The following is a 108,045-nucleotide window of genomic DNA, read 5'->3' as shown; positions in this document are numbered from 1 at the left end:
TGCGCGCGGTTGCAGCACTTTTGCTCGTTACCGCCTTCGCCTTCTCCTTCGGGCCGACAGGCGGCAGGGTCGGCGACGGGTTCACTGCGCATGGCACGCGCGATGTCGTGCCGCCGCGCATCGACGCCTGGGTCACGCCACCAGCCTACACCGGCAAGCCGCCGATTTTCATGACCGCCGACGCCAATCAGGCGACGCCGACCTTCACCGTCCCCGAAGGCAGCGATGTCTCGCTGCGCGTGACCGGCGGCTCGGGCGAGGAAACCCTTGCCTTTGCCGACAAGAATGGCAATTCCCGCGCCATCGACCCGGCCGGGCCGCAGGCTGCCGCCACGGCCAAGCCGGTGGCAAGCGCGGCGCCGCCGTCCAAGGTGCGCCAGTTCACAGGCAAGCTGACCGGTGACGGCACGCTGACGCTGACATCGGGCGAGGGCCAGCTCGGCCGCTGGGCCTTTGCGGTCATATCGGACAAGCCGCCGCAGATCCGCTTCGTCGGCGAGCCGAAGCGCGCCGCCAATGGCGCTTTCGAGCTCAATTACCAGATCGACGACGATTACGGCGCCGCCACCGCCAAGGCGGTGTTCGCGCTCGCCGATCCGCAGGCGCCCAATGCACATCCGCTGTACGGTGCACCTGAAATGCCGCTGACGCTGCCACGCCGCGGCGGCAAGTCGAACGCAGCCAGGACCTCTAAGGACCTGACCGAGCATGTCTGGGCCGGCAGCAGCATCAAGCTGACGCTGGTTGCCACCGACGATGCCGGGCACACGGCATCGAGCGAGACCAAGACGCTGCTGATGCCGGAACGTCCGTTCGCCAATCCGCTGGCGCGCGCCGTGATCGAGCAGCGCCGCCTGCTGGCGCTCGACGCCAAGGCAAAGCCGCGGGTGCTTGACCTGATGGATGCCATCACGCTGCGTCCGGAAGACACGTTCGACAACATGTCCCACTACCTCGCCATCATGAGCGCCCGCAGCCGGCTGAAAATAGCCGACAGCGACGATCAATTGCGCAACGAGGTCTCCTATCTCTGGGAAATCGCGCTCGGCATCGAGGAAGGCAATCTCTCGGCCGCCGAAAAGCGGCTGCGCCAGGCGCAGCAGGCGCTGCAGGACGCCATCAAGAATGGCGCCAGCGACGCCGAAATCGAAAAGGCGATGAAGGAACTGCGCGAGGCGATGAACCAGTTCCTGCAGGAATTCGCGGAGCGCGCCAAGCAGAATCCCAACGCCCCGCAGATGCAGCAGAATGGCCAGGAACTGCGCCAGAGCGACATCGACCGCATGATGGACCAGATCGAGAACCTGGCGAAGTCGGGCGATCGCGACAAGGCCCAGCAATTGCTGTCGCAACTGCAGGACATGATGAACAATCTGCAGGCCGGGCGTCAGCAGCAGGGCGGCCAGCAGGACAGCGAGATGCGCCAGCAGATGGACAAGCTCGGCGAGATCCTGCGGCGCCAGCAGGAGATGATGAACGACACCTTCCGCATGGACCAGATGCAGCGCGGCGAGCGCCAGCGCGGACAGAACCGCGACGAACAGCTAGGCGAAGGCGGCGGCCAGGATGAGGACGAGCCGGGTGTCGGCGAGGACCGCGATCCGCTTGCCCGGCAAAAACCGATGACGCCGCAGGAATTCGCCGACGCGCTGAAGCAGCTGCAGCAGGGCCAGGGCCAGCTGAAAAGCGACCTCGACCAGCTGAAGAAGGGGCTCGAAGGCATGGGCATGGAGCCCAATGAAGGATTTGGCGAGGCCGGCAAGTCCATGGGCAATGCAGAACAGGCGCTCGGTGAGGGCGAAGGCGATGAGGCCGTCGGCCATCAGGGCCGTGCGCTGGAAGCGCTTCGCAAGGGCGCCAAGGACATGATGAAGCAGATGCAGGCCATGCAGGGCGACCAGGGCGGCAGCGAGGAAGGCGGCCGCCAGCAGAATGCCGATCGTGACCCGCTCGGCCGGCCGCGCGCCAGCCAGGGTCCCGATTTCGGCGATTCGGTGAAGGTGCCCGACGAGATCGACGTGCAGCGTGCCCGCCAGATTCTGGAAGCGATTCGCAAGCGGCTCGGCAATGCGCTCAGTCCCGACATCGAGCGCAGCTATCTCGAACGGCTGCTCGAGCTGAAATAGGAACTGCCGACCCGCCTCCATCCCACCCGATAACCCTCTCGGACGGTTGCACCACCATGCCCAGACTTGGCGCTGTCATACCCGTTCTGCGCATTTTCGACATTGCCAAGGCGCGTGAATTCTATGTCGGCTTCCTCGGCTTCGAGGTGCAGTGGGAGCACCGCTTCGACGACAACGCGCCGCTTTACATGGCGGTCGTCCGCGACGGCTGCGTCCTGCATCTTAGCGAGCATCACGGCGACGGTGCGCCCGGCATTGCCGTGCGCATCAAGGTCGAGGACATCGCGACACTGCATCGCGAGTTGATCGGCAAAAAATACCACTTCGCCAGGCCGGGCCTGGAAGAAACGCCGTGGAAGACCCGCGAGGTATCGGTCGCCGATCCATTCGGCAACCGCCTGACCTTCTATGAGGAGGTGAGAGACTGACTGAGCCTGTTGACGAACGCATCGCGGATTGCCTCCTGCATGCCGTCGATCGCCTCGCCTGACGCATTCGGGCTGCGGTGCATCACCACATTTGAGGAATCGATGGCGCCGAACCCGTCCGCGGTCGTCAGTTCACGGCAGCCGTCGGGAATGTTGCTGCGCGAAATCGGCGCGATCGCCAGTCCGGAGGTGACGGCGAGCTTGAGGCCGCCGGTGGTGTCGCTGGTATAGGCGACACGATAGGCAAGATTGCGCTGCTCCAGCGACTTGATGGCGAAGTCCTTGCACCAGCCGGCCCGGTTGTAGAGCGCGATCGGCACCGGCTGTTCCTCATGCATGTGATGCAGGGTCGACGTCACCCACACTGTAGGATCGTGCATCAGTACTTCGCCGCCGGCGGGATCCTGCCATTCGAACACCACGCACAGATCGAGTTCGCCGGCTGCGAGCGCGGCTATCTGTGCCCCCGAATGCGCATAGCGCACGGTGACCTCAACCTGCGTGTGACGCTTCGAAAAGGCGCCGAGCGCGCGCGACAGGATGGCGTGGCCATACTCCTCGGGAATGCCGATGCGCACCGGCCCGCCAAGCGGCGCCGCCGCCATCGACGCCGCCGTCTCGTCGAGCAGCGAGACGATGCGGCGGGCATTGACGATCAGTTCGCCGCCACGCCGCGTCAGCGCGACGCCGCGCGAACCGCGCTCGAACAGGCTGTCGCCGATCAGCTCTTCGAGCTTCTTCATCTGCATCGACACCGCCGACTGGGTGCGACCGGCCTGCTCCGCCGCCCTGGTGAAATTACCTGCCTCGGCAATCGCCACGAAGGTGCGCAGGAGATCGCTGTCGAGGGTCGGCCGCATGAAAGTCCGCCATAAGGAAATTTGATTGCTGGTATCATTCCAATTCGTTTGCAACATGTCAAACGGCGGATGATAGTCGCTTTCCCCATTGGATATGCGGCTGCGAAATCAGCCGCGGACCAATTCGAAGAGTCCTCACTCATGCCCGCTGCCCGAAACGGTGGCGGGTTCTTTTTTCACTTGCAGCAAGCGTGCTTGCGGTCGCGGTACTGGAGCCTGGAATCCTATGCAGAATCGGATGGTACGCGGCATCCTGAGCCTGTGCCTCGGCGTGCTGGTCTTCTCGCTGCAGGATCCGCTCGTCAAAGCGGTGTCGAGCGGTTATCCGGTGACCGAGGTGATGGCGATCCGTTCGATCGTTGCTCTGCCGATCCTGATTGTTCTGGTCAATGCCGATGTCGGATTGGCGGCGATCCTGTCGAAGCGATTCGGCATGCTGACGATGCGTGCCTTCATCCAGTTCACCTCCTATACGGTGTATTATCTGGCTATCGCCGCCTTGCCGCTGGCCGACGCGGTGGCGCTCTATTTTATGGCGCCGCTGTTCATCATGGTGCTGGCCGGGCCGTATCTTGGCGAGCGCGTCTCCTGGCGGACGCTGGCGACCGTGCTGATCGGGTTGTTGGGGGTCCTGGTAATGCTGCGCCCCGGCGCCGGGCTGTTCGACTGGGCGGCGTTGCTGTCGCTGGGCTCGGCGGCGCTTTATGGTTTTTCGCAGTTGATGGCCCGCAAGATCGGCGATACCGAATCGTCCACCGTCATGGCCTTCTATCAAAACGGCGCCTATCTGGTTGGCGCCGCCGCGGTGGCCGGCGCGCTTCACCTGGCTGGCATTACCCACGCCGTCCACCCCAGCCTGGAATTCCTGGTGCGGCCCTGGTTATGGCCGACGCTGCCGGATTTTCTCAAGATGGCGGCCTGCGGTTTCGTCGCCTCGGCCGGCATGATTCTGCTGTCGCAAGCCTACCGGATAGCGCCGGCCAACCGCGTTGCCACCTTCGAATACACCGGTATCCTGTGGTCGCCGCTGTGGGGTTTCCTGTTCTTCGCTGAAATACCACGGTCGACGACCGTGATCGGTGCAGCCCTGATCATCGGCGCCGGCCTGCTGGCGCTCAACGCCGAACGGCGCAAGACTGATGCACCCGCGCTCGCTGCTACCGATCCAGCCTGATCAAGCGAAGCAGATCAGCGCCCGTTCGACGCGTGAGCGGATTTCGGCGAGCGTGAAGGGCTTCTGCACGACATCGAGGATGATGCCGTTCAATTCCTCGGCACGCTCGCGCTGGTCGGCATAGCCGGTCATCAGCATGATTTTCATCGACGGGAAGAGCGTTGCCGCCGCAATCGCCATCTCGATGCCGTTCATCTCCGGCATGCGGATGTCGGAGACGACAAGATCATAGCCGCCACGCGCGGCCTGGATCAGCGAAAGCCCTTGCGCGCCGTCCGCCGCGATATCGATTGTGTGCCCGGCACGCTCAAGCGCGCGGGCGGCCAGGGTGCGGACGGACTCATCGTCCTCGACGATCAGAAGCTTTGCCATAGCCCGCATATTTGGCCGGGAAAAGTTGACTTTTCCTGAAAGTGGGGAGGGTCAACAAACCTTTTTGAAGTCGCTCACACGTCGCCCTTGACGACGCCGACGAAGGGCAATTCGCGAAAGGCGTGGGCAACGTCCATGCCGTAGCCGACGACAAAATAGTCTGGGCAGTCGAACCCGACATAGTCGGCATTGAGCGCGGTCTGGCGGCGCATGCGCTTGTCGAGCAGCACGGCGATGGAACAGCTTTTGGCGCCTCGCGAAAGCATCAGGTCGCGGGTAAAACTCAGCGTCTTGCCCGATTCGAGAATGTCGTCGATCAATAGCACGTCGCGGCCGGCGACCTCATTGTCGATGTCGCGCAGCACCCTCACCTCGCCGCTGGTGGTACCGGCGCCGTAGCTGGAAATGAAGATGAATTCGACCTCCGGCGACAGGCCGACATCGTGCATGGCGCGGATGAGATCGGCGGCGAAGATAAACGAGCCCTTCAGCACCGAGATCACCAGCAAATCGTGATAGTCGTGGCCGGCGATCTCCTTGGCGAGCTCAAGATTGCGTCGGGCGATCGCCGATGCCGAAAACAGGACTTCGATGTCCTTGCCGCGTACGATGGGCATGGTTCTTCCCCGGTGATCGCGCCTACTGCGCGAAAGTGACCGAAACGGTTCTTACGCCGTTTCTAGGCACATCGAGCCGGCTGGCAAAGCCGAATCTTTCGCCGGACGCCAGCGCGCGGCCGGATGTCCCCAGCGTATAGCGGATCGTGCGCCCGTCATTGCCGGTCACCCGGATTTCGAGCGGCGGCAGTTGCACCGGTTTCGTCCCGTCATTGGCGGCCTCGCCATCGACGAACAGCGCGGGGTTCGGCCCGGAAGCGTCGACGCGTGATTTGACGCCCGAAATGCTAAGCGCTGACGTCTGCGCACTGGACAGGAACGGAGCCTGGCGCACCAACGCATGCCCGCCGGAGACCCAGAAAGCGGCCAACGCGGCGCCGATGCCGGCGATCCAGAAGATCGGTCCGCCGCGCGACGCCGGCGGTCGTTCCGCTGGGGTCTCGGGCTTGCGTAGCATGTCCATGCCCTCGATAGACGGCGTGATGATGGCACGCGGCAGTGGCGACACGCTTTCCACGGCAGGAGCAACGCGCGGCATCACCACGTAGTCGGCATCGACGATGTCGGCGGCCGAACCACGCATGAACCGGTCCGCCGCGGCAATTGCCGCCGGATCGGTCATGATTTCGCCGGAAACCGGGCGCGCGGTTCGATCGTCAGCCATCATGGCCCCAGCATTGCAGCACGTGTTCGCTTTTCGTTTCTTTTGCGTAAACACAAATGGTTAACGCTTCCCCACCGGAGCCCTCGTGACGAGCCGAAACAGCCCAGGAATTAACCGCCGGTTAACCATGCCGGCCGATGGTCTTTACCCAGAACAGGCCGGTTCGCCGCCGTGCCGAATTTCAGGTCGCCGCAATTGATTCGCTTCGAAAATGTCGGCCTCCGCTATGGCATGGGTCCGGAAATCCTCCGCGACATCTCCCTGCACATTCCGGAGCGCTCCTTCCAATTCCTGAGCGGGCCTTCGGGCGCCGGCAAGACGACCTTGCTGCGCCTGCTGTTCATGTCGCTGAAGCCGACGCGCGGGCTGATCACCATCTTCGGCAAGGACCGCTCGCGCATCTCGCGCACCGAACTGCCGCATCTCAGACGCCGCATCGGCGTGGTGTTCCAGGATTTTCGCCTACTCGACCACATGACCACCTACGAGAATGTCGCGCTGCCGCTGCGCGTGCGCGGGCGCGAGGAGGCGAGCTACCGGACCGATGTAACCGAGCTGTTGAAGTGGGTCGGGCTGGGCGAACGCATGCACGTGCTGCCGCCGGTTCTGTCCGGCGGCGAGAAGCAGCGCGCGGCGATCGCGCGCGCGCTGATCGAGCAGCCGGAAATCCTGCTCGCCGACGAGCCGACCGGCAATGTCGATCCGCCGCTGGCGCGACGCCTGCTGCGGCTGTTCATCGAGCTCAACCGTCTCGGCACCGCCGTGGTTATCGCCACCCACGACCTCGGGCTGATGGAACAGGTCGACGCGCGCCGCATGATCCTAGCCGGCGGAAGGCTGGACATCTATGACTGAGTTGTCCGCCGAACATCTTGTAGAACAAGAGCAGGGCGCCGAGGCGACCGCGGCAAAGCCGCGCGCCCAGCGCCGGATGGCGCCGATCGTGCCGGCACAGAACATCGCCGGTCGAGCGCTAGTGCTGGTCATCGCCATCATGACCTTCCTGTCCTGCCTGACCTTCGGCGCGGTGACGCTGGTGCGCGACACGGCTTCCGTCTGGGAGAACCAGATTTCGCGCGAGGCGACGATCCAGATCAAGCCGGTCGACGGCCTCGACATGGAGGCGGCCCTTGCCCAGGCCTCTCAGATCGCCGGCGAATTCCCCGGTGTGAAGGCGACCCGGATTATCGATCGCGAAGCGACCGCGCGGCTCCTGGAGCCGTGGCTGGGCTCTGGCCTCAACATCGACGAGCTGCCGGTGCCGCGCCTCATCATCGTCACCATCGACGAGAGCAGCCCGCCCGATTTCGCCGCCATGCGCGCCGCGATCACGCCGAAACTGCCGAGCGCCTCGCTCGACGATCACCGCACCTGGGTCGACCGGCTGGTGGCCATGGCGCGCACCACGGTGACCATCGGCATCGCCGTGCTGGCGCTGATGCTGTCGGCGACGGTGCTGACCGTGGTGTTCGCCACGCGCGGCGCCATGGCCGGCAACGGCCACATCATCGAGGTGCTGCATTTCGTCGGCGCCGAGGCGCGCTTCATCGCACGCGAATTCCGCCGGCATTTCCTGGTCACCGGCATGAAGGGAGCGGCCGCCGGCGGTACCGCTGCAGTGTTCGTCTTCATCGTCTTTTCCTGGTGGTCGTCGCGCAACATGGCGACGCCGCAGGCCGACCAGGCGACCGCCCTGTTCGGCAATTTCGCCATCGGTTCGGCAGGCTATCTCGGTGTCGTGTTAATGGTGCTGGTGATCGGCGGGCTGACTGCGGCAACCTCGCACGCCACCGTCGTCGCCTATCTCAGCGACATCGACGTCCGCCAACCGGATGCAGGCTAATTCATGTCGCCCAAAAGTGGGAACCGGTTTTGGGACAACGACATGGATAAAACAGGGTGATCACGGATGGAGAATTCGCGTAACGCAAAGTGCGTCTTTTACCTACCCAAGGCCTCATTTGAGGGTTAACCATATGGCGATGGACGCGCGGGATTCGACCGATACGGCTGGACAGATGCCAGTGGTGGGTGCCCGTTCGCGTGACCGCCGCACGGTGAGTCGTCTGGGCGCCGCGTTGCGTATGTCCGCTCTCTTCGTGCTCGTCCTCGCAACTTTGTTTGCCGGCGGCTTCGGCTGGTTCGCCAACAAGGTCAGCCATCTGACGACGCCAGCCAATCCGGCCAGGGCAGACGCCATCATTGTACTTACAGGCGGTCAGTCCCGCCTTGATGCCGCGATGGATCTGCTGGCGTCCGGCAAGGGCGCGCGGCTGCTGATCAGCGGCGTGCATCCCTCCGCCAGCCGTCGCCAGCTGCAGGCGGCGACCGGTGGTGACGTCAGGCTGTTCTCCTGCTGCGTCGACATCGACCGCGCCGCGCTCGACACGATCGGCAATGCCGAGGAAAGCGCCAAATGGGTCGAGAGCCACGCCTACGGCACGGTGATCCTCGTCACAAACAATTACCATATGCCGCGCAGCCTGCTCGAAATGGGCCGGTTGCTGCATGGCGCCAAGCTTGAGCCCTATCCGGTGGTCAATTCCAACCTCGACAAGGGCGGCTGGCTGACCAAGCCGCGGGCGTTGCGCGTGCTGTTTACCGAATACAACAAATATTTGCTCGCGCTGGCGCGCGGCATCGTGCCGGTCAAGCCGACGCCCAGCGGCATCGCGCTGGCCGAAACCGCGTCCGGCGGCTGATCATTCCTCCGCGGTGTCTACCTCGGCGGCAGCACCTGCCCTGGCGGCAGTGACCGAATTCCCCTTGAGCCTTGCGATCTCCTGTTCAAGGCGCTCGATCCGCTTGTCCCGCTCTGCAAGAGCCGCAGCCACGTCGGCCGCCTCGAACCGTTGCGGGATATGCTGCGGGCAATTGGCGTCCCAGGCAGAGACCGTGAACAAGATGACCTGCTCAGGGCGGGCCTTGTAGTCCTGCGGCATCAGTTTTGCCATCAGCTCGGCGTCGTTCTCGACGACGCGCGCCGTACCCCAGATCTTGATGCGCTGGCGGTGCATATAGTCGATCAGGAACAGGAACGCCTTTGGATTGTCGGCCAAATTGCCCTGCGTGACGAACTGCCGGTTGCCGGAGAAATCCGCGAAGCCGATCGTGTGTTCATCCAGCACCTTGAGGAAGCCGGCCGGCCCGCCGCGATGCTGGATGTAGGGCTGGCCATCGCCATTGGCCGTCGACAGGAAGGCGCTGGTCTGCATCTCGATGAAGGCGGCAAGGTCAGGCGTGATGACGGCTTGCCAGCCGCCACGCTCCTCGACACGGGCATAGGACTGACGCGAGCCCTTGCGGGCCTGGATCGCCTTGACTGTCGGCGTGAAGGCCACGTCGCTGGTGAAAGCATGCGCGTTCATCGAAAGCCTCCTTGTCCGGGACGATCTCAAAGCCCGAGTTCAGACAGTGACGGATGATCATCCGGCCGCCGACCGAGCTGCCAGTGATATTTGCGATCGGCCGCACCGATCGGCAGGTCGTTGATGCTGGCGATGCGCAGGCGCATCAGCCCCTGCTCGTCGAATTCCCAGTTCTCGTTGCCATAGCTGCGGAACCATGAACCGCTGTCGTCATGCCATTCATAGGCGAAGCGTACCGCGATGCGATTGCCGTGGAAGGCCCAGACCTCCTTGATCAGCCGGTAGTCGAGTTCCCTGCTCCATTTGCGCGTCAGGAAGGCCTGGATGGCATCGCGCCCTTGCAGGAATTCGGCGCGGTTGCGCCAGCGGCTGTCCGTTGTGTAGGCGAGCGCAATGCGAGCCGGATCGCGCGAATTCCATGCATCCTCGGCCATGCGCGCCTTCCGCGCTGCGGTCTCGGCGGTGAAGGGCGGAAGCGGCGGGCGGCTTTCAGACATGGGGTTCCTCTGCGGCATGAAGGACGGGCCGGCGGACACCACCGGCCCTGTCCGCATTCATGCAGCTTCGCGGGTGGAAACAACCGGAAAATCGATCTCGGTCCGGGCAACCTCGTTGATATAGTTGGTCCAGACATTCAGCGCGACGTGCTGAACGATCTCGATGATCTGCCCGTCATCATAGCCCGCCAGCCTTACAGCGGCGAGGTCTTCATCGGCGACATGCCCGCGGCTTTGCGCAACCTTGGCGGCAAAACGCACCGCCGCGGCCGCCTTGGGATCCATGGAACCGCCATGGCGGTTGGCGATCATCTCGGCGTCGTCGAGCTTGGCGAGATTCTTGCCTAGGTAGCTGTGCGCGGAAAGACAATAACTGCAGCCATTGATCTCGGCGACCGCCAGCGCGATGCGCTCGCGCGTCGGCGCCGGCAGCCGGCCCTTGGCCAGCGCACCCGACATCCCGAGATAGCCTTCGAGCGCGGCTGGACTGTTGGCGACCATCCGAAACAGGTTCGGCACGACACCGAGCTGTTTTTCCACGGCCTGCAGCATGGGCTGCGCGGCTGCGGGAGCGGTGGCGACGGACGAAGGCGTGGCGATGCGGGGCATGAGAACTCCTTTGGATTTGCCCCGCTGATATGCATCCTTCCATCTTGCGGATGTAGATGCCATGATTGCAATCCATCCTTCCAATTTCTGGAAAAACCATGGATCGCCTCGAAGCCATGTCCCTTTTCGTCGCGGCAGCGGAGTCCGGCAGCCTTTCCGCTGCTGCGCGTCGTCTGAGCACTCCGCTTGCGACCGTCAGCCGCAAGGTCTCCGAGCTGGAACGGCATCTCAAGACACGCTTGTTGAACCGGTCGACACGGCGCCTGACGCTGACCGATGCGGGCCACGCCTACCTTGCCGCCTGCCGTCGCATCCTGGAGGACGTCGGAGAGGCCGAGCGGACCGCCGGCAGCGAGTACAGCGCACCGACAGGTGAGCTGATCATCACCGCGCCGATCGTTTTCGGCCGCCTTCACGTGCTGCCGGTCGTCACGGCCTTCCTCGCCGCGTACCCGCGGGTGGATATCCGCCTGACGCTCGGCGACAGGATAGTCCAATTGGCCGAGGACCATATCGACCTCGCCATCCGCATCGGCCGGTTGCCGGACTCGCGGATGGTCGCGACCAGGATCGGTTCGATCAAGCATGTCGTCTGCGCAAGTCCGGCGTATCTGGCCGAGCACGGGGCGCCGAAAACCCCGAAAGACCTTGAAACGCATAGCTGCATCACCTTTGAGGGCCTTGGCTCGCTCGCCACATGGACCTTCGCGGTGGACAAAGCTGACGTGCCTGTCCCTGTCCGTTCCAGGCTCCGGGTCAACACCGCCGAGGCAGCGATTGATGCAGCGACCGAAGGTGTCGGGATGACGCGCGTGCTCTCCTACCAGATCGTCGCCGCTGTACGCTCAGGGACATTGCAGCCCGTGCTCAGGGATTTCGAACCTGAACCTTGGCCGGTAAACCTGGTGCATGCCGGCCAGGGCCGGCTGCCAGTGAAACTGCGCGCCTTCCTGGACTTTGCCGGCCCGCGCCTCAGGGAACGTCTGGCGCAGGCGACCTGGTAGATGAGCCGCACTGTACCGTTTCCTTTTTGCGCCTGCTTGGTGTAACGAACGCTCACCTCCTCACCGGGCCTCCCCATGCTCTATTTCAGATCGCTGACGTTCAATTTCGTCTTCTACGTCAACCTGATCGTCCAGATGATCCTCTGGACCCCCTACTATTTCCTGTCGCCCCGGCACCGCGCCTGGTTCGTGCCGAAATTCTGGTCGCGCACCTCGATGTGGCTCTGTGACAAGATCGCCGGAACGAAGAACGAGATCACCGGCCAGGAAAACCTGCCCGAGGGCTCCTTCATCCTGGCGCCGAAGCACCAGTCGTTCTGGGACGCCATCGCCTTCTTCCCCTTCCTTCAGGATCCGCTCTACATCCTCAAGCGCGAGCTGACCTGGATCCCGTTCTTCGGCTGGTACATCATGAAGATGCGGATGATCCCGGTTCACCGCGGCAGCCGCTCGAAAGCGCTGAAGGCGGTGGTCGCCGCGACCAAGGAAGAGATGGCGCGCAATCCCCGCCAGCTCATCATCTACCCCGAAGGTACAAGACGCGCGCCGGGTGACGAGCCGGCCTACAAATACGGCATCGTCGAAATCTATGCGCAGCTTGGCGTTCCGGTGGTGCCGGTCGCTCATGTCGCCGGCCTCTATTGGCCGCGCCGGAAATTCCTGCGTTACCCTGGCACGATCAAGGCGCGGTTTCTGCCGCCGATCCCGCCTGGCCTAGGCAAGGATGAATTCATGGCGCGGCTGATCGGCGAGACGGAGGCTGCCTGCGATCAGTTGCTCATCGAGGCGTCCCGGGCGCCCAATCCGCCGGCCCTGCCGCCAACGGCGGTGAAGCGATTGCGGGAGCTCGGAGCGAAAGCCTGAGCGGAGGTTGTGGGGCAATTTTCAGCCGAACATGGCTAGCGCGGTGGTCAACACCAGCGTCGCGGCAAAGACCAGATTGATGATCCGCGAGGCCGCCGGCCGGCGCAGGAAGCGCGCGAACGCTGTCCCCGCGATAAGCCACACGGCATGGATGGCGACGATCATCAGCGCCAGAACCGTCAGCTTCAGCCATAAACCAAGCTCGACTGCACCCTGTTTTGACGAAGCACCGGCGAACACGGCGGCGATCGCCACATAGGCCTTTGGGTTGGCAACCGCCAGGAGAAACCCAGCCAGCCATGTTGGACGCGAAGCCTCGCCGGTGCGTGCCGCCAGGGGTGGCGCCGTGGCTATCTTGAAGGCGAGATAGAGGATGTAGGCCGCGGAAGCGACGGCCAGCAGCGGCGCCAGCTTCGGCATCGAGGCAAACACCGCCACCACCCCGGTTGCCACTACCAGCAGCACAGCGATAGTACCCATGACGATACCGTAGGTATAGCGCAGCGAGGGGCGCAGCCCAAAGGCCGCCCCGACGGCGGTAACGCTTATCGTCGTCGGCCCTGGGCTGCCCATGACGACCGTGGCGACAAGCACCAGCGCGAGCAGTTGGCGCCAAAGATCCGGCTGCGAAAGAAGCGGCTCAGTCATTGCACCCTCTGTCCTGCCCCCGTGCGTAGCGACGGTATGGCAGGACAAGATGGGCGTCTTGGACGTTCGTGCGAGGAGCGGCCGCCGCTCAGCCGCTCGCTTTGTCGAGTTCGGCCATGTCGGCGGCGGTCAGCTTCAGCGACGCCGCCCTGATCAGGCTGTCCATCTGCTCGGGCTTCGTGGCGCTGGCAATCGGCGCGGTGACGCCGGGCCGCGCAATCACCCAGGCAAGCGCCACCTCCGCCTGCTTGGCCGAATGCCTGGCCGACACCGCATCCAGTGCCGCAAGGATGTGCATGCCGCGCACATTGAGGTAGTCTTTCACCCCACCGCCGCGCGGGCTTTGGCCAAGATCGGCCTCGCTGCGGTATTTGCCGCTGAGAAAGCCCTTGGCCAGGCTGAAATAGGTGATGACGCCGATGTCCTCGGCCACGCACAGATCGCGCAGCGGGCCGTCAAAGGACGAGCGGTCATAGAGATTGTATTCCGGCTGCAGCACCTCGTAGCGCGGCAGGCTGCGCAGGCTCGCCACATCGAGTGCGGCACGCAACTGGGCGGCATCGAGGTTCGAGCAGCCGGCATAACGGATCTTGCCCTTGGCGAGCAGCTTCTGGTAGGCGCCGAGGGTTTCCTCATAGGGCGTCGTCGGGTCCGGCCAGTGCGACAGATAGAGGTCGATGGTGTCGGTCTGCAGCCGCCTCAGCGATGTGTCGACGGCCTTTTCGATGTAGGCCGCGGACAGATCCTTGTGCCCCTGCCCCATATCCGAACCAACCTTGGTGATCACCACGACCTTGTCACGATTGCCACGGTCTTTCATCCATTTGCCGATGATGGTTTCCGATTCACCGCCCTCGTGGCCGGAGACCCAGCGCGAATAGGAGTCCGCCGTATCGACTGCATTGAAGCCGGCGCCGACGAAGCGGTCGAGCAGGTCGAAGCAGGTTTTCTCGTCGGCGGTCCAGCCGAAGACATTGCCGCCCAGAACCAGCGGCGCGATGGACAGGTCGGTGCGACCGAGACGACGTTTCTGCAAGGCGGATCTCCGGGATGATTGGGGCGGGCAAATGGCGCCCGCAGGCTGAGGTTTGGAGCCTAACCTAGGTCTTGCCTGATCGAGGTCAAAGGCCTGGCCGCCTTTTTCCGCAGAGCCAGCTTCACAAAGGCGCGACCAACCTTGCCACATTCTCCAACCAGTGGTCGCGAATGCCCAGCGCCTCAAGATGCTCCAGCGTGCTCATCACATAATCCTCGTTGATGCCGGATTGACCGACCGCGCCGCGCACCACGGCCGCTGCCTCCGCCGCATCGAGCGCGCCGGCATATTGCTCGTGCTGGCGGTCGACGATGTAAGCCACCGCGTCGACCGTGCCGCCGCCGTCGAGGCGAATTTTGAGCATGCGTTCGAGATAGACATTGGTGACGAGTTCGCGCTCGCGCAGATAGGCGATGACCTCGTCGCGCAAGTCGCCGGGAACGCGGAACGCCAGGCCGACGCAGGAGCCGCCACGGTCGAGGCCGAGCACCAGTCCCGGTCGCTCGCGCGTGCCGCGATGCACGAAGGAATAGACGCAGAGCGACCGGCGGTAGCCATGCAGGCGGGCGCGCTGCGTCTCGATATGCGCGAAACCCGGTCGCCAGATCAGCGAACCATAGCCAAACACCCAAAAATCGCCCATATCGCCGCGCCTGATTGCAAAAGATGCCAACACCGCACCGGGGACCGGTGTTTTTTCCGCCCGTCCCGTCTAACTATTCGTCTCTGTCTACCTATCGTTGGCGGAATCGACTGTCCGTCCGCAACATCCATGCGTTAACGAGAGCCAAAGCATGACGTCAAGTGACGAACGCCAGCCGAGTAGCCGTCGCCGCCTGTTCTGGCTTGCCGCGTTCATCGTCGTGCTGTTTGCTATCTACAGCGGCGGCTGGTTCTATCTGGCTGACCGGGTCAGGAACGAAGCCGACAAGGCGGTCGCCACGCTCAACAAGAATGGCGTCGAGGCCAGCTGCGCCAATCTCCAGGTCAGCGGTTATCCCCTGAGCTTTACCGTCTCCTGCGACAACCTGGCCTATGAGGACGATGCCAGGAACATTGCAGCCTCGGCCGGCAGCTTCAACGCAGCCGCCCAGATCATCCAGCCCCTGTCACCGGTCGCCAATCTGCGCGGTCCGCTCAGAACCTCGGTTCCGGACATGATGCCGCTGTGGATCGATTGGGACAATCTGCAGGCCAATTTCAAATTGTGGTGGCCGCTGCCGCGGCAGATGTCGCTGCAGGCCGAGGGCCTGTCCGGCCAGACCGATCCGGCCGACGATACCGATCCGGTGCAACTCTTCAGCGCCGGCAAGGCCACCGGCAAGTTGCAGCCGAATGGGGCGGATATCGACTATGTCGGCAGTTTTGGCGATCTCGAGATCGACCCTGAGGCGATCGGCGGGCGCGTGCTGCCGGCGCTCGATGCCAGCGGCGACGTCACGCTGAAGAACGGCGTCGCGCTGATCGGCACGCAAGTGAAGAGCCTGCGCGGCCAGGCGATCGAAATCCGCAACCTCGACCTTTCGTCTGGGACCGCGCGTATCACGGTTTCGGGACCTCTGTCGGTCGATGCCGAAGGCCTGGTCAACGCGGATCTGATGATCAGGCTGCAGGACCCGAAGGCGGTGGCGGCCATCCTCGGCACCGCCATACCCGAGCAGAAAAACCAGATCGAGCAGGGTTTTTCTGCCCTGGCGGTGCTCGGCAACGAACCATCGATGCCGCTGAAGGTGGTCAAGGGCAAGGCCTCGCTCGGCTTCATTCCGCTGGGCAAGATCAAGCCGGTGGAATAGCTCCATTATGGCAAGACCCGTGAAGCTGCTGAGTGTTGGCGCACTGACGCTGGACACCATCCTGCGTGTCGAGACACTGCCCGTGCATCAGGGCAAATTCATCGCCTCCGACGGCGTCCAGATCGCCTCGGGGATGGCCACGAGTGCTGCCTGCGCCGCGCATCGCCTGGGCGCCGAGGTGTCGCTGTGGGCGAGCGCCGGCGACGATGCCGTCGCCGACCAGCTTATCGCCGGCATCGAGGCCGAAGGCGTCGATTGCAGCTTTGTGCGCCGCGTGAGAGGCGCCCGCTCGGCGCTGGCCTCGATCCTGGTCGACGCGCATGGCGAGCGCATCATCGTGCCGTTCTACGACAGGCTTGCCCAGGCCGATCCCGAAGCCTTGCCGGTCGCCGACCTCATCGCATTCGACGCCGTACTGGTCGATGTCCGTTGGCCAGGTGCGGCGGCACTCGCCCTCAATGCGGCCCGCGCCCTCGGCCGTCCGGCGATCCTCGATGCCGACACCGCGCCGCTGGAGGTCCTGGAACAGCTGTTGCCGCTCGCCACGCACATCGTCGCTTCGGAGCCGGCGGCGCGCATCGTCTGCGGCCAGGCGCTCGATCCGGAAACGGCTTGCGCGGATCTCGCCAGCCGCACCGACGCATTTGTCGCGGTGACCGGCGGCGCGGCGGGCAGTTGGTGGCACGACCGTCGCGCAGGCTGTGTGCGCCATGTCGAGGCGCCAAGGATCAAGGCAGTCGACACACTGGCCGCCGGCGACGTCTTTCATGGCGCCTTCGCTGTCGGGCTGGCGGAAGCCATGCCGGTCGAGCAGGCTTTGCGCTTTGCCAGTGCAGCCGCCGCGCTCAAATGCCTGCGCTTCGGCGGCAGGCTGGGCGCGCCGGACCGTGCCGAGACGCTGGCGATGATCGCGGCGACCTGGCCTGCCTGAAACAGTTTAGCTCTTCACCGGATGTTCGACAGCCTGGCGGCCGAAATCGGGCACGTCGATGTCCTGGCCGGCCTCGATGATCGAGCGGCGCACGGCCCGCGTCCGGGTGAACAGGTCGAAGAGTTTTTCGCCGTCGCCCCAGCGGATCGCGCGTTGCAACGACGCCAGATCTTCCGAGAACCGCGCCAGCATTTCGAGGATGGCATCCTTGTTGTGCAGGCACACGTCGCGCCACATGGTCGGGTCGGAGGCGGCAAGGCGGGTGAAGTCGCGAAAACCGGAAGCCGAATATTTGATCACTTCGGACTTGGTCACCGACTGCAGATCGTCGGCGGTGCCGACGATGTTGTAGGCGATAATGTGCGGCAGGTGCGAGACGATAGCCAGCGTCATATCGTGATGCTGCGGGTCCATGGTGTCGATGTTGGCGCCGCAGCGGCGCCAGAATTCCGAAAGCCTCTCCAGCGCCTCCGGGTCGGTGTCGGGCACCGGCGTGAATATGCACCAGCGATTGTCGAACAGGTCGGCAAAACCGGCATCCGGGCCGGATTTTTCCGTGCCGGCCAGTGGGTGGCCGGGAATGAAATGGACGCCGGCTGGCACATAAGGCTGCATCTGCGCGATCACAGACGCCTTGGTCGAGCCGACATCGGTGAGGATCGCGCCCGGCTTCAGCGCCGGCGAGACTTCCTCGGCCACCGCGCCGGACGAGCCGACCGGCACCGAGACGATGACCAGATCGGCATCGCGGACCGCTTCCCTCGCATCGGTGGTGTAGCTATCGCCCAGCCCCAGCTCCTCAGCCCGCGCCAGCGTCGCGGCACTGCGTGTCGAGATGGCAACGTGACGGGCCAGACCCTCGCGGCGGATGACGCGGGCCAGTGACGAGCCGATCAGGCCGATGCCGACCAGCGCGATCTTTTCAAACATCGGTGATGTCATGGTGTTCTAGCTTTTCAGGAATGTCGTGAGAGCGGCGACAACGCCGCGATTGGCCTCTTCAGTGCCGACGGTCATGCGCAGCGCGTTGGGAAAGCCGTAGCCGGAAACGCGCCGCAATATATAGCCGCGCGCCGTCAGATAGTCGTCCGCCGCCGCTGCGGAATGTTTCTGATCGTTGGGAAAGTGAATGAGGATGAAATTGCCGACGCTGGGCGTCACTCTCAGCCCAAGCTTTGTGAACTCCTCGCTCAGCCAGGCCAGCCAGGTCTCGTTGTGCGCCACGCTGCGCTCGACATGGGCGCGGTCGCGGATCGCGGCGATGCCGGCCTCGATCGCCGTTGCATTGACGTTGAAGGGACCACGCACACGGTTGATGGCGTCGACGATATGCATTGGCGCATACATCCAGCCGATCCGCGCCCCGCCGAGGCCGATCTTGGAGAAGGTACGAGTCATCACCACGTTCTCGGCGCTGCCGACCAGCTCGATGCCGGCTTCGTAGTCGTTGCGGCGAACATATTCGGCATAGGCCGCGTCGAGCACCAGAAGCACGTGCCTGGGCAGGGCGGCATGCAGCCGGCGCACCTCCTGGAACGGCACATAGGTGCCGGTCGGGTTGTTGGGATTGGCCAGGAACACAATCTTCGTGCGCGGCGTGACGGCGGCCAGGATTGCGTCGATATCGGCGCGCTCGTCTTTCTCCTTGATCGTCACCGGAACGGCACCCGCCGACTGGATGTAGATCTTGTAGACCATGAAGGCGTGTTCGGTGATGATAGCCTCGTCGCCGGGCGCCAGATAGGTCTGCGCCAGCAGGCCGAGGATCTCGTCGGAACCATTGGAACAGATAATGTTCTGCGGATTGAGGCCATGCACCTCGGCGATCGCTTCGCGCAGCCGCCTTGCAGTGCCGTCGGGATAGATGTCGAGCTTGCCGGCGATCTCGCGCGCGGCTTCGATCGCCTTCGGCGATGGACCAAGCGGATTCTCGTTCGAGGACAGCTTGTAGACCTTGGCGACGCCCGCAGGCGCCGTGCTCTTGCCCGGCACATAGGCGTCGATGTCCATGATGCCCGCGCGCGGGGTTGGACGTGCCTTGTCCGGTGTCTGGCTCATGTCGCAAAATCCGTCGAGAACGCTTCCTGAGGGAAGCCGCAGCGGAAATACAAGCCGTGGCCCGCAATGTCGAGAGGTGACAATCTCCGGACCAAGGCTGGCCGTTGACGCAGGCGCGCCACGGCCCTAGAAGAGGTGCGAACTTCCGTGGTGATTTGGCCGGTCGGCTTGCAGCCACGTTAAACAACTTGCTAAAGGGCCGTTTGCATCCTGTAACCGGCTTTGCGACTGCAATGCCGGTTTTTTTGTCCGCGCCGGCCGGGCACCCACATTGGCATCGATTTTCGAAAAGCACGGTGCGTGGATTCAAAGTGAGATGGATGTCATGGCCGTTCTGCGCGCCCGCAAACCCAACAACGAGGCCGACCAGCCGTCGAGCCCGGTTTTGCGTTTTGGCTCCGACAAGCCGCTCAAGCTGGACGCCGGCACACTGCTGTCGCCGTTCCAGATCGCCTACCAGACCTACGGCACGCTGAACGATGCCCGCTCCAACGCGATCCTGGTCTGCCACGCGCTGACGGGAGACCAGCACGTCGCCAGCACCAATCCTGTGACCGGCAAGCCCGGCTGGTGGGAAGTGCTGATCGGCCCCGGCAAAATCATCGACACCAGCCGCTTCTTCGTCATCTGCTCCAACGTCATCGGCGGTTGTCTCGGCTCCACCGGCCCCGCCTCGACCAATCCCGCCACCGGCAAGCCCTATGGGCTCGACCTGCCTATCATCACCATCCGCGACATGGTGCGGGCGCAGCAGATGCTGATCGACCATTTCGGCATCGAAAAGCTGTTCTGCGTGCTCGGCGGCTCGATGGGCGGCATGCAGGTGCTGGAATGGGCGTCGAGCTATCCGGAGCGCGTCTTCTCGGCGTTGCCGATCGCCACCGGCGCACGCCATTCCTCGCAGAACATTGCCTTCCACGAGGTCGGCCGGCAAGCCGTCATGGCCGATCCGGACTGGCATGGCGGCAAATATTTCGAGCACGGCAGACGCCCGGAAAAGGGCTTGGCGGTGGCGCGCATGGCCGCTCACATCACCTATCTGTCGGAAGCCGCCCTGCACCGGAAATTCGGCCGCAATCTGCAGGACCGCGAAGCGTTGACCTTCGGCTTCGACGCCGACTTTCAGATCGAAAGCTATCTGCGCCACCAGGGCATGACCTTCGTCGACCGCTTCGATGCCAATTCCTACCTCTACATGACGCGGTCGATGGACTATTTCGACCTCGCCGCCGACCATGGCGGCCGCTTGGCCGATGCCTTTGCCGGCACGAAAACCCGTTTCTGCCTGGTGTCCTTCACGTCGGATTGGCTGTTTCCGACCGAGGAGAGCCGCTCGATCGTGCATGCGCTGAACGCTGCCGGCGCGTCGGTGTCCTTCGTCGAAATCGAGACCGATCGCGGCCATGACGCCTTCCTGCTCGACGAGCCGGAATTGTTTGCCGCCATCAACGGCTTCATCGGCTCGGCCGCCCGGGCGAGAGGGCTGAGCGCATGACCCCAGAAAATTTCAGACTTGTCCGTCCGGGATCGTGCGCCACACAGGAGGCGACATCATGAGCGTCAACGGCAGCCAGCGCGTCGACCTCGAGGTAGTCGCCAACCTCATCCCGCCGCAGTCGCGCGTGCTCGATGTCGGTTCGGGCGACGGCTCACTGCTCGAGCTCTTGCAGGACACCAAGCAGGTCGACGGCCGTGGACTTGAGCTGTCGCAGCGCGGCGTCAACGAATGCGTGGCGCGCGGCCTCTCGGTCATCCAGGGCGATGCCGACAAGGACCTCGAATTCTACCCCGACAAGGGTTTTGATTTCGTCGTCCTGTCGCAGACGCTGCAGGCAACCCGCAACCCGAAGCTGGTGCTCGACGAACTGCTCAGGATCGGCAACCGCGCCATAGTCTCCTTCCCCAATTTCGGCCATTGGCGGGTGCGTCTGTCGCTGTTCCTCAACGGCCGCATGCCGGTGACCAAGGATCTGCCCTATTCCTGGTACGACACGCCCAACATCCACTTCTGCACCATCCGCGATTTCGTCAATCTGTGCGACGAGCTCGGCGCCACCGTCGAAAAGGCAACCGCGCTCGATGCCAATGGCCAGAGGATCGGGTTGTCGATGCCGTGGTGGTTCTGGAATTTTTTCGGCCAGCAGGCGGTTTTCTTATTGAAGCGGTGAGCCGCAAGCTATCCCAGAACATCCGTCGCCTTGTGCGGATGTTCGACGCCGTCGGCGAACACCACGTCGGCCTCCGAATTGTCCGTACGCAGCTCCAATATCGCCTGGTAGGCTGGTGAATTGTACCAGCCATGCACATGCTGCCTGTCGGGGAATTCGATTATGATCAGATGGCCCGGCCAGCTGTTCTCGATCACCTCCACATCGCCGCCATGAACCAGAAAACGGCCGCCGAAAGGTTTCAGCGTAGCATCGATCTTGTGCAGGTACTCGACGATCTGCGGACCCATCGTGGCTTGGCGCATATGGGCAACGGCGTAAGCGGTCATGATTGTACTCCCTTTGGATCGAAGCCGACCGGGCCTCCTAAGGGCAATCTGCCGAAACACTGATCTCAAAGCGATTACGTCTGAGGTAATGGGGTACATGTTACCCAGTAGGGCGGGCGCCTCCGCCTAGTACGCAAATCGGCCAAGCCTACCGGTCAAGTTCGGGAAAATAGGGATCCGATAGGAATCGCCTGTCCCGCTCGCCTTGCAGACAGTCTATCGGCATGGTCGCGTCGACGGGGATGATCCCGGCGTTTTGAATGCCGCTTACTTCAAGGATCAGCTTGCGCCGGATTGCCGTCGAGAATTCGGCGGCCTGATAGATCGGCAGCACGAAGGAACCGGGGCCTCCGGTCACGCACTGCGCATAATATTGATCGAGATGACTGAAGGTGGGCGACGGGCTGATCAAGATCGGCAGGCCATTGACGACGATGCCTTTTGCGGTCGCCGCATCACGCGTCGCGGTGACAGGCGGCCCGATATTGTTCGGACCGTCACCCGAAATATCGATGACGCTGCGTTCGCCCTCGAAGGAAGTGCGATCGAAAAGCTCGGTGCCAAACGCCAGCGCTCCGGAAATCGAGGTGCCGCGGAAGCTCCGGAACGGTCGGGCCGCGACCTTGTCGGCGAAGCTGTTGGCGCTCTCTGCACTGTCGATGATCTGCCAGCCGATGATCGCGTCGTCGCGCACCGTGCCGGCCCATTCGAAATAAGTGAGCGCGATGCGTCCCGTGGCGCCGGCACGGACAGCCTTGATAAAGTCCGGATGCCGCAACGCCTCGACATAACCGGCGCGCTGCAGGGCGAACTCCTTCTCATCCATCGACAGCGAAATGTCGACCGCCAGCACCAGCTCGACGTCGACGGCAAGCGCGTCCGGCGGCGAGGCGGCGGGAGCAGCCTGGGCACAGACAAGACAGGCAAGCAGGCGCACAGCATCAAGCATGGCCATCGCCAGGTTGTTTCTCCCGACGAGCTTCCCTCGCGATCACGGCAAAATAAAGCTTTGCACCGGCAATCCGAACAGCGGCCTATGTATTGTGGCGAGCTGCGACTGGCGGCGGTTCTATCGCGCCGGCCCTGACGCGGGCGGGCTTCAGAGCCGGCGCACCGGAATCCTTGACGATCGTCAACGCGCGCGGAAAGAAGTGACTGTTGTGCTGGCCGCGGCCGATGTTGAGGATCGCGGTCCCCGGCAAGCGCTTCCCGAGCATCGACAGCACCCGTCTTAGCGACGGGCCGTCGAACGCATCCAGGGCTTCGTCGATGATCACCCATTTCGGCTGCCGCAGGGCAAGCCTGGCGAAGGCCAGCGAACGTTGCTCGTCATCGCCCAGCTCGTGGTCCCAGCGCCGGGTGCGGTCGAGCGACGACGACAGCCGCTCCAGACCGACCTCGGCAAGCACCGCAGAAATGTCGGCATCGCTCGCCGGCGCAGGTCCGTCCGAGTGATCGAGGACCTCGCGCAATGTACCGGTCGGGAAATAAGGAACGCGCGGCACGAACATGGGGGTTTCTCCCGCCGGCAGTCCGATCCGTCCGCTTCCCCACGGCCACAGTCCGGCAAGAGCGCGGAAGAACAGCGTCTTGCCAGCGCCCGGATCACCGGTGATCATGACGCGCTCGCCGGGGCGGATTTCGACATGCTGGTCGGCAAGCCGGGCGCAACCCTCCGGCGAGGCGACTTCAAGCTTCTCGAAAGTCAGGTTGCCATTGGCGTTTTCGCCGAAGGCGATGCGCTTTTCCGTGTCGTGCAGCACGTCGGTTTCATTGAGCGCGATGCGGAAATCGGCGACGCGCATCAGCGTGGCGCGCCAATCGGCAATGCCGCCGATGTTGTTGATAAACCAGCGCAGGGACGAGTGGACCTGATTGAAGGCACCGACCGCCATCATCAGCCCGCCAAAGCTGATGTCGCCTGCGAAATAAACCGGCGAGGCGACCAGGATGGGTGCCACGACAGTGATCCAGCCATAGGTATCGGTCACCCAGGACAGGTTGATCTGGGCGCTGTAGATGCGCCGCATGGCGCCCAGCACCGTGCGGAGGTCGAGTTCAAGCCGTCGCCTGGCGTCGGCCTCGCCACGATACAACGCAATGGCATCGACATTCTCGTTGACGCGCACCATCGAGGAGCGCAACTCGGCCTCGCGCGTGTAGCGATCGCTGTTTAGGCGGATGAGCGGGCGCCCGACCAGCCAACTCAGCCATGAGGCAGTGCCGGCATAGAGGATGGCGGCCCAGACCATGTAGCCCGGTAGGGCCAGCGAGGTCCCGCCAATGTGGAACACGAAGCCGGAGGACAGCTCCCACAGCACGCCGACGAAGGACACGAGCAGGATGCACGACTGCAACAGGCCGACGCCGAGATCGGTCGACAGGTCGGAAAGATGTGCGGCGTCCTGCTGCATGCGCTGGTCCGGATTGACGCCGATGGCGCCTGCATTGGCCAGCCGAAAGGCGCGCGCCGGCCGCATCCACTGGTCGATCAGGTCCAGCGTCAGCGCCTCGCGCAGCTTGAGCCTGATCATCTGATTGAGCCAGGTCTGGCCAACATTGAGCACCAGAAGTCCACCGGCTATTGCCGCAAAGACGAGAAGCTGGTGCAGGAAGGCCGCCATGTCGCGGCGGGCGAGCGCATCGTAGAAAGGCTGATTCCATCGGTTGAGCAGAACCTGGCCGATCGACGTCGCGATGATCACGGCCATGATGCCGACCGATGTCCACAGCAACCACTTGCGAACCGGCGATCCCGCCAGCGCCCGCCGGATCGTCGCCACCTGATCGCTCAGGCTGCTTGCTTCGACCGCCACGGCAACCGGCTGAATAGCGGCGGCATTGTCCGGTTGATCAGCCATAGCCAAGGTCCTTGCGTTCAGTGCTGAAACCGGTTGGGGAGACTTGAAGGCGTCCGTCGTTCAAATGGACTGCCAGATGGGCTGTCAGTCCACCTACGACAGATAGGCGGGAAAAAGACCGCAGGCACTCGTGCCGTGATCACGAAGCCGTCACCTGCGCAACCGATGGCTTGGTGTCCCCGGCCTCCTTGCAACGGCCAAGCCGGGTGGCGCCATGCGGTGATAGCACCGGCACGAAGACGCGGCGCGAGGCGCGCTGGGCGACCGGCACGCCTTGATAGAGCCGCTTCTGCGCCTCGACGACGATGACCCCGGAAAAGATCGGCCACAGCCGCCGGCCGGCGCGTTCCAGCACATTGTGGAACCGCATCATGAAACGCCGCCGTGATGGTGGAAAGAACAGCGCATCGGACCAGGCGGCGGGCGTGAAATTCGCCTCGCGCAGCAATTCGGTGAGCTGCCCGCGCGAAAAGGGCCGGCCATTGCCGAATGGGGTGTGCTCGAAGCGTGCCCAGACGCCGCGCCGGTTGGGCACGACGATGACGACGCGGCCCGCCGGGGACAGCACGCGCCAGATCTCGTTCAGCGTTTCACGCGGGTTCTCGACATGTTCGAGCGAATGGACGAGCAGCATGCGGTCGATGCAGGAATCGACCAGAGGCAGTTCCTCGTCGAAGACCAGTGCCGTCGCCGTTGGCCCTACCGCCGGCCACACCACCGCACCTTGCGTTGCCGGCATGAAGGCAAAAACCCGCTCGGCGTCGGTGCCGAACCGTTCCAGCCAGGGCAAGGTATAGCCGAGGCCGACCAGCCGCTCGTTGGGCACGGCTGCCCATATCGACGACAACGCCATGGTGATCGAACGCTCGGCGAACCGGCCGAGCGTTGTCGAATAGAAGGAGCGAAGATCGACGATGTCGGAATGCATGGCAGGGATGTAGCCGTGATATCAGCGGGTTTCAACAACATGCTGGGATGACATCCGCGCATCAGCGCCCTATGTCTGCGGCGACAACGGAGAGATGCGATGCCGGTCGAAATCGAACAGTTCATGTGCCGCAGCGACAATTTCGGCGTGCTGGTGCATGACCCCAAAAGCGGTCAGACCGCGATCATCGACGCGCCCGAGGAAGCGCCGATCCTGGCCGCGCTCAAGCGCACCAGCTGGACGCCGACGATGATCCTGACCACGCATCACCATGGCGACCACGTCGAGGCCAACCTGGCGCTGAAGGAGCGCTTCAAGCTGCGCATCGTCGGCGCGGAAGCCGAAAAGGCGAAGATCCCCGGCATCGACGAGACCGTCGGAGACGGCTCGGTTCTCCATCTTGGCGATGAAAAGATCGAAGTGATCGCCACGCCCGGCCATACCGCCGGCCACGTCTCCTACTACTTGCCCGCGTCGAATGTGGCATTCACCGCCGACACGCTGTTTGCGCTGGGCTGCGGCCGGCTGTTCGAATGCAAGCCGCCGGTGATGTATGAATCGCTGAAGAAGCTGGCGGCACTTCCGGCTGAGACGGCCATCTATTGCGGCCACGAATACACGCTTTCCAACGCCCGTTTCGCACTGACCGTCGACCCGACCAATTCGGCATTGAAGGAGCGTGCTGCCAAGATCGAAAAGCTGCGCGCCGACAACAAGCCGACGCTGCCGACGACGATCGGCGAGGAGCTGTCGACCAATCCCTTCCTGCGCTGGCACGATCCGGCGATCCGCAGGCATCTTGGGCTGGAGAATGCCTCGGACGTCGAGGTCTTTGCCGAGATCCGCAAGCGTAAGGACAATTTCTAGAGCCCGAGGGTATCGTAGGCGCCATGACCAGTTCCGCCGAAATCATCGCGACGCTCGGCCTGAAACCGCATCCGGAAGGCGGCTGGTACGCAGAGACCTTTCGCGATAGCGCTGGCGGGCCGCGCGGTCATTCGACCGCGATTTACTTCCTGCTGGAGCAGCATCAGGTTTCGGCCTGGCATCGGGTCAAGGACGCCGCCGAGGTCTGGCATTTCCATGCCGGCGCACCGCTGGCGCTGTCGATGTGGGAAGAAGGCAGCGCCGTTGTGGAGCAGGTGCTCGGCATCGATCTCGCAGCCGGTGAGCGGCCTCAGATCATCGTGCCGGCAGGCTGGTGGCAATCGGCGCGCAGCCTGGGCGAATGGACGCTGGTCGGCTGCACCGTCGCGCCGGGCTTCGAGTTTGCCGCCTTTGAGCTGGCCGAACCCGGCTGGCAACCGAAACAACCCTAACTCAATAAGAACCCAAATTTAGCAGGAACCCGAGCGTGATCGCGAGTTGAGCGGCATAGTACAACGCCCAGACGGCGAAGCGCATCCAGGGACGGTGCGGCGAGATGGCGGCGACCAGGAATTTCTCCGTGGCGAGCAGCCCGTCGGATGCCATGAACAACAGGGCGCCGCCAATCACCGAGACGTTGCCGGTGGTGAGCGCCGAAACACCCATCGCCAGGATCGCGGCGACATAGACGGCGATCGGAACGCGCAGGCTTGGGCCGACGCGCCGCCATAGCGCCACCAGCATGACGAGCGCAAAGACGGCCATTGCGAGCGCGATCGCTCCGCGCCACGATTCGGCGCCAAGCAACTCCAACCCGCCACCGCTGCGCAGGAACAGCGCGACATAGATGACGTGAGCGAGGAGAAAACTGGCCAGCCCGCCGAGAAAGGCCTTTTCGCCGTCGCGTGACAGGAAGGCGTCGCCGACGGCGCTGAGCGCAAGGGCTGCGACCAGCAGCAGCGGGCCACCTTGCAGCCCCGCCAGTACGGCAAGCATCGTCACGGCAAGCGTCTTTGCCGCCGAGCGGGCGAGCGTCGGCGGCATGCTTGACGTGAACGCATGGATCACCGCCGCCACCAGCGAAAAGATCAGCGTCGCATTGGCATTGGCATCGATGCCGCCTGGAAACGGCATCGTCATGCCTGGGCTCCGCCTTCGGATGCCCGGGCTCCGTCTTCGGATGCCCCGGCTCCACTTTCGGTCGCGACCGGCTTGCGCAGGAACAGGGATTTTGCGGCGAGCGCCGCTCCGCCGGTGATCAACACGCAAGCGGCGAGGATGCGCAGCGACGGCTCGGCGACGCCGGCCGCGATCAGCACCAACGTCGACAACAGCGGCGCCGCGTAGCTTGCAGCACCCAGCACCTGGATGTTGCCGCGCTTGACGCCGATGTCCCAGGCATAGAAGGCTGCCCCGACAGGCATCAGGCCGAGGCCGAGCACGGCCAGCCACTGGCCGACGCCGTCAGGTAGCACGGTTTGTTCCAGCGCCAAATGGCAGACGAACGACAGCACCGCGGTTGCGGCACAGAACCAGGTGACAATGCTGGTCGGCACCGACGGGAAGCGCCGCGACAACAGCGAATAGGACGACCACAGCAAAGCGCAGACGGCGGCCATGGCATAGCCGAAGGCATAGCGGGCGTCGAAGGCCAGCCCGCCGCCCTTGGTGACGATCAGCACCGTGCCGGCAAGGCCGAGCAGCGCGCCGACGACATGGTTCCAGGCCAGCCGCTCACCCGGCATCAGCGCCGAACCGAGCACGATCAGCAGCGGCCACAGATAGGCGATCAGGCTCGCCTCCACCGCCGGCGCGTTGCGCAGCGCGGTGAAGTAGAAGAAGTGGTAGCCGAACAGACCGGCAATGCCGATCAGCCAAACTTGCGGCGGTATCTTCTGGCTCTTGTCGGGTGCCGGCATGAACAGCCGCGCGGCGAGCCCGACGCCGGTGCCGATCGAGAAGGTGATTGCCGACAAAAGGAACGGCGGCACCTGGCCCGATGCATCGGTGAGCAGCGCCAGCAGCGCCCACATGGCGACCGCCGAAAACCCGATCAGTGTTGCGCGCGCCATTCTGTCTCCAGTGGCGCGCGTGTGGCGCCTAGCCTATTGTACCGCTTCGAAACGCCCGGCACTGATGGTCAATGTGCCGATCTGCGTGCCTACCGTGGCACGGATCGGCGCATATACGCCGGTTTGGCCGAGTGGTGCAAACGTCACCATCATGCGGCTTTTGTTCTTGAGATAGTTGAGCGCCTTGCGCCCCTTTCGATAGCCCGCCACCGGCTCGAATCCCATCCGGCAGGTAACCGTATCGCCCTTGTAGCCCGGCACCGAGATCGTGCCTTTCGAAGCGTAGGTCAGCGTCAGGTCGGCACGCATCTCGCCGTCATAGAACTTCACGGTGCGGCCGCAGACCTGGTCGAGACTGTCGGCATGGATGACGGTGGCGGCCATCGGATCGAGCACCGAGGCCAGGTCGCCGGCACTGATTGGCACCCAGCTGTTGGGGTCCCTTTTACCCGGCGCCGGGATGACCTGCGTCGAGGCGACCCTGCCATTGGCAAAGCGGATATCGACCACCGATGCCTTCTTGCCGGAGGTGTAATCGGCACGGAATGCCTGCGGCACCATCTTCTTGCCCGCAATCGTGCCTTTGGACGAGACCGTGCCACGCGTATCGTCGAACAGCTTGGCCAGACCCGCCGCGGTGACGCTGCCTTCGATCGCATAGGCGCCGTTCTCATAGTGGCTTGAAAACGTTGATTTCGCTATCGAAAAACCAAGGAACGAGACCGTGTACTCGCCCCTGAACGACTGCGGCGAGGCAGCGGTGGCGGCGGACGGCAAGACAATGGCAAGCATGGCGAAAAGGGCATGAGACGAACGAAGCATGACGGGATCGGGTCCTTGATTTTCGGCCGGAGGCGGGCAACTCCGGTCTGGCATGTCCCTATGAGACCGCTTATAGAATGAATTCCGGCCTTAATATGAAATGCCGGGCGCATCCGTGGGCAAGCCGGAGCTTGACGCCTCGGCGAAATGCAACTATGGAACGCCAACTTTTTCCATAAGGCCGCCTGACCAGAACCGCGCGCCACCCGGCGTGGGCTTGAGTGTTTGGCAGACCCCGAGAACTGAAGGTTAGAACCATGTCCCGCACCTGCGAACTCACTGCCAAGGCAGTCATGTCCGGCAACAATGTGAGCCACGCCAACAACAAGACCAAGCGTCGCTTCCTGCCGAACCTCGTCAATGTGACGCTGATTTCGGAAGCGCTGAACCAGAATGTGCGCCTGCGCATCTCAGCCAACGCGCTGCGTTCGGTGGAACATCGCGGCGGCCTCGACGCCTTCCTGGCCAAGGCCGATGTCAAGGAATTGTCGCAGCGCGCGCGTCTGCTGAAGAAGCAGATCGCCAAGAAGGTCGCCGAGCAGGCTGCCGCTTAACCTCGTTCAAAGGCGGGGGACGACCGCCCTGGCCAACCTCTTGTTGGCCTGGGCATCGGATCGAAGCCGCAAGGTTTTGGCAATCCGGTGCTCAAATTACGAAGCTAGCGTAGTCCGCCTTCGGAATGCGCTCCGCTGGTTCCATTACCCAGGATAAAAAAATGACTTCCTTCTCGCGATATCTGCCATTTGTGGCCGCCATGGCGCTTGTCGTCGTGGCATCGAACATTCTCGTGCAGTTCCCGATGCAGGGCCAGATCGGTGGCCTGTCGCTGGCCGACCTATTGACCTGGGGCGCCTTCACCTACCCCTTCTCCTTTCTGGTCACCGACCTCGCCAACCGCCGCTACGGGCCTGCTGTGGCGCGCCGGATCGTCTTTGTCGGCTTCATGACGGCGGTGGTCTGCTCGATCCTCGTCCCGCCCTTCCTGTTCCGCCACGGCCTGATCGAATTCGAGACCGCCGCCGACCGGCTGGTCCGCATCGCGGCGGCGTCAGGCGCGGCGTTCCTTGCCGCGCAATTGCTGGATGTCACCGTCTTCAACCGGCTGCGCCGGCAGAGCTGGTGGCGCGCGCCGATCGTCGGCACGCTGGTCGGATCGGTATTCGACACCGCCGTGTTCTTCACCGTCGCTTTTTCGGCCGCCTTTGCCTTCGCCGGTCCCAACGACAGCTTTGCGCTCGAAGCCGCACCTTTGATGGGCATCTTCCATGTCGATGCGATGCGCTGGGTTTCCTGGGCGCTTGGTGATCTCTCGGTGAAACTGATCATTGCCGTGGTCGCGCTCATCCCCTACCGGCTGCTCGCCGCCCGCTGGAGTCAGCCGGCGGTTGCGGCTTAAACCATGATTCCCTGGGTCCAGCTCGATTCGGCAAAGACCCCGGATGGCGCTCAGGAGCTTCGCCTCAAGCGGCGCGGGTCAGAATTCTCGATCATGCTCGGCACAAACGAGCTGATGAACAGCCGTCTCAGCGGCTCCGAGGAAGCGCTGGCAAAACTGTCCTGTGATCGGATTGCCGGCCATCGGCAGCCGAGAATCCTGATCGGCGGGCTTGGCATGGGTTTTACGCTGCGCGCCGCACTCGCCGAACTCGGCAACGATGCACAAATTGTTGTTGCCGAGCTGGTGCCGGCCGTCGTCGCCTGGGCACGCGGCCCGATGGCCGAAATCTTTGGCGGCTCTCTCGATGATCCGCGCGTTACCATCCAGGAAACCGATGTCGGGCAACTGATCCGGTCGCAGCCCGCGGCCTGGGACGCCATTCTGCTCGATGTCGACAATGGCCCGGAAGGCATCGTCCACAAGTCCAACGATGCGCTTTACAGCCTGCAGGGCCTGGGAGCAGCGCGTAGCGCCCTCAAGCCGGGTGGCGTGCTGGCGGTGTGGTCACAAGGCCCCGACAGCGGCTTCACGCGACGTTTGAAGCAGGCAGGCTTCACGGTCGAAGAGGTCAACACGCGCGCCAACGGCAAGCGCGGCGCGCGCCATGTCATCTGGATCGCCGCCAACGGCTCACGATCCTGACTTCTGAAGATCCGCAGCAAGGGCTTCCAGCAGCCCACGGGTTCCCTCTTCTCGTCCCTTGGCGGAATCGACACCGTCGAAAAAGGCGCCCTGCTCGGTGTAGGTCAGCCTCGTGCCATCGCCTGAAGGCGTCAGTTCGACAGTGGTAAGGGATGCCGACATCGGCTGCGGCCCGATCGCCATCCGGTAGGAAAACACGATGCGCTGGTCGGGAACGATATCCTGAAACTGCGCGTCGAGCCTGACCTCCGGACCGCCGGCATAGCTGAATCGCGACACCTCGCCGCCACCGACGCGAAAATCGAAGCTGAATTCGGCGATGGCAAAACCATCGCCTTCGACCCGCCAGCGCCGCACCGTCGCCTTGTCAGCGAAGGCGTGGAAGACACGGGCCGGCGATTGTGGATAGCTCCGCTCGATGGTGAAGGTGGAGTGGATGACGGAATGCTCGTCTTTGACGGAGGCGATCTGGTTCATGGCTGTTCGTCCTTTTCCTGGTCCTGACTTTTCTTGGGGGATTGATCCGCCTCCGCCAGGATTTGGCCGAGACGGTCGAGGTGGCGTTCTGCAGGTATGCGACGTTCGGTGATCCAGTCGGCGAGCGGAGCAAGCCCGCCCGGTTCGATCCGGCAGGTGCGCACCCGCCCGATCTTTTCGCTACGGATCAGCCCGCAGGCTTCCAGCGTCTGCAGATGTTGCAGAACTGCCGCGAACGTCATGCCGAACGGCTCCGCCAGCTGGCTGACGGTGGCCGGTCCACGGCTCAACCTTTCCAGGATCTGCCGGCGTGTCGGCTCGACCAGAGCCCGCAAGATGCTGTCGATCTCGGAATAGTTAAGCATGGACTTGAGTATTGCGGGGTTGGCGTCAATTGTCAAGTGTGGACTAAAGTAATTTGACGAGCGGAAATTGAGCGATGAAAGGTCGACCCCCACTCCGTCGAGCTTCGCTCGCCACCTCTCCCCCGATCGACGGGGTAGAGGAAGGGCGTGAGTTTGCAAAGCTTGGCGCCCTTCCTCTCCCTCCGGAGGGGGGAGAGGTGGCGCCGCGTAGCGGCGACGGAGTGGGGGAAGGCGTTGGCGAAAATGCGCAGCCGCCGTTGAAAACCCTCAACTTCAGGTTCGCAGTTGGAGGCGTCGCTCAATCCTGGTGCAGAATAAATTCCAGATAGAGGTTGCGCTGCAGGATCGAGTGGTTGTCGTCGGAGATCAGCGACACCATCAGCGCGCCGTCATTGCGGGTCCAGACGTCGAGCCCTTCCATATTGTCGATCTGGTAGCCCATGTCGGCCTCCAGCAGCACCGGCCCGTCGGCGACGGCACCCTTTTCGACACTCTCGCCATAGATGCGCCGCAGCCGCATCTTGACGCCGCGGGCCATCGAAAAACTGCGCTCCAGAAGCAACAGGTCGCCATCCGGCAGGAAGGCACCGTCGGTGATGTCGAAATCGCCATTGCGCTTGACGGTGAAGACGCCCTTGTGCGACCCATCGATGATGGCGGCATAGATGTTGCCGGCCTTGTCGAGGCTCTTCTCGGAGACCACCACCAGCCCGCCCTCGTGCTGGCCGTTGGCATTGGCGTGGGTGACCGTCTCGAAACCGCGATTCTGTCGCAGTTCCCGGGCAGGCACCAGGAAATCCAGCTGCTTGAACGGTGCCTTCATGTCGGCAGGGTCGATTTTGAACTGGGCGACATGGTGATCGCGCTCGAAGCCGACGGTGGCGACGCCGTCCTTGACCGCTAGGCCTTCGGCGTCGACCTCCCACTTCTCGTCGATCGCCCGGCCCGCTTCGTCGACCATCTGCTGCATGCGGAAATTCTGGATGCCGGACGGCCGCTTGTCGGCGTCGCGGACCACTGTTCCGAAGAACCAGAAGCCGGTGTCGGCAACGCCGATGAAATCGCCGCCGGCTTTTAGAAAGCGGAAGGCCGACAGCGCGCCGAAATCGCGCGTCGGCGAGGTCATCTCCAGCCCGCCGACGAATTCGAGTGGTCCGAACTGCTTGTCGGCATGGCCAATGTGGAATTCGGCAATCGGGCGGGCCGAGACTTCGACCGGTTCAACCGAGATGGAATCAGCCGAACCGGCTGCCGCCGAGGCCACGCCGGAAAGCAGGGCGATTGCGGCGAAAAGCGTCTGCTGAAAGCCGCCGCGCTTGGAGATCATCCGGCGCGCCGCATGCCGCCGCGCCGCGTATCCTTCGCGCTTTCCTCGGCAAACAACGAAGCCAGTTGCTCCGTCATGGCGCCGGCCAGCTCCTCGGCATCGACGATGGTGACGGCGCGTCGGTAGTAGCGGGTGACGTCATGGCCGATGCCGATGGCCAGCAGTTCCACCGGCGAACGCGTCTCGATCAGCTCGATGACGGCGCGCAGATGGCGCTCGAGATAATTGCCCGGATTGACCGACAATGTCGAATCGTCGACCGGCGCGCCGTCCGAGATCATCATCAGGATCTTGCGCTGTTCCGGCCGGGCGATCAGCCGGTTGTGCGCCCACAGCAGCGCCTCGCCGTCGATATTTTCCTTGAGCAGGCCCTCGCGCATCATCAGGCCGAGATTGCGCCGTGCCCGCCGCCACGGATGGTCGGCGGATTTGTAGATGATGTGGCGCAGATCGTTGAGCCGGCCGGGGTTCGGCGGCTTGCCGTCCTTCAGCCACTTCTCGCGCGCCTGCCCGCCCTTCCAGGCTCGTGTCGTGAAGCCGAGGATCTCGACCGAGACGCCGCAACGCTCCAGCGTGCGCGCCAGGATATCGGCGCAGGTCGCGGCGACCGTGATCGGCCGGCCGCGCATGGAACCGGAATTGTCGAGCACCAGCGTCACCACCGTGTCACGGAATTTGGTGTCGCGCTCCTGCTTGAAGGACAGCGGCTGCATTGGGTCGATGACGACGCGCACCAGCCGTGCCGGGTCAAGGTAACCCTCTTCCAGGTCGAAATCCCAGGAGCGGTTCTGCTGCGCCATCAGCCGGCGCTGCAGCCGGTTGGCCAGCCGGCCGACGACGCCGGACAGATTGGCCAGCTGCTTGTCGAGGAAGGCGCGCAGCCGGTCGAGCTCTTCTTCTTCGCAAAGCTCCTCGGCGCCCACCGTCTCGTCGAAAGCTGTGGTGAAGACCTTGTAGTCAATTTCCTTTGGCAGATTGGTGAAGGGATTGTCGTTGCGGCGCGCCTCGCCGGGTGTCTCGGCGTCCGCATCGTCATCGTCGGAGAGGTCGTCGGCGGTCGCGTCGGAGGCTTCCGTCTCGGCTGATTGCTCATCGTCGGCCGAAGCCTCGGCATCCTCGGACTGCGACTGCTCGGAGCCGGAATCCTCTTCGCCGCCCTCCTCGCTCTGCTCCTCGCCTTGCGGCTGGTTGTCATCATTGTCCTCGGAGTCTTCCGTCTCCTGGTCGTCGCCGAGTTCCTCGGCCATCTCCATGGAGGCGAGCATCTCGCGCACGACGCGGGCGAAGGCCTGCTGGTCGCCGAGCTTTGCCGACAGTCCGTCGAGATCGGCCTTGGCCTTTTCCTCGACCCAAGGCCGCCAGAGTTCGACCAGCCGCTCGCCGCTCTTCGGGATCGGCCGGCCGGTCAGCTTCTCGCGCACCATCAGCGCGAGCGCTTCCTCGATCGGCGCGTCGGCCTTGTCCTTGACGTCGACGAGATTGGCCTTGGCGTATTTGTCCTCGAGCATCGAGCCGATATTGTCGGCGACGCCTTGCATGGCGCGCGAGCCTATCGCCTCGACGCGAGCCTGCTCGACCGCGTCATAGATGGCGCGGGCCGCCTTGCCTTCCGGCGCCAGCTTGGTGTGGATGCGCACATCGTGGCAGGCGCGCTTCAGCGCCATGGAATCGCCGAGGCCGCGGGTAATCGCGATATCAGTCTTCGACGCTTTCTTCGGCAGTTCTGGCAAACGCGCACGGCTACCGGCAAGTGCCGGCCGATCCTTGGCGAAACCGACTTCCAGTTCCTTGTCGCCGGCAATGGCACGCATGCAGACCGTGACGGCGCGCTTGAAGCTGTCGGCTTCAGACCCCGTCTTCGACTTGTTGCGCGTGTTGTCGCCCGGACCCGCCATCGAGACTCTGCTTAGCCCAGCACCACGTTGGCGGCGCTCTCGGGCAGATCCTCGCCGAAGGCGCGCTGATAGAACTCGGCCACCACTGAGCGCTCGAGCTCGTCGCACTTGTTGAGGAAGGTCAGCCGGAACGCCATGCCGATATTGCCGAAGATCTCGGCATTCTCGGCCCAGGTGATGACAGTACGCGGGCTCATCACGGTCGACAGATCGCCATTGATGAAGGCCGAGCGCGTCATGTCGGCGACGCGCACCATCTTGTTGACGATCTCCTTACCCTTGCTATCGCGATAGTGCTTGGCCTTGGCCAGCACGATGGCGACTTCATTGTCGTGCGGCAGGTAGTTCAGCGTGGTGACGATCGACCAGCGGTCCATCTGCGCCTGGTTGATCTGCTGGGTGCCGTGATAGAGGCCGGTGGTGTCGCCGAGACCGACCGTGTTGGCGGTCGAAAACAGCCGGAACGCCGGATGCGGCCGAATGACCCGGCTCTGGTCGAGCAGCGTCAGCCGGCCCGACGATTCCAGCACGCGCTGGATGACGAACATCACGTCCGGCCGGCCGGCGTCATACTCGTCGAAGCAAAGCGCGACATTGTGCTGGTAGGCCCAAGGCAGGATGCCGTCGCGGAATTCGGTGATCTGCAAGCCGTCCTTGACGACGATCGCGTCCTTGCCGACGAGATCGATACGGCTGACATGGCTGTCGAGGTTGACGCGCACGCAGGGCCAATTGAGGCGGGCGGCGACCTGTTCGATATGGGTCGACTTGCCGGTGCCGTGATAGCCCGACACCATGACGCGGCGGTTGTAGGCAAAGCCCGCGAGGATCGCCATCGTCGTGTTCTTGTCGAACAGATAGTCCGGATCAATGTCGGGCACATGCTCTGATGTCACCGAATAGGCCGGAACCACCATCTTGGACTCGAAGCCGAATTTCTCCTTCACCGACACCGTCGTGTCGGGCAGGTTGGCGATGTCACGATCGACCTTGTTCATATCTCTCAACATCTCCACGGGCGAAAAGCCTGATTTCGCCGGCAATCGATTTTGTCCGGGGGCGGTCTTAGAGCCTTTTCCAACCTTATGAAAGTTGGAAAACGACACGAACCGAATGGTCGCTCAGCACAGGCCCGCCTGTTTGAGCACGCGATAGGCCTGCAGCACATCGCGGAACCGGTCTTCCGAACCTCTGTCGCCACCATTCGCATCCGGATGGTGGAGTTTCACCAGTTCCTTATAGCGCGCCTTGATCTCCTTGCCAGTCGCCTTTGTATCAAGGCCAAGCGTTTCCAGCGCCTTGGCCTCAAGCGGCTTAGCCTTGCGCTCACGCGCCTCGCGCGGATCCTTCGGCCCCTTGAACAGGTCGAACGGGTCGCGCATGCGGTTGTAGTAGCCGGCGCGGCCGGAGCGCATCTGCGCCATATCGGGCGACGAACGCGTCGAGGGGCCGGTGGCGCCCATCTTCCAGGTCGGCCGGTGGCCGGTCATCGCTTCCTTCTGGAAGCGCGCGACCTCGGTGTCCGGCACGCCGGAGAAATAGTTGAATCCCTTGTTGTACTCGCGCACATGGTCGAAGCAGAAGCGGAAATACTCGCCCTCCTTCATGCGCCCGACCGGCGCGCGATGGGTGCCCGCCTCCTTGCAGCCGTCCCACTGGCAGATAGGCGAGTGGGACTTCAGCTCCGCGTCCTTGTCGGGACGGACGCGAATCTTCTCGAAATATTTGGGGTACGGCTTCATCTAACCCATTTATGGGGCGTTCGCAGATGCGAAACAAGAATTGACATTTTCGCGATCATCGCCCTAACCGCTGAATCGCGGCATAAAGCAGACGAATGGCTGATTTTGTTGCGCGGTAGTGGCTTTGCGAAGATCGATTTTCGGTTTCGAGGCCGGTGTGCCGGCCATATGTGGTGAAGGGAGACGGCGATGTCCATACAGACGACCATGGAAGACAAGCTCAACAAGGCGTTCTCGCCGGAGCGGCTGGTCATCATCAACGAGAGCCATCTCCATGCCGGCCATCACCACAACGGATCCGATCATCACGGCACCTATGACGGCACCGGCGAGACGCATTTTCGCGTCCGCGTCGTCGCTTCCGCCTTTGCCGGCATGAGCCGCATCGACCGTCACCGCGCCGTTAACGAACTGCTTGCCGACGAACTGAAGGCCGGCGTGCACGCGTTGGCGATCGAACCGGCGGCTCCCGGCGAAAAGACCCGCTGGTAGCTCGGTTCCGCCGCGCTCAGAGCACCGCTTCGATCAGGAACGGTCCGCGCCGCGACAAGGCGCTGTCCAGTAGTGCGTCGAAGCGTTCGCATGTATCGGCGCGAGCCGCCTCGACGCCCATTCCTTGGGCGAGCGAAACCCAGTCCAGCGACGGATGGTCGAGGTCGAGCATGCGCCGGGCATTTTTGCCGATGGCGCCGACACCGACATTCTTCATCTCGCCGTGCAGGATCGCGTAGGTCCGGTTGGAAAACACAATCGTCACCACGTCGAGATTTTCCCGCGCCTGCGTCCACAGCCCCTGCACCGTGTACATGCCGCTACCGTCAGCCTCGAGATTGATCACCTTGCGGTCCGGACAGGCGATCGCCGCCCCGGTTGCCAACGGGATGCCGCCGCCGATCGATCCGCCCGTGCCCATCATGTAGTCGTGCGGCGCGGCAAAGGCCGACAGCGCGAAGAAACGCCGCGCCGAGGTGACCGCCTCGTCGCAGATGATCGCATCGGCCGGCAGCTTGCGCGCAACCGACAGCGCAATCGCATCTTCCGTCAGCCTGCCGTTCGGCATTGTCTCGTCGGGAAAACCGGTTGCGAACACCTGTTGTTGCGACGGCTTGATGCCGAGTTCGTCGCGAAGCGCTTCCAGCGCCGCATGCAGATCCTCGCCATGCGCCGCCAGCGTCAGCACCCGGCAATCCTCACGGACGAGCCGTCCCGGTTTTCCCGGATAGGCGAAGAAGGCAACCGGTTCCTTCCCGCCGACTAGGATCAGGACGTCGACTTCGCTCAGCATAGCCGTCGCTGCGTCGACCGGATAAGGGATGCGGGTCGGCGCGACACGCCCGCGCCCGCGTTGCATCCGGGCGATCAGAACCTCGCTGAACAGGCGGACATCGCTGCCCGCCGAGATCTGCCCGGCGATGGCGAGCGCATCGGCTCGTGCGGCCTTCCCGCGAACGACCATGCCGACGCGGCCCGGAGCGGAACGGATCGCCCCGGCGATCTTTCTTACCGCGTCCATATCGACGGCCGGCATTGGCGACAGCTTCACCTTGCCGACCGAGACCGCGTCGACTTCGCCCCAGGCAGCATCCGCCGGCAGGATCAGCGTCGCCACCCCCGGTGGCGTCAATGAGGCGCGAAAAGCGGCCTCCGCGGCCGGCGCGACATCGGCCGGTCCGTTGACGCGGCCGACCCAGGTCGACATCGGCGCCGCAAGGCCTTCGATATCGCTGGTGAGCGGGGCATCGAGCGACAGATGGTAGGAGGCATGATCGCCGACGATGTTGATCATCGGACTGAAGGCACGTCGCGCATTGTGCATGTTGGCGAGGCCATTGGCCAGGCCTGGCCCAGTATGCATCAGCGTCGCAGCCGGCCGATCGGTCATGCGCGCGTAGCCATCGGCAGCACCCGTCACCACGCCTTCGAACAGGCCGAGCACGCAACGCATCTGCGGCTTGCGGTCAAGCGCTGCAACAAAATGCATTTCGGACGTGCCGGGATTGGCGAAGCAGACTGTCACATCGTTGGCCAGAAGCACGTCACACAGGACATCGGCGCCGTTCATGCAATTCTCTCCCGCTCAAGATCGCACAGCAATTGCACCCACGAGCATCCGCGCAGCAATATCCCGCCAGTGCTTTTGATCTGATCCAGTCGCCAACACACGCGCCTCAATCAGCCGACCGCCGATTTCAGGAATGCCAGCGCCGCAGCGGTCAGCGCGTCGCCGTCCTCGCCGAAATCGCGATTGATCGACATATGCGTATAGGCGCTGCCGTCGAACAGTGTAACCTTGGTGCCGGTCGCGCGCAGACGCTCGGCAAAGGCCTTCGAAACCTCGCCACGGCCCGACGCCCGCGAATAGGCGATGAAAGTCGGCGGATGCTTGCGGCCGTCGATGTAGCTGGCCGGCGAAAGTGCCGCCCATTGCGAAGGGTCGGAAAAGACGCGCGCATAGGCCCGCACCATGCCGCCATTTTTGGCCAGCGCGGCAAGATCATAGGCCCTTGTATCATCGAGGATGAGCGCCGCGACGCCGGACAGCCCGCCGCGCATGCCGGTCAGCGCAATCAGATGGCAGCCAGCCGAATGGCCCATGCCGACGATGCGGTTAGGGTCGCCGCCATGCCGGGCGATGTTGGCCCTGATATGGGTATAGGCCTTTTCGACGTCGCCGGCCTGGGTGGCGACGTTGGCCTCCGGCAACAGACGGTAGTCAATGGAGACGAAGCAGAAGCCGTTGGCGAGCAGGAAGGCTGGCTTGGCGTTGACCTGGCTGCGTTTGCCGAACTGCCAGGTGCCGCCATGGACGAAAAACACGACCGGCAGGCCGGTTGCACCATCGGGCGCATAGATGTCGAGCTTGGCCGGCCCGTAATCGAAGGTTTTTGGCGCGGGTTGGCGCGGGCGCCGCGCGGCCGATGCTCCCAATGGCAGCATCGCCGCCACGGAGGCCAGAATGAGGCTTCGTCGATCGATCATCATGGTCTCCCGGCCGTATTGGCCAACAGTGCCCGCAAGCGCCACGAGCGTCCAGTTAAGGATTGGCAATACCCAGGTAGAGGAGGCCGGATCAACCGGGCTTCGTCGAACTCGCATCGGGTCGCAACTCTCGCAGCATCAGGCCGCATCAAATGCACTGCGCTTGCAGTTCAGTTCACGAAATCAATATCTGCCCCTTGACGGTCTCATCTGGCCATCACCACCTAAGTATTTGGGCAAGCATTCCAGCCACATGAGTGGCGTCCCCGGGTTTCAAATGCCAGATGCACGCGCTCTCCTTCATGTGAAGGGAACCACAATGCTTTCCAGCAGTTGAATCTATGATGAGCCGTCAGGCACCCAGAACGGCTCCGAGGGCAAGAACATCATGCGAGAGAACCAGTCTGACGTCTTCGATCTGTTTTCGGAAATTTATACGGGCGCGGCGCAGGAGGAGATCAGCCTCCAGCAATATCTCCTTGCCTGCCGCGAGGACAGATCGATGTATGCCTCGGCGCCTGAACGGATGGTCGAGGCGATCGGCGAGCCGAACCTACTCGACACCAGCAAGGATGAGCGGCTTGGCCGCATTTTCTCCAACCGGACCGTCAAGGTGTACCCCTCCTTTGCAGATTTCTATGGCATGGAGGACACAATCGAGCGCATCGCCGGCTATTTTCGCTATGCGTCCCAAGGGCTCGAGGAGCGCAAGCAAATCCTCTACTTGCTCGGCCCGGTCGGCGGCGGCAAATCCTCCCTTGCCGAGCGGCTGAAGAAGTTGATGGAGCAGCGCCCAATCTACACGCTGAAGGTCGGCAACCAGGTCAGCCCGGTTTTCGAATCGCCACTTGGCCTTTTCCATCCCGATCGCATGGGCGACCTGCTGCAGGATAAATACGGCATTGCCCGGCGCCGGTTGAACGGGCTCATTTCGCCATGGGCGGCCAAGCGCCTCGACGAACTGTCCGGTGATATTTCCAAGTTCAGCGTGGTCAAGCTGATGCCTTCGCGACTACGCCAGATCGGCATCGCCAAGACCGAGCCCGGCGACGAGAACAATCAGGACGTCTCGGCCCTGGTCGGCAAGGTCGACATCCGGCAACTGGAAAACTTCAGCCAATCCGATCCGGACGCCTATTCCTATAGCGGTGGACTGAACCGGACCACCCAGGGCCTGCTCGAATTCGTCGAGATGTTCAAGGCGCCCATCAAGGTCCTGCATCCGTTGCTGACGGCGACCCAGGAAGGCAGCTACAACGGTACCGAGAATTTCGGCGCCTTTCCCTATCAGGGGATCATCGTGGCCCATTCCAACGAATCGGAATGGCAACAGTTCAAGAACAACAAGAACAACGAGGCCTTTCTCGACCGCATCCTCGTGGTCAAGGTGCCGTATTGCCTGCGCATAACCGAAGAGAGGCAGATTTACGAAAAGCTGCTGCGAGAGAGCGAATTGGCCGCCAGCCCCTGCGCCCCCGAGGTGCTGGACATTCTCAGCCGCTTCACCGTCTCAACCCGCCTTGCCGAGCATGACAATTCGCCGCTCTACACCAAGATGCGCGCCTATGACGGCGAGAACCTCAGGGAAGTCGACCCCAAGGCGAAGTCGGTCCAGGAATATCGCGACGCCGCCGGCGTCGCCGAAGGCATGACCGGCGTCAGCACACGCTTCGCCTTCAAGATCCTGTCGCAGACATTCAACTACGATACGAAGGAGGTGGCTGCCGATCCCGTGCATCTGATGTACATCCTGGAAGAGGCGATCAAGCGCGAGCAGTTTCCAAAGGAGATGGAAGCTGCCTATCTCGAGTTCATCAAGTCGGAACTGGCAACGCGCTATGCCGAGTTCATCGGCCACGAAATCCAGAAGGCCTATCTGGAATCGTACAGCGAGTATGGCCAGAACCTCTTCGACCGTTACATCGCCTATGCCGATGCCTGGATCGAGGATCAGGACTACAAGGATCCAGATACCGGCCAGGTGCTCAATCGCGAGGTATTGGACAAGGAATTGTCCCAGGTCGAAAAACCGGCCGGCATCGCCAATCCCAAGGACTTCCGCAACGAGGTTGTGAAGTTCACGCTGCGCGCTCGCGCAAGGAACGACGGCCGCAACCCGTCATGGACGAGTTATGAAAAGCTGCGCGAAGTCATCGAGAAGCGGATGTTCGGACAGGTCGAAGATCTCCTGCCGGTGATCAGCTTCGGTTCCAAGCAGGACAGCGTCACGGAAAAACGCCACAATGAATTCGTGCAGCGTATGGTTGAGCGCGGCTACACCCAGCGGCAGGTGCGTCGCCTTGTGGATTGGTATATGCGAGTGAACAAGGCGGGTTGAGAGAGCCCGGATGGGTCCATGCCGATCTTCATCGACCGTCGCCTGAATCCAAAGGACAAGAGCCTCGGCAATCGCCAGCGCTTTCTCAGGCGTGCGCGCGAGGAACTGAAGCGGAGCATACGCGATCAGATCCGCACCGGCAGAATCGCCGACGCGGATGCCGAGCACGCCGTGCGCATGCCCGAAAGAGGCACGGGCGAGCCGACCTTCAACAACGCCCGCGACAGCGGCAGGCGCCAGCACATCCTGCCGGGCAACAGGCATTTCTCCGCTGGAGATCTGATCCCCAAGCCCGGCGGAGGCGGGGGAGCATCGTCCCCGGGAAATACGGAGTCTGAAGACGACTTTCGTTTCGTGCTGTCACGCGAAGAGGTGCTCGATCTTTTTTTCGAGGATCTCGAACTCCCAGATATGGTCAAGCTCAACCTCAAGGAGATCCTTGCCTTCAAGCCGCGCCGGGCTGGCTTCGCCACCACCGGTTCACCGACCAACATCAATGTTGGGCGCACGATGCGCAACAGCCATGGCCGCCGCATTGCGTTGAGGCGTCCTAAGCAGGAGGAGTTGGACGCGATCCTCCGGGAAATCGCCACGTTTGAGGAGGTGCCACCCAGTGCAGCGGCGCGCCAGCGCATTGCGGCATTGCGCGAAGAGCTTGACCGGCTGGAGCGGCGGCGCAGGCGAATTGCCTATGTCGATCCGGTCGACATCCGCTTCAACCGCTTCGATCTCCGGCCGGTGCCGAATGCCAATGCCGTCATGTTCTGTCTGATGGATGTGTCCGGGTCCATGGGCGAGCGCGAGAAGGATCTGGCCAAGCGCTTCTTCGTGCTGCTGCACCTGTTCCTGAAACGGCGGTACGACCGCATCGAAATCGTCTTCATCCGCCACACGCATCTGGCTCAGGAGGTCGACGAGGAAACATTCTTCTACAACACCCAAAGCGGCGGCACTGTCGTTTCCACCGCGCTCGAGGAAATGCACCGCATTATTGACGAACGTTACCCCGTCCACGAATGGAACATCTACGCCGCCCAGGCCTCTGACGGCGACAATTTCGCCGGCGATTCAGAGCGATGCATAGCGTTGCTCAACGGTAAGCTCATGCGGCTGTGCCAGTATTTTGCCTATGTCGAGATCATCGACGAACGTGAAGCCCATATCTTCGGCACCACCGAAAATGGGACATCGCTGTGGCGTGCCTATAGCGCAATCGACGTGAAATGGCCGAACTTCCAGATGAGCCGCATCGCCACGCCCGCCGATATCTACCCGGTCTTTCGCCAGCTCTTCGGCAGACAGCCGCCTTCCCTCAAGAGAGCGTGAGGGGTTCTCGATGGCCAGACAAGCCAGTAAATCCAGCCTGCTTTTTTCAGGATCCGACTGGGATTTCAAGACATTGTCGCGGACCCATGACGCGATCGAGGCTATCGCGGTCGAAGAGCTTCATCTGGATACCTATCCCGTGCAAATGGAGATCATCTCCTCACAGCAGATGCTCGACGCCTATTCGTCTATCGGCATGCCACTAATGTACCGTCACTGGTCTTTCGGTAAACATTTCCTGCACCAGGATCTGCTCTATCGCAAAGGCGGGCGGGGGCTTGCCTATGAACTGGTCATCAATTCCAATCCCTGCATCGTCTATCTGATGGAGGAAAACACCATGGCCCTGCAGGCCTTGGTGACAGCCCATGCCGCGCTCGGGCACAACCATTTTTTCAAGAACAATCAGCTGTTCAAACAGTGGACGGACGCTGGGGCGATTCTCAGCTACCTGGACTTCGCCAAGGGCTACATTGTCCGTTGCGAGGAGCGGCACGGCCTCGCTGCCGTCGAGGCTGTTCTTGATTCCGCCCACGCACTGATGGATCAGGGCGTGTTTCGCTATCACCGGCCGCCGAAGCTGTCGTCGGAGCGGCAGCGCGAAGGGCTTCGCGAGCGCCTCGAATACGAAGAGCAGTCCTACAATGATTTATGGCGTACGCTGCCGCCTTCGCAGCAAGGGGCCAACAACAAGCGTCCTGACCCGGAGCGGAAGAAATCGCTCAACCTGCCCGAAGAAAACCTGCTTTATTTCCTGGAAAAGAACAGCTTGATCCTGGAGCCTTGGCAGCGTGAGATCATCAGGATCGTTCGTGTCATTGCGCAATATTTTTACCCGCAGCGGCAGACACAGGTGATGAACGAGGGCTGTGCCACTTTCGTGCACTATACGCTGATGAACATGCTGTTTGACCGCGGCCAGATCAGCGAAGGCGCCATGCTCGAAATCCTGCGCAATCATTCCAACGTGATTTTCCAGCCGGCGTTCGACGATCCGCGCTTTTCCGGCATCAACCCGTATGCGCTCGGCCTCGACATGATGCAGGACATTCAGCGCATCTCAACCAAACCGACGGCCGAGGACCGCGATTGGTTCCCCGACATCGCCGGCCACGGCAACTGGCGCGAGATCCTGCTCGACGCCTGGGCTGACCACCGCGACGAGTCCTTCATCCGCCAGTATCTCAGTCCGGCCTTGATCCGGAAATGGCGGTTTTTCGTGCTCGGCGACGCTGCCGACCAACCGCATTGCCAGGTCACCTCGATTCACAACGAGCGCGGCTACGACAAGATACGCGCCGCGCTCGCCAACAGTTACGATCTTGGCGCGAACCGGCCGGATATTCAGGTGGTGGATGTCGATCTGCTCGGCGACCGCCATTTGCGACTGCAGCACAAAGTCAATCACGGCATCCTTCTCGAGGATACCAGCCGCGATGCCACGCTTCGTCACATCCGCAGGCTTTGGGGCTATGACGTCAGCTTGGCGGCAGTGGACGCCGAGACCGGCGCGACTCTCAACGAACGCTCGACGAGCCAGATCGCGGAATGAGGTTGCCCCGGTTCTCGTGGCCCTCGACGCGTTCAGGCGTCGCCGGCCGGCCTGATCCGCAGCCTGGCGATCCGGTTCTTGTCGCGCTTCATGACGGTGAAGCGCTTGCCGTGGAACGTAAAAGCCTGCTTCTCCTCGGGGATCGACTGCGTCTCGTGGATGACGAGGCCGGCAATGGTGGTGGCCTCCTCATCCGGCAGGTTCCAGTCGAGCGCGCGGTTGAGGTCGCGGATAGACACAGTGCCATCGACGACGACGGAGCCGTCGGCCTCCTGCTTGACACCCTGGATGTCGACATCATGCTCGTCGGCGATCTCGCCGACGATCTCCTCGATGATGTCCTCCAGCGTCACCAGCCCTTCGACCTCGCCATATTCGTCGACGACGACGGCGAAATGCGCCTTGCGGCGCAGGAAGGCGTTGAGCTGTTCCTGCAAGGTCGTCGTATCGGGCACGAACCAGGGTTTCGAAGCGATCTTCATCACATCGATCCTGGAGAAATCATTGCCGACTTCGTTTAAGGCGCGTAGCAGATCCTTGGCGTGCAGCACGCCAACGATGTTGTCGAGTGAGCCCTTCCACAGCGGCATGCGGGTGTGCGGGCTCTGCAGGATCTCGCGCACCACCGCTTCCGGCGCATTGTCGGCATTGACCGAGCGCATGTTGGTGCGGTGGACCATGATGTCGGAGACTTCGAGTTCGGCGAGATCGAACAGGCCGCCGACGCGGTCGCGGTCCTCGCGCACCACCTGGCCGTCACGGCGGAAATCGTCGACCGCGCCGCGCAACTCGTCCTCACTCGAGCGCTGCGGCTCGATGCGCGACAGCTCGTATCCGAACATGGCAAGCAGGCGCGTGCGCACGGCAACGAGCAGCAGGATGAGGATGGCGAGGACGGCGACGACGATCCAGCCGGGCTCGCTCATCTCCGGTCGCTTTCCTTTGGGTGGTTCTCCCTCAGGAACGACAGCACTTCCGAGGCCGGCACATCCTTGGCTATGAAGGCTTGGCCGATGCCGCGCGTCAGGATGAAGGTCAGCGCGCCGCGCGACACCTTCTTGTCCTGCGTGATGAAGGCAAGCAGTGCCTCGGCGTCCGGCAAATCGCCAGGAATATCCGCCATCCGCCAGGGCAGACCGACGGCGCGCAGATGCGCCTCGACGCGCGCTGCGTCGTCGGGGCTTGCCAGGTTGAGCCGCGACGAGAACCGGTACGCCAGCGCCATGCCGATGGCGACGCCCTCGCCATGGACGAGGCGGCTTCCGTCGTACCGCGTGGCGGCCTCCAGCGCGTGGCCGAATGTGTGGCCGAGGTTGAGCAGCGCGCGGTCGCCGGTCTCGAACTCGTCGCGCGCAACCACGTCGGCCTTGGCGCGGCAGGCTTCGGCAATGGCCTGCGCCCTCTCCGGCCCGCCAGCAAACACCTTCGCCCAATTCTCTTCCAGCCAGGCAAAAAACTCCGGCCGGTCGATGAGCCCGTATTTGGCAAGCTCGGCATAGCCGGCGCGGAATTCGCGGATCGGCAGCGTATCGAGCACTCCGGTGTCGGCCAGCACCAGCTTCGGCTGATGGAAGACGCCGACAAGGTTCTTGCCGCGCGCACTGTTGATGCCGGTCTTGCCGCCGACCGAGGAATCGACCTGCGCCAGCAGCGAGGTCGGGATCTGCACGAAATTCATGCCGCGGCGCACGATGCCGGCGGCGAAACCGGCAAGGTCGCCGATGACGCCGCCGCCGAAAGCGATGACGATGTCGCCGCGCTCCAACCTGGCGGCCAGCACACCGTCGACCACCTCTTCCAGATGGACAAAGCTCTTGGTCTTCTCGCCAGGCGGAAGCGTGATGACGGCTGGCTGGATGCCACTCGTTTCGAGGACGGCCCTCAGCGCATCGAGATGCGCTGCCGCGACATTGGCGTCGGTGATGACCGCGGCGCGCGTGCCCGGCAGGCGTTGCGAAATCTCCGCACCCGCGCGTGACAACAATCCCGAGCCGATCAGGATGTCGTAAGTCCGCTCGCCAAGGCCGACTTCGACGATGACTGGCTCGTCCGCGCTCATGATCGTACCTCGCCTGTAGCGGCAGTCTCATCGATGCCGAAATGCCGGCACAGCGCCTCCACCACCTCGGTGGCGATGACCTCCTTGCGGTCGTCGCGGGTCGGCACGATGACGTCGGATGTCGCGTAGACCGGATAGCGCTCGCTCATCAGCCGCTCCAGCACGGCGCGGGGGTCGGTGCTTTTCAGGAGCGGCCGATTCTGTTTCTTGGAGACGCGGTCCATCAAAAGGTCGAGCTCGGCCTTCAGCCACACCGACACGCCGTGCGCTGCGATCGCCTCGCGCGTCTGCGCGTTCATGAAGGCGCCGCCGCCGGTCGACAGCACTTGCGGGCCGTTTTCCAGCACGCGCAGGATGACGCGCTGCTCCAGCGCCCTGAATTCCGTCTCGCCATAGCGCTCGAACAGCTCCGGAACGGTCATGCGCGAAACGCTTTCGATCTCCTGATCGCTATCGATGAAGGGCAGCGCCAGCATCGTCGCCACCTTGCGGCCGATCGCCGTCTTGCCGGCGCCCATCAGCCCGACAAAGACAACGGAACGGCTGCCCAGCCGGCCAAGCAGCGCGGCGTGGGTCTCGTCTGGAGGATTTGCTGGCAGCGCGTTCATGAGATGTTTCGAGGACCCTCTTTGCCGGCGTATCGACATGAAAAGCCGGTTTGCGTCAAGCACGGCAAGCGCCTTAAGCCCTATATGGACTGGCAAGGTCTACATCGGAAGTTGCTGACAGGCCTCAGCTTCTTTCTTGAATTGGCCGGATTGGCGTCCCATAAGGGGACAGGGTTTGGAAACGCAGAACAAGAAGACGGGCGAAAATTGATGCCGACACTGTTTCGCTTTGTCGTGATAACAGCGATTCTGGCTGGCATTGCCTATGGTACAATGTTCGCGCTGGTGATGTTCGTCGAGCCCAGGAAGGGGGAAATGAGCGTGCGCATCCCTCCGGAAAAGCTCAATCCCAAGAAAAGTTGAATGACAAGAAAAGCTGAATGAACAGCGCCGCCCGCATCGAAGCCTTTCTGGAAATGATGAGCGCCGAGCGGGGTGCTGCCGAAAACACGCTTTCCTCCTACCGCCGCGACCTCGAGGACGCTTCGGACGCGATCGATGGCGGGCTCGCCGGTGCAGCCGCAGCCGATATCCGCGCCTATCTCGACGACGTTGCCGCCCGCGGCTTCGCCGCCACCTCGCAGGCGCGCAAACTGTCGGCGATCCGCCAGTTCTTCAAGTTCCTCTACACCGAAGGCCTGCGCGGCGATGACCCGACCGGCACACTGGACAGCCCGAAAAAGGGCCGCCCGCTACCCAAGACGATGAGCGAGGCCGACACCGGCCGGCTGATCGATCGTGCGGCACAAGAGGCGGTGGATACCTCGCGTGGCGATGGCGACAGGCTGGCTTCACTGCGCCTGCATGCGCTGGTGGAGGTGCTTTATGCCACCGGCCTGCGCGTTTCCGAACTCGTCGGCCTGCCGGTGACGGTGGCGCAGCGCGACGACCGCTTCTTCATGGTGCGTGGCAAGGGCGACAAGGAGCGCATGGTGCCACTCTCGGCCAAGGCTCGCACGGCGATGAAGGCCTGGCTTGCCGCCCGCGCCAGGGTTCCCGCTTTCGCCGACAGCCCGTTCCTGTTCCCGGCTGCCTCCGACAGCGGCTATCTCTCGCGCCAGGTCTTCGCCCGCGACCTGAAAGGGCTGGCGGCAAGGGCCGGCATCGCCTCGGCGAAAATCTCGCCGCATGTGCTTCGCCATGCCTTTGCCAGCCATCTCCTGCAGAACGGCGCCGATCTCAGGGCCGTGCAGCAACTGCTCGGCCATGCCGACATATCGACGACACAGATTTACACCCATGTTCTGGAAGAGCGGCTGGTGCGGCTGGTCAACGATCATCATCCGCTTGCCGACTAGGCCTCATATCGCTATGTGAGGACGACGTTTCACCGCCCGGAGCCTTGGATTCAAGGGTTCCGTCAGCCATTGCCTTCCGATGTATCGGTCCGCTCACGCATGTATAATTACCTCGACTTCGAAAAGCCGGTGCAGGACCTCGAGGGCAAGATCCTCGAGCTGAAGAAGCTTGCCGAGAACGGCGAGGCCGTCGATGTCGGCGACGAGATCAGCCGTCTCGAGAAGCGCTCCCGCGACGCGCTGCGCGACGCCTACAAGGCACTGACGCCATGGCAGAAGGTGCAGGTGGCGCGCCATCCAGACAGGCCGCATTGCGTCGATTACATCAAAGGCCTGTTCAGCGATTTCACGCCGCTGGCCGGCGACCGCAATTTCGGCGAGGACCAGGCGATCGTCGGCGGCTTCGCCCGCTTCCGCGGCGAGCCGGTGGCCATCATCGGCCAGGAAAAGGGTTCCGACACGACCAGCCGCCTGAAGCACAATTTTGGCTCGGTGCGGCCGGAAGGCTACCGCAAGGCGGTCCGGCTGATGGAACTCGCCGATCGCTTCAAGATCCCCCTGCTGACGCTGGTCGACACCGCCGGCGCCTATCCCGGCGTCGGCGCCGAGGAGCGCGGCCAGGCGGAAGCCATCGCCCGTTCGACCTCAGCCTGCCTTGGCCTGAAAGTGCCGTCGATCTCGGTGGTCATCGGCGAAGGCGGCTCGGGCGGCGCCATCGCGATCGCCACCGCCAACCGCGTCTACATGCTCGAACACGCCATCTATTCGGTGATTTCGCCGGAGGGTGCGGCCTCGATCCTGTGGCGCGACACGACGCGATCGAAGGACGCGGCGACCAACATGAAGATCACTGCACAGGATCTTCTGGAGCTGAAGATCATCGACGCCATCATCCCCGAACCGCTCGGCGGCGCGCATCGCGGCACCGAAACCGTGATTGCCGCGACCGGCGACCTCATCGCCAGGACGATGAAGGACTTTGCCGGCGCCAACACCGATTTCCGCGAGCAGCGCCGCGAGAAATACCTGGCCATGGGCCGCAGCCTCTGACCGCGGGCAGCCTTAGCCGCCACAATGTGGCGGCTGGGAGCATTTCTGCCACAAAAATGCCGCTGCATTCGGCTCAATGAGACTGCCGCGGGGGGATGCGTCGGCACTTGCGGTAAGGAATTTATTAGGGTTAACGGGCTTAGGGTCCGTCGATGCGCAGTGCAGTAGCCAGGGCAAGAAACGTCCTGGCGCCAGAGAAAAGACGATATCCGCAGCCATGTTTGTCAAGCTTGCCCGCACCGGAATCCTGATAGCCGCACTCGGCGTTGCCGGCTGCAACAATTCGTCGATGAAGGATTTCGCACCGGAGGCCAACAAGCCGCTGCCCGACAAGATCCTCGCCGACATGAAGGCCAAGGGCATGGTCCGCACTTCGTCGGTGATGGCCCGCATCTTCAAGGAAGAGGGCAAGCTCGAGATCTGGAAGGCTAAGACCAACGGCCGCTACGACATGGTGGCGAGCTACGACATCTGCAAATGGTCGGGCAAGCTCGGGCCGAAATACACCGAAGGCGACCGCCAGGCGCCGGAAGGCTTCTATACGGTGCGCCCGGCGCAGATGAACCCGCGCTCGAACTACCATCTGTCGTTCAACATCGGCTATCCCAACGCCTATGACCGCGCCAACGGCCGCACCGGCTCCAATTTGATGGTGCACGGCGCTTGCTCGTCGTCGGGCTGCTATTCGATGACCGATGCACAGATCGAGCAGATCTATGCCTTCGGCCGCGACGCCTTCCAGGGCGGCCAGACCGAGTTCCAGATCCAGGCCTTTCCGTTCCGCATGACCGCAGCCAACATGGCGCGCTACCGCAACGACCCGAACTACGACTTCTGGAAGATGCTGAAAATCGGCTACGATAATTTCGAGATCACCAAGGTGCCGCCGAAAGTCGATGTCTGCGAAAAGCGTTATGTCTTCAATCAGGTTGCCGCTGACGGCCAGACATTCGATCCGACCGGGGCCTGCCCGGCGACGACGCAGCCTGATTCGCTGAAAAGCGCCTACAATTCCTACATGAGCACCTACGACGCGGCCTTCAGCGGCGCGGTCAAGGCCAGCGTGCCGGCGCCGAAGCCGACCATCGCCGGCATCAAGGAAGCCAGCATCGTCTCCGACTGGTCCAAACGCCGGGCGCGCGGCGAGCGCGTGCCGATCGATCCGCCGTCGCTCAACAATGACGGCTCGGTCACCGAGACGGCGCGCATGGGCCGCATCGATTCGCCTACCGGCCGCAAGATGGCCGCTCTCGACGCCGAAAAGGCCGCCAAGCAGAAGGCCGAGGAGCAGAGGCTGGCTGCCATAGAGGCCGCCAAGCAGGCCAAGGAAGCCGCCAAGGCTCAGGCTCTGGCCGAAAAGGAGGCCGAGAAGGCCGCCAAGGAAGCCCCTGCCACCGCGACCATCGCCGCCCCCTCCGAAGCCGCGCCCGTGGCCGAAACGCAGGCCGCGAGTGCCGACGAGAGCCGGGTGACGAAGCTGAAGAACAAGCTGCTCGGCATGTTCGGCGGTTGATTTCACTCGTGGCTGATCGCGCCGCTGTTTATGACCTCAAGGGGCTGAACTGCCCCCTGCCCGTGCTCAAGGCCAAGAAGCGCCTTGCCGGCATGCGTCCGGGCAGCCGGCTTTGGCTCGAGACCACCGATCCGCTCGCCGTCATCGACATTCCGGCATTCTGTTCCGAGAGCGGCCACCAGTTGATTGAAACGGCGGCGATCTCCGGCGGTCATCGCTTCCTGGTCGAGCGCGGCGCGCAGCAACCATAGAGTTTACCGCCCGGCAATCGCCAGCGGATTGTTTTCCAACGCCGCGCGGTCGGGCGTGTCGATCGACGGCCGGTTTGTGAAAGCCGCAAACAGGCGGCGGACATAATCTTCCGGCATGTCGAGCGTGATCAGCACCAGTCGCGTACCGCGCTGACGATCGGGCCAGGACGGCAGCTGCACCGGCGGATGCAGGATCTTCTGCACGCCATGGATCACCAGCGGCCGCGATGGGTCTTCCCTGAGTTCGATGACGCCTTTCATCCGCAGCAGGCGCTCGCCATGCGTCGAACGCAACAGGTCGAGAAACATCTCTATGGATGAAAACGGCACCGGCCCTTCATGGACCAGCGAATAGGAACGCACGCGCGAATCGTGCCGGTGGCCGTGATCATGGTCATGTTTGTGATCATGGTGGTGATGATGTTGGTCGTGATCGTGCGCCGCTTCCTCGCCCAGCCAGCGCCGGACATCGGCGGATTTGGTGGCGGGATTATAGAGGCCGCAGTCGAACAGCGCCGCCACACCCGTTCCCGTATCGGCGGCATCGAGCAGCTCGGCGCCCGGATTGATCTGCCGCAGGCGCGTCCGCAGCGTTTCCAGTTCACCGGGGTCGGTGACCAGATCGACCTTGCTGAGGACGATACGGTCGGCGACGGCAACCTGCTTGACCGCCTCGACATGGCCATCGAGCGTGGCATTGCCGTTGACCGCATCGACCAGAGTGATGACGCCGTCGAGCCGGAAGGCTTGGACCAGTGCCGGATGCGCCATGATCGACTGCAGCACCGGCGCCGGATCGGCAAGGCCGGTGGTTTCGACGATGACGCGGGCAAGCCGGGCGATGCGGCCGGTCTGCAGCCGGTCGACCAGGTCGGCCAGCGTGTCGACCAGTTCGCCGCGCACCGTGCAGCACAGGCAGCCGTCCGAAAGCTGGATAATGCCGTCGGAAGACTGCTCGACCAGCAAATGGTCGATCGCCACCTCGCCGAACTCGTTGATGATGACCGCCGTGTCGGCCAGCGCCGGATCCTTGAGCAGCCGGTTGAGCAGCGTCGTCTTACCGGCGCCGAGGAAACCGGTCAGCACCGAGACGGGGATCGGGAAGCTGCTCATTGGTCTCTATCTGTCTGTTTGAGCACGATTTCCAGCGAAAACCCGTATCCAAGTTTCGCTGACGCGGACCTTTGGTTCGGGATCATGCTCTAGTTCGCAACCTTGGCCGGCTGGTCGCCCTGTGCGGCGGAGCCGGCAATCTTCGGGCCGGTGCCGGCGGGTGCCGGCCTGTCGGGCCGCCAACTCGGGATCGGCACATCGGCATATTCCTGGCCGCCCTGGTCGAGGATAGCCTTCGGCGCCGGACCGGTGGCGCCGCCAAGGCCGACGGCAATCAGCGTCGGCACATGGTCGAGCTTTTCCTGATAGGGCGATTTCGGCACATTCTTGGCGACCACCGGCGGCGCCTCGGACTGCTCCTGCGGCTTCTTCTTCTTGCAAACCTCGTCATGCATGTCGTTGGGCGAGACCGTGTCGCCATAGGGCGCCAGCGTGGCGACGGTGGCCGAGCCGGCGGCAGGCATGTCGAAACCCTGGTCGAGCAGTTTTGCCGCGGTCTCGGCGCGGGTGACCGCAGACTTCTCGCCAAGCACCACCGCGACCAGCGTGCGACCGTTGCGCGTCGCCGAGCCGATCATGTTGAAGCCCGATGGGCAGACAAAGCCCGTCTTCATGCCGTCGGCGCCGGGATAGCGGCCGATCAGCAGATTGTAGTTGGGAATAGCCTTCTTGCCGACGGCAAGACCTTCGATCGAGAACCACGGCGCATATTGCGGGAACTCACGCCGGATCGCCATCACAAGTACGGCGAGGTCGCGCGCCGTCGTGTATTGGTCGGGCGAATAGAGCCCGTTCGGATTGACGAAATGCGTACCGTTCATGCCGAGCCGGGTCGCTTCGGCGTTCATCCGTTCGGCGAAGGCCGCCTGCGAACCACCGACGTTTTCGCCGACGGCCATGGCGATGTCGTTGGCCGATTTCACCAGCATCATCTTCAGCGCATTGTCGAGCCGCATCACCGAGCCCGGCTTGAAGCCCATCTTGCTTGGCGGCTCGGCGGCGGAGTGTTTCGTCACCTTGATCGGCGAATCAAGCTGGACCTCGCCGGCCGCGATCGCTCGGAAGGTCACATAAGCGGTCATCAGCTTGCTCAGCGACGCCGGATACCAGCGCTTGAACGCATCCTGATGCTGCAGGATCTTGCCGCTGCCGAGGTCGAACACCACCACCGGATTGGCCAGAGCCGGCCCGGCCAGGACCGACAGTGCGATTGTGCCAGCCGAGAATAGTTTGAGGAAATGCCTGTGCCGCATGATCAAATCCGAAATCGCCTCTTGCCGTAGTCGCCCCTGGCTCCGTAAGATTTCGTTACGCGATCGCCAGCATGATAGGTCCGACCCTCAAAAAACGGACCGCATCGTTGCGGTGCTATTTACCCTATGTGACGCCAAGATGGCAAAGTGCCTGGCGATCACAATTGCAAGGCAGCGGCCAACAACCGCCTGTCCCAACAGCGAGATGGAACCATCATGCCAATCCTGAACCGTGCCGCCGAAATGCAGGACGAAGTTGCCGGCTGGCGCCAGCATCTGCACCAGACGCCAGAACTGAACTTCGACGTCTTCAAGACCGCCGCCTTCGTCACCGAAAAGCTGAAAGCCTTCGGTTGCGACGACGTGGTCACCGGGCTCGGCAAGACCGGTGTGGTTGGCATCATCCGCGGCCGCCAGGGCGAAGGCCCCACCATCGGCCTGCGCGCGGACATGGACGCGCTGCCGCTCAACGAGATATCAGGCAAGCCCTACGCCTCCACCATTCCCGGCAAGATGCATGCCTGCGGCCATGACGGCCACACGGCGATGCTGCTTGGCGCCGCGAAGTATCTCGCCGAGACACGCAACTTCACCGGCACAGTGGCGGTCATCTTCCAGCCGGCGGAGGAAGGCGGCGGCGGCGGCAACGAGATGGTCAAGGACGGTATGATGGAGCGTTTCGACATTTCAAGAGTGTTCGGCATGCACAACATGCCGGGCCTGCCTGTCGGGCAGTTCGCCATTCGCCCAGGCCCGATCATGGCTGCGACGGCCGAATTCACCATCACCGTGCGCGGCAAGGGCGGCCATGCGGCAATGCCGCACGGCACGATCGACCCGATCGTCATCACCAGCCAGTTGGTCGGCGCCTTGCAGACGATCGCCTCGCGCAGCACCGACCCAGTCGAGGCCGTGGTGGTGTCGGTGACCAAATTCCACGCTGGCGATGCCTACAACATCATCCCGGAAACCGCCGAAATCGCCGGCACCGTGCGCACCTTGCGCAAGGAAATCGCCAAAAAGTCCGAAGAACGCATCCGTAGCATTTGCGACGGGCTGGCGACCGCGTTCGGCGCCAAGATCGAGGTCGACTATCAGGCTAATTACCCCGTGACCTTCAACCACGCGGAAGAAACGGTGTTTGCCAGCGACGTCGCAGCTGGTGTCGCCGGTGACGCCCATGTGCATCGCGGCATCCAGCCGGTGATGGGCGGCGAGGATTTCTCCTATATGCTCGAAGCCCGCCCCGGCGCCTTCATCTTCATCGGCAATGGCGACACCGCCGGCCTCCACAACCCGGCCTATGACTTCAACGACGAGATCATTCCGCACGGCATGAGCTACTGGGTGAAGCTGGCGGAAACCGCACTGGCGGCCTGACGGCAGCAGTCGCACGACAATCACAAGAGGCCAGCCGAATTGCCTTCGGTCGGCCTCTTGGCGAAACGATCCGAAGCGGCTATGTGTCTGGCCGCGTGGTCCCGTAGCTCAGTAGGATAGAGCGGCAGATTCCTAATCTGTAGGTCACAGGTTCGATTCCTGTCGGGATCACCATGCATTTCAAAGGTTTAGCTGGGTAGCTGCCGTAGCTTTTTAGGATTGGCCGGGCCAGGCGTCCGTCCCACTCCAAGTTTCGGACTCTGCTAGATAGATCTCCTACTCCCATCCATGACGGTATGGTGGGTTTACATCGGCGGCCAAGGCCCTAGTTTTTGAGTTTCGTACCGTGCACCTTAGTGCGCGGATGATCGAAACGGGACCCTGAACTCTGGCCGGTCCCTCAAAATTCCCAAAAAGGATGACTGCCATGACACAGGCCAAGAATGGCGACACCGTGCGCATCAATTATACCGGACGTCTAGCCGACGGCACTCAATTCGATGCTTCTGGCGGCGAGCCGCTGCAATTCACGCTGGGTGAAGGACAAGTGATCCCCGGCCTTGAAACCCATGTCGAGGGCATGGAGGTCGGCGCGAAGAGCACAGTTACCGTTCCCGCAGCCGCCGCCTATGGCCCGCACCGCCCCGAAGCGGTCGTGACCATCGACCGCGCCCGCGTGCCGGATAACATCAACATCGATATCGGCACTCGATTGCAGACCAGAACCCGTGAGGGGCGCCCCATGCAGGTGACGGTCGTCGGCGTGGACGACGCCAGCGTCAAGCTCGACGGCAATCATCCATTGGCCGGACGGGATCTGGTGTTCGACGTCGAATTGGTCGAGATCGTTCAAGCGGCGTAGGTATCCGTACCATTTCTCGCCCCGGAGGTGCCGCGCCGCTGAGCGGAACGAATAAATTTTCGTCGATGCGAATCGCTGGGGTTCGAGTCGACATTTCGAGCCGGGTGACCGTCGGCCCGGCCGCTGCACCTGTCGGCGCCACTTACGTCCTTCCATCGTATGGACCTCAGTGCGGAAAAAGAACTTCGCCCATTCCAAGCACTGCATTGTCGCCGCCATATTTACGCGGTGCGCTGCCCAGGAGCGGCCGTTTCAAAATGCCCTCGGCGATCAGATGCCGATCGATGATGGCGGCGAAAACGCTCTCGGGCGCGCCGCATTCGACGAAGCTCGGCGACATACGTCCTGGCGCGCGATCGAGAAGGATCGAACCGCGTCGCATCAGGTAGCCGGGCATCTCACCGATGCCACCTGCCACCACCAGCGTGCCGGCGATCATGCGGCTGCCTGCATTGTCGCCCGAGCCTTTCAGCACCGCGATCAGGCCGCGTCGCATGCGGTCCGCAGCGAAGGCGCCCGCTTTGCCTCTGACGATCAACACGCCGCCATTCATGCCGGCCAGTTCCCCGGCGAGCGGCGCACCGAGGTGATCGCCGGCATTGCCTGTTATCTCGAGCCTGCCGCCGCGCATGCCCGAGCCGGCGTGCGGACCCGCATTGCCTTCGATGGAGAGCTTGCCACCGCGCATGGCGCGCCCAGCCTGGGCGCCGGCATTGCCGATCACGCGAACCGACCCATTTCGCATGCCTTGCGCCACCCGGTCGAGGCGCCCGCTTCCACCTTCGAACACGATGTTTAGCGGATCGCTGCCGGCGACGCGAAAAATGTCGCCCACCTTCGATCCATGCTTCGACATGCCGATCTGGATCTTTTCGATATCGCGCCTTTCGATCCCCGCAAGCCGCTCCGGCGTCAGCGGCGACATGTCAAGGCGCTCCGGCGGCTCGGCGACAAGAGTGAAGGTCAGTGCCTTCATGGCAGCATATCCTTCAGCGAATAGATGAATTTCCCGAGCTTGCCGCCGTAATTGCCGGCGCTGATGCGAACCGCGCCCCGCTTCGGTCCGAGCTGGATGACGGCCTTGATGCCGGCCTTCATCGCCGCGGCAACGGCGTCATTGGTCTGGCCATCGATGACTATTTCCAGGACGGCGTTGATGTCGGGACCGAGTTCACTCGCCACGACACCGCGTAGTGTCGGCGCATAGGCTTCGTTGGCCGAGGCGATCATGCCCTTGTATTTGCCACCTATCTTGGAACCCGAACGGGCAATGCCGCCCGGAAACGGCACAATGGCACCAGGCACCATGCCGATCGCGGCGACCGCGGCCTCGGCTGCGACCAAAGCGTTGGCGCTGCTTTCGGCCATGACAAAGAAATTGCCGCCGCCGACGGCTTCCTTCGTCAGTCCGGTTGTTGCTTCGCATAGGAATTCGCCATCCATGACCGGAATGCGCCAAAAATGCCTGTCGCCGATCTTCTTGGAGATTTGCCAGCCATCGCCGAAATAACGCAGCGCCGAACCGAGCTTGAGCTCGGCGCTGCCCTGTAACCCGGCAAAGCAGGCGGAACCCGGCGAGGTCAAAACGCACTGGCCGACGCGATTGAGCAGCTGTTTCTGCAATTCGTCCGTTCCCATCGCGAAGATCATCACGCGGCAGCCGGGCCGGCCGTCCGGCGTAGCCGATGGCGGCAGGTCGAGATCGATTGCCGCTTCACAGCCGCAACCGATCACCGAGGTGGCGAAGCCGGTCATCGTGATCGCCGCCTGGCGAGCCCATTTCCGGCTCGGCGCGGTGATGATGATGGCGGTTGCACGCATGCCGAAGGCTTCGGCAAAGGTATCGTCGATCGTCACCCCATTCACGCTCATGTTCGGCATGGCACCTCGCCGAATGGTTGTTCGCGCGCAATCGCGGAATCCGGGAAATTGAACCAGTCCAGCGACAGGCCGTAGCGTTGCTGGTGATAGTCCTCGAGCCGCCGCACCATTGCCTTGTCGACAGCTGGTTTGAGCCTGAGTGCCTTGCCCCAGCGGTAATGGATGATTTCCCCATCTTGCACGACGAGATCGCCATCCTTGAAAACATACGCCGCCTGTCCGAGCATTTTCGCGATACTTTCGTCCCTGCGATAGACGGCGATGTCGGCTATTGCGCCGGCGCCTAGATGGCCTCGATCCGTCAGCCCGAGCAGCTTGGCTGGCGCCGCGCGCGTCATGATGGCGATTTCCTCGAACGTGTATTCGCGGTCGATTGCGGCCAAGGTAGAGAGCGCCAGGGCGGATCGTGAAAGTCCGGCGGCCATTTCGGTGCGCGCTTTCCGGCTCATCAGCAGCTCGAACAGAGCCGGATAAGCGGTAAAGGGTGCGCCGTTGGGGTGATCGGTGGTGAAGAACACACGCCAGGGGTCGTCGATCAGGAGAAAGAGCTCGAGCCCGATCGCCCACTGCATCGTGCCATAGAAGTCCTTGCCGTAGCTGTAGGGCACGATGCCGCCGCCATTGCCGTCACCGTCATGAATGACGGTCTTTTTCGGGTGCGCGCTGCCACGCGCCGAAAACTGCCGCATGACGTCGGACGAGACCGTGACCGTCTGGCCGAACATCACCTGGCCGATATCGATGGTGACTTCGGGCGTCGCATTGACCAGTTCGGCCAGCCGCGCCGCGGCGGAGGAAAACCCTCGCTTTCCTTCCGTGCCATAGCCATAGAACTGGAGGTGGGCGAGGTGCAGCGGCAACCCATCCGCCGCTGCAATCGTCGCGGCTGCCGTATCCGACGAGCCGGGGCTGCCCAGATTGTTGCAATGGACATGCAAGGGATGTGGCAGTCCAAGACTGTCGACGGCGGCCTGTAGCGTCTTGACGATCTTGCGCGAACTGACGCCATAGGACGGCACCTCATCGTCCAGCGAGAAGGTGCGGACGTTTTCCTTGAAGGCGGCGGCCGCACCGGCGTTGATCACCTTGACCCCAAGCGCTCGCGTCGAGGCGACCGTCCAGGCGACATAGTCCTCGATCATCGTCGAGGGGGCATCGTCGCGGATCATCGACAGCAGGAAGTCGTCATTGCCGAGAATGGCGAGCGTCGCCTTGTCTATGATCGGGATGTCGGCCAGTTCGAGATGGGTGTGGAGTGCCGATCCCGGCGACATCGCCGGCTCGACGACGGTCGTAAAGCCCATCTTGGCGTAGAGACAGCCGGTCTGAAAGGTCGACCAGCCGGCATTGGAGAGCGGCGTCGCTGCCGGTCGCGCCTGATAGGCGGCATGCTGTTCGGGCAGGAGCAGCCGTGCGGTATTCACGTTGCCGCCGCCAATGTGGGAGTGGATGTCGATGGCGCCAGCCATCACAATACAGCCGGCGGCGTCGATGGTCCGGTCGGCCGCCTCCCCCGCCGGCGCCGCGACGATCTTGCCGTCCTTGATCCAGAGGTCGCCCTTGCCGAGACGGCCGTTGACGGGATCGACGATGTCGCCGCCGGCGATTTTCGTCAGCATGGCAATGCCTCGGCGAAAGCGTGGGTGGCGATCAGGCGAATGATCGTCGCGGCGGAGGGCAATTGCGAAGCCGCATGCGCATAGGTCGACTTCAGCGAGCCGGTGCGGCTGGAATAGACAACCGCATCGTGATCGACCCCAGCCTCGCCAATGGCAATGGTGACCGCGGCGCCCCCGACCGGCTCTTGCGTTTTCGCCAGCGCAATCAGCGCCATGCGCCCCCTTTTTCTCTTGGGTTGGGCAATTGTGGCGGAGATCCGCAGGTGCAGGTCGGCTTCGCCCGCAGCGATCATGCGCGCCACATCGTAACGCCAGGGATCGAATTCGGGGAAACCGCGCGTAAAACCCGTGCGAAGCGGAAAACCTGTCATCCAGGTCGAGGCGAGCGCGCTTCCCCACCCGTTTTCGCTCGCCGGCAGATGAAGGCCAGATGCGCGTGATTTGCGATTGATATCGGCGATCAGACCTTGCAGCATCTCCAACGCCAGCCCTTCGGTGGTGTGGCCTGAAAACAGGAACACGGGAAAATGCGCAGCCGCCAGAGCTTTGGCGAAATCGTTGAAGTTCGACACCGGTTGCGATGTCTGCCGTCCCTTGTACTGCGCCCTCAGCGCCGCCAGCGTGGCGCCGAGGCTGGCCTCGCCACAGGAAAGAAGCGTTGCCTTGCGCCCGTTGTTCAACGGCGGCACAGACATCCCGTTCGGCCCCACCACGAAGAACTCGCGCTCATTTCTGGTCGAGAGATCGGGCCTGGCTGAGAGATCGGGAACCGTCGCGGCAAGTTCGCCAACAAGATCATGATGGATTTGCGCAAGTTCGCCCACAATCACCACGACATCGGCGCGCCGGCGCGTCTCTCCGGGGGCGACGGTCATCGCGCCCTTGTCGGTAAAAAGCGCGGTCTCTCGGGCAACGGCCGCGCCATCGGCATGATCGTATGCCGCGCCAACCCGCTCGGCCAGCGCGATCGCCGCCCTCGTGCCGTGTATATCCGTATCGAAGCTGAAAACCGGGCACCGGCTTGACGACAAAAGCGACGCGGCATGCACAGCCGCGCGCTCAACCAGCGCTTCCCGGTTGCCTATCCAAGCAACCGCCATTCGCTACACTACTTTCTGGTGCCGGCCCAATCCTAGACGAAACTGGATTGGCAGTGAACCCCGCTTCCCAGCAGATTAGCGAATGTTTTCATATGCCATCAACAAATTCCGACCACGCTTAATCATATTTGATGTAAGCGAAGCGTTGATCGGTCGGCGGAGTGCCCTCCAGTGCCCCACCTTCCTTGGCCGGCTGCCACTGAACGACGTCCTCGATCTTTTTCGCCAACTCGAAATCCTTGTCGGTGATGCCCTTGGCCGCGTGGTTCATCAGGCGCACCTCGACCCAGGCATAGGAGGCAGTGATATCGGGATGGTGCCACGCCGCCTCGGCGAGATGGCCAACCGTGTTGATGACCATCAGCGTCGATTTCCAGCTATGGGTCTTGTATTTGCGCCGGATCCAGCCGTTTTCGTAGCGCCATTTCGGCAGCTCCTTCTCAAGCCGGTCGGCAATCTCGGCTTCCGAATAGACCTTTTCCTTGACTGTCTCACTCATCTCGACCTCCCCGAATTGCTCGGTCTGTCCACACGCCAGGCCAAAGCCGAAACATGAATGCATTCTCTTTGGCTTGCCCCGTCGACGAAAACAGTTATCATGGTACCGGGCACCTAAACTTCCATGATGCATCCATGATGCACCCATCGGGGGGCAGATGTCGAATTCTGTTACCATACGAGTGCCCGCTCGCCTGCACCTTGGCTTCCTCGATCTGAATGGTGATGCCGGACGTCGGTTCGGCAGCGTCGGACTTCCGCTGAGTGAACCCGAAACCGTTGTCACCCTGTCGCGATCCGGCGAGACCATCGTCGAAGGCTCCGAGAGCGCTCGCGCCAGCGAACACCTGTCGACGCTCTGCAGGCATCTCGGCATTCGCGGCCAGCACCATCTGGTGGTCGAACAGTCGATCCCCAGTCATGCGGGTCTGGGGTCCGGCACGCAGATCGCCCTTGCCGTCGCTTCGGCGTTGCGCACGCTCCACAACCTGCCCCTCGATATCGCCGGCGATGCGAGCCTGCTAGAGCGGGGCGGCCGGTCCGGCATTGGCATCGCAAGTTTCGAAGACGGCGGCGTGATTGTCGACGCAGGCAAGCACGATCGTGGCGGGCCGCCTCCGGTCGTCGCGCGGCTGCCGTTTCCCGAAGAATGGCGCGTCATCCTCATCCTCGACCATTCCGGGCACGGACTGCATGGCGATGCCGAGGTCGCGGCGTTTCGTTCACTGCCACCCTTCCCGGCGGCAGGCAGTGGAGAGATCTGCCGGAGGGTGCTGATGGGCGTCATGCCGGCTCTGGTCGAGCGCGACCTTCCGGCATTCGGCGCCGCCGTCACCGCGATCCAGATGCTGATCGGCAGCCATTTCGCCCCGGCGCAAGGCGGCGTGTTCACGTCCAAGCGGGTCGAGATGGTCGCCCATGGTCTCAACGAAGCCGGTGCCGTCGGCATCGGCCAGAGCTCATGGGGTCCGACAGGCTTTGCCTTCGCACCGTCGCACGAGGCCGCAGCCAAGTTCGTCGGCGCGGTTCAGCAGACAGCGCAAGACGGCATCGAGATCAAGATTGTCAAAGGCAGGAATTCCGGCGCGAAGATCAGTTCGACCAGACTTGATCTCGTCGGCAGCTGACGCTTCAAGCAGAAAGGCGAGAAATGGCCCGCAAACATATCCTGCACATGCTGACGCCGTTGAAGCATATGAGCCCCTTTGACGTGAACATGGCGCTCGACGCAGGCTTCGATGCCGTCGTCCCCTATGTCGATGTAGCCCTCGGCGAAGTGACAGACCTGGTGCAGGACGCGATCTTTTCGCGCCCGCCGGATGCGGGCGTCGATACCGCCATCTTCATCGCCGGGAAGGATGCCCCGTTGGCGCTCGACATGTTCGATGCCGCGAAGAAGGCGATGGTGCCGCCTTTCCAGGTTTCGGTATTTGCCGATCCGGCCGGCTCGTTCACCACAGCCGCGGCGATGGTGGCCAAGGTCGAAAAGGCGCTGGAGAAGAAATTCGAGCGCACGCTGAGGGACACCAAGGTGGCTGTTTTCGGCGCCACCGGCGTGGTCGGCTTCTGCACCGCCGTCATCGCGGCAGGGGAAGGCGCCCGGGTCACGCTTGTCGGCCATGACGGCATTGAAAGGGTCAAGCAGATCGCGGCCGAGATCAAAAGCAGATTCAAGATCGCCGTCGATGCGGCTGACGGATCGAGCGACGCTCGCAAGACAAAGCTGGTCGAGGCGAATGAAGTGATCCTTGCTTGCGCCAAGGCCGGCGTCCAAGTGGTCTCAAAAGCCCAGTTGAAAGGCGATGGCCTACTTATAGCCGCCGACGTCAATGCGGTTCCGCCGGCCGGCATCGAAGGATTGGCCGTCAATGCCAATGGCGATCCGCTCGAAGCGGCAAAAGCTGTCGGCATTGGTCCGCTTGCCATCGGCAACGTCAAATATAAGGTCGAATTCGGCCTCTTCAAAAAAATGATCGAATCCGAAAAAACGATCACGCTCGATTTTCAGGAAGCGTTTTCCCTTGCACGCGAGATTGCCAAGTAACGCCGAATCTCTCCTGATCGCGGCGATTTCAGGCCGGGCGCTGGCTGCCGCCGCCCGTCGCGCCGGCTATCGTCCGCTGGTCGCCGATTTCTTTCGCGATACCGACACGGTCGCGCTCGCTGAACGCACGACGATGCTGCCGGGGGACCTGCAAGGCGGTATCGACGACGAGCGCATTGTGGAGACGCTTCGGTGCTTGGCTGGTAAAGACCAGCCGGTCGCCGTCGTCCTGGGCTCAGGCTTTGAGCGGATGCCGGAGACCGTGGATGAGATCGCGCGCCACTTTCCGCTTGCCGGCAATCGCGGCGCGGCGATCAGCAGGATCAAGGACCCTCAATTGCTGGCCGCTGATTGCGCCGAACTCGGCATCCCGCATCCGGAATTCCGGTGGGATCGGCCGCCTGAGCCGGAGAACTGGGTGGCAAAGACCGCGGGTGGCGCAGGTGGCGGGCATATCAGACGAGCAGCCGGAGAGAGCCAGACCACCGGCCGCTATTTCCAGCGCTTCGTTGCCGGACGCAGCATCTCGGCCTTGTTCGTCGGTGACGGCCAGACCGCGCGCATCGTCGGCTTCAGCCAACAATGGACGTCGCCGGCCTCCGCGGCGCCCTATCGCTATGGCGGCGCGGTGCGGTTGCGACGCTTCGATCGCAGGCAGGCGGCGATGATCGGCGCTTGGCTTTCAAGTCTGACACGACGCGCCGGCCTGGTTGGATTGTGCAGCGCCGATCTCATTCGCGGACCGGATGGCTACACGCTCATCGAGATCAATCCGAGGCCAGGCGCAACGCTGGACATTTTTGACGATGCCGACGCGCCGCTGATCGAAGCACATCTGCGCGCCGCGATGGGTCAGGCTTACCGCTTGCCGCGCTTCGTCGATTCGATGGCGTCGATGGTGACCTATGCCTCGACGCCAATCGCCCGCTTCCCGTCGATTGCCTGGCCTGAATGGACTGCGGACCATCAGTCGCCCGGCACGCGTCTGATTCCCGGCGACCCTGTCTGCACCGTCTTCGCGCGCGGCCCGAGCGCGCAGTCGACCAGGCGGCTCATCAAGGGACAAGCCAGCCAGTTGCAACTCCAATGGGAAGGAGCCCGGACATGAAAGACGGTTCGGCATTCCTGAACGACAATGCACAGCGCATTGTCGACGGCATGATCGGCGACGCCGAACGCCTGCGTATCGTCGTTTCCAAGGGGCCATTGGGCGAGCGCCTGATCGATGCCGGCGCCAAGACCGCCGGCAGCGTCGAGGCCGGACTGCGCATGGCGGAGGCTGCGATGGGCGGTCTCGGCAGCGTTTCGGTGTTTATGGATCGCGCGGAGCAGAAATGGCCGTTCACCGTCGAAGTGCGATCTTCCCAGCCGGTGCTGGCCTGCCTGGGCAGCCAATATGCCGGCTGGAACCTGTCTGCCCAGGACTATTTCGCCATGGGGTCGGGACCGGCACGGGCACTCGCCCGCGTCGAACCGTTGTTCGAAGCGCTTTCCTATAGAGACACCGCATCATCCGCCGTGCTTATCCTGGAGACGGGCGAACCGCCTCCCCGAGCGATCGTTGAGAAAGTGGGCAAGGCAACCGGACTGGCAACCGAAAAGCTCACCTTCCTCTATGCGCCGACACAGAGCCTTGCCGGCGGCGTGCAGATCGTTGCGCGAGCGCTCGAGGTTGCCTTGCACAAGATCAACGATCTCAAATTTCCGCTGGAGAACGTTGTCGACGGCATCGGAGCGGCGCCGATCCCCGCCCCCCATCCGGATTTCCTGACCGCCATGGGCAGAACCAATGACGCCATCATCTATGGCGGCAGCGTGCAGCTCTTCGTAAAAGGATCGGCGAAAGAGGCGAGCAAACTCGCGGAGAAACTTCCGAGCAGCGCCTCACGGGACTACGGCCAGCCCTTCGCCGATATCTTCACGCGGTTCAAGGGCGATTTCTATGCAATCGACCCACTGTTGTTCAGCCCGGCCGAAGTGATCGTGACAGCGATCGAAACCGGCGATACTTTTCGCGCCGGTCGGCGTGACCCGAAGATGCTCGAACGGAGCCTCGGTTAGAGCATGGCGGCGCAGAGGGATTCGTCTGTCACCCGCCTGCCCGACGGCTGCATTGCGTTCAGCCCCGCTTTGGACGCGACAACGCGGACGCGGAACCGCTCGCGCCTCCGACATTTGCGTATCCGAGGCGCCATATGATTCCTCGCATCCTAATCGTCGGCGACAATTCGGAAGCCAGCTCCAAGAGCCTGGCGGCGAGGCTTGGTCGGCGGGGCGCGATGGTTGCGACCGTGCCGCTGGCGGCGATCGCATTCGACACCGGCAGCCCTAGCGGACTTTCGATCCCCGGCTTCGGCGGCACGCTGCCCGAAGCCGTGCTCGTCCGTTCGATCGCCGCCGGATCGTTCGAAGCGATCACCCGGCGGCTCGGCGTGCTGCACGCGCTGAGCAAGCTGTCGGTTGCTGTGTGGAATTCCGCGCAGGCGATCGAACGCTGCGTCGACAAGTCGATGACGACATTCCTCCTGAAAAATGCCGGCCTGCCAACGCCGCCGACTTTTGCCGTCGAAGGACTTGCCGCCGCCGTGGAGATCGCGGCGCAAGAGCTCTCGCGAGGACCGCTGGTGTTGAAACCATTGTTTGGGGCGCAAGGCCGCGGGATAAGGCTGATCCGTACGCTCTCCGACCTGCCGGCCGCAGACGAGGTGAACAGCGTCTACTACCTCCAGCATTATGTGCCGCGCGCCGGTCCGCCTTTCCGCGATTTCCGCGTTTTTGTCTGCGCTGGCGAGACCGTGGCGATGATGAGCCGCAGCAGTGACGACTGGATCACGAACGTCAACCGGGGTGGCGTGCCAGAGCAGGTTTCGGGACATGGCAAAGCAGAACTGGCGGCGCTGGCTATCGCCGCGTCAGCCGCCGTCGGCGCGGATTTTGCCGGCGTGGACATTGTGCGGACCGACGATGGCAGCCTGTTCGTACTCGAAGTGAACAGCATGCCTGCCTGGTCTGGGCTGCAATCCGTGGTCGCTGTGAACGTCGCCGAAGCCATCGCCGACGCCTTGCTGAAATTCCTGATCGACCGCACCGAAGCGACCGCCGCGCCGCGGCCCTTCCGCTTCACCGCGCCGGCGAATTCGTGACGGGCCGGTAAGATGGCGTTTTCGCGTGAACGCCTCCGGGCTATCTACGAGGATGCCTGCAGGATGGAGATCGAAGCCCTGAAACCGGGCAACGTCCATCTGTTCGCCGAGGGGCACGGCATGTCCGCCGCCCAGTTCATGATGAGTGCGCAGGTTTCGTCTGGGCCGCTGACCGATCCTCGCCTGCCGGTCGGACAGCGCATGTTGGAGGCGGTGCGCGCGACACGTCTGGCTGTCGCAACCAATACCAATCTCGGCATCATCCTTCTGTCGGGACCTCTGATATGCGCCGCGGAAATGACGGGAGGTAGCCTGCAGGATAATCTCGGCTTGCTGCTGCGCGCGTTGAGCATGGAGGATACCAAGGCAGTGTTCGAGGCGATCGTCATAGCCGCGCCAGGCGGCCTCGGAGAGGCTGCGAATGATGTGCGGCAGGAGCCGAAGGTTCATCTGCTGGAAGCGATGCGGGAAGCTGCCGACCGCGACATGATTGCCCGCCAGTATGGCACCTGTTTCGGTGACGTGTTCGGGGTCGGGCTCGCGGCGCTGGATGGAGCATTGGCACGTGGAGAAGGCGGCATGTGGCCGACCATATTCGTCTACATGGCGTTTCTCGCTGGTTTCCCCGACAGCCATGTGATGCGCAAGCATGGCGTTGAGGCTGCAAATCAGGCGCGGCAGGAAGCCCTTGCCGTTCAGGCGGCGCTCCATGCCGACGGCGACGAGCCGTCACGCATCCGTCTGCTTATGGAGTTCGACCGCCGGCTGAAGGCGGACAACATCAACCCCGGCACCTCGGCCGACCTCACCGTGGCTACTCTTTTAGTCCACACCCTCGCGCTCACCTTGCATAATCGCGGCGTTGGTGCTTGACTTCCAAAAGCGGAAGCTGTGCTTCCGCGGCTATCTAGCCAACCGGTCCGGACAATCCGGGCGCTGCCAACAAGGATAGCTGTCCATCGAGCGCCTGCTCGGTTGCAGCGTCCGTGGACATAATAATTGTGTCTTGGAGGAAATTGGCATGGCAAAAATCTCGAAGGTTATGGTCGGTGAATCGCTGGTGGGGGACGGCAACGAAGTCGCGCATGTCGACCTGCTCATCGGCCCGCGGGGGAGCGCGGTCGAAACGGCATTTTGCAACGCGCTTACCAACAACAAGGACGGCTTTACCTCGCTTTTGGCGGTGATCGCGCCCAATCTTCAATGCAAGCCCAACACGGTGATGTTCAACAAGGTCACGATCAAGGGCGCCAAGCAGGCGGTCCAGATGTTCGGCCCGGCGCAGCACGCCGTGGCAAAGGCCGTGCAGGACAGTGTCGCGGACGGGATCATTCCGGCCAACGAAGCGGACGACATATTCATCTGCGTCGGGGTATTCATCCATTGGGACGCGGCGGACGACGCCAAGATCCAGAAATACAACTACGAGGCGACAAAGGAAGCCATCCAGCGCGCTGTTGCAGGAACCCCGACCGCCGCCGAAGCAACGGCCCAGCGCGACAAGGTCAAGCATCCGTTTGCGGCTTAGACAAGAGACAGCCCCGCACAGGAAAAACCCTCTTCTGAGACGGATGGTCTGTTGCGCCGGCTGAAAAAGGTTCTGGGCTTTTGAAGCGACACTCCCGAAGGGCGCACGCCCTTCGGGAGTTGATGAGCAACAACGATCAGGCGCCGAGTGACGCGAGGCGACCGGGTGTGAGTGTGGCGTTGTGCAATGAGGTTGCGACCAGCGCTGCGGCGACGCCCATAGCGGACAACGCGCTGATGTCGTCATCATCGCGGACGCCGCCGGCTGCGATGACGGCGCGATTCCCGGCCTTTGCCTTGACCTCCGCCAACCGCTCGAAGTCGGGGCCGGCGGCCGCGCCGACCTTGGCCAGCGTCATGACAATCACCTTTTGCGGCCAAAGCTCTGGCTCATCGAGAAGAGAACGCGGTCCGCAAAAACTATCGCCGAGGAAATCAAGGGACAGGATGAGATCGGGATGATCGCGAAAACGCCGCAGCAGCATGTCGTCCTGCTGCGATTCGGAGCCCAGAACGGGATACACCGAAGGTTCGGCAAGCGCCGCCAAAAGTGCCTTCTCGTCCGCCACGCCGGCATCGACCCAAAGCTCCGGCGGCTCCACCATCGCCCTCAGCCGGGCGAGTGCGTCACTGTTTGGCGTTCCGCCTTCGATAGCGTCAAGATCTGCGATGTAGAAGGTCGAAAAAGGATAAAGCCCACGCAGCCCTTCAGCGACCGCGACGACATCGGAACTTCGGCTGAGCGGCGTAACGATCGGCCTGTAGCGATCGCGTTTTCCTTGCTGGGCGCGAACCACCACACCGTCTTTCAGATCGAGAACCGGAATGATACGCAACGCTTTTCTCGCCGACCAACTGCCCCCGTCATGAAAGCTTGAAGCGTGGAAAAAAGAAAGGGCATCATTGCCGGTTTCGACATCGGGGGCGCGCATCTGAAGGTGACGCGCGCCCAAGGCGGCCGCATCGTCGAGGCGGTAACGATTGCCACGCCGCTTTGGCAAGGGCTGCACAACCTTGCCTCGGCCCTCGACGAAGCGGCTCCGATCTACGCGGACGCCGATCTCAACGCATTCACCATGACAGGCGAACTGTCGGACATCTTTCCGTCCCGCGATATCGGCGTGGCGGCGCTGCTGGCTCAGATTTCCACCCGTTTTCCCACTGGTGAAAAGCTGGTCTATGCCGGACCATCCGGCTTCGTCGGGGTCGAGCAGGCAGCGCGGCTAAGCGCCGACGTGGCTTCCGCCAATTGGCACGCGACAGCCTCGTTGGTGGCAAAACTTACCGGCAATGCCCTGTTCGTCGACATGGGCTCCACCACCACCGACATTATCGCCATCAAGAACAGCGCCGTAGCCAATGACGGCTACACCGATGCCGGACGGCTTCTAACCGGCGAATTGGTCTATACCGGCTTTACCAGGACATTCCTGTTCGGCGTAGCCTCGTCGGCTCCCGTTCATGGCAGGCTAACGCCGCTGATGAACGAGTATTTCGCCTCGATCGCCGACGCGCATCGGATCCTGGGCGTGCTCGACGAGGAGGACGACATGCACCCTCCCGCCGACGGCAAGGAAAAGACCGTGGACGGCTCGGTCGCGCGGCTGGCGCGTATGGTCGGGCGCGACGCCACCGACCTGACGTCGCAGGAATGGGGTGAAGTCGCGCGCTGGTTCAGTGAGCAGCAGCTGCGCAAGGTGCACGACGCAGCGTCGCTGGTTGCCGGAATCCTGGCTCGGGATGTCCCGATCGTCGGCGCCGGGATCGGTCGCTGGCAGATCAGGCGGCTGGCCGAACGCATGGACCGCGGCTTCGTCGATTTCGCCGACATAATCCCCGTAAATGACGCCGTTCGCGGGCAAGCGAGCAGCGCGGCACCCGCGACAGCGGTGGCGCTTTTGGCGGGATATCCGTTGTAAGCAAGGTGCGGCGTTCGCGCTTATGCTCGCGCGTCCTCGCTACCGGAACCTTTGGCAGTCAAGTGATCGCTGACACGCTGCATCAGCCAGCCCCAAGCTTCCTTTTCGCTCTCGCCTGCTGTCTTTTCGATGGCGATCGAAAGGTAGGCGATTTCCGCCTCGATCTTGTCGCGCGGCAGCATGCCGAGCCGGCTGACCAGGATGGCCAGTTCCAGCACGGCCGCCTTGGCTCGATTGAGGCCGGTGAAGGGCGCAAGTGTTTCCTCCCGCACCACGCGGCAGAAATGGCGGGGACGCACGCCATTGTCGTCGACCGCTTGGACTTCGAGGCTCGAATACGCCAGCGCCGCCTCGAGCCGCGGCACCGGAAACCCGTCAACCGGAACGGTTGGCCAATGCTTGCGGCCTGTCAGGCAGCCGGCAAAGATACGTACGTCGTCGGTATAATTGGCGATGGCGAACGGCACTTCGGCGAGATTGTCGAGCGTGACCGACGGCCGGAACGGCGCAATCACCCAGCCGTCATTCTCGGCGATGATGCCGATCGGCGCGATGTGGACATCGCCTGCCCTATTAACCGTGGTGATGATCGATTCGCGAATGTAGGGCATGGTCTAGCGCTCTTTCTTCGCGCGAAGCGTCTCGCCCGGCTCGGCAAGACGGGTACGGTCGGTTTCGGGAGCCGGCGCGGCCACGCCCCATGCGAGCGGCTCGTCCTGAACATAGCGCTTGCCGAGGCGCCACGCGATCTCCGCCTTCATCAGCTCCGCGCCAAGATAAAAGGCGTGCGCGCCGTCGGTCTCCACGCCGAGTCCGGAAAAGAGTTCGAAGGCATCTGTGCCAACCGCATGCCCTTTGCCATTGAAAACATGGATGCCGTCCTGCGCTGCCGCGATCCGGAAGTTGGCGTCGCGCACCTCGGCCGCCAATGCATCGATATCGTCGGTCGAGGCGGTGAAAGGCTTGCGATCGTGTATCTGCAACAGCCCTGGGTGGTAGCCGCGCGGCAACGCGTCATCAGTGCGAGCAGCCAACATGACGCGGCGGGCAATATCGTGCTCCTCGATCGTCCGCACTGTGTGTGGGCTGACATGCACGGCCAGCACGTTTCGGATCCGAAGTTCCGAGCAAATCCCCGTTAGAACGGCTGTAATGCCGGAACTGTCGGCGTCGGTCAGTTCGGTGAGATTGCCGGTACCCATCAGCAATTCGACGTCCGGCCAGCGGCGGCGCGCCTCGATGAAGCGCCCGAGTGAAACGGCGAAGCCGAAATGGATCGGGTCGAGCACAGGATCGGCAATGAAGGCGACGCCGGCCTTTTGCGCCGCTTCGATAGCCCTGCCGAGCGAATTCAGATCGCCGGGGGTGGACGGTATCAACACCGCCGTAGCCCTATGGTCGAAGATCAACGGCAGCGTGTTCTCATCAAGGCTGAGAAGATAGTCCGCGCCGGCGCGCGCACCGATCGACAGTTCGTCCGCACTAGCCGAATCGACGCTGACCAAGAATCCCTGTGCCTTGAGCTCTCGCACAGCCTCCGCCAGCGACGGAAACGGCGTCTCCGGCAGGCAGCCTAGATCGATGACATCGGCGCCGGCCGCGGCAAGCGTCCCCGCCCTCGCCACCAGCGCCTCGACCGACAGCATCGGCGCGTCGACGATCTCGGCGAAGATGCGCATGTCGTGACGGGTAAGGTCGGGCGGCTGGCCCGCCCGGCCGAGAAAGGCCGGCAGGTCGGCGATCTCGTCGGGGCCGCGCACAAATGGCACGCCGAAATGGCCTGACAGGTGCTCGATGGTTCCCCGATAGCGCCCGGGCAGGATGACGCGGTCGACGACGTCAGGCAGAACGAAACGCCGCCTGATGATTTCCTCGGTCATCAGGGCGGCGACCTTGACGCCGATGTCGATCACCTCCCATGAAAACTCCGTCTTGCCCAGACCGGATAGCAGCTTTTCCAGCCGCGCCCTGGCCAGATGTCCGGTGAGGAAGATCAGCCGCTCAGCCATGGCCGGACAGCTCGACCCGGCGTCCTTGAATCGCCGCGTTAAGCTCCGCGAGCGATTCGACAACGTGGGTCCTTTCGAACCCTTTCAGCCGCTCGGTGTTTTCCAGGTCGATCCTGCGCGGATAGACTGTGACCAGGCCATGCGGCGCCATGGTTTCAAGTTCAGGCGCCGTGTCGCAAGCAAAGACGATGGCAGGAACACGGCACTTTCCCGCTTGGGCAAAGACATTGGTGGCGAGCGTGTCGGAAATGCCGTGCACGCATTTGGCGACCGTGTTGGAAGTGGCCGGCGCCACCACGACCGTGTGATAGACACCGTGATAGAATTCGCCGACCGGGATCGCGCTCGCGGTCTTGTCGTGCAGCACGCGCGTCGTCACCGGAAAATCAAGCTCGAGCTTGTACATGCGCAGCACTTCGTTGGCGGCTTTGGACACGAAGACATCGCAATGTTCGAGTTGGCGAACAAGGGCGAAGCTCTCTGTAAAAAAATGCCCGGAACCCGTCAGAACCCACGCCCAACGCGGTACATGCAGCTTCACCATCAACTAACCTGCCTTCTTTGCCGACCCGGCCGAAGCCACGATCCCGATGCCGGGCAGCTTGCCCGACGCGAGCAGCGCGCCGGCCTCGGCTGCATCCTTCGGACCGGCGAGACGGAAATCGACGCCATCGGGCAGCATGGCGCCAAAGCCTGGGTCGACAATGCCTCTGGCCTTCAGGCTGTCAATGGTATCGTTGTCGAAGAATGCACCCGTCTGCTTGATAAGCAGCAGCGCGCTCGCGCCCAGCTTGCCGGCAAGCCAGGCGGCCAGGGAATCGGAGGTAATCTCCCAGGAGGCCGGAACGTCCGATGCCGGCAGCGCGAGCGACGACGGCAGCCATACCGGGATCTTCCCCTCGTCCAACGCTCGCACGATCTCCTCCAGCGACCGTGCCGGCGTCAGCCTTTCGTCCCGATCGAGGATGACATGGCCGAATTGCTCCATGGCGAGGATCGCCATGGCATGTGCGGCGGTGTCGGAAAATTCCATGCGGGTCTGCGTCTCGCGCACTTGGTCGGCAAACATGCCGCCGCCGGGCACGATGACGATCGGCAGCCTGGAACCCGCCAGCGCTGCGATCCAGCTCTTCATTTCCGCCGCATGGGCCGTGCTGCCGCCAAGCTTGACGACGGCTCGCCTGAGGACGTCGCGGCCTTCCTGACGCGGCCGCGAAACACCGCTTCGGTCTTTCCGGCCGCCAGAGCCGGAGGTAACACCGCGTCTTGCCGATTGGCGCTTGCGTTCGATCTCGACGCCAACGCCGCCAGGACCGAGCTCAAGCTTTTCCACCCGTACCGTGACGCGCACGACACGCTGGTTCTCCAGAATGTGCGCCGCCACCTGCTCGGCCAAAGCCTCGCTGAGCTGGATATGGCCCCGCGCAACGATGGTGCGAATACCATCCATGATAATGTCGTAGGAGAACACATGACGCATGTCCTCGGGATGGTCGGTGACCTGCAGAACGTCGGCGATCACATCAAAGCGCACCTTCTGAGTATGGCCATGCTCGAAGCTGTAGGCACCGATCTGGACCGGCAGAACGAAATCCCGCACGAAAATCCTGTCCGTGCCCAGCGTCGAATCGGTACCCGGCGAATAACCCCTCGCCGCCAAGAGGCGATAGTCGACGCTCGATTGACCGCCGGTCCCGGGTTGTGCCGGGATCAACTCGCGAATCTGCGAAACCGCCTCGGCGCTGATAGAGCCCGCGCGGCCGGAGTTGCCACACAGCGCCCCGCGAAAGCCGAGAAAATCGGGAGCGAAAGGCAATAGGCGCGGAATATCCGGGGTCTCCAGCGAACCGCTCAGGCCGACCATCAGGCCGAACGATTTCGATCGATCGACGAACCCCGGAATACGCTCCGGAGGCAGATGGTCGAGCAGCCGGCCCTTTCCCTTTTGCGCGGTATCAACCATCACGCCGTGGAAGCGATGCCTGCTGAATACCGGCAGAAGCTCGAAGTCCGGCGCCAAATCTGCAAAAAGCACAGCGATCAGGTTCGTTCGCGCGGCGATCGGTTCGAGCGCCTCTGCGCAGGCAGAGATGTCAGCCGATGGGAAAAACCCGATCTTGACATAATCGACGCCGGTCGCCGCGATCTCTTCGGCCTTGACGCGGATCGTTTCGGGTTCCATCGGCAGGTCGCCGCAGACCGCGCTGACCGGAGCCCGACCAGCGATGAACGAAATTGTTTTGCGGATGGTTTCCGTGGATAACGCGCCCAGCGCTCCCGCCTTCGGATCCTTCAGGTCGACGATGTCGACGCCTCCCGAAAGGGCGATCTCCGCCTCTTCGATGCCGGTGACGCTGGCCAGCATTCTGGTCATTTGAACAGTTTCTCCAGTTTGGAGGACAAGAGGATTTTACAAAGATCCCTGCGCCACGACTCGTCGGTGTTGCCACGCAAATCGACGTTGGCTGCAACCGCCGGCTTCAATGTGGCGGCGGCACGTCCGCCAAAAAGGCACGGCACCAGGGCAGACGCGGAAAGTCGTCCGATAGGGTTTGATAAATTTTGCGGGTCCGCTAAGTTGATCATGGGCACCTTGACTTGGCACCGGTCCGGCAACTGTCAGACCTTGGCGCAAGAATGGGTAATTACTATCGATGACGAGCGCGGTGCCGAGCACTCTCGCTGCCTTTTTGTGCTTTTTTTCCCTGACCGTCAACGCTTCCGACGCGATAGGCCAGGAAGCGGCGGCGAAGCCGGAAAAAAAGATAACCGAAATCAAGATAGGCTATTTGCGGGCCTACGCGCCGCAATTGACGCTTTCCATGCTCGACCTGCCGCCGCGTGATGAAGGCGTCGCCGGTGCCGATGTGGCAATCGGCGACAACAACACGACCGGAAAGTTCACCAACCAGAAATTCAGCCTCGACGTGACCGAGATCAAGCCCGGAGGCGACGCGATTCAGGCATTCGAGCAGCTGATCGCCAAAGGCGACCGCTACGTGATCGCAGACCTCTCGGCCAAACAATTGCTGTCGATCGCCGACATCGCCCGCGACAAGGGCGTGCTGATCTTCAACGTCGGCGCGACCGACGACAGCCTGCGCGAGGAGGACTGCCGCATAAACGTTTTCCACATCGCGCCGACGCGCAGCATGCTGGCCGACGCACTGGCACAGTATCTCATGGTGAAGAAATGGCCGAACTGGGTGCTGCTCTACGGTTCGCATGAGCAGGATCATCTTTACGCCGATGCGTTGCGCCGCGCTGCAACCCGTTTCGGCGGCCAGATCGTCGCCGAGAAGGAATTCAAGGATACCGGCACAGCCAGGCGTACCGACACCGGCGCAACGCAGATACAGCAGCAGATTTCCGTCTTCACGCAAGACCTGCCGGAGCATGACGTGGTGCTTGTCGCCGACGAAAGCGAGGTGTTCGGGACCTACGTGCCCTACCGTACCTGGACGCCGCGGCTGGTCGCCGGCACGGCCGGTCTGGTTGCATCGTCGTGGCATCCCGCCAGCGAGCAATGGGGCGGCATCCAGATGCAGAGCCGCTTCCTGAAGACGACGGGCCGGCGGATGCTTTCCAGGGACATGTCGGCCTGGACGGCGGTGCGGGCCGTCGGCGAGGCCACCACGCGCACCAAGGGCGACGATGCGAAAAAGATCAGCGACTACATCCGCTCGAACGATTTCTCGGTTGCCGCCTTCAAGGGACAGAAGCTGACCTTCCGCAAATGGAACCACCAGCTTCGCCAGCCGATCCTGCTCGGCGACACCAAGTCGGTCGTCTCGACATCGCCACAGGAGGGCTATCTCCACCAGGTCTCCGAACTCGACACGCTCGGTGTCGATCAGCCGGAAACGAAATGCGTTCTCAAATAGAGCCAATCGGGAGGAATTTGCGTGCAGAAACGAGCTTGCGCATTCGCCATTCTCGTGGCCGGCCTCACGGCCAGCCCGGCATCGGCCTATACGGCCTACGTTTCCAACGAGAAGGACAACACGATGACCGTCGTCGACACGGCGACGATGCAGGTGGTGAAGACCGTCGAAGTCGGCCAGAGACCTCGCGGCATCACCATCTCGCATGACGGCAAGTTCGTTTATCTATGCGCCAGTGACGACGACACGATCGAAATCATCGACACCGCGACGCTTGAAATCGTCGGCACGCTGCCATCCGGCCCTGATCCCGAATTGTTCGTGCTCTCGCCTGACGGCAAGACGCTCTATGTCGCCAATGAGGACGACAATCTCGTCACCGCTATCGACGTCGAAAGCAGGCAGGTTCTGGCCGAGATTCCGGTCGGCGTGGAACCGGAAGGCATGGGTGTCAGCCCCGATGGCAAGACCATGGTCAACACCTCGGAAACCACCAGCATGGCGCATTTCATCGACACCGGCACGCATGAGGTGACCGACAATGTGCTGGTCGACACGCGCCCGCGCTTCGCCGAATTCAAGCCCGACGGCTCACAGATCTGGGTCAGCGCAGAGGTCGGCGGCACCGTCAGCGTCATCGACAATGCCAAGCGTGAAGTGGTGAAGAAGATCCAGTTCGCGATTCAAGGCCTGCGGGCTGAAACCATCCAGCCGGTCGGCATCGCCATCAGCGCCGATGGCAAGAAAGCCTATGTCGCGCTCGGCCCGGCGAACCATGTCGCCGTGATCGATACCGATACCTATGAGGTGGAGAAATACATTCTCGTCGGCCAGCGCGTCTGGCATCTGGCCTTCACGCCCGATCAGAAAACGCTGATCACCACGAATGGCAACTCCAACGACATCACGTTCATAGACACTGCGACCGACGAGCCGGTCCAATCGCTCACCGTGGGCCAGCAGCCCTGGGGTGTGGTCATTTCGCCTAAGTAACGGACAGACATCGATCATCGGGAGGCACACGACATGAAACTTTGCCGCACGCTTGCTTTCGCCGCGCTCGCCGGATTTGTCCTTGCACCGACCGGAGCAAGGGCGGACGACGCGCCAAAGCCGTCGCGTGCCAGCAAGAACCTGCCGGAATTGATTATCGGTTCGGCCGATTCCACCTACGCCGTCAATCAGAAGGACTTCGAGCTGATCGCCGGCCAGGGCTACCGCTGGAAGATCACCTCCAAGGGCGGTTTCGAATACAAGTTCGTGACCGACCTCTTCCGCAATGTTTGGATGGACCAGATCGTCATCGACGATTTGGAGGTGCATATGGACGGCGGACCTGCCTGGCTGGAATTCGATGACGCGGGAACGATCCAGGTGCAGTTCCATACCGTTCGCCCGGGCGAATATACCTGGTCGGTTCCCGACCTCGCCGGCAAGGGCCTGAAGGGTAAGATCACGATCAAGTAAGATCAAGGCGATCAGGCGCGCCAGATAGCCAACGCATCCTGAAGGAGCGATCCGGCATGCAATATATGAGGACAAGCGGACCGGGAGACGAGGTGGCGGCGCTCGATGTCGATGCTGTCAGCCATTCCTATGGAGCAAAGCGAGCGCTCAACGACGTCTCCTTCTCGATCGCGCCGGCGACTTTCACCGTGCTGCTAGGCCTCAACGGCGCCGGCAAGACAACGCTGTTCTCACTGATCAGCCACCTCTATGACACACGTCACGGATCGATCCGCATCTTCGGCCATGACATCCGCCGCGCTTCTGGCGAAGCACTCCGACGGGTCGGCATCGTGTTCCAGGCGCGCACGCTCGACCTCGATCTCAGCGTCTACCAGAATCTCTCCTACCATGCCTCGCTGCATGGCATTGGCGGACGCGAAGCTCGCCAGCGCATCGCCGCGCTGCTTGAAACGGTCGACATGAAGGGCCGCCAGCATGACAAGGCACGCAGCCTCTCCGGCGGCCAGATGCGGCGCATCGAGATCGCCCGGGCGCTGCTTCACCGACCTTCCCTTCTCCTGCTGGACGAGGCGACCGTCGGCCTCGACATCGAGTCGCGCGCGGGCATCCTCGCGACCATCCGCAAGCTCGTCGAAACCGAGGGCATCGGCGTGCTCTGGGCCACGCATCTGATCGATGAAGTCGAGGACGCCGACCATGTCGTCGTGCTGCGGCGGGGTGACCTGGTCGCCAAGGGCAAGGTGTCGGATGTCGTCCAGGTGAATGGCGGAACTTCGATTCGCGATGCCTTTTCGAAACTCAACCGCGTCGACGCGGCAGGTATGACGGAGACGTCGCCATGAGCGCTCCTGCGACGCCCGGAAAAATCGCCGGCATCATGCCGGCGCGGTCTGAACGATTCGGCCTCCGCCACTATCTCATTTGCCTGAAGGGCGTCGTCCTGCGCGAGTGCCTGCGCTTCCTGCACCAGCGCGAGCGCTTCATTTCCTCGCTGGTCCGGCCGCTCGTCTGGCTGTTCATCTTCGCTGCCGGCTTCCGCCAGGTGCTCGGCGTGTCGATCATCCCGCCCTACAAGACCTATGTGCTCTACGAGGTCTATATCACACCGGGCCTATGCGGCATGATCCTGCTGTTTTCCGGCATGCAGTCTTCGCTGTCGATGGTCTACGACCGCGAGATGGGCAACATGCGCATCCTTCTGGTCAGCCCGTTTCCGCGCTGGTTCCTGCTGGTGTCGAAGATGCTGGCCGGCGTTGCCGTGTCGATCGTGCAAGTCTACGCGTTCCTGATCGTTGCCTGGCTGTGGGGCGTCAAGGCGCCGCCGCTCGGCTACCTCTATGTGCTGCCGGCACTGTTCCTGTCAGGCATGATGCTTTGCGCGCTCGGCATGCTTTTGTCTTCCATGATCAAGCAGCTCGAAAACTTCGCTGGCATCATGAACTTCGTCATATTTCCCGGCTATTTTGCGTCTCCCGCGCTGTATCCCTTGTGGCGTATTCAGGAGGCGAGCCCCCTGCTCTACAAGATCTGTCTCGCCAATCCGTTCACTTACGCCGTCGAGCTGATCCGCTTCGCCTTCTACGGGCAGATCGAGTGGCTGTCGCTGGGCGTCGTCGCCGGCTGCACGCTGCTGTTTCTGGGCGGCGCCATCATCGCATACGACCCTTCGCGCGGCTTGGTGATCCGCAAACAGGACACGGGAGGAAACGCCTGATGGCGCGAATGAGACTTGTTCACAATCTGGTTCTGGCCGCCACGCTTGCCTCCATGGGCGGCGCCAGCGCGGCAAACACCGATCCCGACTGGCCCTGCATGCAGCGCAAGGTGCCACAGCTGTCGCTCGGCCAGATCTGGAACGGGCCGGAGCTTCCTGCGACGGCGAAGGATTGGGCGAAGGATCCCAGCGTCTCCGCACTGGTCGAGGCGGTGGCGGCCCGGCGGATGCCGATTCCCGAAGCCCAGAAGGAGATCAAGGATTTCGCGGCTTCTCTGCCGCCCGAGCAGGTCGCACCAAAAATGACGATGCTGGTGAAGGGAATGTTCGATCACATGGACGCCGAGCGTTCGCACGTGATTTCCGGCATCTCCCGTTATGCCCACAAACAGCTCGAAATGGCGGCTCAGTTGCGTAAGGAGGCATCCGAGGTCGACGCGCTGCGCGCCAAGGCCGATGCAGATCCGGACGAAATCGAACGGCGAACCGACCAGCTGAATTTCGCGACACGAATTTTCAACGAGCGTGTCCAGTCGCTGACCTATGTCTGCGATGTGCCGACGATAATCGAGCAACGACTTTACCAGTTGTCCAAGACTGTCTTGGAAACACTCGTCTCGAAGAAATAGGTCTTGTTGATCTTGGCGGCCGGGATCATGACGCCCGGCCAGGCAGCACGCGCCAGCGCTGCACGAAATAACCGGGATGCGTGTCGATCCACCGGGCCACCAACGGCTGCGCCTGCATGAAGGCAGTGCCGGGATTCATCGCCAGGCCGTCCACCATCTGTTCGCGCTGTTCGCAGGTCTGCGGTACATCCGTCAGGCAGACCATCATAACGAGTGTGTAAAGCATTACCCCTTTTTCCCCATCGAATTCCCGAACCCTTACCCCGGGAGGTTTCCTAAACACCGACCAGTCTGCAGGGGTCGCACATACAGATCGCATACGGGTGTGAAAGGACGTGGCCCCCGCTCTTTCGCACTGCAACATAACATGCCGCTTATATAACACCAACGGCCGCGGGCGTTCTCCACCGGACTTTCATCTATTGCGTCCGCGCGATGTCATCCCGCTTTGTCTGGATACAGCTTCCCGAACAGGGGCAGATACATCGCACCCTTGCGCATCAGGAAATCATTGAACGTAGCCATGGCCGGCGAGATTGCGTGATCGGTTCGCATCACGGAGAACCATTGCCGGCGGATCGGCATGCCGACAACGTCGAGGATGACGAGCCGGCCAGCTTCTGTTTCTGCCGCGATGGTGTGGGCGGAGATGAAGGCGATGCCCAGACCAGCCATCACCGCCTGCTTGATCGTTTCGTTCGAGCCCATCTCGACACCGAGATCGTCGATACGGCCAGGCACGTCGCTCAGGAATATTTCCAGCGAGATGCGGGTTCCGGAGCCGGGCTCTCGAATAAGGAAATGCTCCTCGGCGATCCGCTCCTTGGAGATATCGCGCGCCGCCGCCAACGGATGTTCGGGCGGCGCGATGATGACCAGCGGGTGATCGCCGAAGACCGAAGCACGCACCGGAACCTCTTTCGCCGGGCGCCCCATCAGCGCGATGTCGATGTCGTGATTCCTGAGATTGTCGATCGTCTGGGCACGATTGCCGATGGCAAGCCGCATGTCGATGTCGGGATGGTCCTTCATGAACGCAGCCATCAGCCGCGGCGCGAAATATTTGGCCGTGGAAACGACGCCAAGCCTCAAGCTGCCGGTGCGTACGCCCTTGATGGCGTCCATCTTGTCTTCGAGCAGGCCGAGGTGCTCCTCGATGGCCTGCGCCGTCTCGACGAAGGCCAAACCTGCGGCAGTGGGACGCATGCCGTCCGACGTCCGGTCGAACAGAGCCAGTTGGAATTCTTCCTCCACCTGCCGCAACTGGATTGTCAGCGCTGAGGGAGACAGGCCTAACATCTTGGCCGCGCTGACAATTTTCCCGGACTTGATGATCGCCTGGATGGTCTTGAAATGCTTCAGCGTGAGGTTCCTCATGCCGCATACTAAATTCTTTTTAGTCCTTAGGTAAAGTTATTGAATTTTACTTATCACCTCTCGTTTGGTTCCATTCCCCCGATCCAGCCGATCCGAGGAGATGCGGCCGGATCGGGAGGTTACGATGCCAGCGGCAACGCTCGACGCTTTTCTGAACTCCTATCTCGGCCAGCCTGACGAAATCCGCTCGGCAGTTGTGACGACCGTCCGTCAGCTGACACAGGCCGCCATCAAGGTCCGCAACACCATCAACCAAGGGGTGCTCGGCGCCGCCTTTGCCGAAACCCGTGGCGCCAACGCCGACGGCGACGTCCAGAAGGATCTCGACGTCTTCTCCGACGACATCTTCCTCGACGCCATGCGCCGCGCTCCGGTCGCGCTTTACGCCTCCGAGGAACTGGAGCAGCCGGTCCTGCTCGACAGGCAAGCGCCACTCGCCATTGCGATCGACCCGCTCGACGGCTCTTCGAACATCGATACCAACGTGTCGATCGGAACGATCTTCTCGCTCCTGACCGCAACTGGCGCGCCGGATGCCGATCCGGCCGCCTCTTTCTTGCAAGCGGGCGTGAACCAGCTAGGCGCTGGTTTCTTCATCTATGGGCCGCAATTGGCCCTCGTCCTGTCGCTCGGCAGCGGCACGCATGTCTTCGTCTTCTCGACCAGGCTCGGCACCTTCGTCCAGGCCTACGAGAGCCGGATCATTCCGCAACGCACTCAGGAGTTCGCCATCAACGCTGCCAACTACCGGCACTGGGACGAGGCCGTGCGGCTCTATGTCGACGACTGCCTGGAGGGCACGGAAGGACCGCGTGAGAAGGATTTCAACATGCGCTGGATCGCCTCCCTGGTCGCCGACTGCTACCGCATATTGATGCGCGGCGGTGTGTTCCTCTACCCCGGCGATAGGCGCAAGGGCTACGGCCAGGGACGACTGCGCCTCGTCTACGAGGCCAACCCTATAGCCTATCTCATAGAACAGGCTGGCGGTGCCGCCACCGATGCGATCACCCGCATCCTGGAAATCGAACCCGAGAGCCTGCATCAGCGCGTGCCCATGATCTTCGGCTCGGCACGGGAAGTCGCGCGCATCACCCGCTACCACACGGAGCCGAGCAACATCGGCGAACGTGCGCCCCTGTTCAGCCGCCGCGGCCTGTTCAGAGCCTGAGCAGCACCATGTCAGCCAAGCACCCCATCATCACCATCACCGGTTCGTCGGGCGCCGGCACGACCTCGGTCAAGCGCATCTTCGAGCTGATTTTCCGGCGCGAGAACATCGAGGCCGCTTTCATCGAAGGCGACGCATTCCACCGCTACGACCGCGCCGCGATGAAGGCAAAGGTGGCCGAGGAGGAAAAGGCCGGCAACCCGAACTTCACCCATTTCCATGCCGCGGCCAACGAACTCGAAATTCTCGAAGAGGTGTTCGCGGAATATGGCCGCCGGGGAACCGGCAAGACCCGCACCTACATCCATGACGAGGAAGAGGAAAAGCAGCACGGCACGCCACCGGGGACCTTTACCGAATGGCGCGAGTTCGCTCCCAGCGACCTGCTCTTCTACGAGGGTTTGCACGGCTGCGTCGTCACCGAGACGATCAATTTGGCCAAGCATGCGGATCTCAGGATCGGCGTCGTGCCGGTCATCAATCTCGAATGGATCCAGAAGATCCATCGCGACCGTTCGACACGCGGCTATTCCACCGAGGCGGTGATGGACGTGATCCTGCGCAGGATGCCCGACTATGTCCGATACATTGTCCCGCAATTCTCGCAGACCGCCATCAACTTCCAGCGCGTGCCGATCGTCGATACGTCCAACCCGTTCATCGCGCGCTGGATTCCGACGCCCGATGAATCGATGCTGGTTATCCGCTTCGCCAATCCGCGCGGCATCGATTTTCCGTATCTGCTGTCGATGATCCACGACTCGTTCATGTCGCGGCCAAATTCCATCGTGGTGCCAGGCAACAAGCTCGACCTTGCCATGCAGCTGATCCTGACGCCGCTCATCCTGCAACTGATCGAACGCAAGAGCCGTGTGTCGTGAGGAGGACGCAATGACCAGCCAAACAGCACTGATGCCTGTCACCGCAGCCGCTCCCGTCCCGGAGCGCGACATGGCGAACGCCATTCGCGCGCTGGCGATGGACAGCGTCCAGAAGGCGAATTCGGGCCACCCCGGCATGCCGATGGGCATGGCCGATGTCGCAACGGTGCTGTTCAACCGCTTCATCAATATCGATCCGTCGAGGCCGGACTGGCCTGACCGTGACCGTTTCGTGCTTTCAGCCGGCCACGGCTCGATGCTGCAATACGCGCTGCATTATTTGCTCGGCTATGACGACATGCAGATTGAGGAATTGCAGCGATTTCGGCAATTGGGCAGCCGCACCGCCGGACATCCGGAATACGGCCATGCGCTTGGTGTCGAGACGACCACCGGCCCGCTCGGACAAGGTATTTCCACGGCGGTCGGCATGGCGCTGGCCGAACGCATGCTTGCCGCCCGCTACGGCGCCGATCTGGTCGATCATCATACCTATGTGATTGCGGGCGACGGCTGCCTGCAGGAGGGCATCAGCCACGAGGCGATCGACTTGGCTGGTCACCTGAAGCTTTCCCGCCTGATCGTCTTTTGGGACGACAATGCGATTTCCATCGACGGGCCGACCTCCCTCTCCACGTCGATGGACCAGCCGGCGCGCTTCGAAGCCGCCGGCTGGGATGTCCAAAGTATCGCCGGCCATGACATGGAAGCAGTCGCCGCGGCTATCGAGGCGGCGCGGCGGTCGGATCGGCCGTCGCTGATTGCATGCCGCACGGTAATCGGCAAGGGTGCCCCCAATCTCGGCGGCTCGGAGAAGACGCACGGCGCACCGCTAGGCGAAGCAGAGATCGCCGCGACACGTGAAAACATCGGCTGGGTTCACGCGCCGTTCGAGGTGCCGGACGACATCCTCTTCGCCTGGCGCGAGATTGCCGGTCGCGGCGAGGAGATGCGGCGCGCCTGGGAGCGGCGGCTTGCCGCCTCCCCACGGCGCGAGGCCTTCGAGAACGCGGTCGCCGCCGAACTGCCCGACACGGTCTTCGAAGCGCTCGAAGCCTTTCGTCGCGAACATGTCGAGAAGGCAACCAAGGTGGCGACGCGAAAAGCCTCCGAAATGGCGCTGGAGGCCATCAACGGCGCAACGGAGTTGACCGTCGGCGGATCGGCCGATCTGACGCACTCGAATCTGACGATCACCAAGGGCATGAGCCGCATTGCGCCGAGTGACTATGCCGGCCGCTACATTCACTACGGTATCCGCGAGCACGGCATGGCCGCCGCCATGAACGGCATCGCGCTGCATGGCGGCTTCGTGCCCTATGGCGGTACGTTCCTGTGCTTCGCCGACTATGCGCGCGGCGCAATGCGGCTCTCGGCGCTCATGCGCCAGCGCGTCATCTACGTGATGACGCATGATTCCATCGGCCTCGGCGAGGACGGTCCGACGCACCAGCCGGTCGAGCACCTGGCGATGCTGCGTGCCACGCCGAACCTCAATGTCTTCCGCCCGGCCGATATCATCGAAACGGCGGAGTGCTGGGAACTCGCGTTGAGAAGCAAGGATCGGCCGAGCGTTCTGGTGCTGTCGCGCCAGAACCTGCCGATGCTGCGTCAGGCGCACAGCGACGAGAACCGCTCCGGCCGGGGCGCTTACGTCCTGCGCGAGCCGGCAGAGCACCGCGCCGTCACCCTGATCGCCACCGGCTCGGAGGTCGAGATCGCGGTTGCCGCAGCCGAAAGGCTGGAGACCGAGCATGGCGTCGCCGCCGCCGTCGTGTCGATGCCGTGCTGGGAGCTTTTCGAGGAGCAGGATAGCGCCACCCGCAAGGCCGTTCTCGGCTCGGCGCCGCGCGTCGCGGTCGAAGCAGCAGCCCGGCTGGGCTGGGACCGCTGGATCGGCGAGACGGGCGCTTTCGTCGGCATGGCCGGCTTCGGCGCCAGCGCCCCTGCCCCCGACCTCTACCGGCATTTCAACATAACGTCCGAAGCGGTTGCCGCAGCGGCGCTGAAGCTCATCATCTAGGAGGATCCACTATGGCCCGCATCACCCTTCGCCAGCTTCTCGACCATGCCGCCGAGTATGGCTACGGCGTGCCGGCATTCAACATCAACAACATGGAACAGGGCCTCGCCATCATGGAAGCGGCCAAAGCCTGCGACGCGCCTGTCATCATCCAGGCTTCACGCGGGGCGCGGTCCTATGCCAACGACATCATGCTGGCCAAGATGATGGAGGCATTGACCGAGATCCACCCGGCCATCCCGCTATGCATCCATCAAGATCACGGCAACAGCGAAGCCACCTGCCTTTCCGCGATCCGCCACGGCTTCACCTCGGTGATGATGGACGGATCCTTGATGGCGGATGCCAAGACGCCGGCAAGCTATGACTACAACGTCGCCATAACCGAGCGCGTCGCACGTATGGCGCATTGGGTCGGCGCTTCCGTCGAAGGCGAACTGGGCGTGCTGGGCTCTCTGGAAACCGGCCACGGCGAGGCCGAGGATGGTCACGGCGCCGAAGGCGCGCTCTCGCACGACCAACTCTTGACCGACCCCGATCAGGCGGTCGACTTCGTGACCGCCACCCAGGTCGACGCGCTGGCGATCGCCTGCGGCACGTCGCACGGCGCCTACAAATTCACCCGCAAGCCGGACGGCGACATTCTGGCCATGCAGGTGATCGAGGCGATCCACGAGAAGCTGCCCAACACGCATCTGGTCATGCACGGCTCTTCCTCGGTGCCGCAGGAATTGCAGGACATCATCAATCGGTACGGCGGCGAGATGCCCCAGACCTTTGGCGTTCCAGTCGAGGAGATCGAGCGCGGCATCCGCTACGGCGTGCGCAAGGTCAACATCGATACAGATTGCCGTATGGCCATGGCTGGGCAGTTCCGCCGCGTCGCAACGGAGAATCCGCGCGAGTTCGATCCCCGCAAATTCCTGAAGCCGGCCATGGATGCCTTGCGCGATCTTTGCCGGGACCGCTTCGAGCGTTTCGGAACAGCGTCCAACGCCTCGAAGATCAAGGTCATCGCCATGGACGAGATGGCGAAACGTTACGCCGCGGGAAAACTCGATCCCCAAATCGCAACCGCGAAAGCCGCCTGAGCAACAAACAGGAGACCTGTCATGAACAAGATCGACATGCTGCCAGCGGGTACGCTCAAAGAAGGCAAGGAACGTTACAAGTCAGGGGTCATCCCCTACAAGAAGATGGGCTATTGGGAGCCGGACTACAGGCCCAAGGAGACCGATCTGATCACCGTGTTCCGGATCACACCGCAGCCCGGTGTCGATCACGAGGAGGCAGCGGCGGCCATCGCCGGTGAATCCTCCACCGCGACGTGGACGGTGGTGTGGACCGACAGGCTGACAGCCTGCGAGCTCTATCGCGCAAAGGCGTTCAGATCCGAGCCGGTGCCAAACACCGGTCCCGGCACCAAGACCGAGCAACAGTACTTCGCCTACATCGCCTACGACCTCGACCTGTTCGAGCCGGGCTCGATCGCCAACCTGACCGCATCGATCATCGGCAACGTGTTCGGCTTCAAGGCAGTCAAGGCGCTGCGGCTGGAAGACATGCGCATCCCAATCGCGTATCTCAAAACCTTCCAGGGACCGGCGACCGGCATCGTGGTCGAACGTGAGCGGCTCGACAAGTTCGGCCGGCCGCTGCTCGGCGCAACGACGAAGCCGAAGCTCGGTCTGTCGGGCCGCAATTATGGCCGCGTCGTTTACGAGGCGCTGAAGGGCGGCCTCGACTTCGTCAAGGACGACGAGAACATCAACTCGCAGCCCTTCATGCACTGGCGCGACCGCTTCCTCTACTGCATGGAGGCCGTGAACAAGGCGTCGGCCGCCACCGGCGAGGTCAAGGGCCATTATCTCAACGTCACCGCCGGCACGATGGAGGAGATGTACGAACGCGCCGAATTCGCCAAACAGCTTGGCTCCTGCATCGTCATGATCGACCTCGTCATCGGCTACACGGCGATCCAGTCGATGGCCAAGTGGGCACGCCGCAATGACATGATCCTGCACCTGCACCGCGCCGGAAACTCGACCTATTCGCGCCAGAAGAACCACGGCATGAATTTTCGCGTCATCTGCAAATGGATGCGCATGGCCGGCGTCGACCACATCCATGCCGGCACGGTTGTCGGCAAGCTGGAAGGCGACCCGCTCATGATCAAGGGATTTTATGACACGCTGCGTGAGGAGCGCACGCCGCAGAACCTCGAAACCGGGCTGTTCTTCGACCAGGACTGGGCCTCGCTCAACAAGGTGATGCCCGTCGCCTCGGGCGGCATCCATGCCGGCCAGATGCACCAGCTGATCCATTATCTCGGCGAGGACGTCATCCTGCAGTTCGGTGGCGGCACGATCGGCCATCCGGACGGCATCCAGGCAGGCGCGACGGCCAATCGCGTCGCGTTGGAAGCGATGATCCTGGCCCGCAATGAGGGACGCGATTATTTGCGCGAAGGGACCAAAATCCTCGAACAGGCGGCCAGGTGGTGCACGCCGCTGAAGGCGGCCCTGGAGACCTGGAAGGACGTCACCTTCAACTACGAATCGACTGACACGGCCGACTTCGTGCCAACCGCAACGCCCAGCTTCTAGACGAAAGGAACCGTCGTCATGATGACCAATCCGGGAAACAAGGTCACGCAGGGACAGTTCTCGTTCCTGCCCGACCTCACCGACCAGCAGATTTCGGCGCAGATCAAATATGCGCTGAAAAACCATTGGGCGGTCAGCGTCGAGTACACGGACGATCCGCATCCGCGAAACACCTATTGGGAAATGTACGGCAACCCGATGTTCGACTTGAGAGATCCGGCGGGCATCCTGCTTGAAATCAATGCTTGCCGGAAAGCCTGTCCGAACATGTATGTGCGGGTAACCGCCTTCGATTCAACCAAGGGCTGGGAAGCGCCGCGCATGTCGTTCATTGTCAACCGGCCACCCAGCGAACCCGGATTCCGGCTTCTGCGCCAGGAGCGCGACGGCCGCAGCCAGGGGTACTCGATCGTGCCTTATGCGACCGATAGGCCCGAAGGCGAGCGGAGCTAGCCGAACCATGCTGAACACGATCGCAAAGGGCGCTGCCGGGCAGGACGAATTAGTCGATCTGCAGGCCGAGTTCGAGGCATCCAACATCGACGAGGTGATGGACAAGCTCGACCGCGAACTCGTCGGCCTGAAGCCGATCAAGACCCGCATCCGCGAGATCGCGGCTCTCCTTCTGGTCGACCGGCTTCGCCGCAAGTTCGGGCTCACCTCGGGTGCGCCGACGCTGCACATGAACTTTACCGGAAATCCCGGCACCGGAAAGACCACCGTGGCGTTGAGGATGGCCGAAATCCTGCATCGTCTCGGCTATGTCCGCGAAGGCCATATGGTCGCCGTGACGCGAGACGATCTCGTCGGCCAGTATGTGGGCCACACCGCGCCCAAGACCCGCGAGGTGATCAAGCGTGCCATGGGCGGCGTGCTTTTCATCGACGAGGCTTACTATCTCTACAAGCCTGAGAACGAACGCGACTACGGCCAGGAATCGATCGAAATCCTGCTGCAGTGCATGGAAAACAACCGTGACGATCTGGTCGTGATCCTTGCCGGCTACAAGAACAAGATGGACCGCTTCTTCGACAGCAATCCCGGCATGCGTTCGCGCATCGCCCACCACCTCGATTTTCCTGACTACGGCGTCAGCGAACTGAAATCGATCGCCGAGATCATGCTGGCGGAACAGAATTATCGTCTCAGCGAGGCAGCGGCCCAGGCGCTCGAAGAGTACCTTCCGATCCGCATGAGGCTGCCGCATTTCTCAAACGCGCGTTCGGTCCGCAATGGGCTCGACCGAGCGCGGCTGCGCCAGGCCAACCGTCTTTTCGCGTCGCGCGGCCGGGCTCTGACCAAGGCCGATCTTATCACCATCGAGGAATCCGATATTCGCGGCAGCCGCGTATTCGCGGAAGGCAAGCTCGAAGGCGAACCCGAGACGAAGGCGCGCTGACAGAATGAAGCCGGCTGGCGGCAGCGACCAGGACCGCAGACAGAATTGGAGACGACGACAATGGTCACCAGGACAATCATCGCACCCTCCGTGCTTTCCGCTGATTTCTCGCGGCTCGGCGACGAGGTCGAAGCTGTCGTGCGGGCGGGTGCCGACTGGATCCATCTCGACGTGATGGACGGCCATTTCGTACCCAACATCACCTTTGGTCCGCCGGTGATCAAGGCGATCCGCGCTCGAACGGACAAGGTCTTCGACTGCCATCTGATGATCGCGCCAGCCGACGCCTATCTGGCCGCCTTCGCCGATGCCGGCTGCGACATCATCACGGTGCATGCCGAGGCCGGGCCGCATCTCGATCGTTCCCTGCAGGCGATCAGGAATCTCGGCAAGAAGGCCGGCGTATCGCTGAATCCGTCGACGCCGGAGAGCGTCATCGAATATGTGCTCGACCGGCTCGATCTGGTGCTTCTGATGACGGTCAATCCAGGCTTCGGCGGGCAGGCTTTCATTTCGGCGGTCATTGAGAAAGTCAGGCGGATCAAGGCGCTGGTTGGCCACCGCCCGATCGACATCGAGATCGACGGCGGTGTCACGCCCGAGACCGCCCCGCTGGTCGCCGCGGCCGGCGCCAATGTGCTGGTCGCCGGCTCCGCTGTGTTCAAGGGCGGCACCGAGGCAGCCTATCGCGCCAATATCGGCGCCATCAGACAGGCGGCCGACGGCGCGATCCGGAAAGCCGCGTAAACCGTTTCCTCGGAGGCAAGCATGGCGGCAGTCCCCCCTGTCTGCGATTTCGGCTGGCCTGCCATCGATGCCGTTTTGCCAGGCGTCGACGGCAGGTCGCATTCGATCTTCAGCCAAGCCGGCCCAAACGGCCTGGTCGTCGTCTTCATCTGCAATCACTGCCCATATGTGAAGGCGGTGATTTCGCGCATCGTGCGCGACGCCAATAACCTCAAGGCCGAAGGCATCGGCTTTGTCGCAATCAACTCAAACGATGCCGATACCTACCCGGAGGATTCCTTCGACCACATGAAGCTCTTTGCCACCACCAACGGCTTCAGCTTCCCTTACCTGCACGACGAGCCCCAGATTGTAGCGCGCGACTACGCAGCCGTGTGCACGCCCGATTTCTTCGGGTTCAACAGCGAATTGAGACTGCAATATCGCGGTCGGCTGGACGCTTCGCGACGAGAAGCCGGACAGCCCGGGCTGCGACGCGATCTGTTCGAGGCGATGAAACAGGTTGCCCGAACCGGCGATGGTCCGCTCGACCAGATCGCCTCGATCGGCTGCTCGATCAAGTGGAAGGATGCTGCATGAACGTCGGCGCAGGTAGGCCGTTTCGATCGCCGAAGGCGATCCTGTTCGACCTCGACGGCACGCTGGTCGATTCGGCGCCGGACATAGCGGCCGCAGTCAACGAGTTGCTGGCCAGCCGTGATCTGCCGCCGCTGCGCCTGGATCGGGTGAAGGCCATGATCGGCGGCGGCATCAGGAAATTGATCGAACGAGCCTTCGCGGCGTCGGGAACGCCACTCCTCGGCAACGCACTTGATGAGGCCAACCGTGTCATGGCGCCCATCTACCGCCGACATCTGACCGACCTGACAAGGCTGATGCCTGGCGTCAGGGAGGTTCTCACCCATTTTCATTTGAGCGGAGTAAGCATGGGCGTGGCTACCAACAAACCGCAGTTGGCGACCCGCGAAATCCTGCTGCATTTCGGATTGACGGAATATTTCGGTGCGATCGTTGGCGGAGACGCAGTGACATATATGAAACCGGCGCCCGACGCCCTGCTGCTGGCGCTCGCCCAGCTTGAAGTTGAGCCCTGTGACACGCTGCTGGTAGGAGACAGCGGCACCGACGTCGGCGCCGCGCGCGCCGCAGGCATGCCCGTCATTCTGCTGCGCGGCGGCTACGCCCACATTCCCGCGGAAGAGCTTGGCGCCGACCTTGTTTGCGACAGCCTTTTCGATCTGCCTTCGGCGGTGCAGAGGCTGCAGGCCGGTGCTTGATCATGGCGAACGCCGGCCGAACGCAAAATAGAACGGCCGGCGAGCCGCGTTATTTCGAGAATTGTTTCAGATAGGCGATGACATTGGCTATGTCTTCGTCTTTCTTGAGGCCGACGAACGCCATCTTCGTTCCTTTGACCATGGCCTTGGGATCGCGAAGATAGGTCGTCAGCGTGGGTTCGTCCCATTTGACGCCGGATTTGCCGGCCGCGACCATTGCTTGAGAATAACTGAATCCCGAGTGGGTGCCGGCCGTTCGGCCGATGACGCCGTTCAACGACGGGCCGACCTTGTTCTTGTCCTGGTCGGCGACATGGCAGACCTTGCATTTGGTGAAGACCTTCTCACCCGCCGCGGCATCCTGTGCCTGGGATTGGCTCGTGATGAAGGGCACAACGGACACGACTGCGAAAAATGCGATTGCGCGCATATCATTTCCTCATTGATCGTCTGGGTGCCCTGGACGATTTGCGCATGCCGATCCTTTGATCCGTCGGTATGCGCCTTACGCGGCGGAGTGGAATATATCCGCTTCTCCTGTGGAGCGGCGCCGCGTGACTCTGAAGCTAGTTGGCATGCTGTGAAAGTCAACCGTACAAAGGTTTAGAGCTTGGCTACCCAGTGGACCTGTCCACTCGTCTTTGTTGACGGCCATCCGGCGAACGCGTAGCTTCGGCTCATTCCGGTTTTCCCTACTGGCACCTGGGGAAATCCGACAGCTGGCGATCTTGTCCAGGCTCCCAATTGGGTCGGACTCGCCGAGGCGGGCGTTGGAGCGCGCAAGAGGTGCTGAATGGATATGGTCGATCTCATATTGACGGTTTGCCTCAGCACCAATCCGGGCAATTGCCGAGACGAGCATCTCTATTTCGAGAGCCGCGGCACTCTGTTCCAGTGCATGGTCCTTGCACCCAGCGAAATCGCGAAATGGTCTCAGGAACATCCGACCCTCAAGGTCATGCGCTGGAAATGCGCATTTCCGAGCAAGGAACGAGCCATCTGATTTGATAGCGCGGAGCCCCTGGGAGGAGGTGTCATGATGATTTCGCGGCGCAAGACGCTGCGTTTGGCGGTTCTCGGGACAGCCGCTGTTCTTGCCGCCAGGCCGGTCTTTGCAGCAGCCAGGATTCGCCTCGGTGTGCTGAAGTTTGGAACCGTGAGTTGGGAACTCAATACGCTGCGTCAGCACAAGTTCGATGCCGCGAACGGGATCGATCTGGAGGTCATCGACTTCGCCGGCGAGGACGCGACCAACGTCGCGATGCTGGCCGGCGCGATCGACATGATCGTCTCCGATTGGCTGTGGGTCTCGCGCCAGCGCTCGGAAGGCAGCGACCTCACATTGATCCCCTATTCGACCGCCGTGGGGGCGATCATGGTGAAGGAGGGTTCGCCGATCCGCACGGTCGCCGATCTCAAGGATAAGAAGATCGGCGTCGCCGGCGGCCCGCTCGACAAGAGCTGGCTGCTGCTACAAGCGCTGGCCAGACGCGATCACGGCGTCGAGCTGTCGGCAACCAATGACATCGTCTTTGGAGCGCCACCGCTGATTTCGGAAAAGGCGATGCAGGGTGAACTCGATGCGGTGCTGAATTTCTGGCATTTTTGCGCCCGTCTCGAGGCCAATGGCTTCCGTCGATTGATCGGCGTGAATGATGCGGCAAAGGCGCTTGGGGCCTTGGGACCCGTATCGGCGCTCGGCTACGTCTTCCACGACCGATGGGCGAACGAGAACCCGGACGCCGCCAGGGGCTTCGTCAAGGCCTCCAGGCAGGCCAAGGACTTGCTGGCCGGATCAGACGATGAATGGCTGCGCCTGGCGCCGATCGTTCGCGCGGAAGGCAAGGAACTGGAGAAACTCCGCGACCGCTATCGCCAGGGCATTCCCAGACGGCCGGTTGCCGAGGAAGCAGCCGACGCCGGCAGGCTCTACCACGTGCTGGCGGCGATCGGCGGTGCGCAGCTGGTCGGCAGCGCGCCGGAGATGGCGCCCGGCACGTTCTGGCAGGAACTCCCGAAATGACCACACAGGAAACCGGCGGCACGCCTGATGCCCCGCCGAGCATGTCCGGCCGATCCAGCCTGGCGACGGCGCTGATGCCCGCGCTGACCGTAGCGATTTCCCTGCTCGGACTTTGCCTGCTGTGGAGCCTTGCGGCGAGTGTCTGGCAAAGCCGTGCCTTCCCGGGACCCGGACAGGTCTGGCGGGTGCTCCTCAGGGAGGCTGCGAGCGGTGACCTTTTTTACCATCTCGGCGCGACCCTCGGCCGGGTCGCCGCGGCATATGTCATCGCGATGATCATAGGATCCGTCATCGGCGTGTTGCTCGGTAGCCATCGTCGGGTCGACCGTTTTTTCAACCCATGGGTGGTCTTGTTCCTCAACATCCCGGCGCTGGTGGTCATCGTCCTCGGCTATATCTGGTTCGGCCTCAACGAAGTGGCGGCGATCGGCGCGGTGGCGGTGAACAAGATCCCGAATGTCGTGGTCACGATGCGCGAAGGCGCCAGGGCGCTCGATCCGAGTTACGCCGAAATGGCCACCGTCTATCGCTTCGGCCCTGTCGATCGCATCCGCCATATCCTGCTGCCGCAATTGCAGCCCTATCTTGCCGCTGCTTCGCGATCCGGCATCGCTCTCATCTGGAAGATCGTCCTGGTCGTCGAACTGCTCGGCCGCTCGAACGGTGTCGGCTTCCAGATCCATCTCTATTTCCAACTCTTCGACGTTGCCGCCATTCTTGCCTACACGCTGGCTTTCGTGGCGGTGATGCTTGTCATCGAACTTCTTCTGGTGCAGCCCGTTGAACGACATGCAACCCGTTGGCGCCGCCGTCCCGCTTAGGGTCGACATCGCCGAAAAGACCTTCAGGTCCGCGCGAGGCGTCTCGGTCACGGCGCTTCAGGACCTTTGCTTCGAGGTTCGGCAAGGCGAATTCGCCTGCTTGCTGGGACCGTCCGGCTGCGGCAAAACCACGACGCTGCGCATCCTGCTTGGGTTGGACAAAGACTTTTCCGGGTCCTTCCAATTGCCGCAAGGAGGCTCGAATCGCGTCGCCGCCGTTTTCCAGGAGCCGACCTTGCTGCCCTGGCGAACGGTGGAGCAGAATGTCAGGTTGGCGCTGCCTAGAAACTTGAGAACGAAGAATCTCAACGGGCTGCTTGAGACCCTCGGCCTCGCCGGAATGCGCTCGTTCTATCCTGCGGAACTGTCGCTCGGCCTTGCGCGCAGGGTGGCACTTGCCAGGGCTTTCGCCACCGAGCCAGCGGTTCTTTTCCTGGACGAACCCTTCGCCTCGCTCGACGAACAGACCGCCGAACGGCTTCGTCACCTGCTTCTATCGGTGTGGTCAGCGCGGCCAACGACCGCCTTGATGGTGACGCACAATCTGCGCGAGGCACTGATGCTGTCGGACCGCATCGTCGTGCTCGCGCCGCGACCAACACATGTGCTCGGCGTGTTCGACGTGCGGTTGCCCCGGCAATATCGCAATTCGCAGGTGATGAGCGATCTTCTGCGGTCCTTCCATCATAGATTTCCGGACGTCACCTGATCGCCTGCGGGCGAAATGCATATCGGAGGCCTCATGTCGATTGATCGGCTAAGACGCAGGCTTGTGAGTGGCTTCGCCTGCACCGCCGCCGGCGCCGCGTTGCTGCCATGCTGCCTCGGACGAGCCGCGGCCGGTAACCTGCGGTTCTCGCTCAGGCAAATCGCCGACGGCGTCTTCGCCTTCCAGGGCACAGATGAATTGATGACCGCCGCCAATGACGGTGCGATCTGCAATCTGGGCGTCGTCGTCGGCGCCGATGCCGTTGCCGTCATCGACAGCGGCGGCAGCCTGATCGAGGCGCACGCCTTTATCGCCGCTATCGGAGAGATAACCGCAAAGCCGGTTCGCTTCCTGGTCAACACCCACATGCACCCCGACCACATCTTCGGCAATGCGGCATTCCGGGGCATCGGCGCGACCATCGTGGGTCACCGCAATCTGCCGCGTGCCCTCGAGGCGCGTGGCGCGTTCTATCTGCACAACTATCGCGAACAGGTCGGCGAGGCGCTTATGGAGGGAGTCGAGATCGTGCCGCCGACCCTGCTGGTCGACGATCGCCTGCGACTCGACCTCGGCGGGCGTGTGCTCGAACTGCAGGCATGGAAGGCGGCGCACACCGACAACGACCTGACCGTCTTCGACCCTGCGACCAGCACGCTCTTTGCCGGCGATCTCGTGTTCGTGGGCACCTTGCCGACGCTCGACGGATCGCTGCTTGGATGGCTTCGCCAGATGGATGCGCTCGCCGCTATCGGCGCCGCTCGCGTCGTTCCGGGCCATGGTCCGGTAGCGGCCGACTGGCCGCAGGCGCTGTCGGGGGAGAGGCGATATTTCGAGGTTCTGGCGCGCGACATCCGCAAGGCGATCGCCGACGGAACGCCGCTGCGCGAAGCAGTCAAAACCGCCGGCGGAGGCGAACGGGACAATTGGCAGCTGTTCGACGACTACAATGAGCGCAATGCAACGGCTGCTTTTGCCGAACTCGAATGGGAATAAACCACCGACATGCACCAGACGTGGTGAGGTGCTGCGATTTGCCAACGCGTCGTCAAAGGCTTATCCTCGACGCCAGCCTGGGCACCACCTCTCTGATATTGGTGGAGGCATTGAAATGCAAAGTCACGCGTATTCGAGCCGGCGGCTCGCCTTGCCGCCTGCATCCATTTTCGCCGCGATCATCTTGACCATCGGCACGCTGTTCGGCGCCTCCGGAGCCGCCAACGCACAGCAGACAACGGCGTCTTCGGACAGGATCTGGCAAGACTTGAAAGGCGACGTGTTCGGCGATCGGGCTATTCTGGCCGATACGGGCGTCGTCAGGATCGAAGCGCCGAAGCGGGCGCAGGATGCCGCCATCGTTCCCGTCGACATCTATCTCGATCCAGCCAAGGCGCCGGACGGCATCAAATCCGTTACCTTGATCATCGATGCCAATCCTGCACCGGTGGCGGCAACGTTCCAGCTCGGTAACGACGCCGGCGTGACCCATCTGTCGACGCGCGTACGCGTCAACGACTATTCCTATCTGCGGGCCATCGCGGAGACGCAGGGCGGCCAACTCCATATGGCTCAGACCTTCGTCAAGGCTTCAGGCGGATGCTCCGCCCCGGCGGTCAAGAACCAGGACGAGGCCAACGCGACGATGGGTCAGATGAAGCTGCGCCAGTTCCCGCCCCAGGAGACCATGACCAAGACAGAGGAGTTGCAGTTGATGATCCGGCACCCGAACAATTCGGGCCTGCAGCGGGATCCGCTGACCCAGTATTTTATCCCCGCGCATTTCGTTCAGAAACTGTCGATCTCGCAAGCCGGCCGGCCGATCCTCTCCATGGAAGGAGGAATATCGATTTCGGAAGACCCCAATTTCCGATTCGACTTCACGGCGCACGGCGACGGCGAAATCCAGGTGGAAGCGATCGATACGGATGGCAAAACATTCCGCAATCAGTGGCCGCTGGAAACAACGGGGCTCTGAAGTCCGAAATCATATGCCGCACAGCCGCATCCTGCTTCCGGAATGGAGCAGGCGCTAAAAGCAGCGCACGTCGGCTTCCGACTGCGCGCGCTTCAGTTCGGTTCGGGCTGCCTTCGCCGGTGCGCTTTCGCGAAACAATCCTGCGCTCTCCCCGGTTGTCAAAGACATGCTCTTGAAGGTCTCGGCCCTTTCATAGCGGTCGTAGGGAAGGATCGAGGCGATGACGTCGATCGAGCAGGAACAGCTTTCCAGCGCCTGACGTGTCTGGCCGTTCGTTTGCATGCAGCCGAGCACGTAATCGGCAATCGCTACTGTCGGGTAGTCTCCGGCAGCCCCCGCCGGGTTTGCGACGGCCAGCGTCGCGGTGAGCAGCAGCGGCAAGGTCGAAAATCCAACATATCTGATCATAAGGAAACCTCCGGTTAGCCCGGGCGCGATGCGCCTGGACGGATCAGCGTCGCCAGTTGGCAACGTGCCGCAAAGCCAGTCAAGCGCCCATGGCTTCCATATACGACCAAAGGAGGAATGCGGTGCCCACCGACCATGGTTCCGCATGGCGGCTTCATGGTCCGCTCCGCGCCCCGACTCCTACGATCATCTCATGCTTCGCCCACTATCGGTTCTCAGTGAGCCACACACATGCCCAGGCAGAGTCATCGCAGTAAATACCCACAAATAAAATCAGCGCATATATAAAATGCAAACATCAAAAAATAATCAAATTTTATATGACCCACCGCTATTTCATAAGTAGGAATACTTTATCTTTTAGCTGTTCTCCTACTTATTTGCTTATATTGCACCGCATCATTTACGATATTGCGGTGCAAAAACACACCCGGGCTTTTTTGCTTGCCTAGCGTTTTGCGATGACATAGCCTCACCCTGTTTCCGGCTTCAAGGGCGTCACCGTCATTAGGGAGCGGCGACAGTCTTTCGTAGGCCAAGGTGAGATGGGCAGTAACGGTGCCCTCTGCACATCTGGCTTAGGTCGTGACACGCTGCCGGAAATATTTCCCCCCCGTGAATTGCTTGGGCAAGCCCCTTGTGGGCTCAGCGATCGATTCATCAATATGAACCCCGGGAGGAATTCGGATGCGTGTACTTACGAAAGCTACCTATATTCTAACCACTGCGGCGTTTCTGTCGCTTGGCGCGGCCTATACGGCGTCGGCCAACGAGGACCTTGCAAAGCTGGCTTCGGATTCGAAGAACTGGGCGATGCAGACGGGTGACTACGCCAACACCCGCTATTCCAAACTCAACCAGATTACTGCGGACAATGTGAAGAACCTGCAGGTCAAGTGGACCTTTTCCACCGGCGTGCTGCGAGGCCACGAGGGTGGGCCGCTTATCATCGGCGATGTGATGTATGTCCACACGCCTTTCCCGAACAATGTCTTTGCGCTTGACCTCAAGAACGACGGAAAGATCCTCTGGAAATACGAACCCAAGCAGGATCCGAACGTCATTCCGATCATGTGTTGCGATACGGTCAATCGCGGCGTTGCCTATGGTGACGGCAAGATCATTCTCAACCAGGCCGACACCACGGTCGTCGCCCTCGACGCGAAGACCGGCAAGGTCGTCTGGTCGGTGAAGAACGGCGATCAGACCGATGGCGGCAAAGGCGAATCCGGCACGTCAGCCCCCGTCGTCGTCAAGGACAAGGTACTCATCGGCGTATCCGGCGCCGAATTCGGCGTTCGCGGCTGGATAGCCGCCTACAATCTGAAAGACGGCAAACTTGCCTGGAAAGCCTATTCGGAAGGTCCGGACGCAGACACCCTGATCGATCCCGAGAAAACCACGCAGCTCGGCAAGCCGGTAGGCAAGGATTCCGGCACGAACACCTGGGAAGGCGAACAGTGGAAGACGGGCGGCGGCACGACATGGGGATGGTATTCCTATGATCCCAAGCTGAACCTGGTCTACTACGGCACCGGCAATCCCTCGACGTGGAACCCGGTCCAACGCCCCGGCGACAATCGCTGGTCGATGACGATCATGGCCCGCGACGCGGATACCGGTGTTGCCAAATGGCTCTACCAGATGACCCCGCATGACGAATGGGACTTTGACGGCATCAACGAGATGATCCTCGTCGATGGCATGGAGGTCAACGGAGCCAAGCACGACGTGCTGGTGCATTTCGATCGCAATGGCTTTGCTTACACCATGGATCGCGCCACCGGCGACCTTCTCGTCGCCAAGAAATACGATCCGGCCGTGAACTGGGCGACCGAAGTCGTCATGGACCCCAAGAGCGAACAATATGGTCGCCCGCAGGTCGTAGCGAAATACTCGACCCAGCAGAACGGCGAAGACACCAACTCGACGGGTATCTGCCCGGCGGCACTTGGAACGAAGGATCAGCAGCCGGCTGCCTATTCGCCGAAGACCGGCCTGTTCTATGTCCCGACCAACCACGTCTGCATGGACTATGAGCCTTACAAGGTCAGCTACACCGCCGGTCAGCCTTATGTCGGCGCCACCGTGTCGATGTATCCGGCACCCGGCGGCGATGGCAGCATGGGCAACTTCATTGCCTGGGATGCGGCCAAGGGCGAGATCGTCTGGTCGAAGCCCGAGCAGTTCTCGGTGTGGTCGGGCGCGTTGGCGACGGATGGCGACGTCGTCTTCTACGGTACACTCGAAGGCTACATCAAGGCGGTCGATAAGGACGGCAAGGAACTTTACAAGTTCAAGACCCCGTCCGGCATCATCGGCAACATCACGACCTACGAGCAGGGCGGCAAGCAGTACATCGCCGTTCTGTCGGGCGTCGGTGGCTGGGCAGGTATCGGTCTGGCAGGCGGCCTGCTTTCGCCTGACAACGCCGCTGCCTGGCATGGCGCCGTCGATCAGGGCCGTGCGCAAGGCGATCAGGCCGCGGTCGTCGGTACCGCTGGTCTGGGTGCCGTCGGCGGCTACGCAGCACTCGCCGACTACACGACGCTGGGCGGTCAGCTCACCGTCTTCGGTCTCCCGGACTGATGCGCGGGGAACCTTAAGCACGCCTCAGGTCTTGTGAGACCAAAGGCTTGAAGAACGAGAGCCCGGATCACCCGGAAGCCGTGGCCGGGCTCTCGTTACGGTTGCGCACCCAAAAAACACCGATCAACGCCAGTCACGAGGGCAGTGTCCATGGCAAACGAAGGAAGCGTTTGAATGTCCGTTCGCATTGTAATTTCGGCTTTCGTCCTGGCTCTGCTGCCTCTGGCAAGCTCAAGCCCCGCGCAGGCCGACGACAGCGTGGAAAAAGCCAAGGCGGTGAAGGAAGAAGGCGGCAAGTATTTGGATGCGGATGGAAATCCGACCTACAAGATCGAGAACGGAACCGTCGATTGGTACACGTTCAGCGGCTACCGCCGGTATCACTCCGATTGCCACGTCTGTCACGGACAGGACGCAACAGGTTCGAGCTATGCGCCGGCCTTGGTCAACAGCCTGAAAAACATGGATTACGGTACGTTCCTCTCAATCGTCGCCGAAGGCCGCAAGAATGTTGGCGGCGGCAAGGAAAACGTCATGCCGGCCTTTGGCGACAACAAGAACGTCTATTGCTACATGGACGATCTCTACGTCTACCTGCGCGCGCGCGCGGATGGCGCGGCACCCCGCGGCAGGCCGCCGAAGCACGAAGACAAGGCCCAGGCGGCGAAGGATGCCGAAGCATCCTGCATGGGAGGATGATATGACCGGCCGCGGTGCATTGAAGCTGCGCGTCGTTCTGCCGATCCTCGGCGCGCTCGCCTTGCTGCCGTCGAACGCCCAGGCGCAAGGCGCCGGGCTTGGCGCGGCGGGAGAACTGGTCGATCCCGACATTCTGCGCGTCTGCGCCGATCCCTCTAATATGCCCTTCACCGACAAGAGCGGCGAAGGCTTCGAAAACAAGCTGGCCGAACTTGTCGCCGCGAAAACCGGGCGCAAGTCCGTGGCTTACACCTGGTTTCCCACCATCATCGGCTTCGTTCGCAACACGCTCGGGGCCAACCGATGCGACATCATCATGGGCTATGCCCAGGGCGATGAGCTGGTGCAGAACACCAACGCCTACTATCGCTCCACCTATGTGCTGGTGCACCCGAGAGGCAACGATATGGAAGGCGTCGAAACGATCGAGGATCCCAGGCTCACGGGCAAGAGGATCGGCGTCGTCGAAAGCACGCCGCCAACCGCCAACATGGCCGCCAACAAGCTTCTGCGGACCGCCAAGATCTATCCGCTTGCGGTGGATACGCGCGTCACCCCTTCAATGGGGGAGGTCATGATCAAGGATATGCTGGCCCACAAGATCGATGCGGCGGTCATGTGGGGACCGATGGCAGGCTACTATGCCAAGGAGCTCGGAGCCGATGTGACGATTGTTCCGTTGCTGAAGGAAAAAACCGGCTCGCGCATGTCTTACCGCATCACCATGGGCGTACGTCCGTCCGACCAGGAATGGAAGCGGACGCTTAACCAGGTGATCAGGGAAAACCAGGCGGAGATCACCAGGATCCTGCTGGGCTACAACGTGCCGCTGATCGACGAACACGACAACCTGATTACCCAATGAATGGAAGGGAGGCTATCTTCTTGTTGGTCGCTGCGAGCCTTCTGGGTCTGATCGAACCGACATGGGCTGGCGATATCGCCGAGCCCAGCGGCTTCCGGATGGACGACTATCGAGCACCGGTGCCGCGGACGCTGCAAGGCGCGAGGGTGGTGACGACGGCGGAAGCGGAAGCGCTGTGGCGAGCGAAAAAGGCGATCTTTTTCGACGTGATGCCGAACACGCCCAAGCCGGCCAATTTGCCTGCAGGAACAATATGGAGAGACAAGGTCAGAAAGGACATTCCAGGCAGCACATGGCTGGCCAACGTGGGATACGGCGCTATTTCGCAGGAGACCGCCAGTTATTTTCGCCAAGGTCTCGAAGCCAAGGCCGGAACGGACAAATCGCGCGCGATTCTGTTCTATTGCATGACGAATTGCTGGATGTCCTGGAATGCCGCGAAACGGGCCATCCAGTGGGGCTACAGTTCAGTGATCTGGTATCCGCTCGGCGCCGATGGGTGGGAAGACGCAAATCTTCCGTTGGAGGAGAAAAGACCCTACGCGATGAACAATTGAAGGGAGGACCGCAGCTATTCTCGATGGTTTGTTTCTCGATTTTTCAAAACCTACTGTTTCATTTGTCCATTTTGAGACGTGATGGACGAGCCATTGCTTCGGTGCCCTGCAATGGTTGGCTAACGACAGGATCGGTCCCTTCGGGCTGGTATAAGAGGAGAAATGCTATGAAGAAGAACTGGAAAAAACCGACCATGTGTCAGGTCGCCGCTGGCTTCGAAATTTCGCGGTATCTGCCTGCTGAAATTACTCCCAAGAAGTAGGCCGCAGAGGTGCGCGTCCCTGACAACAGGGGCGCGCATCCCCTCGACGCATGGGATCTTCGTGAAAGGTTTTGTCGCAGGTGAGCGCGCCGCGCGCTTTACGTCTGCAAATTGCCTGCTGGTCAGAAAATCCGCGGGGCGGGCATTTTCATGCGCTTGAAGATCATCGGTTCGGCGGCCGGCGGCGGCTTTCCGCAATGGAACTGCAACTATCGTCTCAGTCGTGCGGCTCGTGCCGGCATGGCTGGCGTGCATTCGCGAACCCAATCAAGCATCATCGCCTCGGCGGATGGGCTCGGCTGGGTTCTCTTCAATGCCTCGCCCGACATTCGCCAGCAGATCGCGGCAACGCCTGAATTGCAGCCTGCGGAAGATGCGCCGCTGCGCTCGACGCCTATTCGCGCGGTGGTGCTGACCAATGCCGATGTCGATCATATCGCCGGTCTGCTCAGCCTGCGCGAGCGGCAACCTTTCGCCATCTATGCAACGGCGCAGGTTCTGGCGACGCTGGAGGCGAATTCGATTTTCAATGTTCTCGATCCAGCGCTTGTGCCACGACGCATTCTGCCGCCAGCGAAAGAATTGGCTATCTGCGATGCAGAAGGCCGCGAGACCGGCGTGACGATCGAGCCCTTTTCAGTGCCCGGAAAGATAGCACTCTATCTGGAGGATAGAGACCATCCGGATGCCAGTTTCAGCTCCGACGCCGGCGACACGATCGGAGTCCGAATTGCGGGTATCGGCAGCCGCGGTTCTGTCTTCTACATCCCGGGCTGCGCACGCATCGATGCGACCCTGCGCACGCGTCTCACCGATGCCGCCTGTCTTCTGTTCGACGGCACGGTCTACACCGACGACGAGATGATCGTCGCCGGCGTCGGTCAAAAGACCGGCACGCGCATGGGGCATCTGGCGATCTCGGGGGAGGTAGGGTCGATCGCCGGCCTGGCCGATGTGATCGGCCGCCGCGTCTTCGTCCACATCAACAACACCAATCCGATCCTTGACGAGAATTCCGCCGAACACGCTGCGGTCAAGGCGGCAGGCTGGGAAATCGCAAGCGACGGCATGGAGATGGAATTTTGAGCGACTTCCGCAATGCAGCCAAAGGCGGACTCTCCACGAGCGATCTCGAAGCCGTGCTGAGGCGGGTTGGCGCCGAGCGCTATCACAATCGTCATCCCTTCCACCATAGGATGACCAGCGGTGCGCTGTCGAAGACCGAGATGCAGGCCTGGGCGCTGAACCGCTATTGCTATCAGGCGGTCATCCCGCGCAAAGATGCCATGATCCTTGTACATGCCGAGGATCCGGCGTTTCGCGCCGCTTGGCGCAAACGAATCGAAGATCATGACGGCGTGGACGGCTGGAGCGGCGGCATCGCGCGCTGGCTGCATCTGGCAACCTCGCTCGGTCTCGACGCCGAGGCCGTGAAGAGCGAAAGGCTGGCACTGCCGGCGACACGCTTCGCGGTGGGGGCTTACCTTTCCTTTTGCTCGAATAGGACCCTGTTCGACGCGGTCGCATCGTCGCTGACCGAGATGTTCTCGCCACTCATCATCGGCGAGCGGGTACCGGCGATGCTGGCTAAATACGATTACATCACCGAGGATACGCTGGCCTATTTCAAGCAACGGCCCGAACAGGCCTCGCGCGACGCCGACTTCGCCCTCGCCTACGTACTCAGCCATGCCGATACGGCGGAACGCCAGCAGCAGGCAATCGATGCGCTGGTGTTCAAATGCGATATACTCTGGGCCATGCTTGATGCGCTTCAACACGCCTATGGCGAGCCGGGAAACATACCGCCCGGCGCCTTCCACCCCGAGGCAGACCTATGATGGCGCTGCGCGAAAGAGCCGTGGTGTCGCTGCGATCGGTACCTTCGTTGCCGAAGCACGTGCGCATACAGTACGACCCGGTGCGGCAGGCATTCGCCGTGCTTTCACCGGAAAAAATATTCTGGCCGAACGATGTCAGTCTCGACATTTTGCGCCGCTGCGATGGACGGTCCACGGTCGACGACATCATTGCCGACCTTGCCGCGGATTATGAGGCCGAACAGGAGGCCGTGGCGAGCGACGTCACCATCTTCCTGCAGGAGTGGTCGGACAAGCTGTTGGTGAAGCTATGAGCACGTCTCTGCTCCCTCCTATCGGTATGCTGGCGGAACTGACGCATCGCTGCCCGCTGCAATGCCCTTATTGCTCCAATCCGCTCGAATTGCTGAAGGCCAATCGAGAACTCGATACACAGACCTGGCTCAGCCTGTTTTCGGAGGCCGCCGATCTTGGTGTTCTGCAGGTGCATCTGTCCGGCGGCGAACCGACGCTGCGCCGCGACCTTGAGCAATTGATCGCAGGGCTTTCAGCCCGCGGCGTCTACACCAATCTGATTACCGCGGGCGTTGGCATCGTCGAGGGCCGTATCGAGGCATTTGCCGAAGCCGGACTCGACCATCTGCAACTGAGCTTTCAGGGCGCGCGGCCGGCGACCACCGATCGTATCGGCAACCACAAGGGCGCCCACGAAAAGAAGCTGGAAACGGCACGCCGCGCGCGAGCTGCCGGTTTGCCTCTTACCATCAACGCGCCGATCCATCGCCGCAACATCGACGAAGTGCCGGAATTCATCGATCTCGCCCTTTCGCTGGGCGCGGAAAGGCTTGAGATCGCCAATGTGCAATATGCCGGCTGGGCGCTGACCAATCGCGATCAACTGATGCCCGAGCGTGCTGCGGTCGACCGGCAGGCGGAGATCGTCGCGGAGGCACAGGAGCGGCTGACCGGCATTATCAACATCGATTTCGTGACACCGGATTATTTCGCGATCTATCCCAAGCCGTGCATGGGCGGCTGGGCGCGTGACGCCTTCATGGTGGCGCCTGACGGCACCGTGCTGCCGTGCCACGCCGCACAGACGATCCCGTCGCTCAGCTTCGAGCGTTTCGAACCTCACACCCTGGCCACGATCTGGGCCGATTCGCCGGCATTCAATGCCTTTCGCGGCACGGACTGGATGCAGGACCCCTGTCGCAGCTGTGAGCGGCGCGAGATCGACTGGGGTGGTTGCCGCTGCCAGGCGATGGCGATCGCCGGCGATGCCGCCGCGACGGACCCGGCTTGCGCGAAATCACCGATCCACGCGCGCATGGCAATGCTGATCGACGAAGCAAAGCGCACTGCGACAATTCCTTCGGAGGACGAACCATTCGTCTACCGGCGGATCGGCGTCGTGACCGAGCCCGCCTGATACGTCCTTCATCCCGCCGCGTTCTCGCGCTCGCGCACCGCGTCGGCGAAAGCCAGGGCATCGCGGTTGACCGCGACGTTGTGCACACGAAAAATCGAAGCGCCCTTCAACCGCAAGATGACGCTGGTTGCCGCTGTTCCAACGTCCCGCCCCTCGTCGTTTTCGCCGACCAGGTGGCGGGCGAGGCGCTTGCGTGAGGTGCCGACGAGCCATGGAAAACCAAGAGCACGCAATTCGCCGAAGCGAGCCATGAGTTCCAGGTTCTCCTCTCCGCCCTTGGCAAAAGCGAAGCCTGGGTCCAACACGATCCGGTCATCCGGGATGCCGGCATCGCGTGCGATCTCCAGCGATCTGTTCAGGAACAGGAACTGGTCGGCGATTACATCCGCCAGCTTTTCACGATCGCGCCCAGTGTGCATGATGACAAGGCCGGCGCCGGTTTCCGCCGCGACGCGCGCGATGTCGGGTTCGCGCTGCAGGCCATGTACGTCGTTGACGATATGTGCGCCTGCCGCGACCGCCAGACGCGCCGTTTCGGCCCGATAGGTATCAACCGAAACGAGGCTGCCGCCGTCGGACAGCGCCTCGATGATCGGGAGGATACGCGATTGTTCCTCCAGCGCCGAAACGCTGCCGGCGCCGGGCCGGGTGGACTCGCCGCCGACATCGATGATCGCCGCGCCCTCGCCGATCATACGCCGGGCCTGTTCGAGTGCCCGCTCCGGCCGATCGAATTCTCCCCCGTCGGAAAAACTGTCCGGCGTAACGTTCAAAATCCCCATCAACAACGATCTCGCGCCAAGATCGAGATACCGTCCATGAGCAAGTTGCCAACGGGTCATCCGGCGATTCTATGGATATTTCGTGTGATTTGAAGTCCCGGCCTGGAGGCTTGGATCGCTCTGCAATTCCTTCGGCAGTGGAAGACTTGAACATCGCAAATGCACTTCACGGGCGAACAGCTTTCGTTGCTTCTGCTCATGCTCTTTAATGGCTGCCACGAGCCCTAGTGAGTACGGGCCAAGCAAGACACTGAAGCCCCAACCCGGATGCTCTTTTTCGCGAGCGTCGTAGTCCGAAGCCGCCATGCGGGCTTGCTGGCATTCCGGCGACACCCATTTCGGATCCTGCTTCGAAAGAGACGCTTCGTATTCGACCGGAGAGGTCACGCATCCAGCCAATGTCGCTGCCAACGCGACCACCATTACAATTCTCATCCGCGGCCTCCCCTAGGGTCTACGTCGAATGTGGCACAGGAAACCCGCCATGGCGAACCATGGCGGGTTTTCACAATACGAATGCGATCAGGCCGCTTCAGGCCACCCGCACGACAAAATGCTTCGTCACCGGCTCGATGATCTTCCAGGTTCCCTTGAAATCGGCTTCCACGACGAAGGCGTCGCCGGGGCCGACTTCGACGGGTGAGCCGCCGTCGGGCGTGATGATGATGCGGCCGGCGATCATGTGCACGAACTCGTAGTCGGTGTAGGTCGCGTGATAGGTGCCGGGCGTAGCCCGCCACGTGCCCGACAGCACCTTGCCATCCTCGGTCGTGTGTTGGACGGCGGTTTGCATGGTCGGCTTGCCCTCGACGACGACCCAACCAGCCAGGTCGCCGGCGTCCGCCTCTTCGACGGCGCCAAATTTGATGATTGTGTCGCGTGTCATGTCCTGGGCTCCGTTTGTCCGATGCGCGGCGTTGTATGCCTGGGCGGTCAGATAGCCGATGCACCTGTCGCGGGCAATGCCGCCAGCAGCGCTAGGTCGGCCGCGCATCCGGTTGCGGCCTAGGGTTTGTGCTGTGCTGAAACCAGCACCGCCTTTCGCCGCGCCGTCTCCAGCCCGAGGCCGATGAAGGCGCGGGCATGCTTGGCCAGCGCCAGATTGTCCGTCCAAAGATTGCGCCAGATGGCGGTTTTCTTCGACAGGTTCTCGTCGACGATTTCCGACGAAAAGGATTCGAAGCTGAGGTCGTCGGCGTAGCCGATTGCGGTCAGCGCATCGAAGATCGCGGCGAAGTCGATATTGCCGGTGCCGAGGAAACCGCGATGGCTTTCGCCGATATGGACATAGCCGATCTTGCTTGCGGCATGCCTAATGGCCAGCGCGACATCAGCCTCCTCGATGTTCATGTGGAAGGTGTCGAGATGCAGGAAGATGTTGTCCGAGCCGGTATCCTCGATGAAGGCCAACCCTTGCGCGGCAGTGTTGAGCAGATTGCTCTCGAAGCGGTTGACGATTTCGAGATTAAGCGTGACGCCTGCTGCCTTCGCCGTCTCGGCGACCTTCGCCAGCGCGCCGGCGCTGCGCTTCCATTGATCGCGCGTCGGCGCCTCGACCTGCAATCCGTGGCTGGTCGAGAGAATGCCGGCGACCTTCCGGCCGCCAAGATCGCGTGTCAA

116 protein-coding genes, 1 tRNA gene and 1 riboswitch (2 of these 118 cut by a window edge) are annotated in these 108,045 nt (G+C 62.4%); of the genes, 67 read left to right on the top strand and 50 right to left on the bottom strand.

Features of this window, described 5'->3' with window-relative positions:
* On the top strand, nucleotides 1-2,126 hold the 3' portion of the coding sequence (locus tag ACSQ3L_RS08315) for a TIGR02302 family protein (RefSeq protein ID WP_436159504.1). The gene continues 472 nt to the left of window position 1, outside the view; the window shows 2,126 of its 2,598 coding nt (coding positions 473-2,598); the start codon falls outside the window, past its left edge; it ends in the stop codon at nucleotides 2,124-2,126.
* A gap of 56 nt (nucleotides 2,127-2,182) precedes the next feature.
* Nucleotides 2,183-2,554, top strand: a complete 372-nt coding sequence (locus ACSQ3L_RS08310; protein WP_436159503.1) for a glyoxalase superfamily protein — start codon at nucleotides 2,183-2,185, stop codon at nucleotides 2,552-2,554.
* Here ACSQ3L_RS08310 and ACSQ3L_RS08305 read toward each other — a convergent pair.
* Entirely contained in the window at nucleotides 2,533-3,414 is an 882-nt protein-coding gene (locus ACSQ3L_RS08305; protein ID WP_436159502.1) for a LysR family transcriptional regulator, read from the bottom strand. The two genes, ACSQ3L_RS08310 and ACSQ3L_RS08305, sit on opposite strands and share 22 nt — an antisense overlap.
* A gap of 226 nt (nucleotides 3,415-3,640) precedes the next feature.
* Here ACSQ3L_RS08305 and ACSQ3L_RS08300 point away from each other — a divergent pair, with 226 nt between their 5' ends.
* The gene (locus ACSQ3L_RS08300) at nucleotides 3,641-4,588 is read left to right on the top strand and encodes a DMT family transporter (RefSeq protein WP_436159501.1); all 948 of its coding nucleotides are present in this window, start codon (nucleotides 3,641-3,643) and stop codon (nucleotides 4,586-4,588) included.
* Here ACSQ3L_RS08300 and ACSQ3L_RS08295 read toward each other — a convergent pair whose 3' ends face one another.
* From ACSQ3L_RS08295 to ACSQ3L_RS08285, 3 genes are all read right to left on the bottom strand, one after another.
* Complete coding sequence (locus ACSQ3L_RS08295) at nucleotides 4,589-4,960, bottom strand: response regulator (RefSeq protein WP_436159500.1); 372 nt, start codon at nucleotides 4,958-4,960, stop codon at nucleotides 4,589-4,591. It abuts the gene before it with no gap.
* 74 nt (nucleotides 4,961-5,034) lie between these two features.
* Nucleotides 5,035-5,577, bottom strand: a complete 543-nt coding sequence (hpt, locus tag ACSQ3L_RS08290; RefSeq protein WP_056583612.1) for a hypoxanthine phosphoribosyltransferase — start codon at nucleotides 5,575-5,577, stop codon at nucleotides 5,035-5,037.
* 22 nt (nucleotides 5,578-5,599) lie between these two features.
* On the bottom strand, nucleotides 5,600-6,244 hold the full coding sequence (locus tag ACSQ3L_RS08285; protein WP_436159499.1) for a hypothetical protein: 645 nt from the start codon (nucleotides 6,242-6,244) through the stop codon (nucleotides 5,600-5,602).
* 192 nt (nucleotides 6,245-6,436) lie between these two features.
* On the opposite strand from ACSQ3L_RS08285, the gene ftsE reads away from it, so the two are divergent.
* From ftsE to ACSQ3L_RS08270, 3 genes are all read left to right on the top strand, one after another.
* Entirely contained in the window at nucleotides 6,437-7,096 is a 660-nt protein-coding gene (gene ftsE, locus ACSQ3L_RS08280) for a cell division ATP-binding protein FtsE (RefSeq protein ID WP_010911739.1), read from the top strand.
* The gene (locus ACSQ3L_RS08275; RefSeq protein WP_436159498.1) at nucleotides 7,089-8,084 is read left to right on the top strand and encodes a cell division protein FtsX; all 996 of its coding nucleotides are present in this window, start codon (nucleotides 7,089-7,091) and stop codon (nucleotides 8,082-8,084) included. Before ftsE ends, ACSQ3L_RS08275 begins: the two co-directional genes overlap by 8 nt.
* Nucleotides 8,085-8,217: 133 nt before the next feature.
* A complete protein-coding gene (locus ACSQ3L_RS08270; RefSeq protein WP_436159497.1) occupies nucleotides 8,218-8,943 on the top strand; it encodes a YdcF family protein in 726 nt (241 codons plus the stop codon).
* On the opposite strand, the gene ACSQ3L_RS08265 is transcribed toward ACSQ3L_RS08270, so the two are convergent.
* From ACSQ3L_RS08265 to ACSQ3L_RS08255, 3 genes are read right to left on the bottom strand one after another with little or no spacing between them, the layout of a single operon-like run.
* On the bottom strand, nucleotides 8,944-9,609 hold the full coding sequence (locus ACSQ3L_RS08265) for a pyridoxamine 5'-phosphate oxidase family protein (RefSeq protein WP_436159496.1): 666 nt from the start codon (nucleotides 9,607-9,609) through the stop codon (nucleotides 8,944-8,946).
* A 26-nt stretch (nucleotides 9,610-9,635) separates the two neighbouring features.
* Nucleotides 9,636-10,106: a DUF1348 family protein gene (locus ACSQ3L_RS08260; protein ID WP_436159495.1), complete on the bottom strand. Its 471-nt coding sequence runs from the start codon at nucleotides 10,104-10,106 to the stop codon at nucleotides 9,636-9,638.
* A 57-nt stretch (nucleotides 10,107-10,163) separates the two neighbouring features.
* Complete coding sequence (locus ACSQ3L_RS08255; RefSeq protein ID WP_436159494.1) at nucleotides 10,164-10,715, bottom strand: carboxymuconolactone decarboxylase family protein; 552 nt, start codon at nucleotides 10,713-10,715, stop codon at nucleotides 10,164-10,166.
* 98 nt (nucleotides 10,716-10,813) lie between these two features.
* Between ACSQ3L_RS08255 and ACSQ3L_RS08250 the strand changes: the two genes are divergently transcribed.
* Both ACSQ3L_RS08250 and ACSQ3L_RS08245 read left to right on the top strand, forming a co-directional pair.
* Nucleotides 10,814-11,719 (top strand): LysR family transcriptional regulator, encoded by a 906-nt coding sequence (locus ACSQ3L_RS08250; RefSeq protein ID WP_436159493.1) that lies wholly within the window; start codon nucleotides 10,814-10,816, stop codon nucleotides 11,717-11,719.
* A gap of 75 nt (nucleotides 11,720-11,794) precedes the next feature.
* Entirely contained in the window at nucleotides 11,795-12,583 is a 789-nt protein-coding gene (locus ACSQ3L_RS08245) for a lysophospholipid acyltransferase family protein (RefSeq protein ID WP_436159492.1), read from the top strand.
* Between the two features lie 21 nt (nucleotides 12,584-12,604).
* On the opposite strand, the gene ACSQ3L_RS08240 is transcribed toward ACSQ3L_RS08245, so the two are convergent.
* The 3 genes from ACSQ3L_RS08240 to ACSQ3L_RS08230 all read right to left on the bottom strand — a co-directional run bounded on the left by ACSQ3L_RS08240 (nucleotide 12,605) and on the right by ACSQ3L_RS08230 (nucleotide 14,910).
* Complete coding sequence (locus ACSQ3L_RS08240) at nucleotides 12,605-13,231, bottom strand: LysE family translocator (protein ID WP_436159491.1); 627 nt, start codon at nucleotides 13,229-13,231, stop codon at nucleotides 12,605-12,607.
* An 88-nt stretch (nucleotides 13,232-13,319) separates the two neighbouring features.
* Nucleotides 13,320-14,267 (bottom strand): aldo/keto reductase, encoded by a 948-nt coding sequence (locus tag ACSQ3L_RS08235; protein WP_436159490.1) that lies wholly within the window; start codon nucleotides 14,265-14,267, stop codon nucleotides 13,320-13,322.
* Between the two features lie 121 nt (nucleotides 14,268-14,388).
* Complete coding sequence (locus ACSQ3L_RS08230; RefSeq protein ID WP_436159489.1) at nucleotides 14,389-14,910, bottom strand: gamma-glutamylcyclotransferase; 522 nt, start codon at nucleotides 14,908-14,910, stop codon at nucleotides 14,389-14,391.
* A gap of 151 nt (nucleotides 14,911-15,061) precedes the next feature.
* On the opposite strand from ACSQ3L_RS08230, the gene ACSQ3L_RS08225 reads away from it, so the two are divergent.
* Nucleotides 15,062-16,060, top strand: coding sequence for a DUF2125 domain-containing protein (locus tag ACSQ3L_RS08225; RefSeq protein WP_436159488.1), 999 nt, complete (start codon nucleotides 15,062-15,064; stop codon nucleotides 16,058-16,060).
* Nucleotides 16,061-16,067: 7 nt separating this feature from the next.
* On the top strand, nucleotides 16,068-16,991 hold the full coding sequence (locus tag ACSQ3L_RS08220) for a sugar kinase (RefSeq protein WP_436159487.1): 924 nt from the start codon (nucleotides 16,068-16,070) through the stop codon (nucleotides 16,989-16,991).
* A 6-nt stretch (nucleotides 16,992-16,997) separates the two neighbouring features.
* Here the strand turns inward: ACSQ3L_RS08220 and ACSQ3L_RS08215 are convergent, their stop codons facing one another.
* Nucleotides 16,998-17,933, bottom strand: coding sequence for a prephenate/arogenate dehydrogenase family protein (locus tag ACSQ3L_RS08215; RefSeq protein WP_436159486.1), 936 nt, complete (start codon nucleotides 17,931-17,933; stop codon nucleotides 16,998-17,000).
* Nucleotides 17,934-17,939: 6 nt separating this feature from the next.
* A complete protein-coding gene (gene hisC, locus ACSQ3L_RS08210; RefSeq protein WP_436159485.1) occupies nucleotides 17,940-19,049 on the bottom strand; it encodes a histidinol-phosphate transaminase in 1,110 nt (369 codons plus the stop codon).
* 137 nt (nucleotides 19,050-19,186) lie between these two features.
* Nucleotides 19,187-19,264, top strand: a riboswitch (SAM riboswitch).
* Between the two features lie 110 nt (nucleotides 19,265-19,374).
* Between hisC and metX the strand changes: the two genes are divergently transcribed.
* Together metX and metW are read left to right on the top strand one after the other, a co-directional pair.
* Nucleotides 19,375-20,544 (top strand): homoserine O-acetyltransferase MetX, encoded by a 1,170-nt coding sequence (gene metX, locus ACSQ3L_RS08205; protein ID WP_436159484.1) that lies wholly within the window; start codon nucleotides 19,375-19,377, stop codon nucleotides 20,542-20,544.
* A gap of 58 nt (nucleotides 20,545-20,602) precedes the next feature.
* Entirely contained in the window at nucleotides 20,603-21,217 is a 615-nt protein-coding gene (gene metW, locus ACSQ3L_RS08200; protein WP_292178093.1) for a methionine biosynthesis protein MetW, read from the top strand.
* Nucleotides 21,218-21,225: 8 nt separating this feature from the next.
* Here metW and ACSQ3L_RS08195 read toward each other — a convergent pair whose 3' ends face one another.
* From ACSQ3L_RS08195 to ACSQ3L_RS08180, 4 genes are all read right to left on the bottom strand, one after another.
* Nucleotides 21,226-21,546: a DUF1330 domain-containing protein gene (locus ACSQ3L_RS08195; RefSeq protein WP_436159483.1), complete on the bottom strand. Its 321-nt coding sequence runs from the start codon at nucleotides 21,544-21,546 to the stop codon at nucleotides 21,226-21,228.
* Nucleotides 21,547-21,694: 148 nt separating this feature from the next.
* On the bottom strand, nucleotides 21,695-22,495 hold the full coding sequence (locus ACSQ3L_RS08190) for a DUF1194 domain-containing protein (RefSeq protein ID WP_436163397.1): 801 nt from the start codon (nucleotides 22,493-22,495) through the stop codon (nucleotides 21,695-21,697).
* 85 nt (nucleotides 22,496-22,580) lie between these two features.
* Entirely contained in the window at nucleotides 22,581-24,407 is a 1,827-nt protein-coding gene (locus ACSQ3L_RS08185; RefSeq protein WP_436159482.1) for an ABC transporter ATP-binding protein/permease, read from the bottom strand.
* Nucleotides 24,408-24,546: 139 nt separating this feature from the next.
* Nucleotides 24,547-25,335, bottom strand: a complete 789-nt coding sequence (locus tag ACSQ3L_RS08180; protein WP_436159481.1) for a class I SAM-dependent methyltransferase — start codon at nucleotides 25,333-25,335, stop codon at nucleotides 24,547-24,549.
* A 99-nt stretch (nucleotides 25,336-25,434) separates the two neighbouring features.
* On the opposite strand from ACSQ3L_RS08180, the gene gloB reads away from it, so the two are divergent.
* Both gloB and ACSQ3L_RS08170 read left to right on the top strand, forming a co-directional pair.
* Nucleotides 25,435-26,202: a hydroxyacylglutathione hydrolase gene (gene gloB, locus ACSQ3L_RS08175; protein ID WP_436159480.1), complete on the top strand. Its 768-nt coding sequence runs from the start codon at nucleotides 25,435-25,437 to the stop codon at nucleotides 26,200-26,202.
* Nucleotides 26,203-26,225: 23 nt separating this feature from the next.
* Nucleotides 26,226-26,654 (top strand): cupin domain-containing protein, encoded by a 429-nt coding sequence (locus ACSQ3L_RS08170; protein WP_436159479.1) that lies wholly within the window; start codon nucleotides 26,226-26,228, stop codon nucleotides 26,652-26,654.
* A gap of 1 nt (nucleotide 26,655) precedes the next feature.
* On the opposite strand, the gene ACSQ3L_RS08165 is transcribed toward ACSQ3L_RS08170, so the two are convergent.
* The 3 genes from ACSQ3L_RS08165 to ACSQ3L_RS08155 are packed head-to-tail and all read right to left on the bottom strand — an operon-like array spanning nucleotide 26,656 to nucleotide 29,096.
* Nucleotides 26,656-27,342 carry a lysoplasmalogenase gene (locus ACSQ3L_RS08165; protein ID WP_436159478.1) on the bottom strand — a complete coding sequence of 229 codons (687 nt, stop codon included), beginning with the start codon at nucleotides 27,340-27,342 and terminating at the stop codon, nucleotides 26,656-26,658.
* Complete coding sequence (yddG, locus tag ACSQ3L_RS08160; protein WP_436159477.1) at nucleotides 27,339-28,274, bottom strand: aromatic amino acid exporter YddG; 936 nt, start codon at nucleotides 28,272-28,274, stop codon at nucleotides 27,339-27,341. The genes ACSQ3L_RS08165 and yddG overlap by 4 nt, the downstream gene beginning before the upstream one ends.
* A gap of 33 nt (nucleotides 28,275-28,307) precedes the next feature.
* The gene (locus ACSQ3L_RS08155; protein ID WP_436159476.1) at nucleotides 28,308-29,096 is read right to left on the bottom strand and encodes a DUF3108 domain-containing protein; all 789 of its coding nucleotides are present in this window, start codon (nucleotides 29,094-29,096) and stop codon (nucleotides 28,308-28,310) included.
* A gap of 257 nt (nucleotides 29,097-29,353) precedes the next feature.
* Between ACSQ3L_RS08155 and rpmB the strand changes: the two genes are divergently transcribed.
* From rpmB to ACSQ3L_RS08140, 3 genes are all read left to right on the top strand, one after another.
* Nucleotides 29,354-29,650 (top strand): 50S ribosomal protein L28, encoded by a 297-nt coding sequence (gene rpmB / locus ACSQ3L_RS08150; protein WP_292178119.1) that lies wholly within the window; start codon nucleotides 29,354-29,356, stop codon nucleotides 29,648-29,650.
* 161 nt (nucleotides 29,651-29,811) lie between these two features.
* Nucleotides 29,812-30,492, top strand: coding sequence for a queuosine precursor transporter (locus ACSQ3L_RS08145; protein WP_436159475.1), 681 nt, complete (start codon nucleotides 29,812-29,814; stop codon nucleotides 30,490-30,492).
* Nucleotides 30,493-30,495: 3 nt separating this feature from the next.
* Nucleotides 30,496-31,176 carry a spermidine synthase gene (locus tag ACSQ3L_RS08140; protein ID WP_436159474.1) on the top strand — a complete coding sequence of 227 codons (681 nt, stop codon included), beginning with the start codon at nucleotides 30,496-30,498 and terminating at the stop codon, nucleotides 31,174-31,176.
* Here ACSQ3L_RS08140 and ACSQ3L_RS08135 read toward each other — a convergent pair.
* From ACSQ3L_RS08135 to ACSQ3L_RS08110, 6 genes are all read right to left on the bottom strand, one after another.
* Nucleotides 31,165-31,653 carry an SRPBCC family protein gene (locus ACSQ3L_RS08135; protein ID WP_436159473.1) on the bottom strand — a complete coding sequence of 163 codons (489 nt, stop codon included), beginning with the start codon at nucleotides 31,651-31,653 and terminating at the stop codon, nucleotides 31,165-31,167. The two genes, ACSQ3L_RS08140 and ACSQ3L_RS08135, sit on opposite strands and share 12 nt — an antisense overlap.
* Complete coding sequence (locus ACSQ3L_RS08130) at nucleotides 31,650-32,018, bottom strand: ArsR/SmtB family transcription factor (protein WP_436163396.1); 369 nt, start codon at nucleotides 32,016-32,018, stop codon at nucleotides 31,650-31,652. The genes ACSQ3L_RS08135 and ACSQ3L_RS08130 overlap by 4 nt, the downstream gene beginning before the upstream one ends.
* 298 nt (nucleotides 32,019-32,316) lie before the next feature.
* Nucleotides 32,317-33,345, bottom strand: a complete 1,029-nt coding sequence (locus ACSQ3L_RS08125) for an esterase-like activity of phytase family protein (protein WP_436159472.1) — start codon at nucleotides 33,343-33,345, stop codon at nucleotides 32,317-32,319.
* On the bottom strand, nucleotides 33,342-35,240 hold the full coding sequence (gene cobT, locus ACSQ3L_RS08120) for a cobaltochelatase subunit CobT (protein WP_183448136.1): 1,899 nt from the start codon (nucleotides 35,238-35,240) through the stop codon (nucleotides 33,342-33,344). The genes ACSQ3L_RS08125 and cobT overlap by 4 nt, the downstream gene beginning before the upstream one ends.
* Nucleotides 35,241-35,251: 11 nt before the next feature.
* Nucleotides 35,252-36,238 (bottom strand): cobaltochelatase subunit CobS, encoded by a 987-nt coding sequence (cobS, locus tag ACSQ3L_RS08115; RefSeq protein ID WP_436159471.1) that lies wholly within the window; start codon nucleotides 36,236-36,238, stop codon nucleotides 35,252-35,254.
* Between the two features lie 123 nt (nucleotides 36,239-36,361).
* Nucleotides 36,362-36,982, bottom strand: coding sequence for a J domain-containing protein (locus ACSQ3L_RS08110; RefSeq protein WP_292190631.1), 621 nt, complete (start codon nucleotides 36,980-36,982; stop codon nucleotides 36,362-36,364).
* Nucleotides 36,983-37,171: 189 nt separating this feature from the next.
* Here ACSQ3L_RS08110 and ACSQ3L_RS08105 point away from each other — a divergent pair, with 189 nt between their 5' ends.
* Nucleotides 37,172-37,474, top strand: a complete 303-nt coding sequence (locus ACSQ3L_RS08105; protein WP_352659191.1) for a BolA family protein — start codon at nucleotides 37,172-37,174, stop codon at nucleotides 37,472-37,474.
* Nucleotides 37,475-37,490: 16 nt separating this feature from the next.
* Here the strand turns inward: ACSQ3L_RS08105 and ACSQ3L_RS08100 are convergent, their stop codons facing one another.
* Together ACSQ3L_RS08100 and ACSQ3L_RS08095 are read right to left on the bottom strand one after the other, a co-directional pair.
* Nucleotides 37,491-39,044 carry an acetolactate synthase large subunit gene (locus tag ACSQ3L_RS08100; protein ID WP_436159470.1) on the bottom strand — a complete coding sequence of 518 codons (1,554 nt, stop codon included), beginning with the start codon at nucleotides 39,042-39,044 and terminating at the stop codon, nucleotides 37,491-37,493.
* Between the two features lie 110 nt (nucleotides 39,045-39,154).
* On the bottom strand, nucleotides 39,155-39,961 hold the full coding sequence (locus ACSQ3L_RS08095) for an alpha/beta hydrolase (RefSeq protein ID WP_436159469.1): 807 nt from the start codon (nucleotides 39,959-39,961) through the stop codon (nucleotides 39,155-39,157).
* Between the two features lie 388 nt (nucleotides 39,962-40,349).
* Between ACSQ3L_RS08095 and ACSQ3L_RS08090 the strand changes: the two genes are divergently transcribed.
* Genes ACSQ3L_RS08090 through ACSQ3L_RS08080 form a run of 3 tightly spaced genes read left to right on the top strand, consistent with a single transcriptional unit; the run spans nucleotide 40,350 to nucleotide 45,177 of the window.
* A complete protein-coding gene (locus tag ACSQ3L_RS08090) occupies nucleotides 40,350-42,299 on the top strand; it encodes a PrkA family serine protein kinase (RefSeq protein ID WP_436159468.1) in 1,950 nt (649 codons plus the stop codon).
* 18 nt (nucleotides 42,300-42,317) lie between these two features.
* On the top strand, nucleotides 42,318-43,625 hold the full coding sequence (locus tag ACSQ3L_RS08085; RefSeq protein ID WP_436159467.1) for a YeaH/YhbH family protein: 1,308 nt from the start codon (nucleotides 42,318-42,320) through the stop codon (nucleotides 43,623-43,625).
* Nucleotides 43,626-43,635: 10 nt separating this feature from the next.
* Nucleotides 43,636-45,177 (top strand): SpoVR family protein, encoded by a 1,542-nt coding sequence (locus ACSQ3L_RS08080; protein ID WP_436159466.1) that lies wholly within the window; start codon nucleotides 43,636-43,638, stop codon nucleotides 45,175-45,177.
* A 32-nt stretch (nucleotides 45,178-45,209) separates the two neighbouring features.
* On the opposite strand, the gene ACSQ3L_RS08075 is transcribed toward ACSQ3L_RS08080, so the two are convergent.
* The 3 genes from ACSQ3L_RS08075 to ACSQ3L_RS08065 are packed head-to-tail and all read right to left on the bottom strand — an operon-like array spanning nucleotide 45,210 to nucleotide 47,844.
* Nucleotides 45,210-46,103, bottom strand: a complete 894-nt coding sequence (locus ACSQ3L_RS08075; RefSeq protein WP_436159465.1) for an HlyC/CorC family transporter — start codon at nucleotides 46,101-46,103, stop codon at nucleotides 45,210-45,212.
* A complete protein-coding gene (gene aroB / locus ACSQ3L_RS08070) occupies nucleotides 46,100-47,236 on the bottom strand; it encodes a 3-dehydroquinate synthase (RefSeq protein WP_436159464.1) in 1,137 nt (378 codons plus the stop codon). Before aroB ends, ACSQ3L_RS08075 begins: the two co-directional genes overlap by 4 nt.
* On the bottom strand, nucleotides 47,233-47,844 hold the full coding sequence (locus ACSQ3L_RS08065) for a shikimate kinase (protein ID WP_436159463.1): 612 nt from the start codon (nucleotides 47,842-47,844) through the stop codon (nucleotides 47,233-47,235). Before ACSQ3L_RS08065 ends, aroB begins: the two co-directional genes overlap by 4 nt.
* 210 nt (nucleotides 47,845-48,054) lie before the next feature.
* On the opposite strand from ACSQ3L_RS08065, the gene ACSQ3L_RS08060 reads away from it, so the two are divergent.
* The 5 genes from ACSQ3L_RS08060 to ACSQ3L_RS08040 all read left to right on the top strand — a co-directional run bounded on the left by ACSQ3L_RS08060 (nucleotide 48,055) and on the right by ACSQ3L_RS08040 (nucleotide 51,956).
* Nucleotides 48,055-48,207 (top strand): histidine kinase, encoded by a 153-nt coding sequence (locus ACSQ3L_RS08060; protein WP_292187671.1) that lies wholly within the window; start codon nucleotides 48,055-48,057, stop codon nucleotides 48,205-48,207.
* Nucleotides 48,208-48,224: 17 nt separating this feature from the next.
* Nucleotides 48,225-49,142, top strand: a complete 918-nt coding sequence (locus ACSQ3L_RS08055) for a site-specific tyrosine recombinase XerD (RefSeq protein ID WP_436159462.1) — start codon at nucleotides 48,225-48,227, stop codon at nucleotides 49,140-49,142.
* Between the two features lie 99 nt (nucleotides 49,143-49,241).
* Entirely contained in the window at nucleotides 49,242-50,192 is a 951-nt protein-coding gene (locus ACSQ3L_RS08050; protein ID WP_436159461.1) for an acetyl-CoA carboxylase carboxyltransferase subunit alpha, read from the top strand.
* 217 nt (nucleotides 50,193-50,409) lie between these two features.
* Nucleotides 50,410-51,705, top strand: a complete 1,296-nt coding sequence (locus ACSQ3L_RS08045) for a L,D-transpeptidase family protein (RefSeq protein ID WP_436159460.1) — start codon at nucleotides 50,410-50,412, stop codon at nucleotides 51,703-51,705.
* A gap of 8 nt (nucleotides 51,706-51,713) precedes the next feature.
* The gene (locus tag ACSQ3L_RS08040; RefSeq protein WP_436159459.1) at nucleotides 51,714-51,956 is read left to right on the top strand and encodes a sulfurtransferase TusA family protein; all 243 of its coding nucleotides are present in this window, start codon (nucleotides 51,714-51,716) and stop codon (nucleotides 51,954-51,956) included.
* A gap of 3 nt (nucleotides 51,957-51,959) precedes the next feature.
* Here ACSQ3L_RS08040 and ACSQ3L_RS08035 read toward each other — a convergent pair whose 3' ends face one another.
* Both ACSQ3L_RS08035 and ACSQ3L_RS08030 read right to left on the bottom strand, forming a co-directional pair.
* Nucleotides 51,960-53,069, bottom strand: a complete 1,110-nt coding sequence (locus ACSQ3L_RS08035; protein ID WP_436159458.1) for a CobW family GTP-binding protein — start codon at nucleotides 53,067-53,069, stop codon at nucleotides 51,960-51,962.
* 89 nt (nucleotides 53,070-53,158) lie between these two features.
* Nucleotides 53,159-54,322 carry a D-alanyl-D-alanine carboxypeptidase family protein gene (locus tag ACSQ3L_RS08030; RefSeq protein ID WP_436159457.1) on the bottom strand — a complete coding sequence of 388 codons (1,164 nt, stop codon included), beginning with the start codon at nucleotides 54,320-54,322 and terminating at the stop codon, nucleotides 53,159-53,161.
* 216 nt (nucleotides 54,323-54,538) lie between these two features.
* Between ACSQ3L_RS08030 and ACSQ3L_RS08025 the strand changes: the two genes are divergently transcribed.
* The 3 genes from ACSQ3L_RS08025 to ACSQ3L_RS08015 all read left to right on the top strand — a co-directional run bounded on the left by ACSQ3L_RS08025 (nucleotide 54,539) and on the right by ACSQ3L_RS08015 (nucleotide 56,564).
* Complete coding sequence (locus tag ACSQ3L_RS08025; RefSeq protein ID WP_436159456.1) at nucleotides 54,539-55,702, top strand: M20 aminoacylase family protein; 1,164 nt, start codon at nucleotides 54,539-54,541, stop codon at nucleotides 55,700-55,702.
* A gap of 97 nt (nucleotides 55,703-55,799) precedes the next feature.
* A tRNA-Arg gene (locus ACSQ3L_RS08020) sits at nucleotides 55,800-55,876 on the top strand.
* Nucleotides 55,877-56,129: 253 nt separating this feature from the next.
* Nucleotides 56,130-56,564 (top strand): FKBP-type peptidyl-prolyl cis-trans isomerase, encoded by a 435-nt coding sequence (locus tag ACSQ3L_RS08015; RefSeq protein ID WP_436159455.1) that lies wholly within the window; start codon nucleotides 56,130-56,132, stop codon nucleotides 56,562-56,564.
* Between the two features lie 166 nt (nucleotides 56,565-56,730).
* On the opposite strand, the gene ACSQ3L_RS08010 is transcribed toward ACSQ3L_RS08015, so the two are convergent.
* From ACSQ3L_RS08010 to ACSQ3L_RS07990, 5 genes are all read right to left on the bottom strand, one after another.
* The gene (locus ACSQ3L_RS08010) at nucleotides 56,731-57,540 is read right to left on the bottom strand and encodes a formylmethanofuran dehydrogenase subunit C (protein WP_436159454.1); all 810 of its coding nucleotides are present in this window, start codon (nucleotides 57,538-57,540) and stop codon (nucleotides 56,731-56,733) included.
* Complete coding sequence (gene fhcD / locus ACSQ3L_RS08005) at nucleotides 57,537-58,445, bottom strand: formylmethanofuran--tetrahydromethanopterin N-formyltransferase (protein ID WP_436159453.1); 909 nt, start codon at nucleotides 58,443-58,445, stop codon at nucleotides 57,537-57,539. Before fhcD ends, ACSQ3L_RS08010 begins: the two co-directional genes overlap by 4 nt.
* Complete coding sequence (locus ACSQ3L_RS08000; RefSeq protein ID WP_436159452.1) at nucleotides 58,433-60,064, bottom strand: formylmethanofuran dehydrogenase subunit A; 1,632 nt, start codon at nucleotides 60,062-60,064, stop codon at nucleotides 58,433-58,435. The genes fhcD and ACSQ3L_RS08000 overlap by 13 nt, the downstream gene beginning before the upstream one ends.
* Nucleotides 60,058-61,164, bottom strand: a complete 1,107-nt coding sequence (locus ACSQ3L_RS07995) for a tungsten formylmethanofuran dehydrogenase (RefSeq protein WP_436159451.1) — start codon at nucleotides 61,162-61,164, stop codon at nucleotides 60,058-60,060. The genes ACSQ3L_RS08000 and ACSQ3L_RS07995 overlap by 7 nt, the downstream gene beginning before the upstream one ends.
* 118 nt (nucleotides 61,165-61,282) lie before the next feature.
* Nucleotides 61,283-61,663, bottom strand: a complete 381-nt coding sequence (locus ACSQ3L_RS07990; RefSeq protein WP_436159450.1) for a 4a-hydroxytetrahydrobiopterin dehydratase — start codon at nucleotides 61,661-61,663, stop codon at nucleotides 61,283-61,285.
* Nucleotides 61,664-61,820: 157 nt separating this feature from the next.
* Between ACSQ3L_RS07990 and ACSQ3L_RS07985 the strand changes: the two genes are divergently transcribed.
* The 7 genes from ACSQ3L_RS07985 (at nucleotide 61,821) to fae (ending at nucleotide 68,377) form a co-directional block, all read left to right on the top strand.
* Complete coding sequence (locus tag ACSQ3L_RS07985) at nucleotides 61,821-62,789, top strand: beta-ribofuranosylaminobenzene 5'-phosphate synthase family protein (RefSeq protein ID WP_436159449.1); 969 nt, start codon at nucleotides 61,821-61,823, stop codon at nucleotides 62,787-62,789.
* 23 nt (nucleotides 62,790-62,812) lie between these two features.
* Nucleotides 62,813-63,706, top strand: coding sequence for an NAD(P)-dependent methylenetetrahydromethanopterin dehydrogenase (locus ACSQ3L_RS07980; RefSeq protein ID WP_436159448.1), 894 nt, complete (start codon nucleotides 62,813-62,815; stop codon nucleotides 63,704-63,706).
* A complete protein-coding gene (locus ACSQ3L_RS07975; protein WP_436159447.1) occupies nucleotides 63,696-64,814 on the top strand; it encodes an ATP-grasp domain-containing protein in 1,119 nt (372 codons plus the stop codon). The genes ACSQ3L_RS07980 and ACSQ3L_RS07975 overlap by 11 nt, the downstream gene beginning before the upstream one ends.
* Nucleotides 64,811-65,767 carry a methenyltetrahydromethanopterin cyclohydrolase gene (mch, locus tag ACSQ3L_RS07970; protein WP_436159446.1) on the top strand — a complete coding sequence of 319 codons (957 nt, stop codon included), beginning with the start codon at nucleotides 64,811-64,813 and terminating at the stop codon, nucleotides 65,765-65,767. Before ACSQ3L_RS07975 ends, mch begins: the two co-directional genes overlap by 4 nt.
* 134 nt (nucleotides 65,768-65,901) lie before the next feature.
* Nucleotides 65,902-66,849, top strand: a complete 948-nt coding sequence (locus ACSQ3L_RS07965; RefSeq protein WP_436159445.1) for an ATP-grasp domain-containing protein — start codon at nucleotides 65,902-65,904, stop codon at nucleotides 66,847-66,849.
* Nucleotides 66,850-66,861: 12 nt separating this feature from the next.
* Nucleotides 66,862-67,722, top strand: coding sequence for a triphosphoribosyl-dephospho-CoA synthase (locus tag ACSQ3L_RS07960; protein ID WP_436159444.1), 861 nt, complete (start codon nucleotides 66,862-66,864; stop codon nucleotides 67,720-67,722).
* Nucleotides 67,723-67,870: 148 nt separating this feature from the next.
* Nucleotides 67,871-68,377, top strand: coding sequence for a formaldehyde-activating enzyme (gene fae, locus ACSQ3L_RS07955; protein ID WP_436159443.1), 507 nt, complete (start codon nucleotides 67,871-67,873; stop codon nucleotides 68,375-68,377).
* A 136-nt stretch (nucleotides 68,378-68,513) separates the two neighbouring features.
* Here the strand turns inward: fae and ACSQ3L_RS07950 are convergent, their stop codons facing one another.
* A complete protein-coding gene (locus ACSQ3L_RS07950) occupies nucleotides 68,514-69,212 on the bottom strand; it encodes a HisA/HisF-related TIM barrel protein (protein WP_436159442.1) in 699 nt (232 codons plus the stop codon).
* A gap of 45 nt (nucleotides 69,213-69,257) precedes the next feature.
* Here ACSQ3L_RS07950 and ACSQ3L_RS07945 point away from each other — a divergent pair, with 45 nt between their 5' ends.
* Nucleotides 69,258-70,295: a hydantoinase/oxoprolinase family protein gene (locus ACSQ3L_RS07945; protein ID WP_436159441.1), complete on the top strand. Its 1,038-nt coding sequence runs from the start codon at nucleotides 69,258-69,260 to the stop codon at nucleotides 70,293-70,295.
* Between the two features lie 20 nt (nucleotides 70,296-70,315).
* Here the strand turns inward: ACSQ3L_RS07945 and ACSQ3L_RS07940 are convergent, their stop codons facing one another.
* The 4 genes from ACSQ3L_RS07940 to ACSQ3L_RS07925 are packed head-to-tail and all read right to left on the bottom strand — an operon-like array spanning nucleotide 70,316 to nucleotide 74,678.
* The gene (locus ACSQ3L_RS07940) at nucleotides 70,316-70,906 is read right to left on the bottom strand and encodes a DUF447 domain-containing protein (RefSeq protein ID WP_436159440.1); all 591 of its coding nucleotides are present in this window, start codon (nucleotides 70,904-70,906) and stop codon (nucleotides 70,316-70,318) included.
* A 3-nt stretch (nucleotides 70,907-70,909) separates the two neighbouring features.
* Nucleotides 70,910-72,304 (bottom strand): DUF6513 domain-containing protein, encoded by a 1,395-nt coding sequence (locus ACSQ3L_RS07935; protein ID WP_436159439.1) that lies wholly within the window; start codon nucleotides 72,302-72,304, stop codon nucleotides 70,910-70,912.
* Nucleotides 72,297-72,848 carry a flavoprotein gene (locus tag ACSQ3L_RS07930; protein WP_436159438.1) on the bottom strand — a complete coding sequence of 184 codons (552 nt, stop codon included), beginning with the start codon at nucleotides 72,846-72,848 and terminating at the stop codon, nucleotides 72,297-72,299. Before ACSQ3L_RS07930 ends, ACSQ3L_RS07935 begins: the two co-directional genes overlap by 8 nt.
* 3 nt (nucleotides 72,849-72,851) lie before the next feature.
* The gene (locus ACSQ3L_RS07925; RefSeq protein ID WP_436159437.1) at nucleotides 72,852-74,678 is read right to left on the bottom strand and encodes a (5-formylfuran-3-yl)methyl phosphate synthase; all 1,827 of its coding nucleotides are present in this window, start codon (nucleotides 74,676-74,678) and stop codon (nucleotides 72,852-72,854) included.
* Between the two features lie 280 nt (nucleotides 74,679-74,958).
* On the opposite strand from ACSQ3L_RS07925, the gene ACSQ3L_RS07920 reads away from it, so the two are divergent.
* Genes ACSQ3L_RS07920 through ACSQ3L_RS07895 form a run of 6 tightly spaced genes read left to right on the top strand, consistent with a single transcriptional unit; the run spans nucleotide 74,959 to nucleotide 80,001 of the window.
* Nucleotides 74,959-76,188 carry an ABC transporter substrate-binding protein gene (locus ACSQ3L_RS07920; RefSeq protein ID WP_436159436.1) on the top strand — a complete coding sequence of 410 codons (1,230 nt, stop codon included), beginning with the start codon at nucleotides 74,959-74,961 and terminating at the stop codon, nucleotides 76,186-76,188.
* Nucleotides 76,189-76,209: 21 nt separating this feature from the next.
* The gene (locus tag ACSQ3L_RS07915) at nucleotides 76,210-77,181 is read left to right on the top strand and encodes a YVTN family beta-propeller repeat protein (RefSeq protein WP_436159435.1); all 972 of its coding nucleotides are present in this window, start codon (nucleotides 76,210-76,212) and stop codon (nucleotides 77,179-77,181) included.
* Nucleotides 77,182-77,214: 33 nt separating this feature from the next.
* Nucleotides 77,215-77,655, top strand: a complete 441-nt coding sequence (locus ACSQ3L_RS07910) for a hypothetical protein (protein ID WP_436159434.1) — start codon at nucleotides 77,215-77,217, stop codon at nucleotides 77,653-77,655.
* Nucleotides 77,656-77,711: 56 nt separating this feature from the next.
* Nucleotides 77,712-78,500, top strand: coding sequence for an ATP-binding cassette domain-containing protein (locus ACSQ3L_RS07905; RefSeq protein WP_436159433.1), 789 nt, complete (start codon nucleotides 77,712-77,714; stop codon nucleotides 78,498-78,500).
* Between the two features lie 35 nt (nucleotides 78,501-78,535).
* Nucleotides 78,536-79,372, top strand: coding sequence for an ABC transporter permease (locus ACSQ3L_RS07900; protein ID WP_436163395.1), 837 nt, complete (start codon nucleotides 78,536-78,538; stop codon nucleotides 79,370-79,372).
* 53 nt (nucleotides 79,373-79,425) lie between these two features.
* Nucleotides 79,426-80,001 (top strand): hypothetical protein, encoded by a 576-nt coding sequence (locus tag ACSQ3L_RS07895; protein ID WP_436159432.1) that lies wholly within the window; start codon nucleotides 79,426-79,428, stop codon nucleotides 79,999-80,001.
* Nucleotides 80,002-80,026: 25 nt separating this feature from the next.
* Here the strand turns inward: ACSQ3L_RS07895 and ACSQ3L_RS07890 are convergent, their stop codons facing one another.
* Entirely contained in the window at nucleotides 80,027-80,227 is a 201-nt protein-coding gene (locus ACSQ3L_RS07890) for a hypothetical protein (protein ID WP_436159431.1), read from the bottom strand.
* 212 nt (nucleotides 80,228-80,439) lie between these two features.
* A complete protein-coding gene (locus tag ACSQ3L_RS07885; RefSeq protein WP_436159430.1) occupies nucleotides 80,440-81,378 on the bottom strand; it encodes a LysR family transcriptional regulator in 939 nt (312 codons plus the stop codon).
* A 124-nt stretch (nucleotides 81,379-81,502) separates the two neighbouring features.
* Here ACSQ3L_RS07885 and ACSQ3L_RS07880 point away from each other — a divergent pair, with 124 nt between their 5' ends.
* From ACSQ3L_RS07880 to gph, 10 genes are read left to right on the top strand one after another with little or no spacing between them, the layout of a single operon-like run.
* Nucleotides 81,503-82,549 (top strand): class 1 fructose-bisphosphatase, encoded by a 1,047-nt coding sequence (locus ACSQ3L_RS07880; protein ID WP_378983982.1) that lies wholly within the window; start codon nucleotides 81,503-81,505, stop codon nucleotides 82,547-82,549.
* An 8-nt stretch (nucleotides 82,550-82,557) separates the two neighbouring features.
* Entirely contained in the window at nucleotides 82,558-83,430 is an 873-nt protein-coding gene (locus ACSQ3L_RS07875; RefSeq protein WP_436159429.1) for a phosphoribulokinase, read from the top strand.
* A gap of 10 nt (nucleotides 83,431-83,440) precedes the next feature.
* Nucleotides 83,441-85,453 carry a transketolase gene (gene tkt / locus ACSQ3L_RS07870; RefSeq protein WP_436159428.1) on the top strand — a complete coding sequence of 671 codons (2,013 nt, stop codon included), beginning with the start codon at nucleotides 83,441-83,443 and terminating at the stop codon, nucleotides 85,451-85,453.
* 11 nt (nucleotides 85,454-85,464) lie between these two features.
* Nucleotides 85,465-86,544 carry a class II fructose-bisphosphate aldolase gene (gene fba / locus ACSQ3L_RS07865; protein ID WP_436159427.1) on the top strand — a complete coding sequence of 360 codons (1,080 nt, stop codon included), beginning with the start codon at nucleotides 85,465-85,467 and terminating at the stop codon, nucleotides 86,542-86,544.
* Between the two features lie 21 nt (nucleotides 86,545-86,565).
* Complete coding sequence (locus tag ACSQ3L_RS07860; RefSeq protein WP_436159426.1) at nucleotides 86,566-88,059, top strand: ribulose-bisphosphate carboxylase large subunit; 1,494 nt, start codon at nucleotides 86,566-86,568, stop codon at nucleotides 88,057-88,059.
* 18 nt (nucleotides 88,060-88,077) lie between these two features.
* Complete coding sequence (locus ACSQ3L_RS07855) at nucleotides 88,078-88,512, top strand: ribulose bisphosphate carboxylase small subunit (protein ID WP_436159425.1); 435 nt, start codon at nucleotides 88,078-88,080, stop codon at nucleotides 88,510-88,512.
* Nucleotides 88,513-88,519: 7 nt separating this feature from the next.
* Complete coding sequence (gene cbbX, locus ACSQ3L_RS07850; RefSeq protein WP_436159424.1) at nucleotides 88,520-89,458, top strand: CbbX protein; 939 nt, start codon at nucleotides 88,520-88,522, stop codon at nucleotides 89,456-89,458.
* A gap of 60 nt (nucleotides 89,459-89,518) precedes the next feature.
* Nucleotides 89,519-90,205, top strand: a complete 687-nt coding sequence (gene rpe / locus ACSQ3L_RS07845; RefSeq protein ID WP_436159423.1) for a ribulose-phosphate 3-epimerase — start codon at nucleotides 89,519-89,521, stop codon at nucleotides 90,203-90,205.
* Between the two features lie 21 nt (nucleotides 90,206-90,226).
* Nucleotides 90,227-90,784, top strand: coding sequence for a thioredoxin family protein (locus tag ACSQ3L_RS07840; RefSeq protein WP_436159422.1), 558 nt, complete (start codon nucleotides 90,227-90,229; stop codon nucleotides 90,782-90,784).
* Nucleotides 90,781-91,482: a phosphoglycolate phosphatase gene (gene gph / locus ACSQ3L_RS07835; protein WP_436159421.1), complete on the top strand. Its 702-nt coding sequence runs from the start codon at nucleotides 90,781-90,783 to the stop codon at nucleotides 91,480-91,482. Before ACSQ3L_RS07840 ends, gph begins: the two co-directional genes overlap by 4 nt.
* A gap of 49 nt (nucleotides 91,483-91,531) precedes the next feature.
* On the opposite strand, the gene ACSQ3L_RS07830 is transcribed toward gph, so the two are convergent.
* Nucleotides 91,532-91,912 (bottom strand): c-type cytochrome, encoded by a 381-nt coding sequence (locus tag ACSQ3L_RS07830; protein ID WP_436159420.1) that lies wholly within the window; start codon nucleotides 91,910-91,912, stop codon nucleotides 91,532-91,534.
* Nucleotides 91,913-92,275: 363 nt separating this feature from the next.
* Between ACSQ3L_RS07830 and ACSQ3L_RS07825 the strand changes: the two genes are divergently transcribed.
* From ACSQ3L_RS07825 to ACSQ3L_RS07800, 6 genes are all read left to right on the top strand, one after another.
* On the top strand, nucleotides 92,276-92,485 hold the full coding sequence (locus ACSQ3L_RS07825) for a hypothetical protein (protein ID WP_436159419.1): 210 nt from the start codon (nucleotides 92,276-92,278) through the stop codon (nucleotides 92,483-92,485).
* A gap of 33 nt (nucleotides 92,486-92,518) precedes the next feature.
* Nucleotides 92,519-93,505 carry an ABC transporter substrate-binding protein gene (locus ACSQ3L_RS07820; protein WP_436159418.1) on the top strand — a complete coding sequence of 329 codons (987 nt, stop codon included), beginning with the start codon at nucleotides 92,519-92,521 and terminating at the stop codon, nucleotides 93,503-93,505.
* Nucleotides 93,502-94,326, top strand: a complete 825-nt coding sequence (locus ACSQ3L_RS07815) for an ABC transporter permease (protein WP_436159417.1) — start codon at nucleotides 93,502-93,504, stop codon at nucleotides 94,324-94,326. Before ACSQ3L_RS07820 ends, ACSQ3L_RS07815 begins: the two co-directional genes overlap by 4 nt.
* Complete coding sequence (locus ACSQ3L_RS07810) at nucleotides 94,295-95,035, top strand: ABC transporter ATP-binding protein (RefSeq protein WP_436163394.1); 741 nt, start codon at nucleotides 94,295-94,297, stop codon at nucleotides 95,033-95,035. The genes ACSQ3L_RS07815 and ACSQ3L_RS07810 overlap by 32 nt, the downstream gene beginning before the upstream one ends.
* Nucleotides 95,036-95,068: 33 nt before the next feature.
* The gene (locus ACSQ3L_RS07805) at nucleotides 95,069-96,031 is read left to right on the top strand and encodes a quinoprotein relay system zinc metallohydrolase 2 (RefSeq protein ID WP_436159416.1); all 963 of its coding nucleotides are present in this window, start codon (nucleotides 95,069-95,071) and stop codon (nucleotides 96,029-96,031) included.
* Nucleotides 96,032-96,146: 115 nt separating this feature from the next.
* The gene (locus ACSQ3L_RS07800) at nucleotides 96,147-97,010 is read left to right on the top strand and encodes a quinoprotein dehydrogenase-associated SoxYZ-like carrier (protein ID WP_436159415.1); all 864 of its coding nucleotides are present in this window, start codon (nucleotides 96,147-96,149) and stop codon (nucleotides 97,008-97,010) included.
* Between the two features lie 54 nt (nucleotides 97,011-97,064).
* Here ACSQ3L_RS07800 and ACSQ3L_RS07795 read toward each other — a convergent pair whose 3' ends face one another.
* Entirely contained in the window at nucleotides 97,065-97,418 is a 354-nt protein-coding gene (locus ACSQ3L_RS07795) for a hypothetical protein (protein ID WP_436159414.1), read from the bottom strand.
* A gap of 813 nt (nucleotides 97,419-98,231) precedes the next feature.
* On the opposite strand from ACSQ3L_RS07795, the gene ACSQ3L_RS07790 reads away from it, so the two are divergent.
* The 8 genes from ACSQ3L_RS07790 to pqqE all read left to right on the top strand — a co-directional run bounded on the left by ACSQ3L_RS07790 (nucleotide 98,232) and on the right by pqqE (nucleotide 105,643).
* Nucleotides 98,232-100,007, top strand: coding sequence for a methanol/ethanol family PQQ-dependent dehydrogenase (locus ACSQ3L_RS07790; RefSeq protein WP_436163393.1), 1,776 nt, complete (start codon nucleotides 98,232-98,234; stop codon nucleotides 100,005-100,007).
* 174 nt (nucleotides 100,008-100,181) lie between these two features.
* Nucleotides 100,182-100,706, top strand: coding sequence for a c-type cytochrome, methanol metabolism-related (locus ACSQ3L_RS07785; protein WP_436159413.1), 525 nt, complete (start codon nucleotides 100,182-100,184; stop codon nucleotides 100,704-100,706).
* A 1-nt stretch (nucleotide 100,707) separates the two neighbouring features.
* Entirely contained in the window at nucleotides 100,708-101,571 is an 864-nt protein-coding gene (locus tag ACSQ3L_RS07780) for a substrate-binding domain-containing protein (RefSeq protein ID WP_436159412.1), read from the top strand.
* On the top strand, nucleotides 101,568-102,128 hold the full coding sequence (locus ACSQ3L_RS07775; protein ID WP_436159411.1) for a PQQ-dependent catabolism-associated CXXCW motif protein: 561 nt from the start codon (nucleotides 101,568-101,570) through the stop codon (nucleotides 102,126-102,128). The genes ACSQ3L_RS07780 and ACSQ3L_RS07775 overlap by 4 nt, the downstream gene beginning before the upstream one ends.
* 413 nt (nucleotides 102,129-102,541) lie before the next feature.
* Nucleotides 102,542-103,477, top strand: a complete 936-nt coding sequence (gene pqqB / locus ACSQ3L_RS07770; RefSeq protein WP_436159410.1) for a pyrroloquinoline quinone biosynthesis protein PqqB — start codon at nucleotides 102,542-102,544, stop codon at nucleotides 103,475-103,477.
* Entirely contained in the window at nucleotides 103,474-104,232 is a 759-nt protein-coding gene (gene pqqC / locus ACSQ3L_RS07765; protein ID WP_436159409.1) for a pyrroloquinoline-quinone synthase PqqC, read from the top strand. Before pqqB ends, pqqC begins: the two co-directional genes overlap by 4 nt.
* Nucleotides 104,229-104,525 (top strand): pyrroloquinoline quinone biosynthesis peptide chaperone PqqD, encoded by a 297-nt coding sequence (pqqD, locus tag ACSQ3L_RS07760; RefSeq protein WP_436159408.1) that lies wholly within the window; start codon nucleotides 104,229-104,231, stop codon nucleotides 104,523-104,525. The genes pqqC and pqqD overlap by 4 nt, the downstream gene beginning before the upstream one ends.
* The gene (pqqE, locus tag ACSQ3L_RS07755) at nucleotides 104,522-105,643 is read left to right on the top strand and encodes a pyrroloquinoline quinone biosynthesis protein PqqE (protein ID WP_436159407.1); all 1,122 of its coding nucleotides are present in this window, start codon (nucleotides 104,522-104,524) and stop codon (nucleotides 105,641-105,643) included. The genes pqqD and pqqE overlap by 4 nt, the downstream gene beginning before the upstream one ends.
* A gap of 8 nt (nucleotides 105,644-105,651) precedes the next feature.
* Here pqqE and folP read toward each other — a convergent pair whose 3' ends face one another.
* The 4 genes from folP to ACSQ3L_RS07735 form a co-directional block, all read right to left on the bottom strand.
* Nucleotides 105,652-106,485 carry a dihydropteroate synthase gene (gene folP / locus ACSQ3L_RS07750; RefSeq protein WP_436159406.1) on the bottom strand — a complete coding sequence of 278 codons (834 nt, stop codon included), beginning with the start codon at nucleotides 106,483-106,485 and terminating at the stop codon, nucleotides 105,652-105,654.
* A gap of 9 nt (nucleotides 106,486-106,494) precedes the next feature.
* Complete coding sequence (locus tag ACSQ3L_RS07745; protein ID WP_436159405.1) at nucleotides 106,495-106,860, bottom strand: hypothetical protein; 366 nt, start codon at nucleotides 106,858-106,860, stop codon at nucleotides 106,495-106,497.
* 97 nt (nucleotides 106,861-106,957) lie between these two features.
* A complete protein-coding gene (locus ACSQ3L_RS07740) occupies nucleotides 106,958-107,311 on the bottom strand; it encodes a cupin domain-containing protein (protein ID WP_436159404.1) in 354 nt (117 codons plus the stop codon).
* A 119-nt stretch (nucleotides 107,312-107,430) separates the two neighbouring features.
* Nucleotides 107,431-108,045, bottom strand: partial view of a sugar phosphate isomerase/epimerase family protein gene (locus tag ACSQ3L_RS07735; protein WP_436159403.1) — the 3' portion only. Its footprint extends 279 nt past the window's final position; only the last 615 of its 894 coding nucleotides appear in the window; the start codon falls outside the window, past its right edge — the gene reads right to left on this strand; it ends in the stop codon at nucleotides 107,431-107,433.

The organism is Mesorhizobium sp. LjRoot246 (assembly GCF_964254115.1).
Lineage (GTDB): Bacteria > Pseudomonadota > Alphaproteobacteria > Rhizobiales > Rhizobiaceae > Mesorhizobium.
Note: the sequence above shows the minus strand (reverse complement) of the source record. Positions and strands in the feature narration are given on the sequence as shown.

Excerpts from the sequence above, each read along its gene's own strand:
- ACSQ3L_RS08310 (WP_436159503.1), top strand. The coding sequence starts at position 2,183 with ATGCCCAGACTTGGCGCTGTCATACCCGTTCTGCGCATTTTCGACATT.
- ACSQ3L_RS08305 (WP_436159502.1), bottom strand. The coding sequence starts at position 3,414 with ATGCGGCCGACCCTCGACAGCGATCTCCTGCGCACCTTCGTGGCGATT.
- ACSQ3L_RS08300 (WP_436159501.1), top strand. The coding sequence starts at position 3,641 with ATGCAGAATCGGATGGTACGCGGCATCCTGAGCCTGTGCCTCGGCGTG.
- ACSQ3L_RS08295 (WP_436159500.1), bottom strand. The coding sequence starts at position 4,960 with ATGGCAAAGCTTCTGATCGTCGAGGACGATGAGTCCGTCCGCACCCTG.
- hpt (WP_056583612.1), bottom strand. The coding sequence starts at position 5,577 with ATGCCCATCGTACGCGGCAAGGACATCGAAGTCCTGTTTTCGGCATCG.
- ACSQ3L_RS08285 (WP_436159499.1), bottom strand. The coding sequence starts at position 6,244 with ATGATGGCTGACGATCGAACCGCGCGCCCGGTTTCCGGCGAAATCATG.
- ACSQ3L_RS08275 (WP_436159498.1), top strand. The coding sequence starts at position 7,089 with ATGACTGAGTTGTCCGCCGAACATCTTGTAGAACAAGAGCAGGGCGCC.
- ACSQ3L_RS08270 (WP_436159497.1), top strand. The coding sequence starts at position 8,218 with ATGGCGATGGACGCGCGGGATTCGACCGATACGGCTGGACAGATGCCA.
- ACSQ3L_RS08265 (WP_436159496.1), bottom strand. The coding sequence starts at position 9,609 with ATGAACGCGCATGCTTTCACCAGCGACGTGGCCTTCACGCCGACAGTC.
- ACSQ3L_RS08260 (WP_436159495.1), bottom strand. The coding sequence starts at position 10,106 with ATGTCTGAAAGCCGCCCGCCGCTTCCGCCCTTCACCGCCGAGACCGCA.
- ACSQ3L_RS08255 (WP_436159494.1), bottom strand. The coding sequence starts at position 10,715 with ATGCCCCGCATCGCCACGCCTTCGTCCGTCGCCACCGCTCCCGCAGCC.
- ACSQ3L_RS08250 (WP_436159493.1), top strand. The coding sequence starts at position 10,814 with ATGGATCGCCTCGAAGCCATGTCCCTTTTCGTCGCGGCAGCGGAGTCC.
- ACSQ3L_RS08245 (WP_436159492.1), top strand. The coding sequence starts at position 11,795 with ATGCTCTATTTCAGATCGCTGACGTTCAATTTCGTCTTCTACGTCAAC.
- ACSQ3L_RS08240 (WP_436159491.1), bottom strand. The coding sequence starts at position 13,231 with ATGACTGAGCCGCTTCTTTCGCAGCCGGATCTTTGGCGCCAACTGCTC.
- ACSQ3L_RS08230 (WP_436159489.1), bottom strand. The coding sequence starts at position 14,910 with ATGGGCGATTTTTGGGTGTTTGGCTATGGTTCGCTGATCTGGCGACCG.
- ACSQ3L_RS08225 (WP_436159488.1), top strand. The coding sequence starts at position 15,062 with ATGACGTCAAGTGACGAACGCCAGCCGAGTAGCCGTCGCCGCCTGTTC.
- ACSQ3L_RS08220 (WP_436159487.1), top strand. The coding sequence starts at position 16,068 with ATGGCAAGACCCGTGAAGCTGCTGAGTGTTGGCGCACTGACGCTGGAC.
- ACSQ3L_RS08215 (WP_436159486.1), bottom strand. The coding sequence starts at position 17,933 with ATGACATCACCGATGTTTGAAAAGATCGCGCTGGTCGGCATCGGCCTG.
- hisC (WP_436159485.1), bottom strand. The coding sequence starts at position 19,049 with ATGAGCCAGACACCGGACAAGGCACGTCCAACCCCGCGCGCGGGCATC.
- metX (WP_436159484.1), top strand. The coding sequence starts at position 19,375 with ATGGCCGTTCTGCGCGCCCGCAAACCCAACAACGAGGCCGACCAGCCG.
- metW (WP_292178093.1), top strand. The coding sequence starts at position 20,603 with ATGAGCGTCAACGGCAGCCAGCGCGTCGACCTCGAGGTAGTCGCCAAC.
- ACSQ3L_RS08195 (WP_436159483.1), bottom strand. The coding sequence starts at position 21,546 with ATGACCGCTTACGCCGTTGCCCATATGCGCCAAGCCACGATGGGTCCG.
- ACSQ3L_RS08190 (WP_436163397.1), bottom strand. The coding sequence starts at position 22,495 with ATGCTTGATGCTGTGCGCCTGCTTGCCTGTCTTGTCTGTGCCCAGGCT.
- ACSQ3L_RS08185 (WP_436159482.1), bottom strand. The coding sequence starts at position 24,407 with ATGGCTGATCAACCGGACAATGCCGCCGCTATTCAGCCGGTTGCCGTG.
- ACSQ3L_RS08180 (WP_436159481.1), bottom strand. The coding sequence starts at position 25,335 with ATGCATTCCGACATCGTCGATCTTCGCTCCTTCTATTCGACAACGCTC.
- gloB (WP_436159480.1), top strand. The coding sequence starts at position 25,435 with ATGCCGGTCGAAATCGAACAGTTCATGTGCCGCAGCGACAATTTCGGC.
- ACSQ3L_RS08170 (WP_436159479.1), top strand. The coding sequence starts at position 26,226 with ATGACCAGTTCCGCCGAAATCATCGCGACGCTCGGCCTGAAACCGCAT.
- ACSQ3L_RS08165 (WP_436159478.1), bottom strand. The coding sequence starts at position 27,342 with ATGACGATGCCGTTTCCAGGCGGCATCGATGCCAATGCCAATGCGACG.
- yddG (WP_436159477.1), bottom strand. The coding sequence starts at position 28,274 with ATGGCGCGCGCAACACTGATCGGGTTTTCGGCGGTCGCCATGTGGGCG.
- ACSQ3L_RS08155 (WP_436159476.1), bottom strand. The coding sequence starts at position 29,096 with ATGCTTCGTTCGTCTCATGCCCTTTTCGCCATGCTTGCCATTGTCTTG.
- rpmB (WP_292178119.1), top strand. The coding sequence starts at position 29,354 with ATGTCCCGCACCTGCGAACTCACTGCCAAGGCAGTCATGTCCGGCAAC.
- ACSQ3L_RS08145 (WP_436159475.1), top strand. The coding sequence starts at position 29,812 with ATGACTTCCTTCTCGCGATATCTGCCATTTGTGGCCGCCATGGCGCTT.
- ACSQ3L_RS08140 (WP_436159474.1), top strand. The coding sequence starts at position 30,496 with ATGATTCCCTGGGTCCAGCTCGATTCGGCAAAGACCCCGGATGGCGCT.
- ACSQ3L_RS08135 (WP_436159473.1), bottom strand. The coding sequence starts at position 31,653 with ATGAACCAGATCGCCTCCGTCAAAGACGAGCATTCCGTCATCCACTCC.
- ACSQ3L_RS08130 (WP_436163396.1), bottom strand. The coding sequence starts at position 32,018 with ATGCTTAACTATTCCGAGATCGACAGCATCTTGCGGGCTCTGGTCGAG.
- ACSQ3L_RS08125 (WP_436159472.1), bottom strand. The coding sequence starts at position 33,345 with ATGATCTCCAAGCGCGGCGGCTTTCAGCAGACGCTTTTCGCCGCAATC.
- cobT (WP_183448136.1), bottom strand. The coding sequence starts at position 35,240 with ATGGCGGGTCCGGGCGACAACACGCGCAACAAGTCGAAGACGGGGTCT.
- cobS (WP_436159471.1), bottom strand. The coding sequence starts at position 36,238 with ATGAACAAGGTCGATCGTGACATCGCCAACCTGCCCGACACGACGGTG.
- ACSQ3L_RS08110 (WP_292190631.1), bottom strand. The coding sequence starts at position 36,982 with ATGAAGCCGTACCCCAAATATTTCGAGAAGATTCGCGTCCGTCCCGAC.
- ACSQ3L_RS08105 (WP_352659191.1), top strand. The coding sequence starts at position 37,172 with ATGTCCATACAGACGACCATGGAAGACAAGCTCAACAAGGCGTTCTCG.
- ACSQ3L_RS08100 (WP_436159470.1), bottom strand. The coding sequence starts at position 39,044 with ATGAACGGCGCCGATGTCCTGTGTGACGTGCTTCTGGCCAACGATGTG.
- ACSQ3L_RS08095 (WP_436159469.1), bottom strand. The coding sequence starts at position 39,961 with ATGATCGATCGACGAAGCCTCATTCTGGCCTCCGTGGCGGCGATGCTG.
- ACSQ3L_RS08090 (WP_436159468.1), top strand. The coding sequence starts at position 40,350 with ATGCGAGAGAACCAGTCTGACGTCTTCGATCTGTTTTCGGAAATTTAT.
- ACSQ3L_RS08085 (WP_436159467.1), top strand. The coding sequence starts at position 42,318 with ATGCCGATCTTCATCGACCGTCGCCTGAATCCAAAGGACAAGAGCCTC.
- ACSQ3L_RS08080 (WP_436159466.1), top strand. The coding sequence starts at position 43,636 with ATGGCCAGACAAGCCAGTAAATCCAGCCTGCTTTTTTCAGGATCCGAC.
- ACSQ3L_RS08075 (WP_436159465.1), bottom strand. The coding sequence starts at position 46,103 with ATGAGCGAGCCCGGCTGGATCGTCGTCGCCGTCCTCGCCATCCTCATC.
- aroB (WP_436159464.1), bottom strand. The coding sequence starts at position 47,236 with ATGAGCGCGGACGAGCCAGTCATCGTCGAAGTCGGCCTTGGCGAGCGG.
- ACSQ3L_RS08065 (WP_436159463.1), bottom strand. The coding sequence starts at position 47,844 with ATGAACGCGCTGCCAGCAAATCCTCCAGACGAGACCCACGCCGCGCTG.
- ACSQ3L_RS08060 (WP_292187671.1), top strand. The coding sequence starts at position 48,055 with ATGCCGACACTGTTTCGCTTTGTCGTGATAACAGCGATTCTGGCTGGC.
- ACSQ3L_RS08055 (WP_436159462.1), top strand. The coding sequence starts at position 48,225 with ATGAACAGCGCCGCCCGCATCGAAGCCTTTCTGGAAATGATGAGCGCC.
- ACSQ3L_RS08050 (WP_436159461.1), top strand. The coding sequence starts at position 49,242 with ATGTATAATTACCTCGACTTCGAAAAGCCGGTGCAGGACCTCGAGGGC.
- ACSQ3L_RS08045 (WP_436159460.1), top strand. The coding sequence starts at position 50,410 with ATGTTTGTCAAGCTTGCCCGCACCGGAATCCTGATAGCCGCACTCGGC.
- ACSQ3L_RS08035 (WP_436159458.1), bottom strand. The coding sequence starts at position 53,069 with ATGAGCAGCTTCCCGATCCCCGTCTCGGTGCTGACCGGTTTCCTCGGC.
- ACSQ3L_RS08030 (WP_436159457.1), bottom strand. The coding sequence starts at position 54,322 with ATGCGGCACAGGCATTTCCTCAAACTATTCTCGGCTGGCACAATCGCA.
- ACSQ3L_RS08025 (WP_436159456.1), top strand. The coding sequence starts at position 54,539 with ATGCCAATCCTGAACCGTGCCGCCGAAATGCAGGACGAAGTTGCCGGC.
- ACSQ3L_RS08015 (WP_436159455.1), top strand. The coding sequence starts at position 56,130 with ATGACACAGGCCAAGAATGGCGACACCGTGCGCATCAATTATACCGGA.
- ACSQ3L_RS08010 (WP_436159454.1), bottom strand. The coding sequence starts at position 57,540 with ATGAAGGCACTGACCTTCACTCTTGTCGCCGAGCCGCCGGAGCGCCTT.
- fhcD (WP_436159453.1), bottom strand. The coding sequence starts at position 58,445 with ATGCCGAACATGAGCGTGAATGGGGTGACGATCGACGATACCTTTGCC.
- ACSQ3L_RS08000 (WP_436159452.1), bottom strand. The coding sequence starts at position 60,064 with ATGCTGACGAAAATCGCCGGCGGCGACATCGTCGATCCCGTCAACGGC.
- ACSQ3L_RS07995 (WP_436159451.1), bottom strand. The coding sequence starts at position 61,164 with ATGGCGGTTGCTTGGATAGGCAACCGGGAAGCGCTGGTTGAGCGCGCG.
- ACSQ3L_RS07990 (WP_436159450.1), bottom strand. The coding sequence starts at position 61,663 with ATGAGTGAGACAGTCAAGGAAAAGGTCTATTCGGAAGCCGAGATTGCC.
- ACSQ3L_RS07985 (WP_436159449.1), top strand. The coding sequence starts at position 61,821 with ATGTCGAATTCTGTTACCATACGAGTGCCCGCTCGCCTGCACCTTGGC.
- ACSQ3L_RS07980 (WP_436159448.1), top strand. The coding sequence starts at position 62,813 with ATGGCCCGCAAACATATCCTGCACATGCTGACGCCGTTGAAGCATATG.
- mch (WP_436159446.1), top strand. The coding sequence starts at position 64,811 with ATGAAAGACGGTTCGGCATTCCTGAACGACAATGCACAGCGCATTGTC.
- ACSQ3L_RS07965 (WP_436159445.1), top strand. The coding sequence starts at position 65,902 with ATGATTCCTCGCATCCTAATCGTCGGCGACAATTCGGAAGCCAGCTCC.
- ACSQ3L_RS07960 (WP_436159444.1), top strand. The coding sequence starts at position 66,862 with ATGGCGTTTTCGCGTGAACGCCTCCGGGCTATCTACGAGGATGCCTGC.
- fae (WP_436159443.1), top strand. The coding sequence starts at position 67,871 with ATGGCAAAAATCTCGAAGGTTATGGTCGGTGAATCGCTGGTGGGGGAC.
- ACSQ3L_RS07940 (WP_436159440.1), bottom strand. The coding sequence starts at position 70,906 with ATGCCCTACATTCGCGAATCGATCATCACCACGGTTAATAGGGCAGGC.
- ACSQ3L_RS07935 (WP_436159439.1), bottom strand. The coding sequence starts at position 72,304 with ATGGCTGAGCGGCTGATCTTCCTCACCGGACATCTGGCCAGGGCGCGG.
- ACSQ3L_RS07930 (WP_436159438.1), bottom strand. The coding sequence starts at position 72,848 with ATGGTGAAGCTGCATGTACCGCGTTGGGCGTGGGTTCTGACGGGTTCC.
- ACSQ3L_RS07925 (WP_436159437.1), bottom strand. The coding sequence starts at position 74,678 with ATGACCAGAATGCTGGCCAGCGTCACCGGCATCGAAGAGGCGGAGATC.
- ACSQ3L_RS07920 (WP_436159436.1), top strand. The coding sequence starts at position 74,959 with ATGACGAGCGCGGTGCCGAGCACTCTCGCTGCCTTTTTGTGCTTTTTT.
- ACSQ3L_RS07910 (WP_436159434.1), top strand. The coding sequence starts at position 77,215 with ATGAAACTTTGCCGCACGCTTGCTTTCGCCGCGCTCGCCGGATTTGTC.
- ACSQ3L_RS07905 (WP_436159433.1), top strand. The coding sequence starts at position 77,712 with ATGCAATATATGAGGACAAGCGGACCGGGAGACGAGGTGGCGGCGCTC.
- ACSQ3L_RS07900 (WP_436163395.1), top strand. The coding sequence starts at position 78,536 with ATGCCGGCGCGGTCTGAACGATTCGGCCTCCGCCACTATCTCATTTGC.
- ACSQ3L_RS07895 (WP_436159432.1), top strand. The coding sequence starts at position 79,426 with ATGGGCGGCGCCAGCGCGGCAAACACCGATCCCGACTGGCCCTGCATG.
- ACSQ3L_RS07890 (WP_436159431.1), bottom strand. The coding sequence starts at position 80,227 with ATGCTTTACACACTCGTTATGATGGTCTGCCTGACGGATGTACCGCAG.
- ACSQ3L_RS07885 (WP_436159430.1), bottom strand. The coding sequence starts at position 81,378 with ATGAGGAACCTCACGCTGAAGCATTTCAAGACCATCCAGGCGATCATC.
- ACSQ3L_RS07880 (WP_378983982.1), top strand. The coding sequence starts at position 81,503 with ATGCCAGCGGCAACGCTCGACGCTTTTCTGAACTCCTATCTCGGCCAG.
- ACSQ3L_RS07875 (WP_436159429.1), top strand. The coding sequence starts at position 82,558 with ATGTCAGCCAAGCACCCCATCATCACCATCACCGGTTCGTCGGGCGCC.
- tkt (WP_436159428.1), top strand. The coding sequence starts at position 83,441 with ATGACCAGCCAAACAGCACTGATGCCTGTCACCGCAGCCGCTCCCGTC.
- fba (WP_436159427.1), top strand. The coding sequence starts at position 85,465 with ATGGCCCGCATCACCCTTCGCCAGCTTCTCGACCATGCCGCCGAGTAT.
- ACSQ3L_RS07860 (WP_436159426.1), top strand. The coding sequence starts at position 86,566 with ATGAACAAGATCGACATGCTGCCAGCGGGTACGCTCAAAGAAGGCAAG.
- ACSQ3L_RS07855 (WP_436159425.1), top strand. The coding sequence starts at position 88,078 with ATGATGACCAATCCGGGAAACAAGGTCACGCAGGGACAGTTCTCGTTC.
- cbbX (WP_436159424.1), top strand. The coding sequence starts at position 88,520 with ATGCTGAACACGATCGCAAAGGGCGCTGCCGGGCAGGACGAATTAGTC.
- rpe (WP_436159423.1), top strand. The coding sequence starts at position 89,519 with ATGGTCACCAGGACAATCATCGCACCCTCCGTGCTTTCCGCTGATTTC.
- ACSQ3L_RS07840 (WP_436159422.1), top strand. The coding sequence starts at position 90,227 with ATGGCGGCAGTCCCCCCTGTCTGCGATTTCGGCTGGCCTGCCATCGAT.
- gph (WP_436159421.1), top strand. The coding sequence starts at position 90,781 with ATGAACGTCGGCGCAGGTAGGCCGTTTCGATCGCCGAAGGCGATCCTG.
- ACSQ3L_RS07830 (WP_436159420.1), bottom strand. The coding sequence starts at position 91,912 with ATGCGCGCAATCGCATTTTTCGCAGTCGTGTCCGTTGTGCCCTTCATC.
- ACSQ3L_RS07825 (WP_436159419.1), top strand. The coding sequence starts at position 92,276 with ATGGATATGGTCGATCTCATATTGACGGTTTGCCTCAGCACCAATCCG.
- ACSQ3L_RS07820 (WP_436159418.1), top strand. The coding sequence starts at position 92,519 with ATGATGATTTCGCGGCGCAAGACGCTGCGTTTGGCGGTTCTCGGGACA.
- ACSQ3L_RS07815 (WP_436159417.1), top strand. The coding sequence starts at position 93,502 with ATGACCACACAGGAAACCGGCGGCACGCCTGATGCCCCGCCGAGCATG.
- ACSQ3L_RS07810 (WP_436163394.1), top strand. The coding sequence starts at position 94,295 with ATGCAACCCGTTGGCGCCGCCGTCCCGCTTAGGGTCGACATCGCCGAA.
- ACSQ3L_RS07805 (WP_436159416.1), top strand. The coding sequence starts at position 95,069 with ATGTCGATTGATCGGCTAAGACGCAGGCTTGTGAGTGGCTTCGCCTGC.
- ACSQ3L_RS07800 (WP_436159415.1), top strand. The coding sequence starts at position 96,147 with ATGCAAAGTCACGCGTATTCGAGCCGGCGGCTCGCCTTGCCGCCTGCA.
- ACSQ3L_RS07795 (WP_436159414.1), bottom strand. The coding sequence starts at position 97,418 with ATGATCAGATATGTTGGATTTTCGACCTTGCCGCTGCTGCTCACCGCG.
- ACSQ3L_RS07790 (WP_436163393.1), top strand. The coding sequence starts at position 98,232 with ATGCAGACGGGTGACTACGCCAACACCCGCTATTCCAAACTCAACCAG.
- ACSQ3L_RS07785 (WP_436159413.1), top strand. The coding sequence starts at position 100,182 with ATGTCCGTTCGCATTGTAATTTCGGCTTTCGTCCTGGCTCTGCTGCCT.
- ACSQ3L_RS07780 (WP_436159412.1), top strand. The coding sequence starts at position 100,708 with ATGACCGGCCGCGGTGCATTGAAGCTGCGCGTCGTTCTGCCGATCCTC.
- ACSQ3L_RS07775 (WP_436159411.1), top strand. The coding sequence starts at position 101,568 with ATGAATGGAAGGGAGGCTATCTTCTTGTTGGTCGCTGCGAGCCTTCTG.
- pqqB (WP_436159410.1), top strand. The coding sequence starts at position 102,542 with ATGCGCTTGAAGATCATCGGTTCGGCGGCCGGCGGCGGCTTTCCGCAA.
- pqqD (WP_436159408.1), top strand. The coding sequence starts at position 104,229 with ATGATGGCGCTGCGCGAAAGAGCCGTGGTGTCGCTGCGATCGGTACCT.
- pqqE (WP_436159407.1), top strand. The coding sequence starts at position 104,522 with ATGAGCACGTCTCTGCTCCCTCCTATCGGTATGCTGGCGGAACTGACG.
- folP (WP_436159406.1), bottom strand. The coding sequence starts at position 106,485 with ATGACCCGTTGGCAACTTGCTCATGGACGGTATCTCGATCTTGGCGCG.
- ACSQ3L_RS07745 (WP_436159405.1), bottom strand. The coding sequence starts at position 106,860 with ATGAGAATTGTAATGGTGGTCGCGTTGGCAGCGACATTGGCTGGATGC.
- ACSQ3L_RS07740 (WP_436159404.1), bottom strand. The coding sequence starts at position 107,311 with ATGACACGCGACACAATCATCAAATTTGGCGCCGTCGAAGAGGCGGAC.